Source organism: Dietzia sp. MNB45, from assembly GCF_051994785.1.
GTDB lineage: Bacteria > Actinomycetota > Actinomycetes > Mycobacteriales > Mycobacteriaceae > Dietzia > Dietzia kunjamensis.
In genome coordinates, this window is record NZ_CP163397.1 from 2747367 (window position 1) to 2857772 (window position 110406).

At 70.7% G+C, this 110406-nt stretch carries 109 protein-coding genes, 1 pseudogene and 1 riboswitch (2 of these 111 running past the window's edge); of the genes and pseudogenes, 57 read left to right on the forward strand and 53 right to left on the reverse strand.

Annotated features, from left to right (window positions below):
- Positions 1–223: the final stretch of a mycothiol transferase gene (locus AB5G72_RS13180; RefSeq protein WP_120284186.1), read on the forward strand. Its footprint begins 395 nt before the window's first position; only the last 223 of its 618 coding nucleotides appear in the window; the start codon falls outside the window, past its left edge; its stop codon occupies positions 221–223.
- Positions 224–276: 53 nt separating this feature from the next.
- Here the strand turns inward: AB5G72_RS13180 and AB5G72_RS13185 are convergent, their stop codons facing one another.
- Positions 277–1767 carry a WS/DGAT domain-containing protein gene (locus tag AB5G72_RS13185; RefSeq protein WP_317468743.1) on the reverse strand — a complete coding sequence of 497 codons (1491 nt, stop codon included), beginning with the start codon at positions 1765–1767 and terminating at the stop codon, positions 277–279.
- A 159-nt stretch (positions 1768–1926) separates the two neighbouring features.
- On the opposite strand from AB5G72_RS13185, the gene AB5G72_RS13190 reads away from it, so the two are divergent.
- The gene (locus AB5G72_RS13190) at positions 1927–2517 is read left to right on the forward strand and encodes a flavin reductase family protein (protein WP_069389108.1); all 591 of its coding nucleotides are present in this window, start codon (positions 1927–1929) and stop codon (positions 2515–2517) included.
- A gap of 427 nt (positions 2518–2944) precedes the next feature.
- Complete coding sequence (locus tag AB5G72_RS13195; protein WP_317468746.1) at positions 2945–3901, forward strand: type IV toxin-antitoxin system AbiEi family antitoxin domain-containing protein; 957 nt, start codon at positions 2945–2947, stop codon at positions 3899–3901.
- Between the two features lie 283 nt (positions 3902–4184).
- On the opposite strand, the gene AB5G72_RS13200 is transcribed toward AB5G72_RS13195, so the two are convergent.
- Positions 4185–5279, reverse strand: a complete 1095-nt coding sequence (locus AB5G72_RS13200; protein WP_440220047.1) for an o-succinylbenzoate synthase — start codon at positions 5277–5279, stop codon at positions 4185–4187.
- 23 nt (positions 5280–5302) lie between these two features.
- On the opposite strand from AB5G72_RS13200, the gene AB5G72_RS13205 reads away from it, so the two are divergent.
- From AB5G72_RS13205 to AB5G72_RS13215, 3 genes are read left to right on the forward strand one after another with little or no spacing between them, the layout of a single operon-like run.
- Positions 5303–6289 carry a 1,4-dihydroxy-2-naphthoyl-CoA synthase gene (locus tag AB5G72_RS13205; protein WP_069390162.1) on the forward strand — a complete coding sequence of 329 codons (987 nt, stop codon included), beginning with the start codon at positions 5303–5305 and terminating at the stop codon, positions 6287–6289.
- A 19-nt stretch (positions 6290–6308) separates the two neighbouring features.
- Positions 6309–7562: an AMP-binding protein gene (locus AB5G72_RS13210; RefSeq protein WP_440220048.1), complete on the forward strand. Its 1254-nt coding sequence runs from the start codon at positions 6309–6311 to the stop codon at positions 7560–7562.
- Positions 7559–8512: a 1,4-dihydroxy-2-naphthoate polyprenyltransferase gene (locus AB5G72_RS13215; protein ID WP_440220049.1), complete on the forward strand. Its 954-nt coding sequence runs from the start codon at positions 7559–7561 to the stop codon at positions 8510–8512. The genes AB5G72_RS13210 and AB5G72_RS13215 overlap by 4 nt, the downstream gene beginning before the upstream one ends.
- A 175-nt stretch (positions 8513–8687) precedes the next feature.
- On the opposite strand, the gene AB5G72_RS13220 is transcribed toward AB5G72_RS13215, so the two are convergent.
- The 4 genes from AB5G72_RS13220 to AB5G72_RS13235 all read right to left on the reverse strand — a co-directional run bounded on the left by AB5G72_RS13220 (position 8688) and on the right by AB5G72_RS13235 (position 13089).
- Positions 8688–9317: a hypothetical protein gene (locus AB5G72_RS13220; protein WP_440220050.1), complete on the reverse strand. Its 630-nt coding sequence runs from the start codon at positions 9315–9317 to the stop codon at positions 8688–8690.
- A gap of 150 nt (positions 9318–9467) precedes the next feature.
- Positions 9468–10820, reverse strand: coding sequence for a hypothetical protein (locus AB5G72_RS13225; RefSeq protein WP_440220051.1), 1353 nt, complete (start codon positions 10818–10820; stop codon positions 9468–9470).
- Between the two features lie 271 nt (positions 10821–11091).
- Positions 11092–11898 (reverse strand): hypothetical protein, encoded by an 807-nt coding sequence (locus tag AB5G72_RS13230; protein ID WP_440220052.1) that lies wholly within the window; start codon positions 11896–11898, stop codon positions 11092–11094.
- 135 nt (positions 11899–12033) lie between these two features.
- A complete protein-coding gene (locus AB5G72_RS13235) occupies positions 12034–13089 on the reverse strand; it encodes a hypothetical protein (protein WP_440220053.1) in 1056 nt (351 codons plus the stop codon).
- Between the two features lie 173 nt (positions 13090–13262).
- On the opposite strand from AB5G72_RS13235, the gene AB5G72_RS13240 reads away from it, so the two are divergent.
- From AB5G72_RS13240 to AB5G72_RS13250, 3 genes are all read left to right on the forward strand, one after another.
- Entirely contained in the window at positions 13263–14018 is a 756-nt protein-coding gene (locus AB5G72_RS13240) for an ABC transporter ATP-binding protein (protein WP_440220054.1), read from the forward strand.
- Entirely contained in the window at positions 14015–16615 is a 2601-nt protein-coding gene (locus AB5G72_RS13245; RefSeq protein ID WP_440220055.1) for an FtsX-like permease family protein, read from the forward strand. The genes AB5G72_RS13240 and AB5G72_RS13245 overlap by 4 nt, the downstream gene beginning before the upstream one ends.
- 93 nt (positions 16616–16708) lie before the next feature.
- Positions 16709–17572 (forward strand): hypothetical protein, encoded by an 864-nt coding sequence (locus AB5G72_RS13250; protein WP_253002231.1) that lies wholly within the window; start codon positions 16709–16711, stop codon positions 17570–17572.
- Positions 17573–17680: 108 nt separating this feature from the next.
- Here the strand turns inward: AB5G72_RS13250 and AB5G72_RS13255 are convergent, their stop codons facing one another.
- Positions 17681–18031: a DUF4229 domain-containing protein gene (locus AB5G72_RS13255; protein WP_120284207.1), complete on the reverse strand. Its 351-nt coding sequence runs from the start codon at positions 18029–18031 to the stop codon at positions 17681–17683.
- 39 nt (positions 18032–18070) lie between these two features.
- On the opposite strand from AB5G72_RS13255, the gene AB5G72_RS13260 reads away from it, so the two are divergent.
- Complete coding sequence (locus AB5G72_RS13260; protein ID WP_167457827.1) at positions 18071–18232, forward strand: hypothetical protein; 162 nt, start codon at positions 18071–18073, stop codon at positions 18230–18232.
- Positions 18233–18304: 72 nt separating this feature from the next.
- On the opposite strand, the gene AB5G72_RS13265 is transcribed toward AB5G72_RS13260, so the two are convergent.
- From AB5G72_RS13265 to AB5G72_RS13290, 6 genes are all read right to left on the reverse strand, one after another.
- Positions 18305–18829, reverse strand: a complete 525-nt coding sequence (locus AB5G72_RS13265; protein ID WP_185950715.1) for an arsenate reductase/protein-tyrosine-phosphatase family protein — start codon at positions 18827–18829, stop codon at positions 18305–18307.
- Positions 18830–18856: 27 nt separating this feature from the next.
- Positions 18857–19633, reverse strand: a complete 777-nt coding sequence (locus tag AB5G72_RS13270) for an enoyl-CoA hydratase (protein ID WP_440220056.1) — start codon at positions 19631–19633, stop codon at positions 18857–18859.
- Between the two features lie 169 nt (positions 19634–19802).
- Positions 19803–19937 carry a hypothetical protein gene (locus AB5G72_RS13275; RefSeq protein ID WP_256385633.1) on the reverse strand — a complete coding sequence of 45 codons (135 nt, stop codon included), beginning with the start codon at positions 19935–19937 and terminating at the stop codon, positions 19803–19805.
- Between the two features lie 55 nt (positions 19938–19992).
- Positions 19993–20652 (reverse strand): dTDP-4-dehydrorhamnose 3,5-epimerase, encoded by a 660-nt coding sequence (gene rfbC / locus AB5G72_RS13280; RefSeq protein WP_185950716.1) that lies wholly within the window; start codon positions 20650–20652, stop codon positions 19993–19995.
- Positions 20653–20716: 64 nt separating this feature from the next.
- Entirely contained in the window at positions 20717–21268 is a 552-nt protein-coding gene (locus AB5G72_RS13285; RefSeq protein ID WP_185950717.1) for an LpqN/LpqT family lipoprotein, read from the reverse strand.
- 20 nt (positions 21269–21288) lie between these two features.
- Positions 21289–22095, reverse strand: a complete 807-nt coding sequence (locus AB5G72_RS13290; protein ID WP_185950718.1) for a glucose 1-dehydrogenase — start codon at positions 22093–22095, stop codon at positions 21289–21291.
- A gap of 249 nt (positions 22096–22344) precedes the next feature.
- Here AB5G72_RS13290 and AB5G72_RS13295 point away from each other — a divergent pair, with 249 nt between their 5' ends.
- Positions 22345–23172 (forward strand): oxygenase MpaB family protein, encoded by an 828-nt coding sequence (locus AB5G72_RS13295; protein WP_067716932.1) that lies wholly within the window; start codon positions 22345–22347, stop codon positions 23170–23172.
- 36 nt (positions 23173–23208) lie between these two features.
- On the opposite strand, the gene AB5G72_RS13300 is transcribed toward AB5G72_RS13295, so the two are convergent.
- From AB5G72_RS13300 to AB5G72_RS13320, 5 genes are read right to left on the reverse strand one after another with little or no spacing between them, the layout of a single operon-like run.
- Positions 23209–23772, reverse strand: coding sequence for a YdcF family protein (locus AB5G72_RS13300; protein WP_067716934.1), 564 nt, complete (start codon positions 23770–23772; stop codon positions 23209–23211).
- Entirely contained in the window at positions 23769–24755 is a 987-nt protein-coding gene (gene rfbD, locus AB5G72_RS13305; protein ID WP_167457798.1) for a dTDP-4-dehydrorhamnose reductase, read from the reverse strand. Before rfbD ends, AB5G72_RS13300 begins: the two co-directional genes overlap by 4 nt.
- Complete coding sequence (gene rfbA / locus AB5G72_RS13310) at positions 24752–25633, reverse strand: glucose-1-phosphate thymidylyltransferase RfbA (protein WP_120284220.1); 882 nt, start codon at positions 25631–25633, stop codon at positions 24752–24754. Before rfbA ends, rfbD begins: the two co-directional genes overlap by 4 nt.
- Positions 25630–26682 (reverse strand): dTDP-glucose 4,6-dehydratase, encoded by a 1053-nt coding sequence (gene rfbB, locus AB5G72_RS13315; RefSeq protein WP_440220057.1) that lies wholly within the window; start codon positions 26680–26682, stop codon positions 25630–25632. Before rfbB ends, rfbA begins: the two co-directional genes overlap by 4 nt.
- 10 nt (positions 26683–26692) lie before the next feature.
- The gene (locus AB5G72_RS13320; RefSeq protein ID WP_440220058.1) at positions 26693–27730 is read right to left on the reverse strand and encodes a YhjD/YihY/BrkB family envelope integrity protein; all 1038 of its coding nucleotides are present in this window, start codon (positions 27728–27730) and stop codon (positions 26693–26695) included.
- Between the two features lie 355 nt (positions 27731–28085).
- Between AB5G72_RS13320 and AB5G72_RS13325 the strand changes: the two genes are divergently transcribed.
- The 9 genes from AB5G72_RS13325 to AB5G72_RS13365 all read left to right on the forward strand — a co-directional run bounded on the left by AB5G72_RS13325 (position 28086) and on the right by AB5G72_RS13365 (position 37592).
- Positions 28086–29306 carry a C4-dicarboxylate TRAP transporter substrate-binding protein gene (locus AB5G72_RS13325; protein WP_120284226.1) on the forward strand — a complete coding sequence of 407 codons (1221 nt, stop codon included), beginning with the start codon at positions 28086–28088 and terminating at the stop codon, positions 29304–29306.
- Positions 29303–29869 carry a TRAP transporter small permease subunit gene (locus AB5G72_RS13330; RefSeq protein ID WP_120284228.1) on the forward strand — a complete coding sequence of 189 codons (567 nt, stop codon included), beginning with the start codon at positions 29303–29305 and terminating at the stop codon, positions 29867–29869. The genes AB5G72_RS13325 and AB5G72_RS13330 overlap by 4 nt, the downstream gene beginning before the upstream one ends.
- The gene (locus tag AB5G72_RS13335) at positions 29862–31364 is read left to right on the forward strand and encodes a TRAP transporter large permease (RefSeq protein WP_120284230.1); all 1503 of its coding nucleotides are present in this window, start codon (positions 29862–29864) and stop codon (positions 31362–31364) included. Before AB5G72_RS13330 ends, AB5G72_RS13335 begins: the two co-directional genes overlap by 8 nt.
- A gap of 68 nt (positions 31365–31432) precedes the next feature.
- The gene (locus AB5G72_RS13340; protein WP_120284232.1) at positions 31433–32590 is read left to right on the forward strand and encodes an acyl-CoA dehydrogenase family protein; all 1158 of its coding nucleotides are present in this window, start codon (positions 31433–31435) and stop codon (positions 32588–32590) included.
- Positions 32591–32621: 31 nt separating this feature from the next.
- Positions 32622–34160: an acyl-CoA synthetase gene (locus AB5G72_RS13345; protein WP_259821663.1), complete on the forward strand. Its 1539-nt coding sequence runs from the start codon at positions 32622–32624 to the stop codon at positions 34158–34160.
- 42 nt (positions 34161–34202) lie between these two features.
- Positions 34203–35378 carry a thiolase family protein gene (locus AB5G72_RS13350; protein WP_120284236.1) on the forward strand — a complete coding sequence of 392 codons (1176 nt, stop codon included), beginning with the start codon at positions 34203–34205 and terminating at the stop codon, positions 35376–35378.
- Positions 35379–35426: 48 nt separating this feature from the next.
- The gene (locus AB5G72_RS13355) at positions 35427–36191 is read left to right on the forward strand and encodes an SDR family NAD(P)-dependent oxidoreductase (RefSeq protein ID WP_440220059.1); all 765 of its coding nucleotides are present in this window, start codon (positions 35427–35429) and stop codon (positions 36189–36191) included.
- Complete coding sequence (locus AB5G72_RS13360) at positions 36188–36979, forward strand: crotonase/enoyl-CoA hydratase family protein (protein WP_440220060.1); 792 nt, start codon at positions 36188–36190, stop codon at positions 36977–36979. The genes AB5G72_RS13355 and AB5G72_RS13360 overlap by 4 nt, the downstream gene beginning before the upstream one ends.
- Positions 36980–36992: 13 nt before the next feature.
- Complete coding sequence (locus AB5G72_RS13365) at positions 36993–37592, forward strand: TetR/AcrR family transcriptional regulator (protein ID WP_182636013.1); 600 nt, start codon at positions 36993–36995, stop codon at positions 37590–37592.
- A 43-nt stretch (positions 37593–37635) separates the two neighbouring features.
- Here the strand turns inward: AB5G72_RS13365 and AB5G72_RS13370 are convergent, their stop codons facing one another.
- A complete protein-coding gene (locus AB5G72_RS13370; protein ID WP_253002238.1) occupies positions 37636–38709 on the reverse strand; it encodes a YihY/virulence factor BrkB family protein in 1074 nt (357 codons plus the stop codon).
- A 168-nt stretch (positions 38710–38877) separates the two neighbouring features.
- Here AB5G72_RS13370 and AB5G72_RS13375 point away from each other — a divergent pair, with 168 nt between their 5' ends.
- Together AB5G72_RS13375 and AB5G72_RS13380 are read left to right on the forward strand one after the other, a co-directional pair.
- Positions 38878–39273, forward strand: coding sequence for a hypothetical protein (locus AB5G72_RS13375; protein ID WP_119192591.1), 396 nt, complete (start codon positions 38878–38880; stop codon positions 39271–39273).
- 188 nt (positions 39274–39461) lie between these two features.
- On the forward strand, positions 39462–40586 hold the full coding sequence (locus tag AB5G72_RS13380) for an NAD-dependent epimerase/dehydratase family protein (RefSeq protein WP_407334838.1): 1125 nt from the start codon (positions 39462–39464) through the stop codon (positions 40584–40586).
- 52 nt (positions 40587–40638) lie between these two features.
- Here the strand turns inward: AB5G72_RS13380 and AB5G72_RS13385 are convergent, their stop codons facing one another.
- The gene (locus AB5G72_RS13385; RefSeq protein WP_440220061.1) at positions 40639–41466 is read right to left on the reverse strand and encodes a 3'(2'),5'-bisphosphate nucleotidase CysQ; all 828 of its coding nucleotides are present in this window, start codon (positions 41464–41466) and stop codon (positions 40639–40641) included.
- A gap of 43 nt (positions 41467–41509) precedes the next feature.
- Positions 41510–41725 carry a hypothetical protein gene (locus AB5G72_RS13390; protein ID WP_440220062.1) on the reverse strand — a complete coding sequence of 72 codons (216 nt, stop codon included), beginning with the start codon at positions 41723–41725 and terminating at the stop codon, positions 41510–41512.
- A gap of 249 nt (positions 41726–41974) precedes the next feature.
- Between AB5G72_RS13390 and AB5G72_RS13395 the strand changes: the two genes are divergently transcribed.
- Together AB5G72_RS13395 and AB5G72_RS13400 are read left to right on the forward strand one after the other, a co-directional pair.
- Entirely contained in the window at positions 41975–42916 is a 942-nt protein-coding gene (locus AB5G72_RS13395) for a sulfite exporter TauE/SafE family protein (RefSeq protein WP_259821671.1), read from the forward strand.
- A gap of 46 nt (positions 42917–42962) precedes the next feature.
- Positions 42963–43445 carry an RrF2 family transcriptional regulator gene (locus tag AB5G72_RS13400; protein ID WP_096907514.1) on the forward strand — a complete coding sequence of 161 codons (483 nt, stop codon included), beginning with the start codon at positions 42963–42965 and terminating at the stop codon, positions 43443–43445.
- A gap of 40 nt (positions 43446–43485) precedes the next feature.
- On the opposite strand, the gene AB5G72_RS13405 is transcribed toward AB5G72_RS13400, so the two are convergent.
- The 4 genes from AB5G72_RS13405 to cysD are packed head-to-tail and all read right to left on the reverse strand — an operon-like array spanning position 43486 to position 48576.
- Positions 43486–44748, reverse strand: coding sequence for a cation:proton antiporter (locus AB5G72_RS13405; protein WP_440220063.1), 1263 nt, complete (start codon positions 44746–44748; stop codon positions 43486–43488).
- 57 nt (positions 44749–44805) lie between these two features.
- A complete protein-coding gene (locus tag AB5G72_RS13410) occupies positions 44806–45714 on the reverse strand; it encodes a sulfite exporter TauE/SafE family protein (RefSeq protein ID WP_067716959.1) in 909 nt (302 codons plus the stop codon).
- Between the two features lie 4 nt (positions 45715–45718).
- Positions 45719–47659 (reverse strand): adenylyl-sulfate kinase, encoded by a 1941-nt coding sequence (cysC, locus tag AB5G72_RS13415; protein ID WP_440220064.1) that lies wholly within the window; start codon positions 47657–47659, stop codon positions 45719–45721.
- Positions 47659–48576 (reverse strand): sulfate adenylyltransferase subunit CysD, encoded by a 918-nt coding sequence (gene cysD, locus AB5G72_RS13420; protein ID WP_440220065.1) that lies wholly within the window; start codon positions 48574–48576, stop codon positions 47659–47661. The genes cysC and cysD overlap by 1 nt, the downstream gene beginning before the upstream one ends.
- A 166-nt stretch (positions 48577–48742) precedes the next feature.
- Between cysD and AB5G72_RS13425 the strand changes: the two genes are divergently transcribed.
- From AB5G72_RS13425 to AB5G72_RS13440, 4 genes are all read left to right on the forward strand, one after another.
- Positions 48743–49681, forward strand: coding sequence for an IclR family transcriptional regulator (locus AB5G72_RS13425; RefSeq protein ID WP_440220066.1), 939 nt, complete (start codon positions 48743–48745; stop codon positions 49679–49681).
- A gap of 329 nt (positions 49682–50010) precedes the next feature.
- Complete coding sequence (locus AB5G72_RS13430; protein WP_440221500.1) at positions 50011–51549, forward strand: helix-turn-helix domain-containing protein; 1539 nt, start codon at positions 50011–50013, stop codon at positions 51547–51549.
- A gap of 155 nt (positions 51550–51704) precedes the next feature.
- On the forward strand, positions 51705–53234 hold the full coding sequence (locus AB5G72_RS13435) for an aldehyde dehydrogenase family protein (RefSeq protein WP_206474810.1): 1530 nt from the start codon (positions 51705–51707) through the stop codon (positions 53232–53234).
- Between the two features lie 104 nt (positions 53235–53338).
- Positions 53339–54451 (forward strand): NDMA-dependent alcohol dehydrogenase, encoded by a 1113-nt coding sequence (locus tag AB5G72_RS13440; protein ID WP_119192587.1) that lies wholly within the window; start codon positions 53339–53341, stop codon positions 54449–54451.
- 215 nt (positions 54452–54666) lie between these two features.
- Here the strand turns inward: AB5G72_RS13440 and AB5G72_RS13445 are convergent, their stop codons facing one another.
- The gene (locus AB5G72_RS13445; protein WP_394344336.1) at positions 54667–55605 is read right to left on the reverse strand and encodes an SDR family oxidoreductase; all 939 of its coding nucleotides are present in this window, start codon (positions 55603–55605) and stop codon (positions 54667–54669) included.
- A gap of 134 nt (positions 55606–55739) precedes the next feature.
- On the opposite strand from AB5G72_RS13445, the gene AB5G72_RS13450 reads away from it, so the two are divergent.
- The gene (locus tag AB5G72_RS13450) at positions 55740–55964 is read left to right on the forward strand and encodes a hypothetical protein (RefSeq protein ID WP_067716967.1); all 225 of its coding nucleotides are present in this window, start codon (positions 55740–55742) and stop codon (positions 55962–55964) included.
- A gap of 72 nt (positions 55965–56036) precedes the next feature.
- Here AB5G72_RS13450 and AB5G72_RS13455 read toward each other — a convergent pair whose 3' ends face one another.
- The 3 genes from AB5G72_RS13455 to AB5G72_RS13465 all read right to left on the reverse strand — a co-directional run bounded on the left by AB5G72_RS13455 (position 56037) and on the right by AB5G72_RS13465 (position 57766).
- On the reverse strand, positions 56037–56507 hold the full coding sequence (locus AB5G72_RS13455; protein WP_440220067.1) for a hypothetical protein: 471 nt from the start codon (positions 56505–56507) through the stop codon (positions 56037–56039).
- Between the two features lie 75 nt (positions 56508–56582).
- The gene (locus AB5G72_RS13460) at positions 56583–56948 is read right to left on the reverse strand and encodes a hypothetical protein (protein WP_119192584.1); all 366 of its coding nucleotides are present in this window, start codon (positions 56946–56948) and stop codon (positions 56583–56585) included.
- A gap of 53 nt (positions 56949–57001) precedes the next feature.
- Positions 57002–57766, reverse strand: coding sequence for a 3-oxoacyl-ACP reductase (locus AB5G72_RS13465; RefSeq protein ID WP_163375523.1), 765 nt, complete (start codon positions 57764–57766; stop codon positions 57002–57004).
- A 91-nt stretch (positions 57767–57857) separates the two neighbouring features.
- A riboswitch (TPP riboswitch) is annotated at positions 57858–57955 on the reverse strand.
- A gap of 110 nt (positions 57956–58065) precedes the next feature.
- Here AB5G72_RS13465 and AB5G72_RS13470 point away from each other — a divergent pair.
- Positions 58066–58521 carry a hypothetical protein gene (locus AB5G72_RS13470; RefSeq protein ID WP_440220068.1) on the forward strand — a complete coding sequence of 152 codons (456 nt, stop codon included), beginning with the start codon at positions 58066–58068 and terminating at the stop codon, positions 58519–58521.
- A gap of 45 nt (positions 58522–58566) precedes the next feature.
- On the opposite strand, the gene fgd is transcribed toward AB5G72_RS13470, so the two are convergent.
- From fgd to AB5G72_RS13485, 3 genes are read right to left on the reverse strand one after another with little or no spacing between them, the layout of a single operon-like run.
- Positions 58567–59586, reverse strand: coding sequence for a glucose-6-phosphate dehydrogenase (coenzyme-F420) (gene fgd, locus AB5G72_RS13475; protein WP_440220069.1), 1020 nt, complete (start codon positions 59584–59586; stop codon positions 58567–58569).
- Positions 59587–59632: 46 nt separating this feature from the next.
- Entirely contained in the window at positions 59633–60517 is an 885-nt protein-coding gene (locus AB5G72_RS13480; RefSeq protein WP_096906957.1) for a TIGR03619 family F420-dependent LLM class oxidoreductase, read from the reverse strand.
- A 39-nt stretch (positions 60518–60556) separates the two neighbouring features.
- Positions 60557–61357: an SDR family NAD(P)-dependent oxidoreductase gene (locus tag AB5G72_RS13485; RefSeq protein ID WP_440220070.1), complete on the reverse strand. Its 801-nt coding sequence runs from the start codon at positions 61355–61357 to the stop codon at positions 60557–60559.
- A 162-nt stretch (positions 61358–61519) separates the two neighbouring features.
- On the opposite strand from AB5G72_RS13485, the pseudogene pgi reads away from it, so the two are divergent.
- Positions 61520–63181 (forward strand): annotated as a pseudogene (gene pgi, locus AB5G72_RS13490) (glucose-6-phosphate isomerase).
- Here the strand turns inward: pgi and AB5G72_RS13495 are convergent.
- Together AB5G72_RS13495 and AB5G72_RS13500 are read right to left on the reverse strand one after the other, a co-directional pair.
- On the reverse strand, positions 63178–63654 hold the full coding sequence (locus AB5G72_RS13495; RefSeq protein WP_440220071.1) for an SRPBCC family protein: 477 nt from the start codon (positions 63652–63654) through the stop codon (positions 63178–63180). The pseudogene pgi and the gene AB5G72_RS13495 overlap by 4 nt on opposite strands.
- A gap of 72 nt (positions 63655–63726) precedes the next feature.
- On the reverse strand, positions 63727–63921 hold the full coding sequence (locus AB5G72_RS13500; protein ID WP_440220072.1) for a hypothetical protein: 195 nt from the start codon (positions 63919–63921) through the stop codon (positions 63727–63729).
- A 154-nt stretch (positions 63922–64075) separates the two neighbouring features.
- On the opposite strand from AB5G72_RS13500, the gene AB5G72_RS13505 reads away from it, so the two are divergent.
- Positions 64076–64375: an EthD family reductase gene (locus tag AB5G72_RS13505; RefSeq protein WP_440220073.1), complete on the forward strand. Its 300-nt coding sequence runs from the start codon at positions 64076–64078 to the stop codon at positions 64373–64375.
- A 22-nt stretch (positions 64376–64397) separates the two neighbouring features.
- On the opposite strand, the gene AB5G72_RS13510 is transcribed toward AB5G72_RS13505, so the two are convergent.
- Positions 64398–65084, reverse strand: a complete 687-nt coding sequence (locus AB5G72_RS13510; protein ID WP_440220074.1) for a TetR/AcrR family transcriptional regulator — start codon at positions 65082–65084, stop codon at positions 64398–64400.
- Between the two features lie 21 nt (positions 65085–65105).
- Between AB5G72_RS13510 and AB5G72_RS13515 the strand changes: the two genes are divergently transcribed.
- Genes AB5G72_RS13515 through AB5G72_RS13525 form a run of 3 tightly spaced genes read left to right on the forward strand, consistent with a single transcriptional unit; the run spans position 65106 to position 67538 of the window.
- Positions 65106–66050 (forward strand): aspartate dehydrogenase domain-containing protein, encoded by a 945-nt coding sequence (locus AB5G72_RS13515; protein WP_440220075.1) that lies wholly within the window; start codon positions 65106–65108, stop codon positions 66048–66050.
- A 32-nt stretch (positions 66051–66082) separates the two neighbouring features.
- Positions 66083–66349 (forward strand): hypothetical protein, encoded by a 267-nt coding sequence (locus AB5G72_RS13520; protein ID WP_067716453.1) that lies wholly within the window; start codon positions 66083–66085, stop codon positions 66347–66349.
- A gap of 4 nt (positions 66350–66353) precedes the next feature.
- Entirely contained in the window at positions 66354–67538 is a 1185-nt protein-coding gene (locus AB5G72_RS13525; RefSeq protein WP_440220076.1) for an NAD(P)/FAD-dependent oxidoreductase, read from the forward strand.
- 25 nt (positions 67539–67563) lie between these two features.
- Here the strand turns inward: AB5G72_RS13525 and AB5G72_RS13530 are convergent, their stop codons facing one another.
- A complete protein-coding gene (locus tag AB5G72_RS13530; protein WP_440220077.1) occupies positions 67564–69957 on the reverse strand; it encodes an arylsulfatase in 2394 nt (797 codons plus the stop codon).
- Entirely contained in the window at positions 69954–70853 is a 900-nt protein-coding gene (locus AB5G72_RS13535) for a TauD/TfdA dioxygenase family protein (RefSeq protein ID WP_290722910.1), read from the reverse strand. The genes AB5G72_RS13530 and AB5G72_RS13535 overlap by 4 nt, the downstream gene beginning before the upstream one ends.
- 113 nt (positions 70854–70966) lie before the next feature.
- On the opposite strand from AB5G72_RS13535, the gene AB5G72_RS13540 reads away from it, so the two are divergent.
- Both AB5G72_RS13540 and AB5G72_RS13545 read left to right on the forward strand, forming a co-directional pair.
- Positions 70967–71551 (forward strand): TetR/AcrR family transcriptional regulator, encoded by a 585-nt coding sequence (locus tag AB5G72_RS13540; RefSeq protein WP_440220078.1) that lies wholly within the window; start codon positions 70967–70969, stop codon positions 71549–71551.
- Between the two features lie 134 nt (positions 71552–71685).
- Complete coding sequence (locus AB5G72_RS13545) at positions 71686–72516, forward strand: formylglycine-generating enzyme family protein (protein ID WP_440221501.1); 831 nt, start codon at positions 71686–71688, stop codon at positions 72514–72516.
- Here the strand turns inward: AB5G72_RS13545 and AB5G72_RS13550 are convergent.
- The 3 genes from AB5G72_RS13550 to AB5G72_RS13560 form a co-directional block, all read right to left on the reverse strand.
- Positions 72472–73176 (reverse strand): TetR/AcrR family transcriptional regulator, encoded by a 705-nt coding sequence (locus AB5G72_RS13550; protein ID WP_440220079.1) that lies wholly within the window; start codon positions 73174–73176, stop codon positions 72472–72474. The two genes, AB5G72_RS13545 and AB5G72_RS13550, sit on opposite strands and share 45 nt — an antisense overlap.
- A gap of 69 nt (positions 73177–73245) precedes the next feature.
- Positions 73246–74169 carry an ABC transporter permease gene (locus AB5G72_RS13555; RefSeq protein ID WP_440220080.1) on the reverse strand — a complete coding sequence of 308 codons (924 nt, stop codon included), beginning with the start codon at positions 74167–74169 and terminating at the stop codon, positions 73246–73248.
- Positions 74162–75280: an ABC transporter permease gene (locus AB5G72_RS13560; protein WP_120282963.1), complete on the reverse strand. Its 1119-nt coding sequence runs from the start codon at positions 75278–75280 to the stop codon at positions 74162–74164. The genes AB5G72_RS13555 and AB5G72_RS13560 overlap by 8 nt, the downstream gene beginning before the upstream one ends.
- Before the next feature lie 267 nt (positions 75281–75547).
- Here AB5G72_RS13560 and AB5G72_RS13565 point away from each other — a divergent pair, with 267 nt between their 5' ends.
- The 4 genes from AB5G72_RS13565 (at position 75548) to AB5G72_RS13580 (ending at position 80932) form a co-directional block, all read left to right on the forward strand.
- Positions 75548–76516 (forward strand): ABC transporter ATP-binding protein, encoded by a 969-nt coding sequence (locus AB5G72_RS13565; RefSeq protein ID WP_440220081.1) that lies wholly within the window; start codon positions 75548–75550, stop codon positions 76514–76516.
- Complete coding sequence (locus tag AB5G72_RS13570; protein ID WP_440220082.1) at positions 76513–77580, forward strand: ABC transporter ATP-binding protein; 1068 nt, start codon at positions 76513–76515, stop codon at positions 77578–77580. The genes AB5G72_RS13565 and AB5G72_RS13570 overlap by 4 nt, the downstream gene beginning before the upstream one ends.
- Positions 77577–79181 (forward strand): ABC transporter substrate-binding protein, encoded by a 1605-nt coding sequence (locus AB5G72_RS13575; protein ID WP_440220083.1) that lies wholly within the window; start codon positions 77577–77579, stop codon positions 79179–79181. The genes AB5G72_RS13570 and AB5G72_RS13575 overlap by 4 nt, the downstream gene beginning before the upstream one ends.
- A 149-nt stretch (positions 79182–79330) precedes the next feature.
- Complete coding sequence (locus tag AB5G72_RS13580) at positions 79331–80932, forward strand: ABC transporter substrate-binding protein (RefSeq protein ID WP_440220084.1); 1602 nt, start codon at positions 79331–79333, stop codon at positions 80930–80932.
- Between the two features lie 448 nt (positions 80933–81380).
- Here the strand turns inward: AB5G72_RS13580 and AB5G72_RS13585 are convergent, their stop codons facing one another.
- The 4 genes from AB5G72_RS13585 to AB5G72_RS13600 are packed head-to-tail and all read right to left on the reverse strand — an operon-like array spanning position 81381 to position 85037.
- A complete protein-coding gene (locus AB5G72_RS13585; RefSeq protein WP_317468818.1) occupies positions 81381–82958 on the reverse strand; it encodes an amidase in 1578 nt (525 codons plus the stop codon).
- A complete protein-coding gene (locus AB5G72_RS13590; RefSeq protein ID WP_317468819.1) occupies positions 82915–83754 on the reverse strand; it encodes an SDR family NAD(P)-dependent oxidoreductase in 840 nt (279 codons plus the stop codon). The genes AB5G72_RS13585 and AB5G72_RS13590 overlap by 44 nt, the downstream gene beginning before the upstream one ends.
- Positions 83755–83794: 40 nt before the next feature.
- The gene (locus AB5G72_RS13595) at positions 83795–84523 is read right to left on the reverse strand and encodes a sulfite exporter TauE/SafE family protein (protein ID WP_069388948.1); all 729 of its coding nucleotides are present in this window, start codon (positions 84521–84523) and stop codon (positions 83795–83797) included.
- A gap of 37 nt (positions 84524–84560) precedes the next feature.
- Positions 84561–85037 (reverse strand): nuclear transport factor 2 family protein, encoded by a 477-nt coding sequence (locus AB5G72_RS13600; protein WP_440220085.1) that lies wholly within the window; start codon positions 85035–85037, stop codon positions 84561–84563.
- A gap of 79 nt (positions 85038–85116) precedes the next feature.
- Here AB5G72_RS13600 and AB5G72_RS13605 point away from each other — a divergent pair, with 79 nt between their 5' ends.
- Complete coding sequence (locus tag AB5G72_RS13605) at positions 85117–85764, forward strand: TetR/AcrR family transcriptional regulator (protein WP_227022230.1); 648 nt, start codon at positions 85117–85119, stop codon at positions 85762–85764.
- 17 nt (positions 85765–85781) lie between these two features.
- Here AB5G72_RS13605 and AB5G72_RS13610 read toward each other — a convergent pair whose 3' ends face one another.
- Positions 85782–87380 (reverse strand): DUF4389 domain-containing protein, encoded by a 1599-nt coding sequence (locus tag AB5G72_RS13610; protein WP_440220086.1) that lies wholly within the window; start codon positions 87378–87380, stop codon positions 85782–85784.
- A 166-nt stretch (positions 87381–87546) separates the two neighbouring features.
- Between AB5G72_RS13610 and AB5G72_RS13615 the strand changes: the two genes are divergently transcribed.
- Together AB5G72_RS13615 and arfB are read left to right on the forward strand one after the other, a co-directional pair.
- Positions 87547–88158: a 1-acyl-sn-glycerol-3-phosphate acyltransferase gene (locus tag AB5G72_RS13615; RefSeq protein WP_404850461.1), complete on the forward strand. Its 612-nt coding sequence runs from the start codon at positions 87547–87549 to the stop codon at positions 88156–88158.
- 56 nt (positions 88159–88214) lie between these two features.
- Positions 88215–88655, forward strand: coding sequence for an alternative ribosome rescue aminoacyl-tRNA hydrolase ArfB (gene arfB / locus AB5G72_RS13620; RefSeq protein ID WP_440220087.1), 441 nt, complete (start codon positions 88215–88217; stop codon positions 88653–88655).
- Between the two features lie 24 nt (positions 88656–88679).
- Here arfB and AB5G72_RS13625 read toward each other — a convergent pair whose 3' ends face one another.
- Positions 88680–89933, reverse strand: a complete 1254-nt coding sequence (locus tag AB5G72_RS13625) for a cytochrome P450 (RefSeq protein WP_440220088.1) — start codon at positions 89931–89933, stop codon at positions 88680–88682.
- A 57-nt stretch (positions 89934–89990) separates the two neighbouring features.
- Here AB5G72_RS13625 and AB5G72_RS13630 point away from each other — a divergent pair, with 57 nt between their 5' ends.
- From AB5G72_RS13630 to AB5G72_RS13640, 3 genes are all read left to right on the forward strand, one after another.
- A complete protein-coding gene (locus tag AB5G72_RS13630) occupies positions 89991–90623 on the forward strand; it encodes a TetR/AcrR family transcriptional regulator (protein WP_440220089.1) in 633 nt (210 codons plus the stop codon).
- Between the two features lie 85 nt (positions 90624–90708).
- Entirely contained in the window at positions 90709–91113 is a 405-nt protein-coding gene (locus AB5G72_RS13635) for a four-helix bundle copper-binding protein (RefSeq protein WP_440220090.1), read from the forward strand.
- A 365-nt stretch (positions 91114–91478) separates the two neighbouring features.
- Positions 91479–91979 (forward strand): hypothetical protein, encoded by a 501-nt coding sequence (locus tag AB5G72_RS13640; RefSeq protein ID WP_440220091.1) that lies wholly within the window; start codon positions 91479–91481, stop codon positions 91977–91979.
- Between the two features lie 46 nt (positions 91980–92025).
- On the opposite strand, the gene AB5G72_RS13645 is transcribed toward AB5G72_RS13640, so the two are convergent.
- Together AB5G72_RS13645 and AB5G72_RS13650 are read right to left on the reverse strand one after the other, a co-directional pair.
- Positions 92026–92214: a DUF6440 family protein gene (locus AB5G72_RS13645; RefSeq protein ID WP_067716403.1), complete on the reverse strand. Its 189-nt coding sequence runs from the start codon at positions 92212–92214 to the stop codon at positions 92026–92028.
- A gap of 77 nt (positions 92215–92291) precedes the next feature.
- A complete protein-coding gene (locus tag AB5G72_RS13650) occupies positions 92292–92684 on the reverse strand; it encodes a hypothetical protein (RefSeq protein ID WP_407334863.1) in 393 nt (130 codons plus the stop codon).
- Positions 92685–92920: 236 nt separating this feature from the next.
- Here AB5G72_RS13650 and AB5G72_RS13655 point away from each other — a divergent pair, with 236 nt between their 5' ends.
- Positions 92921–93472 (forward strand): hypothetical protein, encoded by a 552-nt coding sequence (locus AB5G72_RS13655; protein ID WP_440220092.1) that lies wholly within the window; start codon positions 92921–92923, stop codon positions 93470–93472.
- 12 nt (positions 93473–93484) lie between these two features.
- On the opposite strand, the gene AB5G72_RS13660 is transcribed toward AB5G72_RS13655, so the two are convergent.
- Positions 93485–94138 (reverse strand): TetR family transcriptional regulator, encoded by a 654-nt coding sequence (locus AB5G72_RS13660; protein ID WP_440220093.1) that lies wholly within the window; start codon positions 94136–94138, stop codon positions 93485–93487.
- A gap of 86 nt (positions 94139–94224) precedes the next feature.
- Between AB5G72_RS13660 and AB5G72_RS13665 the strand changes: the two genes are divergently transcribed.
- Genes AB5G72_RS13665 through AB5G72_RS13675 form a run of 3 tightly spaced genes read left to right on the forward strand, consistent with a single transcriptional unit; the run spans position 94225 to position 98863 of the window.
- Positions 94225–95355 (forward strand): hypothetical protein, encoded by a 1131-nt coding sequence (locus tag AB5G72_RS13665; RefSeq protein WP_440220094.1) that lies wholly within the window; start codon positions 94225–94227, stop codon positions 95353–95355.
- The gene (locus AB5G72_RS13670; RefSeq protein ID WP_440220095.1) at positions 95352–96353 is read left to right on the forward strand and encodes a TIGR03617 family F420-dependent LLM class oxidoreductase; all 1002 of its coding nucleotides are present in this window, start codon (positions 95352–95354) and stop codon (positions 96351–96353) included. The genes AB5G72_RS13665 and AB5G72_RS13670 overlap by 4 nt, the downstream gene beginning before the upstream one ends.
- Positions 96350–98863, forward strand: coding sequence for a PEP/pyruvate-binding domain-containing protein (locus AB5G72_RS13675; protein ID WP_440220096.1), 2514 nt, complete (start codon positions 96350–96352; stop codon positions 98861–98863). The genes AB5G72_RS13670 and AB5G72_RS13675 overlap by 4 nt, the downstream gene beginning before the upstream one ends.
- Positions 98864–98906: 43 nt before the next feature.
- On the opposite strand, the gene AB5G72_RS13680 is transcribed toward AB5G72_RS13675, so the two are convergent.
- On the reverse strand, positions 98907–100625 hold the full coding sequence (locus tag AB5G72_RS13680) for a DUF222 domain-containing protein (RefSeq protein ID WP_440220097.1): 1719 nt from the start codon (positions 100623–100625) through the stop codon (positions 98907–98909).
- A gap of 472 nt (positions 100626–101097) precedes the next feature.
- Between AB5G72_RS13680 and AB5G72_RS13685 the strand changes: the two genes are divergently transcribed.
- The 3 genes from AB5G72_RS13685 to AB5G72_RS13695 all read left to right on the forward strand — a co-directional run bounded on the left by AB5G72_RS13685 (position 101098) and on the right by AB5G72_RS13695 (position 105580).
- Complete coding sequence (locus AB5G72_RS13685) at positions 101098–101301, forward strand: hypothetical protein (protein WP_067716139.1); 204 nt, start codon at positions 101098–101100, stop codon at positions 101299–101301.
- Between the two features lie 231 nt (positions 101302–101532).
- The gene (locus AB5G72_RS13690) at positions 101533–102585 is read left to right on the forward strand and encodes a TerC family protein (protein ID WP_440220098.1); all 1053 of its coding nucleotides are present in this window, start codon (positions 101533–101535) and stop codon (positions 102583–102585) included.
- Positions 102586–102769: 184 nt separating this feature from the next.
- The gene (locus AB5G72_RS13695; protein WP_440220099.1) at positions 102770–105580 is read left to right on the forward strand and encodes an aconitate hydratase; all 2811 of its coding nucleotides are present in this window, start codon (positions 102770–102772) and stop codon (positions 105578–105580) included.
- Between the two features lie 175 nt (positions 105581–105755).
- Here the strand turns inward: AB5G72_RS13695 and AB5G72_RS13700 are convergent, their stop codons facing one another.
- Positions 105756–106829 carry a uracil-DNA glycosylase gene (locus AB5G72_RS13700; protein ID WP_182646148.1) on the reverse strand — a complete coding sequence of 358 codons (1074 nt, stop codon included), beginning with the start codon at positions 106827–106829 and terminating at the stop codon, positions 105756–105758.
- Between the two features lie 131 nt (positions 106830–106960).
- Between AB5G72_RS13700 and AB5G72_RS13705 the strand changes: the two genes are divergently transcribed.
- On the forward strand, positions 106961–107827 hold the full coding sequence (locus AB5G72_RS13705) for an enoyl-CoA hydratase-related protein (protein WP_440220100.1): 867 nt from the start codon (positions 106961–106963) through the stop codon (positions 107825–107827).
- 40 nt (positions 107828–107867) lie between these two features.
- Entirely contained in the window at positions 107868–108623 is a 756-nt protein-coding gene (locus tag AB5G72_RS13710; RefSeq protein ID WP_440220101.1) for an SDR family NAD(P)-dependent oxidoreductase, read from the forward strand.
- 34 nt (positions 108624–108657) lie between these two features.
- Here the strand turns inward: AB5G72_RS13710 and AB5G72_RS13715 are convergent, their stop codons facing one another.
- Positions 108658–109191: a cupin domain-containing protein gene (locus tag AB5G72_RS13715; RefSeq protein ID WP_440220102.1), complete on the reverse strand. Its 534-nt coding sequence runs from the start codon at positions 109189–109191 to the stop codon at positions 108658–108660.
- Positions 109192–109476: 285 nt separating this feature from the next.
- Between AB5G72_RS13715 and AB5G72_RS13720 the strand changes: the two genes are divergently transcribed.
- The gene (locus AB5G72_RS13720) at positions 109477–109947 is read left to right on the forward strand and encodes a hypothetical protein (protein WP_440220103.1); all 471 of its coding nucleotides are present in this window, start codon (positions 109477–109479) and stop codon (positions 109945–109947) included.
- 49 nt (positions 109948–109996) lie between these two features.
- Here the strand turns inward: AB5G72_RS13720 and AB5G72_RS13725 are convergent, their stop codons facing one another.
- A protein-coding gene (locus AB5G72_RS13725; RefSeq protein ID WP_069390463.1) for an organic hydroperoxide resistance protein crosses the window boundary here: on the reverse strand, positions 109997–110406 show its 3' portion. Its footprint extends 16 nt past the window's final position; the window shows 410 of its 426 coding nt (coding positions 17–426); the start codon falls outside the window, past its right edge; the stop codon is at positions 109997–109999.

The following is a 110406-nucleotide window of genomic DNA, read 5'->3' on the forward strand; positions in this document are numbered from 1 at the left end:
GATGCCGTGGTTCCCGCCCGGCCAGCCGTCGTTCAACGGACGCTGGGCGGCGATGCACGCGCTGAACGAGATCGCCCGCCACTCCGGACACGCCGACATCCTGCGCGAGGCGATCGACAGCCGGACGATGTACGAGCTGATCGCCGAGGACCAGGGCATCGACATGTCCTACATCGGAGCCTGGTTCGCCGCGCACCCGGAGGTGCCGGCCCCGCAGTGGTGACCGGCGGGAGTGGGGGCGCCGGGGTGGCCGGCCCTCGGTGGCCGGCGGCGGGCTCAGTCCTCGTCGTGCCAGCCGTCGAACGTGGTGAACTGGCCCTCGATCATCCCGGCGACCGCTCCCGGTTCGGGGATGAGTTCGGCGTCGGTGGCGATCCCCACGGAGACCGTGCCGTCGTAGCTGAAGATGCAGATCCCCAGCGCCTGGTCGCCGCTCATCGGCACCCACCCGAGCATCCCCGACACCGGCGTGCCGGCCAGCGAGACGGTGGAGACGGGCCCGGGCACCGAGGTCAGCTGGCCGACGGTCTTGTTGGCGAACAGGTCGATCACCGCGTGCGCCACAGGGCCGGGCGTGACGGCCACCGTGAGCATGGTGGCGAAGTTGACATGCGGCTCGAGGGAATAGCGCACCCGCGTCATCGACGTGGTGATCGCCTCGATGAGCTCGTCGGTGTCGTCGACCCACAACGGGAGTCTCATGAGGATGAGCGTGATGTGGTTACCCAGTTCCTCCGGCAACTCGTCAACGACCGGGGAGACCGCCATCGGCACCATGAGATTGATGTCGGAGACCCGCCGGTCGCCCTGGGTGTCGAGGTACTCGGTGAGCGCCTTGGACACGGCGGCCAGCATCACGGTGGTGACGGTCGTGTCGTGCACCTTCGCCACCCGCTTGACCGCCGCCAGGTCGAGCCCCGCGATCCAGGAGACCTTCTTCTCCGCGTGCGCCTTGCCACTCCAGGACAGTTCGGGGGATCGCGGCTCGAACAGCAGACGGAAGACGTTCCGGTAGGTGTTGGCGGTCCGGTTCTCCGCGTTGATGTTGTCCGTCAACGACTCCACGACGCGCGTCGGGACCCGCGTCAGTGACCGACCGGGTGCCGCGACGTCCCGCGCCAGGCGGGCCAGCGTCAGCGGGAACCGGAGTGTGGCGCCGGTCAGCCCCCGGGCGATACCCCACGAGTCCTTGGCCAGTCCGGCACCCGCGCCGGTGACCGCCCCGAGGATGCCGCCGCCGGAGGGCGCGAGATCCCGGCCGACGCTGGGCAGGGACGAGTCGTCCTCGTGGTCGCACAGACCCAGCACGAGCTGGGTGAGCCGGATCCCGTCGACGACGCCGTGCTGGACGCGGAACAGGATCAGCGCCCCCTCCTGCTCGCCCTCGTGCCCGTGGTAGCCCTCGATGTACTCGGCCCGCCACAGAGGTTGCCCCTTCGGCAGCTGCACCGCCATCTGCTCGGCGATGTAGGCCTCGGCCTCGGCGCGACCGCCCGGCTCGGGAAGCCTGCTGCGCACGAGGTGGTTGGAGATGTCGTAGTCGGGGTCGTCGACCCAATACCAGCGGCGGCCCCGGCGGACCGGGGTGCGGTGGAACACCGGGTGGGCCTCGACCATCCGCGTCTGGATGGCCCGGGTGACCTCGTCCCAGTCGGGGATCTCGGCGAACCACACCAGACAGTTGATGTACATGAGGTTGTCCGGGCGGTCCATGAGCAGCCACAGCTGGTCGCGCAGGGGGATCCGGATCCCGTCGTTCGCCGCCATAGCCTCGGCTCCTCTCGCTCGCCGACCAGTCAACGCCGACCGCTCACCGCCGACCGCTCACTCTTGCACCCGTCGATTCGTCCCCACGCTAGAGCAGCGTCGACATGCCCCACCGGGCTATGACCGAAACGGCAACGCAGACGGCGGCACAATGGGCGGATGCGCATCGTTCACACCCCGGATGATCCCCCGGCCAAGGGCATGTACGCCCTGCTCACCGCGTCGATCACACCGCGCCCGATCGCGTGGGTGTCGACGATCTCGGCCGACGGGGTGCCCAACCTCGCGCCGTATTCGTTCTTCACCGTCGCCTGCGCCGACCCGGCGATCCTGTCCGTGACCTCAATCGGGCGAAAGGACACCTATCGCAACGTCGTGGGGACGGGCGAGTTCGTGGTGAACATCGGCACCGAGTCGCTGATGGAGGTCATGAACGCCACCTCGGCGCCCGTCGGCCCGGAGGTCGACGAGTTCGAGATGCAGGGGCTGACCGCCGACCCCTCGGACGTCGTCGCGCCGCCACGGGTCGCCGAGGCGCCGATCGCGTTCGAGTGCGTGCGCCATGACGTGATCGACCTGGGCACCAGCGCGATGCTGCTCGGACGCGTGGTGAGCGTGACCATCGACGACGAGATGCTCGCCGACGACGGTCTGCCCGACTTCGGATCACTGCTGCCGCCGTCGCGGTTGGGCCGCCACCAGTGGGGATACGCCCCGCGCACGCGCGAACTGCCCCGGCCGAGGAGGTGAGTGGGTCCCGGAGGTGACCGGCCCCGCGTCCGGCCGCGCCTCCAGCAGCAGCCCGTGCGTCGGCCGCCCTTGCAGCACCCGCCCCAGTCGCACTAGCCCTGTCGCAGTAGCTCTGTCGCAGTAGCTCTGCCGCAGCTGCCCCTGTTGCAGCCGCCCCTGACCATGGCGTCTCGCGTGCACCGCGGTGTGGGCGGGAGGCCATGGTGGCACGCGGCTGGGCCGCGCGGCTGGGGCGCGGGCGGTGCATAGCCGGTCAAGTACCCGGCAGTCCGTCAAGTAGACGACAGTCCGTCGAACTCTTTCCGACGCGCCTGCACACGACCGCCCGTGCCCCGGAATCCACAACCCCGGCCGTCTCCACAGGCCGAGCCGGAAGCGGCCCCCGCTACGGCGATCCCCGCCTCCCCCAGCGCAATACTGCCTTGACATGAGCACAGATCACTCCCGCCCAGTCGTCATGTCCGCAGCCGAACTCCTCGCGCGCGGGTACAGCCGCCGAGCACGAGAACACGCCGAACGAACGGGTCAGCTCCACCGCGTTCGCCACGGCGTCTACGCGCTCGCATCGGACGTCCCCACCGGACCCGACCAGGCCGAGGCGATCCTCGAGATGCGCTCGCGGGCCGCGGCGGGGAGCATCAGCCCGGGGACTGCGATGTCCCACACGTCAGCCCTCGTGTTGCACGGCCTCCCCGTCCACGGAATGGATACCCGGCGGGTCACCACCACCAGGCACCGCCCCGGGAGCGGGAGCAGGCGCAGGAAGAGCTCGATCTGCCACAATCTCGATCTCGCCGACGTCGTGACCGAGGTGGACGGGATCCCGGTGACGACCCCGGCGCGGACGATCGTCGACGTCGCGCGGTCGAGTCCCTTCACCGGCGCGGTGTGTGCGGCGGACGAGGCGTTGCGTCGTAAGCTGTGCAGCCCGGGCGATCTGGCGTTCGAGCTCGAGGCCGCTGCCGGCAGGGTCGGCGTCGCGAGGGCCCGGGCCGTGGTGGCGTTCGCCGACCCGGGCGCCCAGTCTGTCCTCGAATCGGTCAGCAGGGTCACCATCAGCCGCGCCGGTCTGCCGATGCCGCAACTCCAGCGGGAATTCGTCCTCCCGGACGGGACCTCGACCTTCGTGGACATGTACTGGGAAGCATGGGGGCTCGTCGGCGAGGCCGACGGGTCGGGGAAGTACGGGATCGACGACGGCGAGGGGTCCGTCCGCCAGAAGCTGCGCGACGAGAAGAAGCGGCAGAACAACATCGAAGCACTGGGCAACATCTTCCGGCGTTGGCAGTGGGAGGACTATCTTCGCGGCAGGATCGTGCCCATCATCTGCGAGGCGATGAGGATCCAGAATTCCCTCGGACGGGGCCCGGGCCGCGCAGCGTGACCTCGGGCCAGCGCCCGGCGCCCCCGCCCCCGCTTATGGCGTCTTGCGCCCGGGCATGGCGTCTCGCTTCCGGACCTGGCGTCTCGCGCCCGGCGCGGCGTCGAAATCCCCCGCCAGCCGCGCCTCAACCTGGCGTCGTGCTCCTGCTGTTGTCCGCGATGGGCGTCCCCGCGCCTGGCCATGGCGTCTCGCCCTCCCCGCGGTGCGTGCGAGACGCCATGGCCAGGCGCGGCTGCGGCGGGGCGGCTGCGGCGGAGCGGCGGGGCGGCTGCGGCGGGGCCGCTCAGAGGAGTTCGTAGCAGCGGCGGATCCGGTCCAGCCACCAGTCGCGGACCTCACCGCCCACGCGCAGGCCCTCCAGCCGGGCCGGGTCCGGCGCCACCGGGCGGACCGGGAGACAGCCGTCCTCGAGGGTGAACGTGCCCGGTTCGACCACGTCCTCGACGAAGAACCCGCCGGTGCCCAGTCCGGCGGCGGGGATCACGTTGTCGTCGTCGGGTCCGGGACGGCCACGCCCGGCACCACCGGGCAGCGCCGCTGCGGCGGCGACTCCCGCGGCGACCCCCACCGCCGAGTCGAGGGCGCTGGACACGGTGACCGGCACCCCGAGCTCGGCGGCCACGGCGAGCAGACGACGAGGCCCGCCCAGCGGCGCTACCTTGACCACCGCCCGGTCGGCGCCGCCCGCGCGCACCACCCGCAGCGGGTCCTCGGCGCGGCGGATGGACTCGTCGGCGGCGACGTCCACGTGCACCCCGTCGGCGGCGAGACGCTCCCGCAGTCGCACCAGCTCCTCGACGGTGGCGCAGGGCTGCTCGGCGTACTCCAGGCCCGGCCCGTCCAGTGAGACCGGGCCGGTGCCGGGGGCCCGCGCGACGTCGTCCGCACGCACCGCCTGGTCCAGCACCCGGATCGCGTGGGCGGCCTCGGCGACCGACCACGCCCCGTTGGTGTCCACCCGGACGCGCGCGCCGGGGCGGGCCTGGAGGACGGCGGCGACGCGGGCGACGTCGTCGACGAGCTGCTGCCCGGACTCGGCCACCTTGACCTTGACCGTCATACAGCCCGGGAAGCGGTCGAGGATCGCCGCGACGTCCCCGGCCGCGACCGCCGGGACCGTGGCGTTGACCGGGACCCGGGAACGCAGCGCCGGCGGCGGGCCCTGCCACGCCATCTCCAGCGCGGAGGCCAGCCAGTGGGTGGACTCGAGATCGTCGTACTCTCCGAACGGACCGAATTCGCCCCACCCGGCGGGGCCCTCGATCAGCGCGACCTCACGTTCGGTGACGCCGCGGAACCGCACCCTCATCGGCAGGGCCACCACGTGCACGCGGGCGAGCAGATCGTCGATCGACTCGGGGCCCGGTACGGATGTCATGGCTCCACGCTAACGTCGAACCCATGACCGAGAGCAGCGCACCGCAGGACCAGGCCACCGGAAACCCGTTCGACCCGTCGCAGTGGCGGGAGGTCGAGGGCTTCCGGAACGGGGAGGACCTGACCGACCTGACCTACCACCGCCACGTGGGCGAGGGCCGTGTCAACGGGATCGTGCGGATCGCGTTCGACCGCCCCGACGTGCGCAACGCGTTCCGCCCGCACACCGTGGACGAGCTGTACCGCGTCTTCGACCACGCGCGCCGCTCCCCCGACGTCGGCACCATCCTGTTCACCGGCAACGGGCCCAGCACTCGCGACGGCGGGTGGGCGTTCTGCTCGGGTGGCGACCAACGGATCCGTGGCCGGTCCGGATACCAGTACTCGACCGAGCACGACTCGGACGTCGCCGGCGCCACGGCCGACAAAGTCGACGAGGCGCGCGTCAAGGCCGAGGGCGGGCGGCTGCACATCCTCGAGGTTCAGCGGCTCATCCGCACCATGCCGAAGGTCGTGATCTGCCTGGTCAACGGGTGGGCGGCCGGCGGTGGGCACTCGCTGCACGTGGTGAGCGACCTGACCCTGGCCTCCCGCGAGCACGCCCGGTTCAAGCAGACCGACGCCGACGTGGGCTCCTTCGACGCCGGCTACGGCAGCGCCTACCTGGCCAAGCAGGTGGGCCAGAAGTTCGCGCGCGAGATCTTCTTCCTCGGCCAGGCGTACACGGCCGAGGAGATGTTCCACATGGGTGCCGTCAACCGGGTGGTGGACCACGCCGAGCTGGAGAACACCGCCATCGAGTGGGCGCGGCAGATCAACGGCAAGTCGCCCACCGCGCAGCGGATGCTCAAGTTCGCGTTCAACCTCACCGACGACGGACTCATGGGCCAGCAGGTGTTCGCCGGTGAGGCCACGCGGCTGGCGTACATGACCGACGAGGCGGTGGAGGGCCGGGACGCGTTCCTGGAGAAGCGAGAGCCCAACTGGGACGACTACCCGTACTACTACTGACGATCGGGGCTGCCCGGTGATGGCCGAGACCCGCGAACTGCGCACCCTGCCCGTCCCCGGCGGCGCGGCGGTCGCCGAGGTGTTCCCTGCGCTGGCGCAGATGCTCGACGACCACGGACCGGCGCTGCTGCCGGTGCCGGCCGACGACCCGACGCGCACCCGGATCCTCGTCGACAGCCAGCGCCCCGGTGACCCGATCGACGACCGCACCGCGCTGGTGGTGAGCACGTCCGGGTCGACGGGCACGCCCAAGGGGGCAATGCTCTCGGCCGCCGCGCTCGCCGCCTCCGCCGAATCGACCGACACCGTGCTCGGCGGGCCCGGCCGGTGGCTGCTCGCGCTGCCCGCGCATCACATCGCCGGGTTGCAGGTGATCCTGCGGTCGCTGCGCGCCGGGCACGAGCCGGTCGTGATGGACGTGACCCGCGGGTTCGACCCCGCCGCGCTGCCCGACGCGGTGGCCGCGTGCCGGTCAAGCACTACGGCCGGGGGCGGCGCCGGGTCCGGGTCCGGGTCCGGGACCGGAGAGTCCGTGGCCGGGGCCGGCAGCCCGCGCGCGTACACCTCGCTCGTCCCGGGCCAGCTGGCCAAGGTCCTCGACGACGGCCCGCCCGACGCCGTGGCCGCGCTCGCCGAGCTCGACGCGGTCCTGCTCGGCGGGGCCGCGGCCGCACCGGAGTTGCTCGCCCGCGCCGCCGACGTCGGCATCCGGGTGGTCCGGACCTACGGCATGAGCGAGACCGCGGGCGGATGTGTGTACGACGGCGCCCCGCTCCCCGGGGTGACGGTGGAGGTCGACGACGACGAGGGCCGCGTCTGGCTGGCCGGCCCGCAGCTCGCGTCGGGGTACAGGAACGCACCGGATCACCCCGCGTTCGCCCGGGCGGGATGGTTCCGCACCGACGATGCCGGGACGCTCGACCCCGGGGGCAGGCTCCGGATCCTCGGCAGGCTCGACGAGGCGTTGAGCGTGGGTGGGCTCACTCTCCTCCCGCAGACCGTGGAGGATGCGCTCCGCACTCATCCTGCGGTGGTCGACGTCGTCGTCGTCGGGATCCCGGACGACCGGCTCGGGACCAGGCCCGTCGCGGCGGTCACGCTCCGCTCCCCCGCGTCCCCGGACGCCCTGCGCGCCCACGTGGCCGCGTCGCTGGGGGCGCATTCGGCGCCGGCGGTCGTCGCCGTGCTGGAGGCGTTGCCGACGCTGCCGGGCGGCAAGGTGGACCGACGCGGCGTCGCGGCGGGCGTCATCGATGGGACAATCGGGGCATGAGCCGCGAGACCGATCCCGTCACCCACCGCGAGACCACTCCCGCCACCGACGCCGCCCTCACCGAGCCCGGGGGCGCCACGCTCTCCCACTGGCTCGAGGGCGCCCGCCCCCGCACCTGGCCCAACGCGTTCGCCCCGGTGCTCGTCGGTTCGGCGGCCGCGGCGCTCGCGGGCGGGTTCGTGTGGTGGCAGGCGCTCCTGGCGCTCGTGGTGGCGTGGTCGTTCATCGTGGGGGTCAACTACGCCAACGACTACTCGGACGGCATCCGCGGCACCGACGACGACCGCGTGGGCCCGCTGCGACTGGTGGGCTCGGGACTGGCCCGGCCGGCGACGGTCAAGCGCGCCGCGTTCGGGTTCCTCGGACTGGGCGGGCTCGCCGGGCTGGTGCTCAGTGCGACGTCGGCACCGTGGCTGATCCTGGTCGGGGTGGCCTGCATCCTGGCGGCCTGGTTCTACACGGGCGGCAGGACCCCGTACGGGTACCGCGGGTTCGGCGAGGTCGCGGTGTTCGTGTTCTTCGGCCTGGTCGCCGTGATCGGTACGCAGTTCACGCAGCTCGGGTCGGTCACCTGGTACGCGGTGGTCGCGGCCGTGGCGGTGGGGAGCTTCTCGTGCGCGGTGAACCTCACCAACAACCTGCGGGACATCCCCTCGGACGCCGAGTCCGGCAAGATCACGCTCGCCGTGCGCCTGGGCGACTCGCGGACCCGCGGCCTGCACGCGGTCCTGGAACTGCTGGTGCCGCTGTTGGCGACGCTCGCACTGATCCCGGCGACGCCCTGGGCGCTGCTGGGGCTGCTGGCGTTGCCGGTGGCGTGGAAGGCCAACGCGCCGGTGCGCGCACGGGCGACGGGTGCCGGACTCATCCCCGCGCTGACGATGGCCGGGATGGCAATGCTCGCGTGGAGCGTGCTGGTCAGCGCCGGGTTCGTGATCGCCTCGCTGTGACACGGCGGTGCGCGTTCACCCCGGCGGTCCGCGGAGGCCCGGCGACGAGCCCCCCGCGCCCGGCGCGGTACAGACGACGGCGGCCGGCCCCCACCTCGGGGACCGGCCGCCGTCGATGTACGTGCGGACTACCTGCCGGATGTACTGAGTGCCGAATGTGCTGAGCGCCGGGTGGCTACTTGCCGAGTGAGCCCTCGGGCACGGCGTTCCAGGCGGACTGGATCCCGTTGTTGAGGGCCAGGGCGGCACCGCGGAGGGCGTCCTTGACCTGCTCGGGCACCGGCAGCGTGTCGATATCGGCGATGGTGATCGTGCCGGGGGCCGGAGGGGCCACCGGCGCGGCCACGGGCGCCGGAGCCGGGGCCGGGGCGGGACGCGGTGCCGGGGCGCCGCCGCCACCGGTACCGCCGGTGGTCCCGCCCGCACCGCCGGTGACGGTGACCGTGGTCGTCTCGGTGCGTACCGGGACCCCGAAGATGAAGGCGGTCGCCACGGGCTCGTACACACCGGCGACGGTGGGGGTGCCCCTGATCGCGGTGGTGGCCGGATCGTAGGACAGCCCGGGCGGCAGGCCTCGGAACTGGATCGAGGCGCCGGGGGGCGGGGTGACGTAGTCGCTGACCCGCCGTTCCATGTACTCGCCGACGCGCAGCGTCAGGGACGGCAGGGCCGCGGGTGCCACGTCGGTGGCCTCGACGACCAGGGGCGCATGGTCGGGCGCCTCCGTCTGGCCGGACGCGACCCCGACCGCGGCCATGGCGGCGAGTGCGAGGGAGGAGGCGACGACAGGAAGGGAGATACGCATACACGCCTTTCGGTGGTTACCGCCGCGAGATCGCGACCGCCCCACGGTAACCCAGGAACGCACCACACCCCGGGGCCATCTCACGAAGTGAGACGACCCCGGGGTGGAGGTGGTCACCGGCGACCTACCCGGCCGCCGGGAGTCTGTCGGTCAGCCGCGACCGTTGGCGACCGTCGGGCCAGGGGCCTGGACCCTGTTCGGGGCGCCGGCGGCCACGGTCGGCGCACCGGCGGCCACGGTCGGGGCGACCGACCCGGAGGAGCCACCGTTTCCGGTGTCGCTCGATCCGCCGGTGGTGGTGCCACCCGCGGTGGTCGACCCGGGCAGGGCCGGCAGGATCGCGGTCGAGCCCGGGATTGAGGAGCCGCCGCCCAGCGCCAGGCTCAGCCCGGCGATGCCGAGGAGCGCTGCGCCCGTCAGCGCCAGCCCCGGGGCCAGGGCCCCGAGGGAACCGGTGTCCGCGGGGAAGGACGATCCCGGGACGGTGATCTCGCCGCCGCCGGTCAGGTCCCCGCCGGTGACGATCTCGGTACCGGTCTGGGTTCCGCCGGTGGTGGTGGAGCCGGGGATCGTGGAGCCGGTGGTCTCGGTGTCGCCGTCGGCGGTCGAGCCGGTCTGGGCGTCCGAGTCGATCAGGGAGCCGAGCGGGGCCAGCGGTCCCAGGCTCTGGGTGTCCAGGCCGCCGGTGGCATCGCCGCTCACCTCGCCCTCGGCGGTGGAACCCGGCATGCCGAGCGAGCCGTTGGCCGGGGCGTCGGTTCCGGGACCGTCGGCGTCCGGCGCGTCCGGGGTCTCCGGCGCGCCGTTCGACAGGCTGCCGAGGCCGAGCTCACCGTTGGCCGCGCTGCCGAGCGGGCCGGTCGGCGCATCCGGGGCATCAGGGTTCTCCGGGGTGACCCCGCCCTGTCCCGTCGAACCGGCGGCGAGCTCGGCGACCGAACCGGCGTCGCCGCCGAGGGACGAGACGATGCCCGCCACGGCGCCGAGGATCGCGTCCGTGCCGTCGGAGCCCGTGGTGATCTGGCCACCGGCCTGCGCCTCGCCGCCGAGGCTGCCGTCCACGGCGGCCGTTCCCTCACCTGAGACGCCGGTCGGCGCGGAGCCGTCGGCGTTGTTGATCGTCAGGGTGACGGGAATCGTGACGACTCCGCCAATACCACGCCCGGTCACCTGGATGGTGTACACGCCCGGAGTGGTCACAGTGCCCGAGATGCCACCGTTGCCGTCGTACTCCAGCCCTTCCGGAAGCCCGGTGACGTCCTCCACGACGAACCCGGCCGACTGAGTGGCCTGGACGAGCGCTCCTGCGTTGAAGGAGAACTCCGCCCCGGCGTCGAACGAGGGGGCGGCCACGGCGACGGTCTGGATGTCGTCACGGACGGTGGGCGCATCGGGAGCGGCGATGACCATTCCGCCCACGAGCGCGACCGCTGCTGCGGCTGCGACGGGGGCGGCAAGGCGACCCCGGACGATACGACGAGGACGGGCGAGGCGAGCACGCATCGGCTGGTTCCTTCCGGAGGGGTTCAGATCGCTCACTCCGCGGAACGGGAGAGCAGACCATTACGAGTGCCACTCTAACCACATGCACACCAACTGTCTACTCTCGTCACATAAGTCACTTAGTTCTCATAAGCCACACTAGTAACACACCCTCCCGGGTATCCCGTTGGGCCTGGAACCGTATCCGACGCGCTCGTGCACGACCTCGTCGAAAATCACGGCGGCCCGGCCCCTGTATCGGGGCCGGGCCGCGGGAGACCGAAAGCCGGGGTCAGGCGCCGGGAACCGGGACCGAGGTCGCGAGCGCCGCCTCGCCGGCGTCCGCATCGTCCGCGGCGACACCGTCCGAGTCCGCCCCGGCGAGATCCACACCGTCCGTGCCCGCAGCGCCGGAGGCGGCGGCCGTGGTGGTGGCCGGGGAGGAGGTGCCGGGGCTGGTGGTGGCCGTGCCGGTGACCGTGGTGACCGGATTGCCGTCATCGTCGACGATCACCGTGACCGGCGGCGGGACCATCTCGCCGCCGAAGACCAGCGTGCACAGTCCCTCACTGAGCGAGCCGGCCTCGCCGACGAGCGCTGACCCGCGCCCCTCCCCCGCGACCACGTCGAGCAGGTTCGGGAAGGAGTCCAGCGCAGTGGTGATCAGATCGATGACGCCGGTGGGAACCCCGTCGATCCCCAGCAGCGGGTAGAACTTGGCGACCGAACCGCCCAGGGCGGGCAACTCGCAGACCGCATCGGTCTCGGGCACCAGGTCACCGACGCTCGTGTCGTCTCCACTGGCGGAGTCGAGGCTGGCGGACTCGAGACTGCCCAGCGAACCGCCACCGAGTGAGCCCGAGTCGGCATTCTCGCCGCCGGCCCCGTCCTCGCCCGAGATGTCGTCCGATGAGCCCTCGGACCCTCCGGCGAGGCTCGACGCGTCGGGGTCGCCCCCCTCGAGACTGCCGAGCGAGATGCTGCCGGACGCGGCCTCGTCGGGGAGGGTGTCGCCGTCCTGCGCGTTGACGACGGGGACGGACAGGGCGACCAGCGCGAGTGCAGCGGCGGAGGCGGTGACGACCTTGCGGGTGAACATGTGTGATGGACCCTCTTCGACGGCGACGGACGTAATCGAGCCACTGCGCCCCACCGGGCCGCCCGAGGTCGACAGGGGGACTCTATCGCCCCGACCCGCGCCCCGTGGGGACATTGCCCCGGGGCGCGGGGAGGATCACTGCCCGAGGCTGCCCGCGCCGGTGGTGAGCAGGCCCAGCAGGGCGGCGGGGCCGCCGTCGAGCGCTGCGGCACCGGTGGCCGCCCCACCGGCGGTGGCGTCCACACCCGTGGTGGCGGCGCCGGAGGCCTCGCCGCCCAGGAGTGACGGGGAGATCGTGCAGAGGATCTGACCCACCGAGCCGAGGCTCTCGACCGAGCCGCCCTCGCCGAGCACGGACGGGAGCAGGTTGACGACCGTGTTGAGCAGAACCATCACGAGTCCGGCCGATTCGGCGTCGTCGCCGCCGGTCACCAGCGGCAGCAGCTGCGCCAGCGAGGCACCGTCCATCTGCCCGTCCCCGATGACCGCGCACAGGTCCGGGGTGGTGCCGACCTCGTCGTCGTCGTCCCCGGTCGCCTCGTCGGCGCCCTCACCGGTGCCGTCACCGTCGCCCGTTCCGTCACCCTCATCGCCGGCGAGGGTGTCGTCCTCGGCGGTCGGATCACCGGGGACCGCCGAGAGCGTGGGGTCGGACTGCGTGGCGGTCGTCGTGGTCTCGGTCGTCGCTGTCTCGTCCGTGGTGGTCGCCGTGGTTGCGGCCGGGCTCGTGATGGCCGGGCTCGCCGTCGCCCCCTCCCCCGTCTCGTCCGCGCCGTCGGTGACGGTGATGGCGACCTTCTCCGACTGCGAGATCCCGGAGTTGGAGACGGTGACGAGAACCTCGTACTCACCGGCACGGGTGGGCGTGCCGGAGATGACCCAGCCGTCCTGGGACAGACCGTCAGGCAGGCCGGTGACCTGCACCGTCGTCCCGGGCGGGATGGTTCCGCCGGCAGCCTGGGCGACGACGGGCTCGAGGTCGAGGTTGACGGCCGTACCGAGCGGGAGCTCCTGCGCCGCGGCCTGGCCGGTCGCGTTCTGCGTGAGCTGGATGTCGCCGGCCTCGACGGCGGCGGGCGCGCCCACCGCCGCGACGGTGCCGCCGCCGACCGCGGCGAGCGCGGCCAGGGCGCCACCGAGGGCGAGGGAGCGGGAACGGGGGGCGGTGCGGTGGATGCGTCGCTGGAACATGAGGTCACCTTGTCGTCCGGGAGCTGGGCACGACCGGGTCCGGCCCAGTCACACACGTACCATACGTCACATTAGTCACATGGGCCACAGGCCGGACGCCGTGTCGGACGGGGTCTCCACAACCGGGATCCCTACACTCACCTCCGGACGCACGCCGCGACGGAAGGACACACGTGACCCCACCCCCCGAGATCGCGATCCGGGCCCACGGCCTGCGCAAGACCTATTCCCACGGGCGGGTGAAGGTACGCGCACTGGACGGAGTGGACGTGGCGATCGACAAGGGGCGCTGGACCGCGGTCATGGGCCCGTCCGGCAGCGGCAAATCCACCCTCATGCACTGCCTGGCCGGCCTGGACACGCCCGACCACGGCACGGTATCGATCGGATCGACCGAGATCACCCGCCTGGGTGACGCGGGGCGGACCCGGCTGCGGCGCACCCGCGTCGGCTTCGTGTTCCAGTCCTTCAATCTCGTACCGGCGCTCTCGGTGCGCGAGAACATCGTGCTCCCCGTACGGATGGCGTTCCGTCGTCCGGATCGGTCGCGCCTCGACTCGCTGGTCGGCGAGCTGGGGATCGGCGACCTGCTGAAGCGGCGTCCACACGAGTTGTCCGGAGGCCAGCAGCAGCGGGTGGCCATCGCCCGCGCCCTGCTGCCGCGCCCGGACGTGGTGTTCGCCGACGAGCCGACCGGCAACCTCGACTCCGAGTCCGGCGAATCGGTGCTCGGCCTGCTCGGCGCGTGTGTCCGCGAGGCCGGCCAGACCGTCGTCATGGTCACCCACGACGCGCACGCCGCCGCACACACCGACACCGTGCTGATGCTCGCGGACGGACGGATCGCCGACCAGGTCCCCTCCCCCACCCCCGAGTCAGTCCACACCGCCATGCGTGCACTCACCGGCCGCCAGCCGGCCACCGCGTGAGCCCCCATCTGGTCCTGGGACAGCTCCGCGCGCACGCGGGCCGCTACCTGGGCACCGTCCTGGCGATCGCCGTGGCCGTCGGCTTCGTCCTGGCCTCCGTGGGCGTGCTCCGCACGATGACCGCCAGCGCCGACGCGACCTTCGGGATGCGCTACTCGGGCACCGCCGTGCTCGTGCAGAACCTCGGCGACCGCACCTCCGCCGGCACCGACGCCGCGCGCGAGGAAGCGGCCGAGGCCCAGCGGCTCGGCCTGGGGGCCATCGCCGCCACCCCCGGGGTGCGGGCCGTCACCGTGGACGCCCAGACCTACGTGCGGGTCCGCGCCGAGGGACGCGCCCAACAGGTGACGACGACGACGGCGCTCGCCACCGACGACGGTCTGCGCTGGCAACCGCTGGCCGACGGGCGGCTCCCCGCCGCTCCCGGTGAGGTGGCGATCCGCAGTGACGCGGACCTCCCGCTGGGCGCCACGTTCGAGGTGCTGCCGAGCGGCGCCGGTGATCCCGTCCCCGTCACGGTGGTGGGACTGTTCGACCTTGCAGGGCAACCGGACATGAACTCGGCGTTCCCCCTCTACACCGTCGACGAGCAGGTACAGCAATGGGCGCCGAACGGGGCCGGGGGCGATATCCGTGTGGCCGGCGACGGCACGGTGTCGGACGAGGCGCTGGCGGCGGAGATCGAGCAGCGCCTGGACCGGATCCCGGGCACGTCCGCCGTCGAGGTGTCCACCGGCGCGGCCGAGGCGGACGCTCTCGCGGAGTCCTTCATCGGCAGCCGCGACGTCTACACCCGGGCCCTGCTGGCCTTCACCGTGCTGGCCGTCGCGGTGGCCGCCCTGGTCATCGGCACGACCTTCGCGGTGGTGTTCGCCGCGCGCGTCCGGGAGACGGCACTGTTGCGCTGCCTGGGCGCCTCGCGGCTGCAGTTGCGACTGTCCGGGATGGCCGAAGCCCTGGTCGTCGGCGCCGTGGCGACCGCCGCGGGGTTGGCGTTGGGTCGGTTCGCGGTCTCACTCGCGGCCCGGGAGGCCCCCCGACTCGGCGTGACGATTCCCCTGCAGGAGGTCAGCGTCCCCGGATCCGCCTATCTGCTCGCCGCCGCGGTGGGCGTGGGCGTCACCCTCGTCACCGCTCTCCCGCCCCTGTGGCGCGCCACCTCCGGCAGCCCACTGGAGGCGCTGCGCCCGGCCGATGTACGGCCCGACCCATGGTGGCGGCGGCTGGCTATGGTCGCGGTGGGTGCCGTGGTGGGCGCCTTCGGCTGGCACTCGATGTCGGCGGCCGTCGAGGCGGGGGCCGTCGTCGAGGCCGGCGCGTGGGGCGTTCTCGCGTTCCTGGGGATCCTGGCCGTGGTCGCCGGTGCCCTGCCCACCCTGCTCGGGGCGCTCGGCAGCGTGGTGGGAGTGCTGCTCGGCCCGGTGGGTCTGCTCGGCGCACGGAACATCGCCCGCAGTCCGCGCCGCACCGCCGCCACCTCGGCGGCCGTACTGGTGGGCGTGACTCTCACCGCGACGATGGTGACCGGCATCGCCCTGCTCGGACCGGCCATCCAGGCACGGCTCGTCGACCGCGTCCCGCTGGACATCGCCGTGACCGCATCGAGCGGCGACACCCTGCCCGAGGGACTGCCGGGGACGCTGGCGGAGCTCCCGGGCGTGGACGAGTCCCTGGTCGTGACCGACATGTACGCGGAGGGCCCCGGGGGAAAGCGCACGGTCCTCAGGGTCGCCGACCCGGAGCGGGTCGGCGACGTGATGCGCCGCGACGTCGTATTGCCCGGGCCCGGGGAGATCGTGCTCCCGGAGTCCTCCCCCGTGGCCGCCGGTGCCCGCGACGGCGAGACCGTCCGGTTCACCTTCTTCTCCGACGACGACGGTCGCGACCTGGTCGTGCGTCGGACGAGCGATCAGTGGGCCCTGGCCGCGCCCGGGAGCGTGCCCGCCTGGCCCGTGGCGCAGTTGCCCGACGGGTCCCCGTGGCCGGAGGGCGTGGAGGTGCCCACCCAGTTCGTCCCACGCACCGAGGTCTGGCTGCGCATGGATGACTCCCTGGCCGGTCAGCAACTCGAGTCGGCACTGCAGGGCGTGCGTTCCGCCGTCGTGGACGCCGCGCCCGATGCGGCCGTGACCGAGAGCTTCGCCTCCCGCGAGCAGATCGCCACCTCTGTCCGGACCGTCCTCACCTCCAGCTCGTTGTTGCTGGCGGTGGCGGTCGCACTGGCCCTGGTGGGGGTCGCCAACACGCTCACGCTGGCGGTCCGGGAACGGACCCGGGAGATCACCCTGCTCAGAGGAGTCGGGGTCACCCGCTTCGGCGTGTGGCTCATGCTTGTCCTCGAGACCGCGTTGGTGGCCGCCTGCGCCGCAGCCCTGGGCGTGCTGCTGGGGGCGGCCTTCGGCACGGCCGGGGCGGCCGCGCTCACGGGGACCGGTTCCGGCGCGGGAGGCATCTTCAGTGACCTCGGTGGGGTCGGTAACGATGGTGTACCCGTGGCCGATCTGGTGAAGGTGGGGTTCGGGGGCGTCCTCGCGGCTGTCCTCGCCGCCGCCGTCGCCTCCGTCGGGGCGGTCCGATCCCGGGTCGCGTCGGACTAGATGCTCGCGCTTCCCGACCGTCCTCCGGGGTGAAAAAGATTCCACCCCGTCCGTCCGGTAGCCATCCTTTGACAGAACTGAGACACTATCGTTATGAGAACTCGGGTGCTCCTCGCCGCCGGCGCAACAGCGCTGGTGGCCGCGTCCTGCGCGCAGCCGGAGCCACAGGTGCTCTCCGAGGCTCCGCGCTCTGCGTCCGCGACGGAGATCACGTCGCCGACCACCACCGAGCGTGACGAGCAGCCCGGGAAGTTCATCGCGCGATGTGCGACCGAGGCCGACGGCGGGACGCCCGGCCTCACCATCTTCACCGACGGATCGCAGAACGTCACCGATCACTGCCTGAGCAGGTACTACATCGGGGTCCAGCCCGCTCCCGGGGCACTGTACGTACCCGACGAGGAGGCCGGTACCTACGCGCCTCCCAGCGAGACCGCACCCGTCGAGACGACGGGCGCACAGTGGACGCCCGCCCAGCCGCGAACCGATATCGGGTTCGAGGATGATCAGGAGCTCCTCGGCGACGGGGAGAGGACCGAGAATCCGGATGAGCCGGGCACCGAGGATCCCGACACGGACGATCCGGATACCCCGACGAGCCCGACCGACGGGACGTCGCCCACCTCGCCCACGACGCCGCCCACGACCGAGCCGGGCGGTACCGAGCCCGTCGTGACGGATCCGACCACTCCCGGGACCAGCACTCCCGGCACCACCGAACCCGGCGACACCACCCCCACGGGGACCGGCTCGTCCGAGCAGCCGACGACGGTGCCCACCGTGACCGAGGCGCCGCAGGAACCGCAGCCGGGCCCGCTGACATCCGTGATGTCCGCCGCCCCGTCGGGGTCGGTCGGCCCCACCGGGTCGCAGACCCCCACCGAGTCGGGGACGTCAGTGGGGCTCCCCGCATTCCGCTGGCCCGGGTCGTTCTGGCCGGGCGGCCCGCAGGGCTGACCTTCCGAGGGCATGCCCTCCGACCGGGTGTGAACTCGGGCCGGGCATGAACTCCGGCCGGGCGTGAACTCCGGCCGGACACCGCGCGCCGGTCTGGTGCGACGAGCGTCAGGCCTCGTTCATCCGACGGCGCAGGTCCTCGCGCTTTTCCCGTCGTCCGGCGTCGACCGCCGCGATATCGGAGTTGATCTGCGCGCGCATCCGGCTGAACAGCACCATCGACAGGGGCAACGCGATCAACACAGAGATGATCGCGGCGACGAGCACGGGGACCTGCACACCCGCCAGGCTGCCGATCCCGATGATGAGCAGCGTCAACGCCACCACCAGCAGAAGTCGGACGACGGTGTAGACGACCATGTTGCGGGCCAGTCGCGCGCCGGGCGCGGACCCCTCCGGTGTGGCCGCCGGGCTGGCCGTCCCCTCCGCGGGGTGTGTTGTCTCGTCTCGCTCGCTCATGGTCCCCAGGATACGTATCGTGGCGGGAAGGAGGTTCGAGTGATCTGGCTGTTCGCACTCATCGGAGTGGTGACCGTGGCGATCCTGCTGTGGCGGGCCTTCGGGCCCGGGTCACGGCCGGCTCCCCCACGGGTGATCGCCCCGGACGACGACCCTGATTTCCTACGGGATCTGGACCGTCGCAAACCGCTGGACCCCTGACGTCGGCAGCGCACGGGTCCCGGCGCAGCCCTGCCCGATGCAGCCCTGCCCGGACAGGTCTCGTCGGCCGGGTCAGCTGCGTGACAGCAGGCGGACGATGGAGTCCACGGCGTCGCTGATCTGCGCCCCCGTGCGGTCGAACACCTCCGGCTCCCGGCCGATCGGATCCTCCACGTCGAGCGCGGGATCGTCGGTGTCGATACCCAACCTCGCCCGCGACAGACCCGCGAGCGTGACGGACTCGTCGGAGTCGGCGAGCCGGGCGGCCTCCAGGATCGTGTAGGTCTTCTTCCACAGCAACGGCGCCAGTTCCTGCACGGCATCGCGGTGCGCCCGGGTCGCGGTGAGGACGAGGTCGCGTCCTGTCAGCAGCCGGGCTGTGAGCAGTCGCGACGCGAAGCCCCCGCCGTCTCCCCCGTACCCCTGCAGCACCCGCAGGGTCTCGCGGTGGATCTCGACGCCATTGGCCGCCCGCGTCCCCGCGGAGTCGACCGACACATCGAGTCCGGCTGCCGCGGTTCGCGCGGCCAACAGACGCTCGGCCAGCGGCGACCGACACATGTTGCCCGTACACACCGTCATCACCGAGATCGCCATGGCGACGATCCTAGTGCGCGCTGCGCGTCACTCCCCGCGCCACTGCGGGGCGCGCTTCTCGAGGAACGCGGACATGCCCTCCTGGGCGTCGCAGGTGACGGCGTTGGTGGCCATGGTCTCGGCCATCTCGCGGTACGCCTCGTCCTGGGGCAGATCGATCTGCCTGTAGAAGGCCTGCTTGCCGATCTCCAACGTCAGCGGGCTGGAGTCGGCGATCTGCAGCGCCAGCTCATCGACCCGAAAACGCAGGTGGCCCTCGGGCACCGCCTCGTTGACCAGCCCCCAGTCCACCGCGGTGGCGGCGTCGATCGTCTCACCGGTCAACAGCATCTGCATGGCCCGCTTACGGCCGATGGAGCGGGAGACCGCCACCATGGGGGTCGAGCAGAACAGGCCGATCTTCACGCCCGGGGTGCCGAAACGCGCGGTGTCGACCGCCACGGCCAGATCGCAGGTGGCGACGAGCTGACAGCCGGCGGCGATCGCGTGGCCCTGCACCTCGGCGATGACCGGCTGCCGGATCGCCTGGATGGTCTCCATGAGCTGCACGCACGTGGTGAAGACCTCGCGCTCCTGCGTGAGGGTGCGGTCGACCATTTCACTGATCTCGTGCCCGGCGGACAGTGCGGGGCCGGACCCGGTGAGCACGACGACCCCACAGTCCGGGTCGTCACCGAGGTCGCGGATCGCCGCCGTCGCCTCCCGCATCATCTGCAGGGAGAGCGGGTTGCGACGCTCGGGCCGATCGAGTGTGACGCGGGCGCTCGGGCCGCTGCGCTCGACGAGGACGAAGGGGGTGCTCATGGGGCCTCCGGAGGGGATGAGGGGCTAGCCTCCCCTGGTTCTACCCCGCGGCGCCCGTCGACGGGCCGGGACGGGGCCGGGGCGCCCCCACCGGGGCGTGGCGAGGGGCGTGGCGCTCCCCTCTGGTCACCCCGGGCCCCGGGCCGGGCCCGGCTCGGACCGGACCGGGTCAGTTCGCGGCGGCCTCGTGCGTGCCGTCGCACCACTGCTCGGCGGGGACGGTGTCCTTGACCTGGTCGACATGCTGACCGCAGCCGTCCCACGTGGTCTTGCCGCAGACGGGGCAGGTGACGGGGTAACACATAAGAATCTCCTCAGATCCGACATCATACCCTAGGGGGTATACCCGTAAGGGTATGTCAGTTCTCGTCCGGCCGCCACTCGGCGTCGACCCTGGGTGTGGCCTCACGGAGTCGTTCGACGTGGGCCCGGCACTCCTCCCACTGCGGGAGCCGGCCCGCGGCGGCGACGTCGAGCAGGCTCGGGGCGTCGCGGTCGCGCTCGCTCATGACGTGCTCGATCGAGGTGCCGTCGAGGGCCGATCCGGGCCAGTCGATCGCGATCTTGGGATCGAAGGCGTCGATGACGTGCTCGGCCCCGGGCCGCCAGCCCTCCGAACAGAAGTACATCACCGTGGATTGCGGCTCGAGGGCCAGAAAGCCGTGCGCCACGCCCTCGGGGATGTAGATCGCCCGCTGCTCCACGGAGTCCAGGATGACCCCGGCCCACTCACCGAAGGTCGGCGAGCCCACGCGGACGTCCACGACCACGTCGAACACCGTGCCGGACGGGCACAGCACGTACTTGGCCTGACCGGGCGGGACCTCGGCGAAGTGCAGGCCGCGCAGGACCCCCTCCCCCGAGACCGACACGTTGACCTGCGCGAGATCGAAACGGTGGCCGGTCATCCGACGGAAGGTCTCGTCGGTGAACGCCTCGTGGAACACCCCGCGGTCGTCAGAGATCTGCCGGGGGGTGATCTCCCACGCCCCCGACACGCTGAGCTCGCGTCGCTGCACTCCGGTCCCGCCTTCCCGTTGTCTATCGATCCCGGTCGCCCCCGGCGCCCGGGTGACGACCACCCTAGCCGCGCATGGCGTCCACGATCTGCGCTGCCGTCCACTCGCCGATCAGCAGGCAGCCCATGGCGTCGTCGTGGACGGAGGCGTCCTCGTCCCAGCCGGTGACGACGAACTGGAAGATGTAGGTGGCCTCGTCGTCGCTCCATCCCACGATCAGACTCGAGGTCGCCATCCGGCCCGGCTCGGCCGTGTACATGCCCCGCAGGTAGCGGTAGACGCTGCGGACGGCGCCAGCGGACTCGTCCCCTTCACCGGCGACCTGCTCGAGCAGAGTCCAGTCGGGCAGTGCGTCGGCGGTGGCGACGATCATCTCGACCGCCTGCTCGGTGTCCATCGCGGGCGCGACACGGGCGCAGGTGGCCACCGCGTTGGGTGAGAACCCTTCACGGTGCGCACCCGGGTCCACGTAGATCACCGCGGACGGCTCGGGCGATTCGATGCGCTGCCACGGCGGGCTGTCCACCCAGGTCAGCGGCTGTGCGGCCACGGCCATCGGTGGGCTCGCCTCGAGAATGCGACCGGTCGACGCGCAGTACTCCTGGATAGAGGTCATGTCCGGGTCCCCGCGCCCCGTCAGCCCTGTAGTCCCGCGCCGATGATGTGCGCGCCACCGTCGACGACGAGGGTCTGCCCGGTCATCCAGTGCGCGTCATCGGACAGCAGGAAAGCCACGGGACCGGCGATGTCGTCGGGCACCCCCAGTCGCCCGGCCGGCAGCGCCGCGGACATGGCCTCCTCGCGGCCGGAATACAGCGCCTCGGCGAACCTGGTCTTGACCACGCCCGGGGCGACGGCGTTGACGCGCACGGCGGGTCCGACCTCTACGGCGAGCTCCTGGGTCAGCCGCATGACCAACGCCTTGGTGGCGCCGTACCAGCCGATCCCCGGCGACGGTGCCAGGCCGGCGATGGAGGCGATGTTGACGACGGCGCCGCCGCGCTCGCCGAGGCCCGAGTGGTAGACCTTCTGCGTCCAGGACAGGGTGCCGAGGGCGTTGACCTCAGTGATCTTGCGGGCCGCGGCGAGGTCGATGTCCACCGTGCGGCCGAATGCCGGGTTGATCCCGGTGTTGTTGACCAGCAGGTCGATGGGCCCGAACGACTCTTCGGCCCGGGCCACGACCTCACGCTGGTGGTCCTCGTCGTCGCTCTTGCCCGCCACCGCCAGCACCCGCTCCGGTGTGCCGAGATCGGCGACGGCGTCGTCGAGCCCCTCCTGGCCGCGCGCCGTGATGACCACCGACGCGCCTTCCGCGAGCAGGCGACGGGCGATGCCCAGGCCGATCCCGCGGCTCGCGCCGGTGACGAGCGCGGTGCGGCCGGCGAAGCGGTCCGGGACGACGGGGCCGGTCCGGGGGGCGGGCAGGGGGGTAGCGGTCACGGCCGTCTCCTTGCGAGGGTCGGAATGCGTCTGGCGTGCGTCGCCCAGCCTAGAGGCCATGTCGGTGTGCCAGGCCGCGCCGGGGCCTCACGGCATCTCCTCAGCGGACCCTCCGGCTTTTTTTCACTACGGCGCCGCCGGGCGCTAGAGTTCGTGACAGGTCCCATCCGGCCGCCCCCTCGGGCGGCTCCACTACCCCGGGGTGTGTGCATGTCACCACTAATTCCACGCGCTGGCGCGGACTCACCCGTGTGCTCGATCCTCGATATCCCGGGCCCGCGGTGGTTCACGGCGAGCGATCCCATCTGGCGGGTCCACGGCGACGTGTCCACCCCGATCGGCATCACGACCGGTCTGCTCATGCTCGCCGCCGACCCCGCCTACTCCGCCGTGATGGTCGCGTGCGGTGCGGACGCCGAGCCGTGGACGATGGACGACTACCTGCACGACCTCGTGGAGATCTCGACGTTCGGCACGGTCGACGACGCCATGGTGACCATCGAGCACGCCCGCCGTGACCACAATTCGTTCTCCGGCACCACCGAATACGGCGACTACTTCTACGGCTCCGACCCCGGGCTGATCGAGTGGTCGCAGGCCGCCATGACGTGGGCCCTGCTCGTCGCCTTCCAGCGCTTCTCGGGGCGTCCCCTGTCCCCCGCCGAATCCGACCGGTATGTCTACCAGTGGGCGGGCCTCGCGCGGCTCCACGGTGCCCGCAGTTTCCCCTCGACCGTCCGCGAACTCGAGCAGCTCCTGCGCAGGTCCCGCGGCCGCGCCCGGCCCACTGATGCCGGTCGCCGCGCCGCGAGGAAGCTCCGGGAGGACGCCCGCGCCTGCCCCGGGGTCACGGAGAACTCGGTGATCGCGCACCGGTCGTGCACGACGGTCGTGGACGCCGCGGCGAGCCTGGTGCCGTCGGAGGTGCGCCGCGCGCTGGATCTCCCGCACCGTCCGATGGACCGCGCGGCCGTGTTCGGGAGGATCACCAGAGCGCACCAGGGCCTGTCCTCGCCGCGGCTCACGACCCGGGCGCCCATCGCGGCCCCGTCGGCGATGCGGGCCCGGACCGCCTGAGCCCCGCCTCGCGCGGAACACCCCGGCCGCCCGGGGTCACCAGTGGCCGTTGACGCGGCCCTTGATCCATCCGGCGGCCTCCCACACCAGATGAACCGGCAGCATCCCGCGGTCGAGCCGCTCGACGGGCACCATCCGCACGTCCAGCCCGGTGGCGCTGCGCATCCATGTCCCCGCCCGGAGGGTGTGGGGCCGGTTGGTCACCACCAGGATCCGGTCCCACCCGCGCGCCCGCGCGATCGAGGCGACCGCCTGCGCCTCGCCCCAGGTGGTGCGCGGGTCGGGCGAGAAGCACACAACTTCTGCGCCCGAGGGTCGCGCGATTCCGGTGCACAGTCGCCGGGCCACCGTCTCGGAGTTGCCGCCGGGGTTGCTCACGAGCAGCGTGTCGGCGTACCCGGCCTCCACGAGGTCCCGGGCGTACAGGTGGCGACCGTCGTCGGCGCCGGCGAGCATCACCACGGCGTCGGCGCGGACGGGCTCGTCGGCGCGCGGCTGCAGCAGGAACGCGCCCCACGCGGTGAGGGCGAGCGCGGCGACGGCGGCGGCCGCCACCGCGGCGCTCCCGGCCGCGAGCACTGTGCGGCGGGTCCGGTTCACGACCCGGGCCCGGGGAGGCTGCCCCGCTCCCGCTGTCGCTGGGCGATCCAGCCCTCGTGGGCGATCGCGCGGACGAGATCCTGCGTCCAGTCGTCCATCGGCTCCAGCCCGACGGCACGCCACGAGGCATCGGAGAGCACGGAGAAGGCCGGCCTCGGGGCGGGGCGTGGGTACTCCTCGGTGGTGCAGGGTCGCACCCGCTCGGGATCCGCGCCGAACCACGTGAACGCCGCCCGGGCGAGGTCGAACCACGTCGCGCGGCCTCCCCCTGCCAGGTGCAGGGTCAGGCCCCGCGCGTCGAACTCGCCCCAGGCCTCCCCGCCGACGAGGCCGAGCAGTTGATCGGCCAGCGGCGCCGTGTAGGTGGGCGAACCCCACTGGTCGTCCACCACCGAGAGGGTGTCCCGCTCGCGCTCGAGGCGGACCATGGTGTCGACGAAGTCCGAGCCGCGCAGCCCCTGCCCGTGGCGCACGGGGCCGGTGTACACCCACGCGGTGCGGACGATCGTCGTCTCGGGGTACACCGCCAGCGCCGCCCGTTCCCCCGCGAGTTTGGTGCGCCCGTACGCGGTCACCGGCGCGGTCGGGTCGTGCGGCTCGAGCGCCGGAGCGGTGGCCGGGTCTCCCCCGCCGGGGACCTCGCCCGAGAAGACGTAGTCGGTGCTGATGTGGACCAGCCGGATCCCGCGGTCGCGGCACGCCACGGCCAGCGATTCCACGCCGTCGGCGTTGACCGCGTGCGCAGTGACCTCGTCGGCCTCCGCGCCATCGACGTCGGTGTACGCGGCCGCGTTGATCACGACCTCCGGCGCGTGACGGTCCAGGGCGGAGGCGATCGAGGCCGGGGCGGTGAGGTCGAGCTCGTCGCGGCCCACCGCGACCGCGCCACCGCCGAGCTGACGCCTCGATTGCCTGTCCAGGTAGTGCCCGAGCTGTCCGCGACCGCCCGTCGCGAGGATCCGCGGCCACCGGCCGGCGGTCACAGGCTGCGCCCCTTCTCGCGGCGCAGAATGTCCAGAAGGTACAGGCCGTACCCCGATTTGCGCAGGTCGTGGGCGTGGACGGTGAGCTCGTCGTCGTCGATATATCCCATCCGCCATGCCACCTCCTCCGGGCAGCCGATCTTCAGGCCCTGCCGGTCCTCGATCGTGCGGACGTAGTTGCCCGCGTCGAGTAGGGAGTCGTGCGTACCCGTGTCCAGCCACGCCGTGCCCCGTGGCAGCACCTCCACCTGCAGTCGGCCCTCGCGCAGGTAGTGCCGGTTGATGTCGGTGATTTCGTACTCGCCGCGCGCGGACCTGCCGAGCCCGCGCGCCACGTCCACCACGTCGGCGCTATAGAAGTAGAGGCCGGGGACGGCGAAATCGGAGGACGGGTCCTCTGGCTTCTCCTCCAGGCTGATCGCGCGGCCGTCGGCGTCGAAGTCGATCACCCCGTACTCGCTCGGATTGGAGACGCGGTAGGCGAACACGGCGCCACCCTCGGGCTCGACGAAGCGCCGCAGCTGCGTGCCCATGCCCGGTCCGTAGAAAATGTTGTCGCCCAGGATCAACGCCACCGACTCGTCGCCGATGTGCTCGGCACCCAGCACGAACGCCTGCGCCAGCCCCTCCGGCGCCGCCTGCTCCACATAGCTCAGGGCGATGCCGAACTGGCTGCCGTCGCCCAGCAGCCGGCGGAACTGCGGAGCGTCCTGGGGGGTCGTGATGATGAGGATCTCCCGGATCCCCGCCAGCATGAGCGTGGACAGCGGGTAGTAGATCATCGGCTTGTCGTACACCGGCATCAACTGCTTGCTCGTCGCCAGGGTGAGCGGGCTCAACCGGGTGCCGCTGCCGCCGGCCAGGACGATGCCCTTCACAGCACCGTCTCCGTCCGCGCGTACTTCGCTTCCACGCGCTCCTTGACCGGCTCCCACCAGTCGCGATGGGTGGCATACCACTCGATCGTCTGCCGCAAGCCCTCGCGCAGGTCGGTGTGCCGCGGCTCCCAGCCCAGTTCCTCCCGGGTGGCGGTGGCGTCGATGGCGTAGCGCAGGTCGTGGCCCGGCCGGTCGGTGACGTGGTCGAAACCGGGGTCTCCCCCCGTGCCGGCCCCACGTCCCCCGCCGCTGCCGGCGACCCCCATGAGTTCGCAGATCATCTGCATCACCTGCAGGTTCGAATGCTCGCCGTCCGCGCCGATGAGGTACGTCCGGCCGGGCTCGCCCGCGGCCAGGATGCGCAGGACCGCCGCGTTGTGGTCGGCGACATGGATCCAGTCCCGCACATTGGCCCCACTGCCGTAGAGGCGGGGCCGGCGACCGTCGAGGATGTTGGTGATCTGACGCGGGATGAACTTCTCGACGTGCTGGAACGGCCCGTAGTTGTTCGAGCAGTTGCTGATGGTGGCCCGCACCCCGAAACTGCGGACCCACGCGCGCACGAGCATGTCGGCCCCGGCCTTGGTGGCCGAATACGGGCTCGACGGGTTGTACGCAGTGTCCGGGGTGAACTTGGCCGGATCGTCGAGCTGCAGGTCCCCGTAGACCTCGTCCGTCGACACGTGGTGCAGCCGCACGTCATGCCGCCGACACGCCTCGAGCACGGCGTAGGTGCCGACGATGTTGGAGTGCAGGAAGGGCCACGGGGTGGCCAGCGAATTGTCGTTGTGGCTCTCCGCGGCGAAGTGCACCACGGCATCGTCCGGCCCCGTCAGCTCGTAGACCAGCCGGTCGGTGACCGCCGGGTCCGCGCAGTCCGCCTCGACCAACTCCACCCGCTCGTCGGGCAGTCCGTCCAGATTGGCGCGGTTGGCGGCGTACGTCATGGAATCCAGCACCGTGACGTGGGCATCGGGGTGCTCACGGACCACGGTGCGGATGAAGTTGGCGCCGATGAACCCGGCTCCACCGGTGACGACGAGGCGCATGCACCCAACCCTACCGCCGCGAACGATCCGCCTCGGCCGCCTCCCCGGTGATGCCCGCTGCCGAGTGGTCCGAGGAGCCGAGTGCGCGGTCATCGAGTGTGTGGTCGTCGGGCACCCGGAGCAGCTCCCGATAGGCGGCGAGCATCTCCTCCCGTCGCCGGGCCTGGCGCTCGCTCGCGGCCGTCACCCGCGGGGTCACCAGTACCGCCTCCTCCGCGGAGATCCCCGCGCGCAACTGCCGCACACGCAGCACCTCCGCATCCAGCCGGACGCCGTAGACCACCGCCATGTTCACCAACCACAGCCACAGCAGGAAGACGATCACCCCCGCGAGAGATCCGTACACCTCGTTGAAGTTTCCGAACCTAGAGACGAAGAAGTCGAATCCGGCGGTGGCCACGCCGATGATCACCAGCGCCGCCGCCGCTCCGAGGGACACCCAGCTGAACCTGCGTCCCGACACATTGGGGGCGAACCGGTAGAGGATCGCCAGCGCGAGAACCGCCGACACCATCCCGGCCGGCCACTTGGCGATCTCCCATACGGCCAGTGCGGTGTCACCGAGGCCGATCCACCCGCCGACCGTCTCTGCGACGGGGCCGGTGAACACCAGGGCCAGACCGCCGACGACCACCAACGCGATGAGCAATGCCGTAAGCAGCGCCCCGGCGGGCATCAGCCGCCAGATGGGCCGCCCCTCCTCGACCCCGTACACGGCGTTCATCGCGCGGCCCAGCGCCCACACATAGCGTGAGGCCGACCACAGCGCCACGACCGTGCCCACGAGGAGTGCTGTCCCGGCGGCCGGCGTGGTCACCAACGCCTCGATCGGCCCGCGGACCGGGTCGAGCACGTCGGGCGGCGCGACGTCGGAGAGCATGTCCATGACGGCGTCGACGGTCCGGTTCCCCTGGCCGAACACGCCGAGCAGCGAGATCACCACCAGGATCGCCGGGAAGAGCGAGAGCACGCCGTAGAAGGTGAGCGAGCCCGCGAGATCGGGGCCGCGGTCGCGCAGGAACTCCCCCACGGACCGCACGAGTACCATTCGGACGGTCCGCAATCCTCTGCGGGCAGTCGCCGCGGGCCCTCCGGATGTCGTCATGTCCCGATTGTGACTGCTGTCGGCGCTCATCCCGCGTGGGCGCGCCACACGCCGCGCCCACCACGACCATCCGCCTAGGCATCCGAGTGCCTGGTGCTGCGTGTTGCAATGCGCAATCCATGACAATGATTGTCTTGACAAGACGTCAACGCCCGATTAACTTAACGAACGTTCGAAACGTGACGCGGATTACATCGCTTTCGCAGCTGATCGACCAGTTCGACCCGCCCCCTCAGGCCATCCATCAGGACCCCGGACGCCCCTTCGAGCGCCCGGCCCGGAACCAGAAGGATCCCCGATGCCCCCCAGCACCCGAAGCCGCGTGGCCCGACGCGCAGCGCTCGCCCTGACGATGATCGGATCGCTCGTCGCCACGGGCTGCGCCGGCGGCCACCGCATCACCGGCGACAGCATCGAGACGATGGAGCCGATCACACTGCGCTACGGCGACTACACGACCGTCTCCTCGGCTGGCCCCTTCCGCGACTTCGCCGCGCAGGTCGAGGAAGAGACCGGCGGGAAGATCACCTTCGACGAGTACTGGGGCGGCAGCCTGGTCAAGGGCGCCGACATGGCGCAGGGGGTCCGCGGCGGGATCGTGGACATGGGCATGTTCACCCCGAGTTACTACCCGTCAGAGTTCCCCATGACCGACTGGACCTCCCAGATGGCCAGCGTCGTCGAGCCGGAGTACCCGCTCGGCATGATGCAGGCCTTCGCCGGCGGCAGCGAGTTCGCGCTCACCAATCCGCTGATCGAGAAGCAGTTCTCGGACCAGGACATCAAGCTGCTGTTCACCTGGACCCCGTCGACCAACTACCACCTCGTGTGCAAAGAGCCCGTCAACAGCCTCGAGGAGGCCCGCGGCAAGCGGGTTCGCAGCGGCGGCGCCTTCAACTACGGCGAGATCGAAGCGCTCGGAATGGTCCCGGTGACCCTTCCGACCGGCGAGATCTACGAGGGCCTGCAGCGCGGGGTGATCGACTGCTCCCTGGCTAACGGCAAGATCATGATCGCCCTCGGCCTGTGGGAGGTCGCAAAACACTACGTCGACATCCCGTTCTCGAGCTACACGCAGTACGTGATCATGAACAAGAACGTCTGGGACAAGCTCCCCGAGGACGCCCGTCAGGTCATCGACGAGGCCCGGGAGACGTGGTTCGAGGGCTACCTCCGCGAAGAGGGGATCATCCTTCAACAGCGCCTGCTGGCCGAGGGCGCGGACATGGGCGTGAACTTCTACGACGTCGCCCCCGGACTCCAGGACACCCTCGAGGCCTACCAGGAGGAGTCGCTGCGTTCCCTGCCGGACCGCGCACCAGAGGGCCTAGAGGATCCCGAGGGAACTGTCGAGCGGTACCGCCAGATCATGGCCGACTGGAAGACCCGGCTGGAGGACATGGGATACGACGACCCGGCCCTCGCCGAGATCCCGGACGATCCCGAAACCGTGGAGATCGACCTGGACCCCTACATGCAGACGGTTCGGTCGGAGATCTTCGACCGCACCGCACCGTGACCCCCTCAGACCGGTTGGAGAACATGATGGACACCACCACCACCGTTGCGGAGCGACTCGTTCCGGGACAGCGGGCCCTCTCCCGGGTGCTGTACGCGTGTGCCGTGATCGCGGGGATCGCCACCTTGGTCCTGGCGCTGCACATCGCCGCGGACGTCAGCTCCCGCAACCTGACGGGCGCCCCCCTGTCCGGCACGCTCGAAATCACCCAAAACTGGTCGATGGTCCTCATCGTGATGCTCGCTATGGGGTACGCGGAGCAGATCGGCGAGCACATCAACGCCACCATCCTCACCCAGTACCTCGACCCCGTCTCGCGTTGGTGGTCGGACCTGGTCGTCAAGGGTCTGATGTTCCTGTTCGTCTGTGCACTGACCTACTACTCGATCACCGCGGCGGTCTTCGCCGTCGAGGTCCAGCAGGTCGCCCTCGGGGCGATCACCATCCCGATCTGGCCGGTCAAGATCGTCCTCGCAATCGGATTCGCCCTGTTCGCCCTCCAGCTCCTGGTGTCGATCATCAGCCTGTTGACCAACGACCGTCCGAGGAAGTCCCATGTCTGACACCACCCTCGCCACCGACTACACCGGCCTAGAACCGGACGACGACCTCGGCGCCCCGGAACCGAACCGCAACCTCATCCGGGCCTACTGGGGCAACTTCGGCTTCTCGCTGATCATCGCCGCGGTCATCCTGTTCACACCGAACCTGCCAGACCTCATGGTCGGCCTCCTGACGATCGTGCTGTCGATCGTCGCCATGGTCGCCGGTATCCACGTGGGGATCGCGATCATGGGCGCCGGTGCGGTCGGCCTGTGGAAGCTAGCGGGCACAAGCGCCGTCGCAGTCACGTTCGAGGACGTCCCCTTCACCTCCGCCGCCAGCTGGAGCCTGTCCGTCATCCCGCTGTTCATCCTCATGGGCGTGGCGATGGGCCGGTTCAACCTGACCGGAAAACTGTTCACCTCGGCCCAGGCCTGGCTCGGCCGGCTGCCCGGTGGACTGGCGGTCTCGACCAACTTCGCCGGCGCCGGACTGGCGGCCTCGAGCGGTAGCTCGATCGCGATCTCCTACGCCCTGGGCCGCACGACCATCCCCGAGATGCTCCGTGCCGGATACAAGCCGTCCCTGGCGACCGGCGTGGTCGCCATGTCCGGCACCTTGGGAATGCTCATCCCGCCGAGTGTGGTGCTGGTGATCTACGCCGGTGTCGCCGAGACGCCCGTCGGCCCGCAGTTGCTCGCCGCGCTCATCCCGGGACTGATCACGGCGATGGCGTACGCGACCCTCATCGTCGTCAGGTGCACCATCGACCCGACCCTCGCGCCCCGGTCGACCACCCACTACACCTGGGGCCAGCGGATCCGGTCCCTCGGGGACATCACCCCGGTCGCGTTGATCCTCATCCTCATCATCGGTGGCATGTACACCGGAATCTTCACGCCCACCGAGGCCGGGGCCTTCGGTGCGATCGCGGCAATCCTGCTGGGTTGGCTGTTCGGTGACGACCGTTCCGTCGGACACCTCGTGCGGACGGTGCTGACCTCGCTCCGCGAGACCGCGGCCGGCGTCGCCTCGATCTTCCTGCTCCTCATGGGCGTGCACGTGCTCACCCGCGTGGTGGCCTTGTCCGGGGTCGCCAACTGGCTCACCGACACGATCACCTCGCTGGGACTGAGCCGGACCCTGTTCCTCGTCGGACTGATCTTCGTGTTCCTCATCCTGGGCATGTTCATGGACGGCCTGGCGATGATCCTGCTCACGGTCCCGATCCTCATGCCGGTGCTCGACACCTACGACATCAGCCTCCTGTGGTTCGGCGTGTTCATGGTGATCCTCGTCGAGCTCGCGCTGGTCACCCCTCCGATCGGCATGCTCAGTTACATCGTTCACCGGATCGCGTCGAACCCCGAGGTCAACCTGGGGGTGACCGTGCGACTGTCCGACGTGTTCAAGGGAGTGGCCTGGTTCGTGGCCACCAGCGCCGTGATCCTCCTCGCCCTGATCTTCTTCCCCGACATCGCCCTCTGGCTGCCCAATTCCTCCGCCGCGGAGTGACCGGGTCATCGCCACACGCCACGACCAGACACCACCAGACACCAGCAACACGAACCTCAGGAGTACACATGCAGCGGACGATCTTCACCCGAGAGCAGGACGAGTTCCGCCAATTGGTGCGTGACTTCATCGCCAAGGAGGTCGCCCCCCACCGCGAGGAGTGGGACGAGCTCGGCAGGCCCCCGCGCGAGTTCTTCCACAAGCTCGGCGAGCTCGGCATCCTAGGCGTCCAGGTCCCCGAGGAGTTCGGGGGCGGCGGCGAGACGAGCTTCAAGTACAGCGCGATCGTGTTCGAGGAGGTCGCCCGAGCGGGAGTGTCCTTCGGCTCATACACCGTGCACTGCTGCCTGATCCTGCCGTACCTCATGGAGTACGGGACGCCCGAGCAGCTGCAGCGGTGGCTGCCGGCCTTCGCCTCCGGCGAGCTGATGACCGCCATCGCCATGACCGAGCCCGGTACCGGGTCGGACCTGGCGAACATCTCCACCACCGCCAAGCTCAGTGCCGACGGCACCCACTACGTCGTCAACGGTTCCAAGACGTTCATCACCGGCGGCGTGACCGCGGACATGATCCTCACGGTCTGCCGTACCTCACCGTTCGACCCGGACAACCGCCGTCACGGCCTGTCCATCCTCTGCGTCCCCACCGACTCCGAGGGCTTCGCCGTGGGCCGCAAGCTCGACAAGATCGGTCTGCGCCAGCAGGACACCGCGGAGCTGTCGTACAACGACGTCAAGGTGCCGGTCGAGAACCTCCTCGGCGAGAAGGACGCGGCGTTCTCCTACCTCACCCACAACCTCCCGCAGGAACGCCTGAGCATCGCGCTCAACGCGGTCTCCCAGTCCGAGGCCGCGCTGCGGCTGGCCACCGACTACACGCGTGAACGCAACGTCTTCGGCAAACCCGTCTCGAGCTTCCAGAACACCAAGTTCGTGCTGGCGGAGTGCGCAACCGAGGTCGAGGTGGCCCGCGTCTACGTGGATCACTGCCTGGAGTTGCTCGACCGGGGCGAGCTCACCGTGGCGGACGCCGCCAAGGCCAAGCTCCACGCCACCGAGATGGCCGCGCGTGTGATCGACCGGTGCCTGCAGCTGCACGGCGGGTACGGCTACATCACCGAGTACCCCATCGCCCGCCTCTACACGGACACCCGCGTCTCCCGGATCTACGGCGGAACCAGCGAGGTCATGAAGACCATCATCGCCAAGAGCCTCGGGCTCTGACGCTCCGCGCGGACACCACAGGAGGACATCTATGTATCCAGGAAAATGGGCCGCGTCCACTCCGGACAAGCCCGCAGTCATCGAGGACGCCACCGGTCGGGTGATGACCTACGCCCAGCTCGAGGAACGATCGGCCCGATTCGTTAACTGGCTCCTGGCACAGGGGCTCAAGCCGGGCGATCACATCGCCGCGCTCTCGGTCAACGACGCCACCGTGTTTGAGCTCTACTGGGGCGCGATGCGTTGCGGCCTGTACTTCACGATGGTCAACACCCACCTGGCCACCGACGAGGTCGCCTACATCGTCGGCGACAGCGGCGCCCGGGTCCTCGTGGTGTCCGCACCACTGGCCGAGCTCGGCGAGGCGATCGTCGAACAGTCGCCCCACGTGGAGCACCGGCTGGCCTTCGGCGGCGAGATCCCCGGCCACCTCGACTACGAGGCGGCCGTGGGAAGCATGCCCAGCACCCCGCCGGCAGATCAACCGCGCGGCGCGGACATGCTCTACTCCTCGGGCACAACCGGACGCCCCAAGGGCATCAAGCCGGCCCTCGACGGCGCACAGGTGGGCGACGAGCCCGGCCCCAACGTCATCGCCCGGATGAAGATCAACTACGACTTCAACCCGGACACGGTGTACCTCTCGCCAGCGCCCGTCTACCACGCGGCCCCGCTGCGCTACGCCACCGGAACCCAGGCACACGGCGGCACCGTAATCCTCATGGACCGCTTCGACCCCGAGAACTGCCTGGCCGCCATCGAGAAGTACGGCGTCACCCACAGCCAGTGGGTGCCCACCCACTTCATCCGCATGCTCCGCCTCCCCGAGGAAGTGCGCGAGGCCTACGATGTCTCGTCACTCGAGGTGGCCATCCATGCCGCGGCCCCGTGCCCGATCGAGGTCAAGGAGGCCATGCTGGACTGGTGGGGCCCGGTGGTCTACGAGTACTACTCCTCCACCGAGTCCAACGGCACCACCACGATCGCCCCCGAGGAGTGGCGGCGTAAGCCCGGCAGCGTCGGCCGCGTGGGCAAGGGGTCCCCCGCCATCCTCCACGTCTGCGACGAACTGGGCCGCGAACTGCCTGCCGGGGAGACCGGCTGGATCTACTTCGAACGGCACGACTACGCCTTCGAATACCACAACGATCCCGAGAAGACCGCCGAGACGCGGCACCCCGACCACCCCGAGTGGACCACCCTCGGCGACATCGGACACGTCGACGACGAGGGCTTCCTCTACCTCACCGACCGCGCCAAGTTCACCATCATCTCGGGCGGGGTCAACATCTACCCGCAGGAGATCGAGAACTGCATCGCCGTGCACCCGGACGTCATCGACGTCGCAGTGATCGGCGTTCCGGACGAGGTGATGGGACAGACCGTCAAGGCCGTGGTCCAGCTCGCCCCGGGTGTTGAACCGACCGATGCGACGGCCGACGCCATCAAACAGCACTGCCTCGACCGGATCGCCCGCTACAAGTGCCCTCGCACGGTGGCGTTCACCGAGGTCATCCCCCGCACCCAGACCGGGAAGTTGGTCAAGGGGCGCCTCGACGCCTCCGTCTGACCTGCCCGCCCCACCCTCACCCTCATCCGAATCGGAGATTCCGTGCCGAACGCAGTCATCATCGACGCCGTCCGCTCCCCCATGGGCCGCGGCAAGGCCGGCGGCGCCCTCGCCGATCTGCACCCTGTCGATCTCCTCGCCCAGATCCTCTCCGGGCTCGCCGAACGCACCGGCCTCGACACCGCACTCGTCGAGGACGTCATCGTGGGCGTCGTCAGCCAGGTCGGTGAGCAGTCCGGCACCGTCGGACGTCAGGCCGCCCTCGCCGCGGGCTTCCCCGAGCACGTCCCCGGCGTCACCGTCGAGCGCAAGTGCGGCTCGAGCCAGCAGGCCGTGGACTTCGCCGTCCAGGGTGTGGTCGCCGGCGCCTATGACGTGGTGATCGCCGCCGGACTGGAATCGATGAGCCGCGTCCCCATGGGGGTCAACAAGCTCGACAAGGACCCCTACGGTCCGGTCGTCCACGAGCGGTACCCGGGCCTGACCAATCAGGGCGTGGCCGCCGAACTCGTGGCCGGGAAGTGGGGGCTGTCCCGTGAGCAGCTGGACGACTACTCGGCCCGCTCCCATGAGCGCGCGGACGCCGCGCGGTCAGGCGGATGGTTCGACGACGAGATCGTGCCCGTGACCACGCCGGCGGGAGTCGTGGACACCGACGAGTCGATCCGACCGGGCACCACCTCCGAGAAGTTGGCCGGCTTGCGCACGGCATTCGATTCCGAGAGCGCTCGAGCCGAGCGGCCCGACGTGGACTGGAAGGTCACGGCCGGTAACTCCTCCCAGATCACTGACGGCGCAGCCGCGATGCTCATCATGAACGAGGACGTCGCGAAGTCCCTGGGACTGACCCCGATCGCGAGGATCGTGGCCTCCGCCGTCGTCGCCGATGACCCCGTCCTCATGCTGACCGGCCCGATCCCCGCCACCCACAAAGCTCTCGACCGCGCCGGGATGACCGTCGCCGACCTCGACACCTACGAGGTCAACGAGGCGTTCGCCTCGGTACCCCTGGCCTGGCGGTACGAGTTCGGAGCCGACGACGCCAAGCTCAACCCCGTCGGCGGCGCGGTGGCGCTCGGGCACCCGCTGGGAGCCTCCGGGATCCGCATCATGACCACGATGATCCACCACCTGCGTCGCACCGGCGGACGCTACGGGCTCCAGACGATGTGCGAGGCCGGCGGCATGGCCAACGCCACCGTCGTCGAAGCGCTCTGACCGCCTTCTCCTTGTGACCCCCTTTTCTTGTAGAGAGAGGTAAGACCGATGAATCTGACCAATGCGAGCGCCCTGGTGACCGGCGGGGCCTCCGGCCTCGGCCGGGCCACCGTCGCCCGTCTCGTCGACGCCGGCGTCCCCACCATCCTGGTGGACCTGCCGTCTTCCGACGGGCAGCAGGTGGCCGACGGGTTCGGTGACCTCGTCACGTTCGCCCCCGCCGACGTCGCCGATCCCGAGCAGGTCACCGCGGCTGTCCGGAGTGCAGCCGAGCGCGCCCCCCTGCGCGCGGTCGTGCACTGCGCGGGCATCGGCCGGACCGTCCGGGTGGTGGACCGCGAGGGCGAGCCGGGTTCGCTGGAGGACTTCGAGCTCGTCGTCCGCGTGAACCTCCTGGGCTCGTTCAACGTCCTGCGGATCGCCGCGGCGGAGATGACGAAGAACGAACCGACCGACGGCGAGCGCGGCGTGATCGTGATGACCGCCTCCGTGGCCGCATGGGAGGGCCAGATCGGGCAGATGCCCTACTCGGCGTCCAAGGCCGGCATCGTCGGGATGACGATCGTCGCCGCCCGCGACCTCGCCCGCCGCCAGATCCGCGTCAACACGATCGCCCCCGGCATCTTCGAGACCCCGATCTTCGACCGCCATCCCGCGGAGCTCGTCGAGGGTCTGGCCGCGCAGATCCCGCACCCCTCGCGTCTCGGCAAGCCCGACGAGTACGCCAAGCTCGCCCTGCACGTGGTGGACAACGCCATGATCAACGGCGAGACCATCCGCATCGACGGCGCGATCCGGATGGCCCCCAAGTGAGCGGCCCGCAGGTGAGCGCGACCGTGGTGGACCGGGTTCACGTCGAGGAGACCGACGGCGTCCTGGTGGTGACCATCGACCGCCAGCACGCGCGTAACTCCATCAACCGGGCCACCTCGGAGGCGATCGCTGCGGCGATGGCCGAGCTGGACCGGCGTGACGACCTCACCGCCGGAGTGATCGCCGGCGCGGGATCCGTCTTCTGTGCCGGGATGGACCTGAAGGCCTTCATCGCCGGGGAGGACGTCTCACTACCCGAGCTCGGCTTCGCGGGCCTGGTGGAGAAGCCCCCGGCAAAACCGCTCATCGCGGCGGTCGACGGTCCGGCGCTGGGCGGCGGTTTCGAGATCGTCCTGTCCTGCGATCTGGTCGTGGCGTCGGAGAACGCCTCCTTCGGCCTCCCCGAGGTCAGGCGTGGTCTCCTGGCGGGCGCGGGCGGCCTGCTCCGGCTCCCCCGACGCATTCCGTATCAGCTGGCGATGGAAGCCGCCCTGACCGGCCAACCGATCGACGCCGAGACCGCCCGGGGCGCCGGCCTGGTCAACCGGCTCGTCCCGGCGGGTGAGGCGACCGCCGCCGCCGTGGAATTGGCCAAAGCGATCGCCGCGAACGCCCCGCTTGCCGTGCGGGCATCCAAAGAGATCATGGCCCGGTCGCGCGAGTGGAACTCCGAGGAGGAATTCGACAAGATGAGAGATATCTACCTCCCGGTCCGGTCGTCGAACGACGCCCGCGAAGGGGCGCTCGCCTTCAAGGAGAAGCGGGCTCCACGGTGGACGGCGACCTGAGAGGACCGACACGATGACCAGTGGCACGGTGCAGCACGACCTCCTGGCGGTCGCCCGCCGGGAGTTCGTGGAACACGGCTACGGGGGCGCATCGATCCGGTCGATCGCACAGAAGACCGGGGTGAGCCTGTCGGCGATGTATTACCACTACGCCAGTAAGCAGGAGCTGCTGGCGGCCATGCTCAACGCGGGGATGGACTCCTTCGAGGGGCGCGTGACCGAGGAGTTCGAGGCCAAGGACTCGACCCCCACCGGCCGGCTCCTGGGCTTCGTCGCCTCACTGGTCCGGTTCCGCACGCTCGAGCAGGAACAGTCCCAGCTGGTCCAGACCGAAACCCGTAACCTCGAGCCGAAGCACCTCGCGGCCTATCGGGAGCGACAGCGGCAGTCCAGTGAGCCGCTGCGACAGGCGGTCGCCGACGGCGTCGCGAGCGGCGAGTTCTGCACCCGGTTCCCCGAGGACTCCTACCGGTCCATCCTGGGCATGTGCAACGCGATCGCCCACTGGTACGAGCCGGACGGCGACCTGGCGGTCGAGGAGATCGTCCACCGCTACCAAGAACTCGCACTGGGCGTGGTTTACCACCGGGATGTCACCGTCCCTGCCCCCTGAAACCGGGCTAGCCGGGCCGAAGGCCAGTCGGGCCGGGCGGGGGTCAGTCGCGGCGGCGGGCCTGGTCGACCTGGGCCTCGCGTCGGACGTCTGCAGCCTCGTCGATGGCCTTCTGCTGCTTCTCGGCCGCCTTGTCGCTGGCGGTGGTGTCGCGCGGCGGGAGCTGGATGGTCTCCTCGGCGTGCATGCCCGCCTGGAGTTCGCGGGCGCGCTCCATCTCGGCGTCCACCTCGGCACCGAACAGGAAGGCGTTGTTGGTGATCCACAGCCACAACAGGAAGACGATGACGCCGGCCAGCGAACCGTAGGTCGCGTTGTAGCTGCCGAAGTTGGACACGTAGAAGAAGAAGCCGACGGTCGCGAGGCCCCACACCACCAGCGCGACCACCGCGCCGAGCGAGATCCAGCGGAACTTGGGCTGCTTCACGTTGGGGGCGAACCCGTAGAGGACCGCGAGGATGACGACGACGACGAGGACCAGCGCCGGCCACTTGGCGATGCCCCAGACGGTGACCGCCGTCGAGCCGAGACCGATGAGATCCCCCACCCACTCGGCGATCGGCCCGCTGACGACCAACATCACGCCGGCCAGGGCGACCAGGATCAGCAGCACAGCGGTGAGCAGGATCATCAGGGGCTTGAGCTTCCAGAAGGGGCGCCCCTCCTCGACCTCGTAGATGCGGTTCATGGCGCGACCGAAGGCGCCCACGTACCCGGAGGCCGTCCAGAGCGCGCCGAGAATACCGGTGATCAGGGCGATCCCTGCGGCCGGAGTGTTGACCAGTCCCTCGATCGGCCCGCGGAGCTCGTTGAGGGTCTGCTCCGGTACCGAGCCCTCGACGAGGCCCATCACCGCGTCGACGGTGGCCTGCCCCTGGCCGAACACACCGAGCAGCGAGACCACGGCGAGAAGCGCCGGGAACAACGACAGCACGGCGAAGTACGTGAGCGACGCCGCGAGGTCGGTGCAGTTGTCCTTGGAGAACTCCCCTGCGGCGCGTTTGAGGCCGACTTTCCAGGCTCCGCCGGTGAGCTTGGTGGGTGACTCGGGCTTGCCGGTGTCGGGGTCGGCATCCGTGTGGGGCTTGTCGGTGATGTCGCGGCTGCTCGTATTCATACCAAGCACCTTCCCACCACCGGGCCTCCCCCGCATCCGGCCCGGCCGTCCCCCCGCGGGATTGCGGACGCCGGTCTGTGCGTTACCCTCTTTGATGTCACGTCACCAAAGTGTCGCATCAACAACCTCGATATCGCCGACCGTCACCGCACCAGAGGGAGAAACACAGTGAGTCTGTCCAACGCCATCCTCCGTGGAGTCACCGGGGCCTTCGTCCTCAACTCCGGCCTGAGCAAGCGCGGCATGCCGACCGAGGCCGCCCAGGGCCTGCAGGGCTTCGCCGCGACGGGCGTGCCCGCCGTGAACAACATGGATCCCGATTCGTTCGGCAAGTTCGTCGCCTACTCCGAGATCGGCATCGGCGCCGCCCTCCTCACCCCGGTCGTGCCCCGCCAGATCGCCGGCGCCGCCCTCGGCGTCTTCTCCGCCGGCCTGCTCGCGATGTACTTCCGCAACCCCACCATGACCGAGGCCGACGGCATCCGCCCCAGCCAGGAGGGCATGTCCCTGGCCAAGGACGCGTTCATGGCCGCCATCGCCGGCGCGCTGGTCACCGACCGGTAGCCTCCCCCGCCGGCGGGCACGAGCCCCACGGCGCCCTGCCTCACGACGCGACGGCCCGGACCCGCACCACGCGGGCCCGGGCCGTCGCCCGTTCCCGGCACACGCGCGTTCCCGGCACATGCGCGGACACCTGCCACACGCACCCCGGACCGGATGCGCGGCCCACGCGGGTCGCCGACCATGGTGCGATGACGCAGAACCCGGAATCCGATACCCCGGCCCGCCGGATGCGGATAGTCGTCACCGGTGCCAGCGGCAACGTCGGCACCCCGCTCGTGCGGCGTCTGCTCTCCGACGGGCACGACGTGGTGGGACTGTGCCGCCGGATCCCCCCGGCCACGCCGCCCTACGACGGCGCGCGGTGGCATCGGGTGGACCTGTCGTACGCCCGCGCGGAGGACCTGGTGGAGGTCTTCCGCGGCGCGGACGCGGTGATCCACCTGGCCTGGGGCTTCCAACCGACCCGCGACGTCGACCACCACCGCCGACTGGGCGTCGGGGGGACCGCCGCGGTCGTCAACGCCTGCCGTCTGGCGGGAGTGCCGCATCTCGTGCACCAGTCCTCCGTGGGCGCCTACGCCCCGGTGTCCGACGGCGGCCCCGGGGTGTCCGTGGACACCCGCGTCAGTGAGGGCGCCGAGCTGGGTGGCGTTCCGACCGCCGCCTACAACCACCACAAGACCGCCGCCGAGCACCTGCTCGACCAGCATGAGCGCGAACATCCGGGAACCCCGACGATCGCCCGCATGCGGGCCGCGTTCATCGTCCACGGCGAGGCCGCCTCGGGCCTGGTGCGCTACTTCAGCCCCGCCTTCGCACCGGTCCGGCTGATCCGGGCCCTGCCGGTCCTGCCCGTGGACCGTCGCCTCACCGTCCCCCTGGTCCACGGCGACGACATGGCCTCGGCACTCGCCGCCGCGGCCACGACCGGCGCGCAGGGCGCGTTCAACATCGCGGCCGAACCGCCCGTCACGCGCGACATGATCGCCCGCGAGCTCGGGGCCGTTCCGGTCGGGCTCCCGTTAGGGATCCTGCGGAGGTTGGTGCACGTCAGCTGGCTGCTCCGCCTCCAGCCGCTCAGCATCGGCTGGGTGGACCTCGCGTTCGGCGTCCCGCTCATGCACACCACCCGGGCCCGCGCGGAGCTCGGCTGGCATCCCACCGTCGCCGCCGACGAGGCCCTGCGCGAAGTGGTCGACGCGATCGCCGCCGGACGGGCCGGGACGTCCCCGCCCCTGCGCCCGCGGACCCTGCGGGACGCGCTGGCCTCGCTCCGCCGCGGCGGCCCGGTCGACGTCAGGCGCCTCCCCTGACAGACGCGGGCCCGCCGTAGACGACCGTCCGCGCAGGCCCGCCGCGTCGTGGCTACCTGTTCGCCGCGCCCTCGTCCGCGATCGCGCCGAGGATCGCGTCCGCCAGGTCGGCGCGGCACACGACGAGGTCCGGCAGGTAGGTGTCGGACACGTTGTACTCCAGCGGGGTGCCGTCGATCCGCACCGCGACGAACCCACGGGTCAACGCCACCCCGGCCGGCGCCGCGGAGTCCCATTGGTATTGCCCGCCGGCGTGGATGTAGGCGTCCGCCTCACCGCGGACGACGGCCGCCGTCTTGGCCCCGGCCGACCCCAGCGGCACGAGATCCCCGCCCACCGCCTCGGCGACCGCATCCGCGAATCGAGGCGGACGGGAGGCCGAGAGGACGATCCGCGGTCGGGAGCCCGTTCGCGGGGGAAGAAGGCCACCCCCGTCGACCCCGCCGTTGCCCACGGGTGCGGCGTAGACCTCGTCGTCGTCGACCCCCGACACCACTCCGAGCGCCGGGAGCCCGACCGCCGCGGCGGTGAGTCGCGACAACGCCGGGTCCCCCGCGCGCTCCCACAGGGCGACGTGGACGGCCCAGTCCGGCCGGTCGCCGAGGCCGTACTCGCGGGTGCCGTCGACGGGGTCGATGATCCACACGCGGTCGGCGTCCACCCGGGCGAGATCGTCGGCGGACTCCTCCGACAGGACCGCGTCGTCCGGGCGAGCGGCGGCGAGCCGTTCGAGGAGCAGCGTGTTGGCGCGGCGGTCGCCGATGTCGCCGAGCTCCCGTCCGGTGGGGCCGGAGGAGCGCAGGTCCACCAGCAGTCTCCCGGCCTCGATGGCGAGGTCGACGGCGAGTTGCTGGTCCGGGGTACGTGTGGCGGCGGTCATGCCCCCAGCCTAGGAGGCGCACTCCGGGCGCGGCGCGGGACGCCTACCGACGGCGCGACCGCAGCCCCCGGCGCCGGCCACTCCCGTACTGGCGGACGACGCGGGCGGGCTCGTCCGGACACCGGTGCGCGTCGGCCGCGACCCGGGCCGCGCCCCGGGACGGCAGGACACCGCTGCGGGCGTCGCAGCGGTGACAGCCCCAGACCGCGCCGTCGGCCGTCTCCTCGACGTAGCACTGCCACTGTCCGACCTCGTTCATCGTTCCCCCCGGGAGAAACTGCGCCAACCTCCAGCCGGCACATAGATCGCTATTTTGTCATAAATTTTTATTACTGGACAGCGAAAACGTCACTGCGCCCGGTGCCCCACCCCCGCAGTGCCCAATCCCGTCCTGGACAGCCGACTGAATTGCGCCCAACACTCACCAGACAGGTCGGTCTAGACAGTGTCCCTTCGTTATGTCTACTGTACTGATCGACATAATCGATTCACTATTCTAGGGATGCTCGTGAAGACACTCATCGTGCTCGGCGTCGTCGGCGCCATCGCCCAACTCATCGACGGCTCTCTGGGCATGGCCTACGGCGTCACGTCCACGACGCTGCTGGTCGCGGCCGGTATCGCGCCCGCCGCCGCATCGGCGTCCGTGCACTTCGCGGAGATCGGCACCACCCTCGCCTCCGGCGTCTCCCACCACCGACTCGGCAACGTCGACTGGCGGATCGTGCGCATCCTCGCGGTGCCGGGCGCGATCGGGGCGTTCGCCGGTGCCACCCTGCTGTCCAGCCTCCCCGCCGACGTCGCCAAGCCCGTCGTGGGGGCGATCCTGCTCAGCCTGGGCCTGTACGTCCTGTACCGGTTCCTCGCACTCGGCGGCCGTCGCCCCGAGTTCCGCGGGCGGGTCCGCACCGGGTTCCTCGTCCCGCTCGGACTGGTCGGCGGCACCCTCGACTCCCTCGGCGGCGGTGGCTGGGGCCCGGTCGGCACCACCTCGCTGCTGTCCTCGGGCCGGGTCGAGCCGCGCAAGGTCGTGGGCTCCATCGACACCTCCGAGTTCGTCGTGGCCGTCGGCGGATCGCTCGGCTTCCTCGTGGGCCTGGGCGCCGCCGGCATCAACTGGGGTTACGCGCTGGCGCTGCTGGTGGGAGGTGTGCTCGTCGCACCGCTCGCGGCGTGGCTCGTCAAGCACCTGCCCGCCCGGGTGCTCGGCACGGCGGCCGGCGGCCTGATCGTCGTCACCAACTCCCGCACCCTGCTGGTGTGGGCCGAGGTTCCCGCGTCGGCGACCACCCCGATCCTGCTGTCCCTGGTCACCGTGTGGATCGGCCTGGTCACGTGGGCCGTGCTCGCCGAGCGGAGGGCCTCCGGCGGCGACGACGACGAGGCCGGCATCGACCCGGTCGGTCCCGCCCCTGCCGCGGCCGCCGCATCCGCCCCGGCGCAGGACTGATCCGGGCGGACGCCCGGTGAGGTGGACCCTCTGGGACACTGTCGGCATGAGGGTCACCGCCAAGTCCGACTATGCGTTGCGCGCACTCGTCGAACTCGCGGCGGCACAGCTCGCCAGCCCCGACGACGATCCCCGCGACAATCCGCTGAGCGCCGAAGAACTGGGGCGGCGGCAGGACATCCCGCACGGGTTCCTCCAGGCGATCCTGTCGGACCTGCGGCGGGCCGGGATCGTGACCAGTCGCCGGGGCAAGACGGGCGGATGGTTCCTCGGCCGGGAGGCGCGGGACATCTCGGTCGCCGATGTCCTGCGGGCGGTCGACGGCCCCTTGGTGAGCGTCTACGACGTCCGCCCGGAGTCGGTGGTCTACAACGACCGTGCCGCGATCCTGCAGCACGTGTGGATCGCCTCGCGCGCGGCCCTGCGCCGGGTGATGGACGCCGTGACGATCGCCGACCTGGCCGCCGGGCACCTGCCGGGCGAGGTCCACGAGCTGACCCTCGACACCGACGCGTGGGAGCCCCGCTGACCGGAGGCCGGTCCCGCCACCCGGTCCGCTCCCGCCGGTCTCAGGTCGCCTGCTCGCGCCCGCGGTGGCGGTCGAGCCAGGTCACGGCCGGGGACGACGCCGCGCCGTGCAGGACGATGGACGCGACGATGACCAGCGACACCGCGGGCCACAGCGACCAGCCGTCCTCCTTGGAGAAGTACCCCATGGCGTAGCAGAGGTAGAACAACGACCCCACGCCACGCACCCCGAACGCCGAGACGAACAGGCGCTCCGGGGATCGCAGTCTGCCGTCGCCGATCAGCGCGATCCAGGCGGTGAGGGGCCTGATCACGAACAGCACCCCGGCCGCGACGACGGCGTGCGACCACTCGAGCCGGAAGACCGCGTCGGAGATGAATGACGCCCCGATCACGAGCAGGACCAGCAGGGTGAGCAGGTGTTCGGTGTACTCGATGAACTCGTGGAAGTGGGCGTGCCGCTCGTCCTCGCGCTCAGCCGACCGCGCACCGAGGGCGGCGAAGAACACGGCGAGGAAGCCCCAGCCACCCACGAGTTCGCCGACCCCGTAGGCGAACAGCAGCGTGGCCACCGCGGCCGCGGGTTCGGCGTAGCCGATGAGCTGGTATCCCCCGACGCGGTGTCGGTAGAGCACAGTGGCGATCAGCCGGCCGATCACCCACCCCGCCACGGCGCCGATGACCGTCTTGCCCACGAGATCCCAGACCAGCCAACCCCACAGCCAGCCCCCCGGCCCGCCCTTGGTGGCCAGGTAGATGGCGAGGTAGACGAAGGGGAACGCGAACGCGTCGTTCAGGCCGGCCTCGGAGGTGAGGGCGAAACGCGCCTCATCGTTCTCGTCGTCGGCGGCCTCGCCCGTCCCGGGGCCCGCCACCTGCACATCGGAGGCGAGGACCGGGTCGGTGGGGGCGAGCACGGCGCCGAGCAGGACAGCGACAGCGGGGGTCACCCCCAGTACCCACCACCCCAGGAGCGCGACGCCGGCGATGGACAGCGGCATCCCGATGGCGAGCAGCCGCCACGTGGTGGTCCAGCCACGGAAGGACAGGGGGCGGTCGAGGGCCAGTCCGACGCCGAAGAGCGCCACGATCACCGTGATCTCGGCCATCCGTTCGGCGAGTTCCGCGTGTTCGATCACGTCCACTAGCTGGGACTCGTTGGGCATGAGCCAGCCGATGAGCATGCCGACACCCACCACGATGATCGGGGCGGACAGGATGCGCTCCCGGAGCAGTCGCGGAAGGAGCGAGCCGAGGAGCAGCGCCGCGCCGACGACCGCGTAGATGAGGTCGGTGTTCGTCACGAACGAAAGTGTGGGCGCTCCTGGTGCCGCGGCGCCACCGAACCGGTCGGGAACCCGTCAGGCGCGGGAGACGGCCGGTTGGTCGGCGCGCGCGGAATACCTGCTCACCAGCACCCGCCACACCAGCGGCCCGCCCACCACGAGCACCAGCGTGATCACGCCGATCAGCGCCGGCGGGGCGCCCAGCATTGCCGAGGCGGTCACGGCCAGCACGATCGTGATGCCCCGGCGGATGAGCCCCTGCGGGACGCGGCTGGCGAACTTCGAGCCGAAGAACGTGCCGACCGCCCCACCGATCAACAACGGGACCAGCAGGTTCCAGTCGACGCCGGTGACCAGGACGTGCCCGATCGCCGCCGCGATCACCAGTGGGACCGCCTGCACCAGGTCGGTGCCCACCAGCCGCAACGCCGCCAGGGTCGGGTAGAGCAGCATGATGCACATCATGATGACGGTGCCCGAGCCGACCGACGTGATGCCGACCATCAGGCCGCCGATCACGCCGACCAGCAGGGTGATCAGCGGCTTGACCGGCGGGTCGGGGTCATCGCCGGTGCGGATGCGCCCGGACATCTCGAAGAACGCCCGTAGGAAGTAGGCGGTGGACGCCACGATCAGCGTCGCACCGATGGCCTTCTTCAGCAGCCCCTGTACGTCGTCGGCGCCGATGGCGTGGACGAGCCACGCCCCCAGGTAGGCCGTCGGCACGGATCCCAGGATGAGCCAGAACGCGATCTTGAGGTTGGGTTTCCCGTGCCGCCAGTGCACGCCCGCGCCGATGACCTTGTTGACCGCGTTGACCACCAGGTCGTTGGCGACCGCCGCCGTCGGCGGGATGCCCACGAGGATGAGCGCCGGCGTCATCAGGGCGCCGCCGCCCATCCCCGTCAGACCGATCACCACGCCGATGACGGCGCTGACGACCAGCAGCCCCAGCGAATCGTAGGTCCAGAGGGCCTCGGGCACCGGCTCAGATTCCCAGGATGGAGCTGAGGATCCGCTGCGCGACCTCTTCCGCGGTCCCGTCCTCGGGGCGGATGTGCAGGTCGGGGGTCAGCGGCGGCTCGTACGGAGCCGACACCCCGGTGAACTCCCGGATCTCGCCGGACCGGGCCTTGGCGTACAGGCCCTTGGGGTCACGGGCCTCGCACTCGGCCAGCGGGGTGTCCACGAAGACCTCGGTGAACGGCAGGTCGGCCTTTGCGTGGACCTCGCGCGCCGCGTCGCGGTCGGCGCGCATGGGCGAGATGAGGGAACAGACGACGACGACGCCGGCGTCCGCGAACAGCGCCGCGACCTCCGCGGTGCGGCGGATGTTCTCGGCGCGATCCTCGGCCGAGAACCCGAGGTCGGCGTTGAGGCCGTGCCGCAGGTTGTCGCCGTCGAGGATGTAGGCGGGGTGCCCGGACTCGATGAGCAGTCGCTCCACCTCGGACGCGATCGTGGACTTGCCCGAGCCCGACAGGCCGGTGAGCCACAGTGTGCGGCCCTGTCCCCGGTCCCCGCGCTGGACGGCCCCGGCGTGCCAGACCACGTTGGACCCCGTGGTGGCGGGCCCGATGATCATGCCCGCGCCCACGGTGTTGCCGGTGATCTCGTCGACCATGATGAACGCACCGGTGTCGCGGTTGCGCCGGTACGGGTCGTACATCAGCGGGGTCTGCGTGCGCAGTCCGATGCGGCCGATCTCGTTGAGGTCGAGCTCAGTGGAATCCGGGTCGCGGTGCAGGGTGTTGACGTCGAGCCGGTACTCCATCCCCGTGACGATCGCCTTGGTGTCTCGGGTGGTGTGCTTGATGACGTAGCGCTTGTTCTGCTGCAGCGTGGTGGCGTCGTCGAACCAGCAGACCATCGCCTCGAGTTCGGTGCCCTGGTGCGGACGGTTGCCCGGACGGGCGATCATCTCGCCGCGGACGATGTCGATCTCGTCGTTCAGTGCGATCGTCACGGCGGCGGGCGCGGCGGCCTCGTCCAGCTCCGCCCCGCCCGGGCCCCAGATCGCCTTGACCGTGGACTGCCGACCGGACGGCATGACCACCACGTCGTCGTCGACCTTGATGATGCCGCCCGCGACGGTGCCGGCGAACGAGCGGTGATCCAGGCCGTCGGCGCGCTGGGGACGGATCACGTACTGGACCGGGAACCGGACGTCGGTGAGGTTGCGGTCCGAGGCGATGTGCACGTTCTCGAGGTGGTCCAGCAGCGCCGGCCCGGTGTACCAAGGCATGGAATCAATCGAATCGACGGCCCTGTTGACCACATTGTCGCCCTTGAGCGCGGACAGCGGCACGAACGTGACGTCGTGGACCTCGAGCTTGGCGGCGAAGTCGGTGAACTCGGTCCGGATGGCCTCGAATGTGGCCTCGTCGTAGTCCACCAGGTCCATCTTGTTCACGGCCACGACCAGGCGCGGGATGCCCAGCAGTGCGGAGAGGAAGGCGTGGCGGCGCGTCTGCTCGAGGACACCCTTGCGGGCGTCGACGAGGATGATCGCCACGTCGGCCGTCGAGGCGCCGGTGACCATGTTGCGCGTGTACTGCACGTGGCCCGGGGTGTCCGCGATGATGAACTTGCGCCGCGGGGTCGAGAAGTAGCGGTACGCCACGTCGATCGTGATGCCCTGCTCCCGCTCGGACCGCAGCCCGTCGGTGAGCAGCGCGAGGTCGGTGTACTCGTCGCCCCGCTTGGCGGAGGTGGCCTCGATGGAGGCGAGCTGGTCCTCGAAGATGCCCTTGGAGTCGAACAGCAGCCGACCGATGAGGGTCGACTTGCCGTCGTCGACGGAGCCGGCGGTGGCGATGCGCAGCAACTGGGCCTGGTCGGACATGGTGTGGCCGGTCTCCACGGTGGCGGCCTCGGGGTTCGGGACCGCGGTGGTGGGGGCCGAACCGGCGGTGGTCGGGGTGCTCATCAGAAGTAGCCCTCCTTCTTGCGGTCTTCCATGCCGGCCTCGGAGATCCGGTCGTCGGCGCGGGTCGCGCCGCGCTCGGTGACGCGGGTGCCCGCGACCTCGGCGACGACGGCGGCGTTGTCGGCGGCGTCGGACTCGACGCAGCCGGTGCAGGTGGCGTCGCCGACGGTGCGGAAGCGGACCAGTTCGGTGCGGGCCTCCTCGCCGGGCAGCGTCTCGAGGAACCGGGTGTTGGCCAGGAGCATGCCGTCGCGCTCGATGACCTCACGCTCGTGGGCGTAGTAGATCGGCGGCAGGTCGATTTCCTCGCGCTCGATGTACTGCCAGATGTCCAGCTCCGTCCAGTTGGACAGCGGGAAGACGCGGATGTGCTCGCCCTTGCGGTGGTTGCCGTTGTAGAGCTTCCACAGCTCCGGGCGCTGCGCGCGGGGGTCCCAGGCGCCGAACGCGTCACGGAACGAGAAGACGCGCTCCTTGGCGCGGGCCTTCTCCTCGTCGCGGCGGGCACCGCCGAAGACCGCGTCGAAGCGGTTCTCCTGGATGCCCCGCAGGAGCGCGGTGGTCTGGAGGCGGTTACGGCTGGCACCGACCCCGGTGTCCTCGACCACGCGGCCGGCGTCGATGTCGTCCTGGACGTGGGAGACGAGCAGCTGGACGCCGGTCTCGGCCACGACCCGGTCGCGGTACTCGATGACCTCGTCGAAGTTGTGTCCCGTGTCCACATGCATGAGCGGGAACGGCATCGGCGCGGGCCAGAAGGCCTTGCGGGCGAGGTGGAACATCACCACCGAGTCCTTGCCTCCGGAGAAGAGCATCCCCGGGCGTTCGAACTGTGCGGCTACCTCGCGGAAGATGTGGACGGACTCCGCCTCGAGCGCGTCGAGATGCGAGAGCGTCACCGCCGACCTCGTCGTCATGCGACCTCCAGTGTCGTGGACCGTCCGGGGTACCGGGCGGCTGACGGCAGACAGATCTGTCTGCCATCGGGTATCCGCACCATCGTGCGCCCGCCGAGCCTGGATCTGCATCTCGGCGAGGGAAGTTGGCGTGCCCCTGTCGAATAACAGGCATACCCTGTCGATTATGCGACACGAACCGACCCATCGGGCGCTCTCGGTGATCGAGGCCCTCGCGAACGACGGCCCTCCCCTGCCCCTGGCCGAGCTCGCGCGCGTCGCCGGCGCCAGCCGGTCGACCCTCCACGCGGTGCTCTCCGAGATGGAGTCCCAGGCCTGGGCGGAGAAGGTCGGCGGCGGGTGGCGTGCCGGGCCGAGACTGCGCGAGGTGGGCACGGCGCTGGCCGCCGAGGTCGATCTCGTCCGGGCGGCCCGCGAGCCCCTCGAGACCCTGGCCGACGCCACCGGCATCGCCGCTGTGGTCTTTGAGCTCCGCGACGGGATGGCCGAGGTCGTGGACTCGGTCGGTGCCGGCATGCGCACCGCCTCCCGGGAGGCCATGCCCGTCGGTCATGTGGTCCCGGTGCGTGCGCCCTTCGCCCGCGAACTGGCGGCCCGCCTCCCCGTGGTCGAGCAGCGCCGCTGGCTCGCCGACTCCGCGGGGCTCACCCCCGCCGCACGGGATCGACTCGAGACTGTCCTGCCGCAGATCGCGCGACGCGGGTGGTCGATCGAGCGACTGACCCCCGCACGACGCGAACTACTCCGGATGGCCGACTCCCTCGAGGCGTCCGGGATCGGTGCCCTGGTCCGTGACCGCGTGTCCGAACTGTTCGTGGAGCTGTCGGAACTCGACGTGACCAACGCGGAGCTCGACGCCGCCGCGGACCTGGCGGTGGCCTCGATCGCGGCACCGGTCCTGCGTGCGGACGGCCGCGCGATCGGCTCGGTGGCCGTCGCCCCGGGCCGACGCATGACCGGTCGGGCCGTCGCCCGTGCCACCCGGGCGGTCAGCGCGTGCGCCGACTCGGTCTCCGCCCGGCTGGCCTCGCGCCCGGGCCGCGCCCCCGCCGTCGGCCTGCCCCCGCACCTCGTCCACCCGGCGCACGCGGCGCGCCACCCCTGAGCCCGGACCCGCCTACCGCCGCCCCCACACCCGCCCGACCCCGCCCGACCCTCGCGGGCGCGACGACCTCCCGACCAACCGCCCACTACCGGGGGCATCACGCACGCCGCCGCGTCCGTATGGTGTAGATCACACACCCCCCGACCGGCCGGAGGCGCCCTGTGACCCAGACCGTCCGCCCCTCCTCCCCTGCCCCCGGTGAGGACCACATCGATCTGTCCTGGCGCAGATCCGCATCGTGCGGACTCACCCCGAAGAGCGCCCGGCCCGGAGCCCCCGACCCACGCGCATCGCGCTCCCACCGGCTCGCCGAAGCCGCCCGACCGGTGATGGACGACCTGGACGAGGTCCTCAAGGACACCGGGGCGATGCTCCTGCTCGCCGACCGCGAGGGTCGGGTCATCCGCTCGGTACGCGACAACGCCCGGATCTCCCGCATGCTGCTGCGGCGAGGGGTCGACGACGGGGCGACGCTGACCGAGGACGCGGTGGGCAACAACGGAATCGGCACGGCCCTCGAGACCCGCGCCGGGGTGTTCATCCACGGCGAGCAACACTTCGCCGAGGTCCTGCGCGACTTCGCCTGTTACGGGCACCCGATCATCGACCCGCTCACGCGACGCCTGGTCGGCGCGGTGGATCTGACGGGTATGAGCGCCGACGCCTCCCGCATGTTCGCGCCGTTCGTACGGAAGATCGTCGCGGACATCGAGGCCCGCTACGTCGACACCGCCCGTGCCGACGACCGCGAACTGTGGCACCGCTTCGTCGAACGCACCCGCACCTCCGACACCGCGACCTGCGCGTTCGGCGACGAGGTCGTACTGGCCTCGCACTCGAGCCTGGAACGGCTGGACTCCCGCGACCTCGGCAGGCTCCGGCGCCTGGTCGACCGGGACGAGCTGGGCGACTCCGTGGAGCTGTCGGTGGGTACGGTCGGGGTGCTCTCGAGCCGTGTCGGCCGCCGTGGGCACCTGCTCGACCTGGTGTTCCCGGACCAACAGCACCCGGCCGTGCCCGTCCCGGGCAGCACCCGGCCTGCCTCCACTGCCGCCATGGCCGCGTCCACCCCGGGGAGGTCGGCGATGCCCGCCGCGTCCGGGCCCGGCTCTTCCAGCGGGGCCACCGGGCGGGCCCACGCCGTGGTCGGCCCCTCCGGGTCGGGACGATCGACGACGGCGCGGGACATCGCCGGCCCGGGCGCCCTGCACGTCCGTCTCGCGGAAGCCGACAGCGCGGACGCCGCGTGGATCGGGCTCGTGGTGCCCGCCCTACGTGACCAGGGCGATCAGGGCAGGCCGCTGGTACTGGACGACATCGACCTCCTCGACGACGCCGACCTGCGCCGCCTGGCAGCACGCCTACGGTCGGCGGGGGCCGCCCTCGTCGTCGTCACCAGTCGCGAGGACCCCCGCGCGGCGGTGACGGAGGCACTGGACGCGTGCGGGGCGCGGACCGTCCTGCGGCCGTTGCACGAACGGGGGGCCGAGAGCGCCGAGATCGTCGCCCGGATGGTGACGGAACTGACCGCCGAGAAGGGGCTCGGCCCGACCGTGCCCACAGCGCGCTTCACGGACGCCGTCTGCGCCCTGGACCTGCCCAACGGACTGATCTCCCTGCGGTCGATCCTGAGCGAATGCCTCACCGAATCCGGGCACAGGGGATCGACGACCCTCGACGTGGACTCACTGCCGTCCCGCGCCCGCACCGGACGCCCGCCCCGGGCCGGGGAGCTGGCGAGAGGCGAGTACGACGCGATCGTCGCCGCCCTGGCCGAATGCGACGGCGTCCGGTCACGCGCCGCCAAACGGCTGGGCATCAGCAGGACCACCCTGTACGCCCGGATGCGCGAGTTCGGCTTGTCCTGACGGGCGGCGTCGACCCGGCCTCTGCCCGGCGTCGTCGATGCTGTCGGTGTTGTGCATGTTGTCCAGAATCTGAACACTCTGCCGGGCCGGACCGACCCCATGATGGGTTGTGACCTGCCTCACACCTGAGCCGGTCGGAATTCTTGGAGGACACAATGACCGGCACACTCTCCCGGGACACCGGCGCCACCACCCAGGTCGACGAGCGGCTCGGCACCGAGGCCCGCGACTTCCTCGGCCGCCCGCACCAGCTCTTCATCGACGGGCAGTGGGTCGACGCCGCCGACGGCCGCACCTTCGGCACCTACGACCCCGCCACCGGCGCCGAGATCACCCAGGTCGCCCACGGCGGGCCCGAGGACGTCAACCGGGCCGTGGCCGCCGCACGCCGCGCATTCGACGACGGCGCCTGGGCCACGATGAAGCCCAACCAGCGCGAGCAGATCCTCTGGCGCATCGGCGACCTGCTGGACGCCAAGGCCGAGCTGTTCGGCCAGATCGAGGCGCTGGACAACGGCAAGTCCGTGGCGATCGCGACCGCCGTCGACGTGGCATGGGCTGCGGACGTGTTCCGCTACTACGCCGGCTGGTCCACCAAGATCGAGGGCTCCACCGTCAACGTGTCGATGCCGTTCGCCGGCGACAAGCAGTTCCACGCCTACACCCAGCGCGTCCCCGTGGGCGTGTGCGGGCAGATCATCCCCTGGAACTTCCCCCTGCTCATGGCGGCGTGGAAGCTCGCCCCCGCCCTGGCCACCGGCAACACGCTGGTCCTCAAGCCGGCCGAGCAGACGCCGCTGACCGCGTTGCTGCTGGGCGAGGTCATCGCCGAGGCCGGGGTTCCCGACGGCGTGGTCAACATCGTCACCGGCTTCGGCGACGCCGGCGCGGCCATCTCGGCCCACGACGACGTGGACAAGGTGGCCTTCACCGGCTCCACCGAGGTCGGGAAGCTGATCGTCGACGCCGCCAAGGGCAACCTCAAAAAGGTCTCCCTCGAGCTGGGCGGCAAGAGCGCCAACATCGTCTTCGCCGACTGCGACTTCGAGGCCGCCGTCGCCGGGTCCGTGGCCGCGTGGATGTTCAACCACGGGCAGGCCTGCACCGCCGGCACCCGCCTGTACGTCGAGGACTCCATCTACGAGGAGTTCACGCAGGCCGTCGCCGACGCCGCCGCCCAGGCCACCATCGGGCACGGCCTGGACCCCGCCACCGAACTCGGCCCGCTCGTCGACCAGGACCAGTTCGACAAGGTCTCCTACTACCTACGAGCCGGGATCGAGGACGGCGGACGCGCTCTGACCGGTGGCGGCCGACACGGTGACACCGGCTTCTTCGTCCAACCGACCGTCTTCGTGGACGTCGAACCCGACCACCGGGTGGTCACGGACGAGATCTTCGGCCCCGTCGTCTCGGCCCTGCGGTTCACCGACATCGACGACGCGGTCCGGCAGGCCAACGACTCGATCTACGGCCTCGCCGCGGGCGTCTGGACGAAGGACATCTCCAAGGCCCACAAGGTCGCCAGCCGTCTGCACGCCGGCTCGGTCTGGGTCAACCAGTACAACGGCTTCGACACCGCCATGCCGTTCGGCGGGTTCAAGCAGTCCGGATGGGGCCGCGAACTGGGCCAGGGTGCGCTGGACCTCTACACCCAGACCAGGTCGGTCAACATCCAGCTCTGAGTGATCGAGCTCCACGAACCGGGACCCGGCGTCCCCGTGCCCCCTCCGGGGACGTCGGCGACTCCCCTCTCTTCCCACCCTGCACTACCTGAAAGGAACACGCCGTGAAGACCAAAGCAGCAGTACTGTTCGACCTCCACAAGCCGTTCGAGATCATCGAGCTCGACCTGGACGATCCCGGCCCCGGTGAGGTGTTGATCAAGTACACGGCCGCGGGCCTGTGCCACTCCGACCTGCACCTGTCCGACGGCTCACTCCCGCCGCGCTTCCCGATCGTCGGCGGGCACGAGGGAGCCGGCGTCATCGAAGCCGTGGGCGTGGGCGTCACCAAGGTCAAGCCGGGCGACCACGTGGTGTGCTCGTTCATCCCCAACTGCGGGACCTGCCGCTACTGCTCGACCGGGCGGCAGAACCTCTGCGACATGGGAGCGACGATCCTCGAGGGCCATATGCCCGACGGGACCTTCCGCTTCCACTCGGACGGCAAGGACTTCGGTGCGATGTGCATGCTCGGTACGTTCTCCGAGCGCTCGGTGATCTCGCAGCACTCGGTGGTCAAGGTCGACGACTGGCTGCCGCTCGACAAGGCCGTCCTGGTGGGCTGCGGCGTGCCGTCGGGCTGGGGCACCGCCACCTACGCCGGCAACGTGCGCCAGGGCGACACCGTGGTGATCTACGGAATCGGCGGCCTGGGCATCAACGCCGTCCAGGGCGCCGTCCACTCCGGTGCCCGCCACGTGGTCGTGGTGGATCCCGTTCAGTTCAAGCGCGACGAGGCGTTGAAGTTCGGCGCCACCCACGCCTTCGCCGACGCCGCCGAGGCCCACGCCGAGGTGGAGAAACTGACCTGGGGCCAGATGGCGGACCAGGCGCTCATCCTGGTGGGCACCGTCGACGAGCAGGTCGTCTCGAGCGCGTTCGACGTGATCGGCAAGGGCGGCACCGTGGTGATCACCGGCCTGGGCAACATGACCGACAAGACCGTCCAGGTCAGCGGCACCATGATGGCCCTCTTCGGGAAGACCATCACAGGCACCCTGTTCGGTTCCGCCAACCCGCAGTACGACATCGTCAAGCTCCTGCGCCTGTACGACGAGGGCAAGCTCAAGCTGGACGAACTCATCACCACGACCTACACGCTCGACCAGGTGAACGAGGGCTACCAGGACCTGCAGGACGGCAAGATCATGCGCGGGGTAATCATCCACGACAACTGATCCCGGCCGGCGAGGCCTGGCGGCGCGCGCCGTCCCGATATTCCGGGGCGGCGCGTGCTGCCGTTGGCCCGGTCATGGCCGGCAGACGCTCCTGCGGATGGCGTCTCGCGCGAGCGCCTGACCGGTCGGGACACAGCCGCCCGCGGGCACGGCGTCTCGCCCGCACCGCGGTTCACGCGAGACGCCATCCCGGCGGGCGGCTTCGCTGAGCCGGCTCAGGGCGTGGGCGCACCGCCCGTCACCGACAGCGTGTTGCCGGTCGTGTACGACGACTCCTCGGATGCCAGGTAGACGTAGGCGCCGGCCATCTCGACCGGCTGACCGGGCCGGCCCAGCGGGTTCTTCTGACCGAAGTACGGCAGCTTCTCCGGCTTCTGCCCGCCGGAGACCTGCAGCGCGGTCCAGAACGGCCCGGGCGCCACGGCGTTGACGCGGATCCCCCGGGGCGCGAGCTGCTGGGCCAGCGCCTTGGACATGGTGTTCACGGCCGCGCGGGAGGTCGCGTAGTCCACGAGGCCCGGTGACGGGGTGTAGGCCTGCACCGACGAGGTGAAGATGACACTCGATCCGGGCTGGAGGTGCCCCAGCGCCTCCTGCATCATCCAGAACGGCGCCGAGATGTTGACGTTCATCGTCTCGGCCCACTGCTCAGAGGTGAGGTCCTCAAGGTTCTCCACGTAGGTCTGCCGGGCGGCGCCCAGCACCAGCACGTCGACCCCACCGAGCCCGGCGACGGCGTCGCGGACGATCGACCGGGCGACCTCCTCATCGCCCACATCGCCGGGCAGCAGCACGCATGTCCGCCCGGCCTCGCGGACCAGTCGCGCGACCTCGTCGGCGTCGGACTGCTCGGACGGCAGGTAGCCGATCGCGACATCGGCACCCTCGCGGGCGTAGGCGATCGCGACGGCCCGACCGATTCCCGAGTCACCGCCGGTGATGAGCGCCCGCCGGCCGGTGAGCCGACCGTGGCCGACGTAGGACGTCTCGCCGTGGTCGGCGGGCGGGTCGAGCTCGGACGCCAGCCCGGGGACGGGCTGCGACTGCATCGGTATCTCCACCTCGTACTTGGAGGTGGGGTCGATCAACACCGCGTCGTCGGGCTGGACGGCGTCGGGCTGGTCGGAGGGTGTGAAGGTGGGGTCGGTGCTCACTGGCGGGCCTCCTGGGTCGTGTAGCTGCATCGACGGTACGCGCCACGGGCGGCCGCCCGTCCGGATGCGAGTCGGCGCCGAATCCCCCACACTGCGGAAGAGCACTCAACTTCCCTCGAGACGAAGGAGCACGCATGCCCCGTTACCGCGTGATTGACCCCGAGCAGAACGTGATCGACGAGAAGGAGTTCGCCGACGACACCAAGGCCTACGACTGGTTCAAGACGGTCGAGGTCCCGGAAGACTCGCTCGGCTACGCCATGGAGGTCGACATGGACGGCAAGTGGACGCGATTCGAGATCAACGACGGTGGCACCAACACCTCCCCCGCGGCCGACGAGGGCACCGGCATCGCCTGAGCCCACCCCGCGGACACCGCTACTCCGCCTGCCCGTCACCCGCCACGCGTGGGTGGGGCGAGGCGGAGTCGGTCATTTCGGCCGACCCGCGCGGTGGACGCGTTCGCGGAGGGCGAGCATCAGTGAGTCCATGCGTGCGGTCTCCTCGAGCAGGTCCGGGACCGCATCAGGGTGGCCGGAGCGGTTGTCGAGGCAGGCGGTGTTCGCCCGCTCCAGCAGCGCGGCGAACTCCGGATCGGAGTCGGTGCGGTCCCTGACGTCGGGATAGGTGCCCTCGAGCGGGGTACCGATCCCGAGCGTGGGCCGGAGCGCGTACCACCGATCGAGGGTCTCGGTCAGCGCCTCCAGCGCCAGGAAGTAGGAACGTCGGGCTGAATCCACCGCGCGCTCGGCGGTGAGCTGGACCGGGTCGGAACCCCGCCGTAGTCGCCGGCGGCGGGACAGATCCTCCAGCCCGGACCGCGCGAGCCAGCCGGTCGCCGCGACCCAGGCGGCGAGCCCGGCGATCACCGTGAGCAGCACCAACGCAAGGATCAGGGGCATACCGTCACCGCCCCACGGCCGATGCGCCGAGCCGCCGAGCCCCAGGCCCCGACCGCAGCACCGACCCCGGGGCCGTCATGATCCCACCAGTGCGTGCAGGACGAGCGTCAGCGGCACGGACAGCAGTACCGCCGCCGAGATGCCGGCCCCGATCAGTTTCCCCAGGCCCGCCCAGCGGAGCTCCGAGCATTCCGCCTCGACGGCGGCCGGTGACAGCGGCGCCGCGAGCCGACCGGCCGCGGACGCCCGCGCCTCCGCGACGGTCGGCCAGGTCGCGGGCACGTGGGCGTGGGGGTCGTCGCCGAGCTCGGCTGCGGCGACAAGGGCACGCTGGTCGTCCCACTCGGTCAGTCGCTGGTCGAGTTCGGCCACCGCCGCCTCGGCCGCCTCGATCCGCCGGCCCTCGGCCGTTCGCGAGGCGGTGACCGAGGGCAGTTCCATTACTCCAGCTTCCCCCACCCGAGCTCGCCCGGGCAAGGGTGACCGCCGCGCCGTCAGCCCTTGACCAACCCGCCGTCCACGATGAGGTTCTGCCCGGTCACGGCCCGTGCCCACGGGGAGGCGAAGAACAGCACCGCGTCGGCGAGTTCGGCGGGGGTGATCGCGCGCCGTAGCGGCGTCCCGGAGGCGATGACGTCGAACACTTCTTCAGGTGTAGCGGCGCTGGCGTCGGTGGTGCGCAGCAGGCCACCGGAGACCATGTTGACCGTGATGCCGTCCGGCCCGAGGTCGGTGGCCAGGGTGCGGGTCAGCGAGAGCGCGGCGGCCTTGGCGGCGGTGTAGTCGTGGTACGGCACCACCGGGTGCTGGAACAGGTTGGTGCCGATGGTGACGATCCGCCCGAACCCGGCTTCCCGCATCCCCGGGAGCGCGGCCTGGGTGGTGGCGAGGGTGCCCTTGACCGCGCCACGCAGCTGCGAGTCGAAGTCCTCCCAGGTGAGGGTCTCCGGCCGCGGCCTGGCGTCGCCGTTGAACTGGAAGTCGACCAGGGCGTTGTTGACCACCGTGCTGATCGGCCGACCGAAGTGGGTGCGGGCCGCGTCGACGAGGGCGCGTACCTCGTCGTCGTCAGTCACGTCAGCGCGTAGTGCGACGGCGCGGTCCTCGCCGAGCTCACGGACGAGGTCGGCGGCGGCGGCCTCGCTGCGTCGGTAGTTGACGACGACGAGGGCGCCCTCGCGGGAGAAGGCGCGGATGATCTCCACGCCGAGTCCGCGGGCTCCGCCGGTGACCAGGACGACCTGCTCGTTGATACGCATTCCACTCGCTTCCCGGTGGTTCCTCACGGGGAGCGCGATGCCCACCTGCCCGCCGCACGATGACCGCACGACTGCCAGGCGACGCCGCCCGGGGCGACTTGCACGACATTCCTCCGCTGGAACTACCCAGTTCAGGTTCGACGGGTGTGTTCTCAGCCGCCCGGATGGGCGGCACCCCGTGTCGAGTGCGAGCCTAGGCCACCCGCGGCCGGCTGAACGCGAAGCCACACTGCCGATCTGTCCCGCGTGGCTGGACAACCGTCCTAGGATCGGCGAACGCCCCCGACGATCGGAGCCCCGTGACCGTCGCCCTGCCGACCTCGCTCGGCCGATTGCGCGCCCTGTTCTCGCAGGCGACGCCGCCGACCGATCTGCCCGCCCCGGGCGACTACCTCGTCACGTTCGTCGGCCCGGCACCGCTGAGGGCGGTGGCGCCGCGCGCGATCGCCCTCGGCGGGATGCCGGGCTGGCAGGGCAAGCGTTTCGCCCCCGGGGGCGGCGCGATGAACCTGGTCGACGACGACGAGGGCCGCCCGCCACGGGAGATCCGGCCGATGCGGGTGACGCTGGAATCCTCGTGGTTCGACGGCGGTCAGGTGATTGTCTGCTCGTACGGCGCCTCGAGCCCGGTGCCGTGGCGCTGGGTGCGCGACGAGTTCCGGCGGCTCGACGACCGGCGCCTGATCGGCCTGACCTTCGCGGGCGGGCCCTGGTCGCGGTTCGCGGCGGCGCCGCTGCTGCTCACCCGGGCCTGAGCCCGGGGTGAGCGGCCGGGTGGGTCACAGGCCCGCCCGCGGCGCCTAGGCGAGGCGACGCAGTCGCGGTTCGAGGTCGGTTCTGAAGAGCTCGAGGAAGCGTTTCTGATCGTGGCCGGGGGCGTGGAAGACCAGGTGGTTCAGGCCCGCGTCGACGTACTGGCGGACCTGCTCGACCGCGTCGTCGGGGTCCGAGGCGACGATCCACCGCTTGGCCACCTGCTCGATGGGCAACTCGTCGGCCAGACGCTCCATCTCGCGCGGAGAATCCACCGAGTGCTTCTGCTCCGGCGTCAACGACAGCGGCGCCCAGAACCGGCAGTTCTCCAACGCGGCGGCCGGGTCGGGGTCGTAGCTGATCTTGATCTCGATCATCCGGTCGATCTTCGCCGAATCGCGCTCGTTGATTCCGGCGCCCTCCTCGACGGCCGGGAGCAACTTGTCGGTGTAGAGCTCCATCCCCTTGCCGGAGGTGCAGATGAACCCGTCGCCCACCCGGCCCGCGTACTTGGCCACAACCGGACCACCCGCCGCCACGTACACCGGCACCCCACCCTCGGGCACGTCATAGAGGAACGCATCCTTGGTGCTGTAGAAATCGCCCTCGAAGCTGGTGGTCTCGCCCGTCCACAGTGCGCGCATGAGACGGACCGACTCACGCAAGCGCGCGAACCGCTCCTTGAACTCCGGCCACTGGCCCTGATGCCCGGTGGCGATCTCGTTGAGCGCCTCACCCGTACCCACACCGAGGAAGATGCGGCCCGGGTACAGGCACGCCATCGTCGCGAACGCCTGCGCCAACACCGCCGGGTTGTAGCGGAACGTCGGGGTGAGCACCGAGGTGCCCAGCTGCAGCCTCTCGGTGCGCTCGCCCACCGCCGTCATCCACGCCAACGAGAACGGCGCATGACCACCGTCGTGACGCCACGGCTGGAAATGATCCGACACCGTCGCCGAATCCATCCCCGCCTGCTCCGCCATCACGGCGAACTCCACCAGATCACGCGGACCGAACTGCTCGGCCGACGCCTTGTAACCGAGCTTCAGGGACGGGGTGTCGGGCATGTGGGGCTCCTTGGGGTCGTAGCGGTGTGATTGATGTGTGTCGCGGTCATGCGCTGATGTACTTCTCGCCGAACCGGGCGATCGACTCGCGCTTGGCGTCCAGCGGGGCGTCGTATCCGTGGCCCTCGATCAGCCACGGGATGACGATGACATCGGTGACGCCCGCGTCCTCGAGTTGGGCGAAACCGCGGCTGCCGTACCGGTCGGTACAGGCCACCTGAATCTCGAACGGCCGGCCGTCCCCGCGGTCGGCGAGGGAGCGGCCGTCGGCCTCGAGCAGTTCTCCGAGGCGGGTGATGGTGGCGGCGATCTCGTCGAATCCCATCATCGCCGAGGTCCACCCCTGGCCGATCCGGACGGCTCGGCGGAGCGCCGGAGCGGTGTGTCCGCCCACGTAGAACGGCACCTGGGCCACGGGCGGCGGGTCCAGTGTGAGGCGGTCGAAGTCAAAGTGCTCACCGTGGTACTCGAACCACCCGCCGTCACCGGCCAGCCGGATGATCTCGAGCATCTCGTCGACCCTCTTGCCACGCCCCGGGTAGGGGACTCCACACCACGCGAACTCGTTGGGGTCCCATCCGATCCCCACCCCCAGGTCGATGCGTCCACCGGTCAGGTGGGAGACCGTGGACAACTGCCGCGCCAGCAGCAGGGGCTGACGGGGTCCGAGCTTGAGGACCTGCGGGCAGAACCTGATGGTCGAGGTGGCCACACCCATCGCGGCGATCGCGGTCAGGGGTTCGACCCACGGGGTGTGCTCGTCCCACATCCGCGCCCCGTCGGGCGTGTACGGGTAGTCGGTGTCCTGCCGGTGGGGCAGGAACAGCGAATCGGGAAGCGTGACGCGGGCGAAGCCCGCGTCCTCGGCCGCGCGGGCCAGGCCGAGAAGTTGGTCGATCGGGCTGAACGCGACCGGAACGGAGAACTGCATGATGTGACCTCTTCTGTCGGAGAAATGTGGATGTGGTGATCAGCCCCACCGGGACTGACCGCCGTCGAGCGGAATGGTCACGCCGGTGAGGTAGGATGCCTCCGCCGTGCACAGCCACGCCACGGGCCGGCCGATGTCTGCCACGGGGTCGCCCACCCGCCCGGCGGGTATGCGGGCGATGAACCGCTCGGCCTCCTCCGGGTGGTGACGCATCCACCAGTCGAGTCCGGGGCTGTGGGCGTGGGGGGCGACAGTGAGGGCTCGGATCCCGTCAGGACCCCATTCACAGGCTGCCGCCCGGGTGAGCGACCGGATCGCCTCCTTCACCGCCGCGTAGACACCGTGGTCCGCCGCGTCCCACCGGACCGCGGCCGAGGAGACGAGATTGATCACCACCCCGCCACCCCGCGCGACCATGTACGGGCGGGCCTGCTTCATAAGGCTCAGCGAGGCCCGGGGTCCGGCCTCGAATGCCGTGCGGAACGCGGCGTCCGAGTACTCGTCCAGCGGCATCGGTTCCGCGAGGTTCGCGTTGTTGACCAGGATGTCCACCGAGCCCAGCCACATGACCGCGGTCGCGATAATCGACTCCACGGCGGTCTCGTCGGTGATGTCGATAACCAGGGAGTCCGCCGTGCCACCGGTCGCGCGGATCTCCTCGGCCACCGATTCGAGCGTGCGCAGTGTCCGGCCGACCAGCACCACCGCGGCTCCGGATTCGGCCAGCGCGAGGGCTATGCCCCGGCCCACCCCCTGACCGGCGCCGGTCACGACGGCCACCTTGCCGGACAGGCGGGCCGCAGCACGGGCTGGGATCATCGTCGTGCTCGTGGTGGTCATCGAGGCCTTTCACGTCGGTGCAGCCGGGCGGGTGCGTCGACCCGCCACCGCCACTGTAGTCACCTGTGTACGGAAACTGTAGTCATCTGTGTACACCACGGTATCGTCAGCCTCGCCCCCCTCCGCCACCACACCGAAGGCTTGCCCGTGAACCGCATCGACATGGACATCAGCACCACCGATGAGTGGCGAGCGGTCGAGGCGCTGGCCGCCTCGACGGGTGAGACCACCCTGCGTGAGTTGTTCGACCGAGACCCCGACCGCGGGAGCCGACTGGGCGTGACGGCAGGCGATCTCTACATCGACCTGTCCAAGAACCTGGTCACCGATGAGGTCGTCTCCGCGCTCCTCGGCCTCGCTCGCGTCGCGGACCTGCCGGTCCGCCGAGCAGCCATGTTCCGCGGCGACCGCATCAACACCACGGAGGACCGTGCCGTCCTGCACACGGCCCTACGACGAGATGCCGATGACACGCTGACCCTGGATGGTCGCGACGTGGTCGTCGACGTCCACGAGACCCTCCGGACGATGACCGCCTTCGCCGAGCGGGTCCGGAGCGGGGAATGGACCGGGTACACCGGCAAGAAGATCACCACCGTCCTCAACATCGGCATCGGCGGATCGGATCTCGGGCCCGCGATGGTCGACCGGGCCCTACGCCCCCTGCAGACCGGCGGGATCACCGCCCACTACGTGTCGAACGTCGACCCCCGCGACCTCGACTCCACCCTGGCCGGGATCGACCCCGAGACCACCCTGGTGATCGTCGCCTCCAAGACGTTCACCACCCAGGAGACCCTCGCGAACGCCCACGCCGCCCGTCGATGGTTTCTCGATCGCCTCGGCGCGGAGGACGCCGTGGCCGCTCACTTCGTCGCGGTCTCGACAGCCTCCGACGAGGTGGCCGCGTTCGGCATCGCCGAGGAGGCGGTGTTCGGCTTCTGGGACTGGGTCGGTGGCCGTTTCTCCGTGGGGTCCGCGATCGGGCTCAGCTGCATGATCACCCTCGGGCCCGGGGTCTTCACCGAGTTCCTGGAGGGCATGAACTAGATGGACGAGCACTTCGCCACCGCGGCGGATGACCGCAACGCGCCCCTGCTCATGGGGCTGCTCGGCGTCTGGTACACGAGTTTCCTGGGGGCCCAGTCCAAGGCCGTCATCCCCTACGCGCACGATCTCGCCCGCTTCCCCGCGTACCTCCAGCAGTTGACCATGGAATCGTTGGGCAAATCGGTCCGGCTCGACGGCTCCCCGGTGGACCACCCCACCGGGGAGATCTACTGGGGTGAGCCGGGGACGAACGGCCAGCACGCGTTCTTCCAACTCCTGCACCAGGGCACCCACCTCGTCCCCGTCGACTTCATCGGCATCGCCCGCCCCTCGGACGGAACGATGGCGGCCGACGACCGTGTGGCCATGCACGACCTGCTCGTGAGCAACATGTTCGCCCAGTCCCGGGTACTGGCTTTCGGCCGGACCGACGCCGAACTTCGCGCCGACGGCATCGAGGCCGCTCTCCTCCCTCACCGGGTGATGCCCGGAAACCGTCCCTCGACGACGATCCTCGCGCCCTCGCTGTCCCCCGGCGTCCTCGGGCAGCTCATCGCCCTGTACGAACACGTCGTTTTTGTCCAGGGGGCGATCTGGAACATCAACGCCTTCGACCAGTGGGGGGTCGAACTGGGGAAGAAGCAGGCCCGCGACCTCTACCCGGCACTCGCCTCCGGCGACACCTCCGGGATCGAACTGGATTCCTCGACAGCGACCCTCATCTCCCGCTATCGGGGTGCACGCGGCCGGGATCGGTCGGCGACGAGAGGTTAGCCCGCGGTCTCGTACTTCGCGGCCAGGCGCGAGAGCGTCTCGGTGATGCCGGAGGCGTTCTGGTCGGCCACGCCGATCTTCTCGAAGATCGCGCCGATCTTCGAGGGTCGGGGGTCGAAGCTCTCGGTGACCTCGGTGCGCCCGTCCGCGGTCGGGGTGAACTCCCAGCGCCAGCGATGGCCCGCGGGGTGCGCCCACTCGATGACCTTCCGGTCAGGGGAGTCGACGTACTCGGTGACCGTGCTGGTGATGCGGTACGGGACGCCGTACATGCGCATCGAGGTGGTGAACTTGGCGCCCTCGGACAGGGTCGACGGGCCCTTGACGTTGCTCTTCACGGTTCCCGACCCGTCGACGAGTCCGTGCTTGCGGGGGTCGGTGACGAGGGCGAACAGTTCCTCGGCGGGGGCGTTGACGGTGACGCTGCGGGCGACGACGCGGGGGCCGCGGTCGACGGTGGTGATGGCGGTCATGGCAGATCGGTCCTTCCGGAGTTCTCGGGATCGGATCACATCACGATAGGGCCCCGGCCGGTACCGCGAGTGTCAGTGTGCGGTTCGTCGTGCCACGTCACGCCACAGTTCGGCGACGCTCCTCACGACCACACCGATGCCTGCGCCCATCGCCATCCAGGTGGCCAGGTTCGGGGCGCTGGCGATCACGACTCCGAGGACCGTGCCCACCCCGGCCCCGTAGAGGAGTCCCAGCCCGACCAGCGGTCCTGCCGCGTGTGACCTCATGGGTCCACGCTAGAACCAGCCCGGGACGGGATCAACGGATCAATGCGGACTCGCCTGACGGACCGGGCCCGTGGCGCCGCGGTCTGGGGCATCATCACCGCTACGACACCCCACGGTCGGCCATCGGGCCGGGCGCCCCTCGAAAGGATCCCCCTTGATCACTCTCACCGTCCTGTACGGCACCCCCGACGACGTGGAGAAGTTCGACGAGTACTACACCGGGACGCACATTCCCCTCGCCCTCAAGGTGCCCGGCCTCGAGGACGCCAAGGTCACGCGCTTCCTGCCCGGCCCGGACGGATCCGCACCCGAGTTCCACCTCATGGCCCAGCTGTTCTTCGCGGACGCCGAGGCGATGGGTGCCGCGATGTCCACCGAGGAGGGCCGGGCCCTGGCGGCGGACGGCGCCAACCTCGGCGTCACCCCGACCATTCTCGTCGGCAGCACCGAGTAGTCGGCAGCGCCGGCACACAGCCTCACCGGACGTCCGCCACTCCCCACGCCCCCAACCAGATCGCCTTGATGGACGCCAGCATCCGGGCCGACTCGACTTCGGCGGGCTTGAGCGACCGGTCCTGGTAGAAGGCCATGACGATCATGTCCGTCAGCCTGTCGACGATCGCCCCGTGGTCATCGGACAACGGGGCGATCAGCCCGGCCTCCGCGTCCTGCCCCATCTGCTCCGCGAGGTGAGTGTTCAACCCCGTCACCAACTCGGTCCAGCGGGACCTCACCTCGTCGTCGTATCCGGTCGCCTGTACTCCGGCCACCATCACCTGGTCGTGTTCCACCCACGCGGCGTAGGACTGGCCGAAGAGCCGGTCGAAGTAGTCGGAGTGCGATTCCCCGGCCCGCCGGCGGTAGCTCCCGACGGTGTCGATCCAGGCGTCCCAGGCCCGCCCGACCAGCTCCCCCAGCACCTCGTTCTTGGACTCGAAGTAGAAGTAGAAGTTCGGCCGATTGATCCCCGCGGCCTCGGTGATGTCCTTGACCGAGATGTCCGATGCCGGCATCTGCTCGAGCAGTCCCTCGAACCCGTCCAGGATGACCTGCCGCTGGACCTCGCCCTTCGGGACACGCCTGCGACGGCCCTCGATCGCCTCGGCGGGGAGTCGCTGATCGGTCGCGCAGAAGTCCTGCACCGGCCGGTCTCGGCTCCCCACAGTGGGTACGGTGGCCTAATCATGACCCCGTCCCGCTCCCCCTCACCCGAGCCGGCGCCCGGACCCGCGACCGGCGAGGCTCACGCGTCCGCCGCGGCCGATCAGGCTGCGCGCACCCGGCCGCTGGTGGTCGCCGTGATCGGTGCCGGAGCGATCGGCGGCGCAGTCATCGAGGCGCTGGAACGGGGCGACGTCCCCGGTGCCCGGCTCGGTGATGTGCTGCGTTCCCGCAGCACGGACGAGGAGATCACCGGCGCCATCGAGGCGGCCGATGTGGTGGTCGAGGCCGGGAGCGTCGAGGCGGCCGACGAGTTCATCCCGCGAGTGACGGCCGCCGGCAAGGACATGATCGTGTGCTCCTGCGGGGTGTTCGCCCGTCACGAGGACCCGCGCGAGCTCCTCGCCCGCGGGCCCGGCTCCGGTCGCGTACTCGTCCCCGCCGGGGCCGTGGGCGGGCTCGACATCCTCTCGGCTGCGGCACGCGCGGGCGCTGACGACGCCCAGCTGCGGCACTTCACCATCAAAAGCCCGGCCGCGCTGGACGTCGAGGAGCAGCTGACCGAGGGTCGTGAGGTGTTCCGCGGGTCGGCCCGTGAGGCGGCGCTGGCGTTCCCGCTCACCTCCAACGCGTCGGTCGCACTCGCGCTGGCCACGTTGGGGCTGGATCGGACCGAGGTGGTCGTGGTCGCCGACCCCCAGGTTCAGCGCACCCGCCACGTCGTGGAGTGGGTCTCGCCGATGGGCCGCTACGAGCTGCAGTTCGAGAACTCCGTGGACCCGGACTCCGGCGGTCGCACGTCGGCGATCACCGCGTGGTCGGTTGCGGAGGTCCTCTCCTGTCTCGCGGCCGGGGCGGGGCCGGGCGTGGTGGTTCTCAGTCAGGACCCGGGCCGCGGGGCGCGTCGCGAGGTGATAGACCGGCCGGTGACAGGCCGACCGGTGGAAGCTCGACCGCCGAGCCCCTAGCGTGTGGGTCCCAGTCAACGAGAGGTGCGACTATGACCAACGCCCGACCGTCAGACCCGGATCCCGCCCAGAGCCCGGACGTGGATGACACCGGTTCCGCCCCTGCCGGGGTGACCCCGGACTCCGACTCGACGTCGTTGCAGTCGGACAGTGCGGCCAGGAAGCAGGCCCCCACGGAGCGGCAGAGCCCGACTCCTCAGCCGGGACGCACGAGTCCCGTCGTGTGGATAGTGGTCATCGCCATCGTCGTCCTCCTCCTGGTGGTCGGCCTCGTCGGCTACGCGTTCGAGGTGTTCTAGAGCCATGCCCGCCGCGTTCGACACCGTGATCGTCGGGGCAGGCAATGCCGGGGTCTCCCTGGCGGCCCGCCTCAGGCGCGATGGCGTGAGCGGCATCGCGCTCATCGACCCCAGCCCGGTGCACCGCTACCGGCCGATGCTGAACTACGCCGCGGCCGGGCAGGCACGCATGTCCCGCTACGAGCGGGCCATGGCGACAGTGGTCCCGGACGGGGTCGAACTCGTGCCGCACGCGGCCACCCGCGTCGATCCCGACGCCCGGACCGTCACCCTCGACAGCGGGGCGTCCGTCAGCTACCGCGACCTGGTGTTGTGCCCCGGCCTCACCCCGCACTGGGAGGAGATTCCGGGACTGCAGGAGGCCTACGTCGACGGCTGGGCGGTGTCCGCCCACGTGCCCGAGTACGCCGGTCGGGCATGTGCCGCCCTCGTGCGTGAACGTGAGGGCACCGTGGTGTTCTCGGTTCCGCCCGAGCCGGCATCCTGCGGCGGGACGGTGCTCAAGGCGATGTTCCTGGCGTGCGACCGGTGGCGGCGGGCCGAGGTGCTCGACCGGATCGACGTGCACCTGGTGACCCCGTTCGGCGGACTGCTCGGACTGGAGAAGATCGACTCCCGATTGCAGCCGTTCATCGAGGACTACGGCATCACGGTGCACGCCGACACACGGGTGACCGCCGTGGACCACGCCGCCCGGACCGTCTCGCTCGACGGCCCCGCCCCGGTGACCCTCGAGCACGTCAACCTCGCCTACGTCACCCCGGACAGCCGCGCACCGCGATTCGTCGCCGACTCGGGCCTGGCGACGGGCGACGCCGCCACGCTCGTCGAGGTGGACCCCCGCACCCTGCGCCACACGCGCCACGAGACGGTGTGGGGACTGGGGGACGCCGCGACCGTGGACACCCGCCCGTCCGGTGGCGCGTTGCGCGACCAGGTCGCGGTGGTGGCCGACAACCTGCGCGCCGCCCGCGACGGTGGGCCGCTGAAGGAGTACGACGGCTACACGGTCATCCCCGTGGCCGTGAGCAGGGGCCGACTGGTGCTCGACGAGCACGACCGGGACGGCCGGCCGGCCCCGTCGGTGCCGGGGATCGACCTCTCCGCCCCGCGACGGATGACGTACGCGTTCGACCGGTTCGTCCAGCCCGTCGTGTACTTCCGCAAGCTCCTGCGCGGCCGGGTCTGACCCGGCGACCGGTCCGTCGCCGAGGTCAGTGGGTGGCCAGTTCGATCTCGTCCCGTCGCGCCTGCGGGAGTTCACTGCCGCGACCGAGATCCACCTGCACGTGGTGGAGCGTGGCGCCGCGGACCGGGAACGATCCCTCGTACGCGGTGCTCACCGCGCTCCCCCGGCTGCGCCCGATGTCGAGGGTCTCGTTCATGCTGAACATCGCGGGGGCCGTCACGGCGATGCGCCCCTGCCCCACCTGCTCACCGTCGATGAGCAGGCGCAGGTCCGCGCCCGCCGCGATCCCTCCGTCGTAGGCGAACTCGAGCTCGACGGTGCGCGCACCCGCGGCGAGCGGTTCGCTGCCGGCTGCCCGGCCGTGGTGGCGACCGAAGAAGTTGTACTCGAAGACGGGCACCCCGTCGACGATGTACAGCGTCATGCCACCGAAGCGGCCGCCCAGGCTGAGCAGCACACCCTCGCAGGACCCGGCCGCGGGGGAATCGCCTCCGTGGACCTCCAGCGCCGCCGTGAGACGGAACGCACGGTTGAGCAGCTTGGGCGCGGCCTTCTCGTTGAGCCCGTCCATGTGCGGGTACAGGGTGATCGACGAGCGGCCGCCCATGGGGTGGGGTGGGCGGTTGTCGACGCCGGCCTGGCGTCCCACGGTGCTGTCGTCCAGCGGCAGGACGTCGTACCGCGCGGCCTCGGCGATGAACTTCATCGTCAACCGCTCGAGGATCTCGGGGTGCTCGGCGGCGAGGTCACGGGACTGCGACCAGTCCGCGCGGGTGTCGTAGAGCTCCCATGTACTGTCCGCCAGCGGCGTGAGGTCGACGCCGGAGGTGGCCATCAGCCAGGGCGCCCGTTGCGCGGTCACGGCGGTCCACCCGTGGTCGTAGATCCCGCGGTTGCCGAAGATCTCGAAGTACTGGGTGGTGTGCCGGTCCGGGGCGTCGGGCTGGTCGAAGGTGTAGGTCATGCCCACCCCCTCCAACGGCTTCTGCGCCACGCCGTCCACGGTGTGCGGCATCGGCAGGCCCGCGGCCTCGAGGATGGTGGGGGCGATGTCCACGCAGTGGTGCCACTGGTGGCGCAACCTGCCCGGCTCGGCGATCCGGCCCGGCCAGTGCGCGACGAGGGCGTTCCGGGTCCCGCCGTAGTGGGAGGCGACCTGTTTGGCCCACTGGTAGGGGGTGTTCAGCGCCAGCGCCCAGGACGACGGGAAGTGCGGGTACGAGTCGGGGCCGCCGAGATCGTCCCACTTGGCCAGCAGTTCCTCGGTGGTCGAGGGCAGCCCGTTGAGTCCGGCGAGGTAGTTGAACGCGCCCAGCCGGCCGCCCTCCGTGGAGGCGCCGTTGTCCCCGACCATGTACAGGACCAGGGTGTTCTCCAGCGCACCCGTCGAGTCGAGATGGTCGATGAGGCGCCCCACCTGGTCATCGGTGTGCTCGAGGAACCCGGCGTACAGCTCCATGAGTCGGGCGGCGACCTTCTTCTCGTCGTCGTCGAGCTCGTCCCAGTGCGGCAGACCGGGCGCCCATGGTCCGAGCTCGGTGTCCTCGGGGACCACTCCCAGTTCCTTCTGGCGCGCCAGGGTCCGCTCACGCAGGGCGTCCCAGCCGTCGTCGAACTCGCCGACGTACCGGTCGCGATAGGACTCGGGGACGTGCAGCGGCGCGTGGACCGCGCCCAGCGGCAGGTAGCAGAACCACGGCATGTCGGGGGCCACGGCGGAGACGTTCTCGACCCACTGGACGGCGTGGTCCACCAGGTCCTCGGTGAGGTGGTATCCCTCCTCCGGCGTCCGGGGCGGGTCCACCTGTCGACGCCCGTCGTAGAGGACCGGGGTGAAGTGGTCCGCCTCGGCGCCCAGGAACCCGTAGAACGTGTCGAACCCCTCCTCGGTGGGCCAGCGGTCGAACGGCCCGGCGGCCGTGGTCTCCCACGGCGGGGTCTGGTGCATCTTGCCGAACGCGCCGGTGGCGTAGCCGTTGCCGCGCAGCACCCGGGCGATGGTGGCCGCCGAGTCGGGCCGCATGCCCGTGTATCCGGGTGCGCGGGTGCTCATCTCGGCGATCACGCCCATCCCCACGCTGTGGTGGTTGCGCCCGGTGAGGGTCGCGGCGCGGGTCGGCGAGCACAGCGCGGTGGTGTGGAACCGCGTGTACCCCGCCCCGTCGTGGTTGAGGCGCTCGATGGTCGGGGTGCGGCAGGGGCCCCCGAACGCCGAGGACGTGCCGAACCCCACGTCGTCGAGCATCACCAGCAGGACGTTGGGCGCCCCCTGCGGTGGGCGGATCTGCTCGACGCCCGGGAACCCGTCCTGCTGATCGCGGCGGTCCATCTCAGCGGGCACCCGACCGGCGAGCCGCCGCACGGGCAGGACGTGACGGTCGAGACCGGCCTCGGGAAACGCGTCGTCTGACGGGCTCATGCCGGCACGTCCCCGACGATGGCGACGCGCTCCATGACCCGACGATGGGGGAAGTAGTCACTGCACGCGTAGTGCTGGGTGGCCCGGTTGTCCCAGAACGCCACCGTGCCCGGGGCCCAACGCAGGCGTGCCTGGAAGTCGGGCATCTTGACCTGGTCGAGCAGGCGCCGTAACAACTCCCTGCCCTCGACCGGGTCCATGCCGTCGATACCGGTGGTGAACAGGCTGTTGACGAACAGGAGTCTGCGGCCGGTCTCGGGGTGCGTGCGGACCACCGGATGGTGCTGCGGCGGGTAGCGCTTCTGCATCTCGGCGAGCTTGTCGGGGGACATGCTCCGGCCGAACGACGGCGTGAAGTCGTGTGTGGCCGTCAGCCCGTCGATCCGCTCCTTGATCTCGTCCGGCAGCGCGTCGTAGGCGTTGCCCATGTCCGACCACAGGGTGTCGCCGCCGGCATCGGGGACCCGGATCGCCCGCAGCACCGACCCCATGGGGGGCCGGTCCTGCCAGGTGACGTCCACGTGCCAGATGTTCTCCATGCCCGGGTTGTCCTGTCCGCGGTCGAACCTCACGACCTCGGGGATCTCCCCCTGGTCGAGGAGCGGGTGGACCTCCAGGTCGCCCCAGTGGGCGGCGAAGTCGCGGTGCTGGTGGGCGGTGACGTGCTGTTGGTCCCGGAAGAAGAGCACCTTCCTCTCGAGCAGCGCGGTCTTGAGTTCGGAGATCTGCTCGGGTGACGGGGCGGCGAGGTCGACGCCCTCGACATCCGCTCCGATGAACGGGGTGACGGGCCGCACGCCGATGTGGTGGTAGGTGGCGGGCGGGGCATCGTCGGCCGTCAGCCGCATCCGCTTGGGGCCGAACTCGATGTCGTGATCGCCGATCGTGACCTGCATGGGGGTTCCTTCCGTGGCCGGTGGGCCTGGTCGAGGGGACGACGCGCGAGGCGTAGACATCTGTCTACAGCGTGCTCAACCGTGACTGTAGACGATCGTCTACAGTGGCGTCCATGGATCTCCTCGAATCGGATCGCCCCGTCGGACGAGACGCAGTACGCCGCGCCGTTCTCGGCACCGCCCGCCGGATCTTCGCGGCCCGCGGGCCACGGGCGCCCCTGCGCCTGGTGGCCGAGGCCGCGGGGGTGAACCTCGGTCTCATCCACCGACACATCGGGAACAAGGACGACCTGTTGTCGGCGGTACTCGAGGACGGCCTGCGGCACGGCACCGCCCGGGTGGGAGACCACGACGATGCCGGCCGGGCCGTGTACTCCATGCTCACCGGAGCCGTCGAGAACCCGGATTTCAGCCGCCTGTTGGTGTGGCTGTCCCTGGATCCGGACGCCGTGTCGCGGCCGCTGATCGACGCCTCGGTCCGGCCCGCCGGCGCGGTGTCCCGCATGACCGATCCCCCGCCGGCCGGCGAACTGCATCTCGCGCTCGCCCTCACGGTGATCTATGCCTGGCCGGTTCTGCGCGACCAGATCCTCGACGTCCTGGACGTCGGAGCCGCCGACCGCCAGGGCGTCGACACGCGGATGGCGGAACTCCTGTCCGAGGTGGTCACGGGCCTGGGAGCCGGGGAAGGACGATGACGACGACGAGGGCCTGCTGCGCACCGGGCGCCCCGCCCCCTCCCGACGGGCCGAACCTGCGGGGCCCGCGGTCCCCGGGCCGTGGAGCCGACCGTCCCCGCCGGCAGGTCCTGATTCCCGGCGGGACATCGGTGATGGGCGACCACTTCGACGAGGGGTACCCCGACGACGGGGAGCTACCCCTGCACGAGGTGAGCCTGCGCTCGTTCCGGATGGACGAGTGCGCCGTCACCAACGCCCAGTTCGCCAGGTTCTGCAAGGACACCGGGTACGTGACCGACGCGGAGGACCTCGGCGTCTCGCCGGTGTTCCATCTCGCCGTGGAGGCCGACCCGGCCGACGTCCTCCACCACCTGGATTCCACGCCGTGGTGGGTGGCCGTGCGGGGAGCCGACTGGCGCCACCCCGGCGGGCGCCGGTCCTCGATCACCGCTGTGCAGAACCACCCGGTCGTGCACGTGTCCTGGAACGACGCGACGGCCTACTGCGAATGGGCGGGGGCCCGCCTGCCCACCGAGGCGGAGTGGGAGTACGCGGCACGGGGCGGCCTCGCCGGGGCCCGCTTCCCGTGGGGCGACGAGCTGACCCCGCGTGGTCGGTGGGGTCTCAATGTGTGGCAGGGACGGTTCCCCTCCCACAACACGCTCGACGACGGCCACCTGACGACAGCCCCGGTACGCGCGTTCCGGCCGAACGGATACGGCCTGCACCAGATGGTCGGCAACGTGTGGGAATGGTGCGCCGACGTGTTCGACCCCGGCTACTACGCGGTCTCGCCCCGAGAGGATCCCCGCGGTCCGCGCCCGGACGGGAGCCCGGGCGACGAGACGTGGCGCGTGATGCGGGGAGGTTCCTACCTGTGCCACGAGTCGTACTGTTACCGCTACCGGGTGGCGGCCCGATCGACGAACACCGCCGGTTCAGCGACCGCCAACCTCGGCTTCCGGTGCGTCCGCGACGTGTGACTCCCCTGGTCCGACACCGGCCCGAAGCGCGGCCTCGACCATGTCGTAGAGATGGGCGACGACCTTGTCGAAGTCGGCGTTGACCACGGCGTTCCGCGCGTCCCGGCGGTCCTCGTAGACCGCGAGCGCGCCGGTGAACATCTGGACGGCGAGGTCGATGCGCTCGAACGCCACCCGTCGCGGAAGGTGGGAGAGCACATCGATGAGGCGCACCACCACGTCGTTGGTCGCGGTGCGCAGCTGCGCCTCCGGGATCCCGGGGGCCATGACCGGCCCGACCCGCTGCAGGAACCTCGCATAGTAGGTGGACTCGGGTTGGGCCCGCAGCAGGTCGACGATCGGCTCGAACAGCACCCGCACGAGAGCCGCGAGGTCGGTGCCCAGGCCCTGCTCGTCGATCTCCGCCAACCGCTGCCGGCGATCGACGTCGAGGGCGGTCAGCCGGCGCCGCAGCACCTGCAGGATGAGACCGTCGCGGCTGCCGAAGTGGTACTGCACCGCGGAGTTGTTGCGTTGCCCGGCGGCGGTGGCGACGTCGCGCATCGAGACACGGTCCAGACCGCGCTCGCTGATCAGTTGCTCGGCGATCTCGAGCATCGCGGTCTTGGCGTCCCTCGCCTGGGCGGCTCCCTCGACCGAGGGTTCATTCGTCGGGTCCATCGGGCCCCTTTCCTCCGCCTTGATTGAACAGTGCCCATACCGCCGCCGGACCGGGCCGGTCGGCGTCGATCAGATCTTCGCCGCTCCGGGGCTCCACTTGCGGCCGGCGGCCTCGCCCAGCTGGTTGAAGCTCAACACCGTGAGGAACAGGACGATGGCGGGAATCCCCACCAGTCCGGGGTACCTCTCGAAATCGGACTGACCGGCGCTGATCATGTTGCCCCACGTCGGTTCGGGCCGAGGAATGCTCAGCCCCAGGTAGCTCAGCGAGGCCTCCGCGACGATCAGCACCGCCACGAGCATGAAACTGTAGGACAGCACCGGCGCCACGATGTTGGGGGCCACCTCGCGCAGCATGATGCGGGTCTCGCCCGCACCGAGCGACCGGGCGGCGGTGACGAACTCGCGGCCGGCGAAGCTCATCGCGTTGGCGCGGACGAGCCGTGCGTACGACGGCACCACCATGATCCCCAGCGCCAGGGTGACGTTGAGCAGGGTCGGGTCGAGGACCGTGACGATCGCGATGAGCAGGATGAGCGACGGGAACGCCAGCAGGACGTCGCTGATGATGGAGACGATCCGGTCGGCCCAGCCGCCCTTGTAGCCGGCCACCAGGCCCAGCGCGCCGCCGATGAGGGCGCCGATGACGACACCGCCGATGCCCACCACGATGGAGACCCGGGCGCCGTAGAGCAGGCCGCCGAGGATGTCGAGGCCCTGACGGTCGGTGCCCAGGGGATGCGCCGTGAGCAGATCCGGCGGCAGCAGGGACCGGGTCGTCAGCGCGAACTGCGGGTCGCGCGCCTCGGCCAGCGGCAGGAAGTCGACGATCAACGCGCCGAGAACGATGAGGGCGGTCCACCCGAGGGCGAGCAGGGTGCCGACCGCGGAGAGCTTCTGCAGGCGCAGCTTGCGCCGGGCGGGCGCCTCCGCGGCGATGGTCGCGGTCGCGGTCGAGGCGACGGTGGAACGGGTGGGGTCGTTGTCAGCCACGGCGGATCCTCGGGTCGATGAGTGCATAGGTGACGTCGACGGTCATGTTGACCACGACGTAGAAGACGGCGATGACGATCACGCCGCCGAGCACCACGGGCAGATTGTCGTTCTGAACGGCGTCGACGATCATGCTGCCCATACCGGGCAGGTTGAACAGCCGCTCGACGACCACCGTCCCGCCGATGAGGCGACCGAGGCTGATGCCGGCGAGGGTGATGATCGAGACCGTCGACGGCCGCAGGGCCTCCTTGACCAGGACGTGGCCGGTCGGCATGCCCTTCGCGCGCGAGGACAGGACGAAATCCTGCTGCAGGGTCGAGATCATGTCGGTCCGCAGGACGCGGGTGAAGATCGCGACCTCCATCAGCGCGAGGGTGAGCGCGGGCAGCATGATGCTGCGCAGGTTCTCCCCCAGCCCCTCGGCCAGCGGCGCGTAGCCCTGGCGGGGGAACTCGGGCAGGAACAGCGCGATCACGGCGATCACCCCGCCCACCGCCAGACCGGCGATGAGGGACCGGCCCCAGGTGACGCCGGGTGCCCCGCGCCCGCCCCGACGGCCCAGCGGCGACAGCGCCACCACCAGCCCGATCACGACGGCCGCGCCGAGGATGAGCTGCTGCGCGAAGGAGTGGTTGAAGACCAGCAGGTAGATCAGCAGCAGGCCGGCCACGAAGCTGGGCACCGAGATGAACGCGAACGCGACGACCGAGGCGACCTGGTCGAACACCCCACCACGGCGGTAGGCCGACCACACCGCCACCGGGACCGCGATCGCCAGCGACAGGATGATCGACAGGAACGCCAGCTGGATGGTGACCGGCAGCGCGTTGCCGATCATCTCGGTGACCGGCTGGTTGGGCGGGATGAGCGAGTTGCCCAGGTCGGCCGAGGCCATGCTGCCGACCCATTCCGCGAACCGGGTGGTGACCGGGTCGTCGAGACCCAGCTCCTCCCGGGCTGCCTGGTATTGCTCCGCGGTCGCGCCCGGCCCCACGGCGGATGCCGCGGAGTCGCCGGGAACGGCCTCCATCAGGAAGAACGCGCCGATGGTCGCGAGTACGACGACGACGACCGCGTGCAGAGCGCGTTCGCCAATGAACCTGAGCACGTGGGGAGACCCCTTCGTTTGAGTCACCGCCTGAGGCGGCTTCTTAATCACCTTGACGTGGACACCCTATGCCGTGATACTCATCACAGCAACACGTTCTAAGCAGTTGTCTTAGATCCCCGTCCGAGACACCAACCCCAGGAGGCAGCCATCGCCGCCGCAGCACCCAGCGGACACGGGCCTTCGGACCCCGACCTGCTGCTCGAGGTACGCGACCTGCGCACCCACATCGACACCCCCGACGGTCGCATCACGCCCGTCGACGGGGTGAACATCTCCCTGCGCCGGGGCGAGACGATCGGCATCGTGGGCGAGTCCGGCTCGGGCAAGTCGATGCTCGTGCGGTCGATCATGGGCATCGCGCCGACCACCGCCCGCGTCGATCAGGGCTCCACGGTCCGCTTCGACGGCCGGGACGTCCTGTCCCTGTCCCAGCGCGAGGCGCAGAAGTTCTGGGGCCGCGAGATCGCCATGGTGTTCCAGGACCCGTTGACCTCGCTCAACCCGATCCGGACCATCGGGCGCCAGATCACCGACCCACTGCGCCACCACCTGGGAGTGAGCCGCCGCGAGGCCACCGACCACGCGGTCGAGCTGCTGACCCGGGTGCGCATCCCCTCACCGCGCGCCCGGCTCTCCGAGTACCCGCACCAGCTCTCCGGCGGCATGCGCCAGCGGGTCGGCATCGCGATCGCCCTGTCCTGCTCGCCCAAGCTCCTCATCGCCGACGAGCCCACGACCGCGCTCGACGTGACGGTGCAGCACGAGATCCTCGACCTGCTGCACGGGCTGCAGGCCGATTCGAACATGGCGATGATCCTCGTCAGCCACGACCTCGCGGTGGTCTCGCAGCACACCGACAGGATCGGGGTCATGTACGCCGGACGGTTTCTCGAAGTGGGCGACACCCGGGCCCTGCTCGACGAGCCCGCACACCCGTACACCGGGGCGCTGCTGGACTCGATCCCGCGTCCCGACCTGCCGCCGCACACCCGGCTCACCGTGATCGAGGGACGCCCGCCGAACCTACGGGAGATGCCCGCCGGCTGCCGGTTCGCACCCCGCTGCCCGCGTGTGGCCGACGACTGCCTCGCCGTGGACCCGCCGCTCGAGGACCTGGCGACGGCACCCGACGAGACACCGCGGTTCGGTGTCCCCATCGCTGAAATCCATCGCGCCGCGTGCCATCACCCGCTCGTCCCCGCCACTTCCAGCACCACCAGCGAGGCATCATGACCGTCCCCTCCCCTCACCTCACCGGTTCGGCCGAGCCGGAGAACGCGCGCCCTCCGGCCGATGCCGACGTCGTCGTCGACGAGCACGGGGCCGACAAACTCGTCGTCGACCACGTGACCGTCGAGTACCACACCCGCAAGGGCACGGTCCACGCCGTCTCGGACGTCTCCCTCACGGTCCCCCGCGGCTCCACCCTCGCCCTGGTCGGCGAATCCGGCTGTGGAAAGTCCAGCCTCGGCCGGGCGATGCTGCAGCTGCCCCGCCCGAACTCCGGGCGCGTGATGGTCGATGACACGGACCTGTGCTCGCTGTCCGGGGCGGCCCTGACGCGGGCCCGCAAGATGATCCAGATGGTCTTCCAGGACCCCGTGTCCTCCCTCAACCCGCGCCGCAGGGTCCGCGACATCGTGGCCGAGGGCCTCGAGATCCAGGGCTCAGGCGGTGGACGCGAGGAGATCCGTCGCTGCGTCGACTCCGCCCTCGAGGCCGTCGGACTCGACCCCGAGCACGCCGGCGGCCGCCGCCCGTCGGAGTTCTCCGGCGGGCAGTGCCAGCGCATCGCCCTGGCCCGCGCACTCGTCCTGGAGCCCGAGGTGCTGGTGTGCGACGAGCCGGTCTCGGCCCTCGACGTCTCCGTGCAGGCACAGATCCTCAACCTCCTCGAGGAGATGAAGGAGCGCTACCGCCTGACGATGATCTTCATCTCCCACGACCTGTCGGTGGTGCACAACATCGCCGACCGCGTGGCGGTGATGTACCTCGGCACCGTCTGCGAGGTCGCCGACACCGAGTCGCTGTACCGGGCCCCGGCCCACCCGTACACGATGCTGCTCATCTCGTCCGCGCCCACGCTCGGCGGCACGCTCGCCGACACGCTCGGCGAGGACTCCATCACCGCGACCAGCTCCGAGCTGCCCTCGCCCCTGAACCCCCCATCCGGATGCAGATTCCGAACCCGGTGCCCACTGGCCACCGACATCTGCGCCACCGAACGCCCCCCGTTGGTCGACATCGCACCCGGCCACCAGGTCGCGTGCCACCACCCTCTCCAGGAGAATCGATGAAGCGCATCACCAGCGCCATGGCCGTCCTCGCGGCCGCCGCCCTGACCCTGTCCGCCTGCGGCGGCGGGGAGGAGTCCACCTCCGCCTCCGGCGGCGCCGAGGGCCAGGCCCCCGACCAGTCCGAGCGGTGCACCGAGGACCGGGTCGGCGGCGAGATCACCGTGGGCGAGTTCTCCATGCTCCCGTCCTTCGCGCCCGGCCAGGGCCAGTACGGTGTCCGCGGCGGCGCGCAGTCGGCGGCCGTCTACGACCGGCTCATGGTGTGGAACCCCGAGGCCGAGGAGTTCGAGCCCAAGCTCGCCGAGTCCCTCGAGGCCAACGACGACAACACCGTGTGGACCCTCACCCTGCGTGACGGCGTCACCTTCTCCAACGGCGACCCGCTCACCGCGGAGGACGTCGCGTTCACCGTCGGCCTGCACAAGGACCCCGCCACCCGCTCGGTCGCCATGACCGACGCGATGGAGATCTCCGAGACCCGCGTGGTCGACCCCCTCACCGTCGAGTTCACGCTCGCCCGGCCGTGGGCCGGTTTCCCCGTCGCGCTCGCCGGCACCATCGGCGAGGTCATCCCGCAGGACGCCTACGAGGCCGCCGACCCGCAGGACTGGGCCCGCAACCCGATCGGCGCCGGCGCCTTCACGGTCGGCAACTACATCCCCGACCAGGAGACCGTCCTCGAGCCCAACCCGGACTACTACGGCGGCCCCGTCTGCCCGACCCTGAAGTTCATCCGCATCCCCGGCTCCCAGGGCACCTACGACGCGTTCCAGACCGGTGAGCTCCAGGTGGGCTTCCTGCGCGGCGCCAAGTTCGTCAACATGGCCACGGCCGACGAGGTCCGCGGCTTCGAGGAGTTCATCAGCTCCGGCTCGGTCATCAACATGAACTCCGGCAAGGCCGGCTACGACGGCATCCTCACCGATGTCCGCGCCCGCCAGGCCGTCGCCGCCGCCATGGACCGCGATCTGTGGAACCAGCGCCTGTACGACGGCGAGGGTCAGCCGACCTCCGCCCTGGTCGCCGAGTCCTCCCGCCTGTTCGACGGCCAGGAGGGCCCGACGTACGACGTCGAGCGTGCGAAGTCGCTCGTGGAGGAGCTCAAGGCCGACCGCCCCGACTGGGACGGCTCCCTGCGGATGCTCATCTCCGACGGCCCCGAGAACATCGAGGCCGGCGTGGTCGCCAAGGCGCTGCTGGACGCGGCCGGGTTCAACGTCCAGATCGAGAACGCCCCGGTCTCCCAGGTCACCGCGCGTCAGTTCACCGGCGACTACGAGATCGTGATCGGCGGCCTGGCCACCTCGGACGCCGACCCGGCGTCCACGTTCGCCAGCGCGTTCACCCCGACCGGCGCGACCAACCTCACGGGCATCGACGACCCCGAGCTCACCGCCGCGGTCAACGAGCTCAAGGCCGCCGCGGACCTCGACGCCCAGAAGGAGGCGATGACCCGTCTGCAGGAGGTCTTCAACGAGGTGCAGCCGTTCACCGTGATGGCCAACGCCGAGCAGTACGTGGCCGTCTCCGACACGGTCGGCGGACTCACCCCGACCCTGTCCTCGACCGTCCTGTACGACGGGGCGTTCGTGAAGGAGTGATCACTCCCCCGCGGTCCTGACGGGCCGCGCCCGAACCACACAGACGTGCCCCGGGCTCCCGCCCACCGGTGAGAGCCCGGGGCATCTCTGTGCCGGAAACACCCACGGCGAGCCGACCGGCCCGCCGCCCCTCACGATCAGGAGAACAGATGACCCGCGCCACCAGCGCCCTGGCCGTCCTCGCCGCGACCACCCTCGCGCTCACCGCATGCGGAGGCGGCGGAGCTGATCCCACCGCCTCGGCCTCCGGCGCCACCGCCCCGGACCAGTCCGAGCGCTGCACCGTCGACCGCGTCGGCGGCACCATCACCATGGGCGAGTACGCGATGCTCCCCTCGTTCGCGCCCGGCCAGGGCCAGTTCGGTGTCCGCGGGGCCACCGAGTCCTCGGCCGTCTACGACCGCCTCATGCGGTGGAACCCCGAGGCCGCCGAGTTCGAGCCCAAGCTGGCCGAGTCGCTCGAGGCGAATGACGACAACACCGTGTGGACGCTCACGCTCCGCGACGGCGTCACCTTCTCCAACGGCGATCCGCTCACCGCCGAGGACGTCGCGTTCACGATCGACCTCCACAAGGACCCGAAGACCGTCTCCAACGCGATGACCGACGCGATGCAGGTCGAGCAGGCCCGCGTGGTGGACCCGCTGACCGTCGAGTTCACGCTCACCGAGCCGTGGGCCGGCTTCCCGATCCTCCTGGCCGGGACCGCGGGCGAGGTGATCCCCAAGGACGCCTACGAGGCCGCGGACCCCGCCCAGTGGGCCCGCAACCCGATCGGTGCCGGCGCGTTCACGGTCTCCGAGTACATCCCGGACCAGGAGCTGGTGCTGGAGCCCAACCCGGACTACTACGGCGGTCCCGTCTGCCCCACCCTCGAGTTCATCCGCATCCCCGGCTCCCAGGGCACCTACGAGGCGTTCCAGACCGGCGAGGTCCAGGTCGGGTTCCTGCGTGGCGCCAAGACCGTCACCGCCGCCCAGGACGCCGGCGACCGGGGCTTCGAGACCATCACCAGCGCCGGCTCCATCGTCAACCTCAACGCCGGTAACGCCGGATACGACGGCGTCCTCACCGACGAGCGGGCCCGTCAGGCGTTCGCCATGGCGCTCGACCGGGAGCTCATCGATCAGCGCCTCACCGGCGGTCTCGGCCAGCCCACGTCCGCCATCATCGCGGAGTCCTCACGCTTCTACGACGGGCAGCAGGGCCCCGAGTTCGACGTCGAGCAGGCCACCGCCCTCATCGACGAGGTCAAGGCCGACCGTCCGGACTGGAACGGCGAGCTCACCCTGCTCGTGGCGGACAGCCCGGAGAACATGGAGTCCGGCGTGGCGGTGAAGGCGCTGCTCGACGCGGCGGGCTTCAACGTCACCATCCAGAGCCAGCCGGTCGCGCAGGTCGTGGCCCGCCAGTTCACCGGCGACTACGAGGCCGTCATCGGCGGGCTGTCCCCCTCGGACGCCGACCCGGCCTCCACCTTCGCCAGCGCCATGACCCCCGGTGGCTCACTCAACATCCCGGGCGTCGACGACCCCGAGCTCACGAAGGCCGTGACCGCGTTCAAGGCCGCCGGCGACCTCGAGGCGCAGAAGGCCGCGGCGACCGACCTGCAGGAGGTCTACAACCGGGTCGTGCCGTTCGCCGTGATGGCCAATGCGCAGGAGTACGTGGTGGTCGACGACTCCGTCAAGGGCGTCTCGCCGAGCCTGTACTCCACGATGTTCTTCGACGGGGCGTTCGTCCAGGAGTAACCGCGCGGCCCGCCCGCCTCTCGAACACCGACGGCCCCGGATCCCGGAGACATCTCCACGGGATCCGGGGCCGTCGGCTGTCCGGGGTGGCGCGAGGCGGGGTGGGGCGGGCGGGCCAGGCGGACAGCAGCCTCGCCGCTCACAGCCGCGCCGCTCACAGCCGCGCCCCAACGTGGCGTCTCGCGCGCACCGCGGGGTGGGCGAGACGCCACGGCCAGGAGCGGCTGGTGAGATCCCGTGCATTTCCGGGAGCGAGACGCCATGCCAGGGGGCGGCTGCGCCGAAATGGGCGCACTTCGGCGAACGCGAGAAGCCAACACCGAGCGCGGGCAGCCAACACCGACCGCGAGACGCCAGGCGCGGGAGCAGATGCCAAGCGTGCCGGGAGCCCAGGAACCCAGGAGGCCCGGACGCGGGCCAGCTCAGGCCACTCGTCTGGCCGGGCCCGTCACCACCCGTCGTACCCCGGCGCCACGGTGGCCCACGGCGCGGCCGCCTCGAGCTGCCCCGACAGCCGCAGCAGCACGTCCTCGCGGCCGTAGTCGGCGACCAGCTGCAGGCCCACGGGCAACCCGCGGTCGTCCGCGGCCAGCGGCAGCGAGATGGCCGGCTGCCCGGAGAGGTTGAACATGCTCGTGCACACCGAGAACGCCGAGGACCGCGTCCACATCGCCTCCGGGTCGGTCGGGTCGAGGTAACCCAGCTCCGGGGTGGTGGAGGGCAGCGTCGGCAGCATCAGCACGTCCACACCACCTGGCCCGAACAGTTCCGCCACGCGCCAGCCGGTCCGGGTGGCGGTCTGCAGGGCCCGCGCGACGTCGGGGGCCGAGTGGGTCATGGCGTTGTCGAGGATCACCCGGGTCCAGGGCTCGATGTCGTCGTCGTCGAGGTCTCTTCCCAGTGCGGCGAGGCGCGCGTCGATGGTCGCCCGCAGCTGGGCGCCCATGATGGCGCCGACGGCCGACATCCCCTCGAGCACATCGACGTCCAACTCCACCTCGCGCACGTCGTGGCCGAGCCCGGCGAGCAGCTCGGCGGTGTGATCGACCGCGGCACTGCAGGCGGGGTCGGTGGGGAACGGTCCGGGCGCGACGCGCAGCAGCCCGATGCGCAGGCGGCCGGGATCGACGCCGACCTCCTCGAGGAACGGGCGCGGCGGGGTGGGCGCACCGTAGGAGTCGCCGGGGCGGTGGCCGGCGACGGCATCGAGCAGCGCGGCGCTGTCGCGGACGGTGGTGGTCAGGGCGTGGTGGTAGGACAGCGGCGACGAGAGGGCGTCGGGGTGCGGCCACGTCGGTACGCGCCCGCGGCTGGGCTTGAGGCCCACCAGTCCGCACATCGCGGCGGGAATGCGGATGGAGCCGCCGCCGTCTGTGCCGTGCGCGACCGGCACCATGCCCGAGGCGACGGCCGCCGCCGATCCGCCGCTCGACCCGCCCGTCGAGTACCCGGTGTCCCAGGGGTTGCGGCACGGGCCGTGCAGCAGCGACTCGGTGGTGGTGGACTTGCCCATCTCGGGCACGTTGGTCGTGCCGAGTACCACCATCCCGGCCGCCTTGTAGCGCTGTACGACGGTGCTGTCCACGGTCGCCACGACGTCGGCGAGCAGCCGGGAGCCGTCGGCGGCGGGCAGCCCGGCGACGTCGGTGCCGAGCGCCTTGATGACGATAGGTACCCCGCGCAGCGGGCCGTCGGGCAGGCCGGCCTCCACCTCGGCGCGCGCGACGTCGAACCGGGTGGAGACCATCGCGTTGAGCTCGGGGTCGAGCCGCTCGATACGGGCGATCGCGGTCTCGAGCACCTCGGCGGCGCTGGTGGCACCGGCGCGGATGTCGGCGGCCAGGGCGAGCGCGTCGCGGGTCGGGGTGGGGGTGTCGGTCACGGGGTGGCCTCTCGTGGGCGTGGGGATGGGGGGGACGACGGTGATGATGGTGACGACGGGGACGACGACGACGGCGACGACGGCGACGACGACGACGAGGTCAGCCCCAGCGGGACTGGCCGCCGTCCAACGGGATGGTCGCACCGCTCAGATACGAGGCCTCGCCGGAGCACAGCCAGGCGACGGGGCGGCCGATGTCGGCGAGGGGGTCGCCTACCCGGCCGGCGGGGATGCCGGCGACGAACTCGGCGGCCTCCTCCGGGTTGTTCTCCATCCACCAGTCGAGCCCGGGGCTGTGGGCGTGCGGGGCCACGTTGAGCGCGCGGATCCCCTCGGCGGCCCACTCGTAGGCGGCGGCGCGGGTGAGGGCGCGGACGGCTTCCTTCACTGCGGAATAGATGCCGTAGTTGGCGGCGTCCCAGCGCACGGCGGCGGAGGTGACGAGGTTGATGACCGTGCCGCCTCCGCGCTTGGCCATCTCGGGCCGAGCGAGCTTCATCAGGGTCAGCGAGACGCGGGGGCCGCCCTCGAAGGCCTTGCGGAAGTCGTCGTCGGGGTAGTCGGACAGCGGCAGGGGCATGGCCATGTTGGCGTTGTTGACGAGGATGTCCACCCCGCCGAGGCGCTCTACGGCTGTGGCGATGATCTGTTCCGGTGCACCGTCGGTGACGATGTCGGCGGCGAGGCACTCGGCGGTGCCGCCGGCGGAGCGGATCTCCTCGGCGACGCGTTCGAGCTTGTGCATCCTGCGACCGACCAGCAGGACCGCCGCGCCTGATTCGGCGAGGCCGAGCGAGATGCCGCGGCCGACGCCCTGTCCTCCGCCGGTGACGATCGCGGCCTTGCCGGCCAGGCGGTTGTCGCGGTCGGCGCCGGACTGTGCGGCCGCGCCCGGCTGGTCGCTGCCCGCCCCGGGCGTGCTCTGGGTGTTCTCGGTCATGGGGTCCTCCGTGGTTGATCGGGATGTCGGTCGTGTTCGTTCATGCGGTGATGATGGTGACGAGGCCGGCGACCACCACGAGGGCGATCACCGACGAGCGGAACACGTGGGTCGGCAGGCGTGTGGCGATCGCGATGCCGAGCTGGTTGAACGCCACCCCGACGACGACGCAGGCCGCGAGCATGGGCGTCAGTTCCCGCAGGTCGACGTCCGTGCCCGCCCACAACAGCGCCAGGGACACGATGCTGGTGACGACGAAGTAACCGGCGAGGTCGGCGATGAAGCTCAGTGGGGGCAGCCTGGCGCGGCTGAGCAGCAGCACCACGGGCGGCCCGTTGAGTGAGGTGGTGGTGGAGAAGTAGCCGCCGATAGCGCCTGTGACCGCGGTGAGCCGGGCCGACGGCGGGCGCGCGACGCGTGCGGTCGGAAGTGCCATGGCCAGCCCACACAGGATGGTGATGACCCCCGCCGCCGGTTTGAGGTGCTCTTCGGGCAGCATGCTCACGGTCTGCACGCCCAGCCAGGCACCCGGGAGGCTCGCCCCGCCGAGGATGGCGACGCGTCGCCACTCGATGTGCTGGCGGAGTTGGTAGGTGACGCCCACCCTCGTCACCAACGCCACCACGAGATTGACCACGACCGTCTCGGTCAGGCCGATTCCCGCCATGAGCATGAACGGGGTCGCCATGAGCGACGTGCCGAATCCGGTCATCCCTCCTATGACCGAGGCCACTGCCACGCACACTGCCGCGACCCAGATCAACTCCATGACGGTCCGTCCGACCTCCTACCGGTGCCCGGTGCTGCTAGTCGGCGCTCGACGATGCGAGGTGGTTGTCGTTGAGCTGGAAGCTGGGCACGTCCTTGAGGTTGATCATCGCCTCGTAGGTGCGCTTGTAGCCGGTCTTCGTGATCATCCAGCGCCCGTCGATGCGGGCGTAGGTGTCGGAGTAGAACGCGCTGCCGAAGATCATCGTGTCGAAGGCGGGCACGATCACCCGGTCCTGCAGGTACCAGCGGCCGGTGGCGGTGTCGCCGTCGACCTCGATCTCCGGGTGGTGGGCCTGGTGCTCGGTGATGACGTCGTCCGTCATCTGACCCTGCAGTCCGGAGACCACCTCGTCGCGGCCGGTGTAGGACAGGCGCTTACCGTAGGACGCGGTGACATCGGGCGCGAGCGTCTGGGCGAGCTCGTCCCACAGCCGCAGGTCGACGCAGCGGAGGTAGCGGTACTTGAGTGACTTGATGGCGTCGATGTCGTCGCGGCGGTCGGGAGTGCTCATCGCGGGCCTTTCGCAGGGGGTCGGGGCGCGCGTGTCGCGCGCACAGCAGCGACTGTAGTCAATTGTGTACAGTTCGGGAATGGAAACCGGGAAGAATGCCGTCGGAGGCGCGCCAGGCGCCCCGAACGGGGACGGCAGCCGTGGCGACGACGACAACGCGGGCAGCCCGTCCCCCACACGCCCGACCGGCCGCGACGAGGTCCGCTCGGCGGTCATGCGGGAGGCCCGCAGGTTGCTGTCCGATCGCGGTCCGAACGTCCCGCTGCGCGATATCGCCGACGCGGCGCAGGTCAATCTCGGCCTGATCCACCGGCACATCGGGCGCAAGGACGCGCTGCTCACCGAGGTGATGCAGGATGCGGTGCGTTACGGTGCCGCCCGCCTGGAGGACCTCGACGACGCCGGTGAGGCCGCGCGCGGGATGCTGCTCGGAGCCTCGTCGCACCCGGAGATCAGCCGGCTGCTCGCGTGGCTGGCCCTGGACCGCGAGGCGGCGTTCCCGCCGATGCTCGACCCGTCGCAGCGTCCGGCGGCCGCGTTGCGGCGGATGACCTCTCCCCCGCCCGCCGGCGACGTCGAGCTGCTGCTGGTCTTCACCGCCGTGTACGCCTGGCCCGTTCTCCGGGGCGCGCTGCTCGACGCGCTGGACATCCCCGAGGCCGATCGCGAGGGCATCGACGAGCGGCTGGCGGATCTACTGGCCCGCGTCATCACCGGCGACCGCTGAGGCCCCCGCCCGGCCCCTCAGCGGTCGGCAGGCCCGTCGGGTGTGGCGTACTCGGCGGGTGTGGCGTGCTCGGCGGCGGGTGCCGGTTCGGTCGGCCCCTGGTCGAGGCGGAACGGCGGGTACTCGTCGCGCAGCAGCAGAACGTACGACGCGACCCGGTAGACCCAGCGGTTGAGGCCGACGTTCAGTGCGAACAGGCCCGGCAGGTAGCGCCCGGTGAACAGCAGGCCGATCGCGGCGATCAGCACCAGGAGTCCCAGCAGGGTGAAGCCGACGCTGATGCCGTCGTTGTCGGTCGAGGCGTCGACCGCCGCCGCGCCACTGCCGGTGATGATGCCGACGATCAGCAGGTGCGGGATCACCAGTAGCCACCACTTGACCAGCACGAGACCCCTCGACAGACGTTCGGGGTAGACGACGTCCAGATCGGCGGGATAGTCCGCCCGGCCCAGCGCGAAGGGCGGGTACCGGTCGGTGCCCAGGGCGGCGTAGGCGTAGAAGCCGACCCGCCAGTGCCACCGCATCGCGCCCACGATGAAGGAGAACCACGAGCGCGGGTAGCGGCCGGTGAACAGGATCGCCAGGCCCGCGGCCACCGTGACCACGACCGCGGCGAAGCCCAGGACCGCCAGCACGATGTAGTGCGGAATGGCCAGCGCCCACTTGATCAGCCACAGTGCGCGGGAGACGCCCGGATCCAGATGGCCGGTCAGCCGCAGCGGATCGGGGCCGGTCAACCGGCCCGTGACATCAGCGCCCGAGACGCCCGAGACGGCCGAGACGGGCGGGACGCCCGCGGTTCGGTGTTCGACGTCGCGCCCCAGCCCGGCGGCGCCGAGCAGGATCAGCGGGATCCCCAGCACCAGGCCGACGATCCCAGCGATCAGCGTGGCCGGGTTCGCGAATCCGAACAATTCGGTGTGGGCCCCCGCCTGCACGTCCACCCACACCGGGCGGCTGCCGTCGCTGTTCATCACGACGATCACCCAGTTCCCGGACCGGAGGTCCACATTGAGGGTCTGCTGAGTGGAGCCGGTGACGGAACGCTCCCAGAACCGCTCGTCGGCGGGAGGGCCCGGCACCCGCGTCCCGGGGACCTCGTCGACATCGCCGTTCTCATCGGAGCGGGTCGACCAGTCCGTCGCGTCCATGCCGTAACCGTCGGCCCACGGGTCGGTGCCGAACACGGCGTGGGGCACGTCCCGGAGATACTCGTCGACGGCATCGGCGGGCGCCATGCCGAGGAACACCCGTTGTCCCTGGACGACGGGGGTGGCGCGGACCCGGACGCTGATCAGGTCCTCGAGATCGAACGCACCCGAGGAGGCAGCCTGGTCCTCGTCCAGGTTGAGGGTGAACGGGGCCGTGATGATCGCGTTGCCGACCGAGCGGAGCTGCTCGGTCTGGGTGTACGCGTACCGCCCGTCCCGCTGCGAGGCCTCGGCGACGGCGAGAAAGATGCCCGCAGCACTCAGCGTCAGGCCCAGCGCCGTGAGCAGCACGCCGGCGACGAGCATGAACCAGTTGAGTGGACGGGTCCCCTGCCCGGATCTGGGCGGGGCCGTCGAGCCGGGGTTCGGATCGGAGTGGGACGGAGCGGGTTGCGGAGCACCCATAGCGGTTCCTCAGGAGTAGGTGTCACGACACTCGTCTGGATCGACGATGCCGTTGTAAAGATGACTATATCGTTATATTCGCAGTGTAACTGCGTCGATTGTGTGTCGATTTCCCGTCCGGCCTCGACCCCCTCCGCCGCACCCGGCGGTGGCCTAGGGTGACGGGGTGATCCGCCGCCTCATCTCCCGCGCCTTCTGGTTCTTCAGTCGTTGGGAGTTGTCGACCCGGCCGGCTCCGGATCGACCCACGGTGCTCTTGGGCGCACCGCACACGTCCAACTGGGATTTCGTGTTCATGCTCGGTATCGCCTGGCGACTGGGGATCGACATGCACTGGCTCGGCAAGGCCAGCCTCTTCACCGGGTGGCGTGGGCCGATCATGCGGGCGCTCGGTGGGGTTCCGGTCGATCGGGCGAACCCCGCCAGGGTCGTCGAGGACGTGGTCGGGCAGGTCCACGCGGGTGAGACGTTCGGCCTGGTCGTCGCCCCGGACGGCACCCGCGGCGGGCACACGCACTGGAAGTCGGGTTTCTACCGGATCGCCCGCGAGACCGGCATGCCGGTGACGCTGGGCTACGTCGATCGCAGCACCATGACGACCGGGCTGGGCCCGACGATCGATCTGACCGGCGACGTGGCCGCGGACATGGACAGGATCCGTGCCTTCTACGCGGACAAGGCCGGGTTCCATCCCTCAAAGCGGGTCGAGCCCCGTCTGGTCGACGAGCGCCGGGCGGCGGGCACGGATGCCGAGTTGCCGCAGGAGCAGCTCGACTGACGTCCGGACTGCTGTCGGGTTCCCGGCCGCGCTCGTCGGTGCGGGATACTGGCTCCATGGACGGCCTGCGCGTGACTCCGGGGCCCGGCGCGCCCCGTGGCCTCACGGTGCCGGCGGGAGACCTGGTCGAGCGCTTCTCGAGGTCGTCGGGCCCCGGCGGCCAGCACGTCAACACCGCCGATTCGCGCGTGCAGCTGAGCATCGACCTGGGCACCACGACGGCGTTGGACGAGGTCCAGCGCGAACGGGCCCTGCGCACCCTCGCCCCGAAACTGTCCGGCACGGTCCTCACCGTCAGCGTCGAGGAGAACAGGTCGCAGCGGCGCAACCGGGCGACGGCACGCCAGCGCCTCGGAGAGCTGTTGCGAGACGCGGTGGCGCCGCCGGCCGCCAGGCGTGCGACCCGACCCACCCGCGGTTCGCAGCGGCGACGTGTCCAGCATGAACGCCGCCGGGCCGAGATCAAGCGCAATCGGAGGCGCCCCGAACACGACTGATGCCCAGCCGTAGGTTAGGTCAGGTCAGGCCAGGCCCGTCGCGGGTAGAGAGACGAACCCTCGGGTGAACGGCGAGAGCGCCCGTACCGCCGAGTCCCGGTCGACCCCGACCGTCGGGTGCGCGGCGTAGAGTTCCTCCACCGCGATTCGGGCCTGCAGCCGCGCGAAGTGCGAGCCGATGCAGAAGTGCGGGCCGCGGGCGAACCCGAGGTGCCCGCTGATCTCGCGCGTGATGTCGAGCTGCCCGGCGGTCGGACCGAACTCGCGCTCGTCGCGGTTGGCCGAGCCGTAGAGCATCATCACCTTCTCCCCCGCCGGGATCGTCGTCCCGCCGACGGTCACCTCGCGGGTGGTCGTCCGCGCGAGCGCCTGCACGCTCGACTCGAAGCGCAGGCACTCCGAGAGCGCGCCGGGGATCAGCCCGGGGTCGGCCGCGAGCATCTCCCGCTGCCGCGGATGGGAGCCGAGCAGCGCGACGGTGTGCGAGATGAGGTTGCCGGTGGTGTCGTTGCCGCCGGCGACGATGACGAAGCAGAACCCGAGGATGTCCCAGTCGTCCAGCCGCTCGCCCTCGATCTCGGCCTGAGCCAGAGCGGAGATGAGGTCGTCACCCGGGTGGGCCCTCCGCTCGGCGATGAGTTCACCGAAGTAGGCGAACATCTCCGCCACCGCGTCCACCGCCCCGCCCTCGAGACCGGCCGGGCGGAATCCCTCCTCCTGCAGGGTCGTCAGCGCACTGACCCACGGGCCGAACAGCGGGCGGTCCGCTGTCGGCAGGTCGAACAGGTGGGCCAGCACGAATGTCGGGATCTGCGCACTGAAGTCGCGGTGGAGATCGACCACCTCGTCGTCGTCGTACCTCTCGGCCATCTCCGCCAGCCGCCCACGGACGAAGTCGCGGATCCGCGGCTCGGTGGCGGCGACGCGCTTCGGGGAGAACGCCTTGGCCAGCAGCCGCCGCTTCCCGGAGTGCTCGGGCGGGTCCATCATGACAATGGTCGGGGCCAGCCCCAGCTTCTCGATCTCGTCGCGGTAGAAGGTCAGCCCGCTGGCGGAGGAGAACGTCCCGGGATCGCACACGGCGGCGTCGACGTCGGCGTAGCGGGACAGCGCCCAGAAGTCGGGGTGGGCGGTGGTGCCGTCGCCGCGGTGATGGTGCACCGGATCGGTCTCGCGCAGCAGCCGGTAGCCCGGGTAGGGGTCGGCGAGGTGCGCGGGGTCGAACGGGTTGAACGTGGGGGCCGTCGCCGGCTGCTGGGTCATGGCGGGCTGGGTCATCGCGCCATTTAACACGGACTGTTAAACAATGGGAAGGGCCCCTCTAGACTCGAGCGCGTGCCCCGCCCCACCACACCCCGCGCCACCGCCACCCGGGACGCCCTCTACCTCGCCGGGCTGCGCCGCTTCGCCTCGGACGGCTGGCGGACGGCACGGGTCCGCGACATCGTCGCCGATGCCGGCCAGGGCAACGACTCCGCGATCAACTACCACTTCGGCGGCCGCGCGGGACTGCTCCGGGAGGTCCTGGACCGCGGCGTCCTGCGGATGGAGGCCGAGCGACGCGCAGACCTGCGAACGTGGGTGTCGTCGCCTCCCGACCTCGCCGAGATCGTGCGGGCGGTGGTGTCCCCGTTGGCGGACCTGTTGGACGACGACGAGGGCCGCTGGACGCTCCGGGTGATCGGCCAGCTGGGAGCGCTCGCGGAGGTGGGCCGGACGGTCAGCACCGGTCCGGTCGCGGACACCGCACTGCAGGATCAGCTGGAGATGCTGGTCGCGGCCTCGACGGCGGCGTGCGGCCCGGACCTGGCCCGCCACCGGGTCCGGCAGTTCATCGTCATGCTCACCGCCGAACTCGCGGCGCGGGCCTGCGATCCCCCGGAGGTCGGTCCCCCGCACGGCACCTATGTGGCGGACCTGATCGACGGGTTCGCGCGAGGGCTCGCGCGGCCTGCGCCCCGCCGCTGAAGGACACCTCCGAGCCCCCCACCAGGCGTTATATCGTCTTGATCTCAGACCTTGCGCCACCGGGCGGGATCAGTAGCGTGGGGGTATGAGCACTTCCGAGATGATCACGTCCCATCCGAATCCGACCGACGGCCTCGACGTGGACCTGCTCGCCGAGGCCATCGACGCGGCCGCGTCCTGCGCCACCACCTGCACGTCGTGCGCCGACGCGTGCCTCGCCGAGGAGTCCGTCGCCGACCTGCGCGACTGCATCGGCACCGACCTCGACTGCGCGGATGTCTGCGCCGCCACCGCCGCCCTGCTCAGCCGCCGGACCGGCAGCAACCTCGAGGTCGTCAAGGCGCAGCTGACGGCGTGCCGGACGGCCTGCGCCGCCTGCGCCGACGACTGCGAGCAGCACGCCGAGATGCACGAGCACTGCAAGCACTGCGCCCGGGCCTGCCGCCGCTGCGAGAAGGCCTGCGCCGACCTGCTCGCCGCGATCGGCTGAGCTCACGATCAACAGCGCCCCCCCGGTGGCAGCCGGGCGAGCCGTCTGGACCGGCAGTCACTTCCGTTCCGCCAGTCCACGGCCCACCTCACCGAGGCGCATGAAGTAACGCTTACCAAACTCTTGGCGATGGTACTGCTGGGAGAAGGGGTGGTGAGTGTCTCCCGCAGTCGCACAGAGCCGATCCGCGGCGGTGCCTTGCCGAGGGAGACACGATGGTCGGCTTCAGGCGGTCCAGACACGGAGATCGCCGCCCTGTCGGAGACGACGCCGCCACCCGGCAGGCCCCTTCCCCGGCTCACGGCATCACAAAAGGCGCTCCGCGCCCGGCCTCCCCTCCGGGGCTCGGCTGGGCCGTCCTGGGTGTGGCGCTCCTCCTCGGCCTGTTCTTCCTGGTGCCGCTGGGCCTGGAACGATCGGCTGCGGTGGTTCCGACCACATCCGCCGACCCCGTCCCGCAGACTCCCGGGCCGCAGACCTGGGTCCTGTCGTCGACCGTCGCCGATCCGGGCCCGAACGCCGGTGACTCCGAGGCCGAGCGCGACCCGAAGGGCGCCCGCGCCACCGGAGACGACCGGGGTGGCGTCGGCGACGGCGACAGCGACGATTCGGCGTCCGTGATCATCCGGGTCCCCGACGCCGGCCCGACCCCTGAACCCGGGGCCGTCTCGGCGACCACCACGGCGCATTCCGCCGCGCCGCCGGGCGGGTCCTCGCTGACGTCCGCGACCGCGCCCGCGACCGTGCCGACGTGTCCGCAGCCCACCCCGACCGGGCTCGCGCCGAGGCTCGCGGAGAAGCTGGGTGCGGATCTCGGCTCAACCTCCGGCACCGGCGACGGCACCGGCGGGGCGTGCGCGGGCTGACCTGCAGCGTCGCCCCCGGCTGCAGAGTCTCCCCGGCTGCGGCGAACTAGAGCCCGTACTCGATCAGCGGCTTGCCCTGGGCGTCGACGAGCACGGTGAGCCCGCCCCCGCTCCCACCGGCCGAGCGCCACAGGTAGCAGACGCCGGTGCGGGTGTCGCGCAGGATCTCCGCGGTCCCGCCGAACCCCATCGACTCGGAGTGGATCTTCTCGAACCGCTTGTCCTTTTTCGCCATGCGCCCATCGTGGCACCGGCGGGGTGTGCCGGACAAAGGTACGACGACGACGAGGTCACCCCGCCCCGGGATCCGATTCAGGAGTCGATGTGGCGGAACAGTCCGCGGGTGGCCTCGGCGACGGCCCGGTCCGGAGCACGGAGTTCGAACGGGATGGCGGGGTGGGGCTCGTTGTCGCGGGTGCGCACCCGGGCCTCGGTGGTTTGCGGGCGTCTGCGACCGCCGATCAGGTGAACGGCGACGACCATTCCCGCGAACACCATGACGGTGAACAGGGCGGGCAGCATCCAGGTGGTGCGGGACATCAGTGCGGCTCCGGCGGCGAGTTCGGCGGATGCGACGGTGGCGTTCAACGACGACCCGATCGTCAGCAGTCCCGTCCCCAACGCGAGGGTCGCGGCGGTGAGGCCGAGGCCGACGAGGGCGACCGTCGTGATCGTGCTGCGGCGACGTACGGGGACCGTGCTCATGATGGATCTCCTGTCTGGGCGTCTACACAGGATTCGGAGGCCCCCGCATTCCGGATGGGTGGCGGACCGGAATGTTCCCGAGATTCACACTGCCGCCCCCCGGATCCGCACCGCGGCCCCTCAGGGTGACCCGGATTCGACCCTGAGATCGGCCCTGACCGGTGTCAACGGGGCGGTGTCGGGGGTTATGTTGGAGGGCGTCCCATCCCGCCAGCGACCCCTCGAATCGAGCCAGCATGAACGAGCAGCACGCGCGGCGACCGGACGGGCCGTGGTCCGAGGACTGGCTCGACCGGTCCGAGACGCCGGGGCAGGCCAACCCCACCGAGCAGTTCCCCACCGAGCGATTCCCCACCGAGCAGTTCCCCACGGCGCAGTTCCCGCCCGCCGAGCAGCATGAGCCCCAGCGCTACGAACTCCAGCGCTTCGCCCACCCGCACCAGCCGGCCCAGCCGTACGCGCGACCGCCCGAGCCGCTGGCCCACGAGGGTGGGTTCCCGTACGGCATGGCGCCCGCCGCGCCCTACGGTCCGACCGCCCCGTATGGCCCCGGCCAGCAGTTCGGGTACGCCGATCAATTCATCCCGCAGCACCTGCACGTGGCGCCGCACCAGTTCCCGCAGGGCCCCTACCCGCCGCAGTTCGGCTACCCGCCCATGCAGCAGACGGTGTACGTGCACGGCGGGCAGGTCAGGCGCGTCAACCACGCCCTGCACCTGATCCTCACGCTGCTGACCTTCGGGTTGTGGCTACCGGTCTGGATCATCCTGGCGATCGCGGGTTCCTGACCGGCTCCCGCCTCAGCGGCCGGCCTGCCACCGCCCGATGATGAGCGCGGTCAGCTCCTCGACCCACTCGTCGTCCAGGGCGGCGGCAGGGCTCACCAGCAGCCGGAAGATCGCCGCACCCGCGACGACCTCCGCCAGCACGGGCAGGTGGTTGTCGCTCCGGCGAGCCCGACCGAAGCGCGATTCGAACGCGGGCAGGTCGCCGGCGAGCCGGGCGATCATCCGGGCGTGCAGGTCGGGATCGGCCACGGTGTCGGCGATGAGGCCGGGCAGGGCCACGCGTACCTCGGGCCGGTCGAACAGCACGCGGACGGTCTCCACCAGCGCGCGGATGTCGGCCTGCGGATCCCCGACAGCGGCACCAGCCCCGCCGGCGCTGCTCGCCCCGCCGCCCGCGCCGTCGGGTGGCTCGAACGCCGGGATCACCTCCGCCTCGAGCACCGCCTCGTGGACGAGCTGCGCCTTGCTCGACCAGCGGCGATACAACGCGGCGGTGGTCGTGCCGGCGCGCGCCGCGATGGCGGACAGCGTCAGCGCCGGGTAGCCCGTCTCGAGGATGAGCTCGCGGGTGGCGGTGATGATCGCGGCGTCGATCCGGCCGTCGCGCGGCCGCCCCGGCGCGGACTTCGCTGATCCGCCGCGCGCGGTGTCGCCGTCTGCTGTCATGGTCTCACCATAGTTCCGATACGCCGCACATCGTATTACCGCCGCCGGCGCGGGACCCCGCCACCCAGCACCCCAGGGAGAGCCCCGTGCATCTGAGCCCGCTCGACGAGTTCCCCATCCACCAGACGCCCGCGCCGCTGACGTGGCCGGCCACCTCGGACCGCAACTTCTACGACCGCTCCTACTTCAACGTGCTGGACCGCGAGGGCCGCTTCATGGTGCTCACCGGGATCGGCTACTACCCGCGCCTAGGCGTGAAGGACGCGTACTTCGTGGCCCGCCGCGGCGACACGCAGACCGCGGTGCGGATGAGCGACGCCATCGACGAAGACCGCCTCAACCCCCACGTCGGCGGGTACCGGCTGGAGGTGATCGAGCCACTGCGGGAGATCCGGCTGACCCTCGAGCGAACGGAGGGCATCGCCGCGGACCTCACGTGGCGCGGCCTGTTCCCCGCCGCGCTGGAGGACCCGCACTCCATGCTCACCGACCGGCGGGTGACGCTCCAGGCCAGCCGGTTCGCGCAGGTCGGCTCGTGGGAGGGGTGGATCGAGGTCGACGACGACAAGATGGAGGTCACCCACTCCTCGTCGGTCGCCGCCCGGGACCGCTCGTGGGGTATCCGCCCGGTGGGCGAGGCCGAACCGGCCGGCAGGCCCGACACGGCGTTCCGGGGCATGTGGTGGCTGTATCTCCCGCTGGCGTTCGACGATTTCCAGCTGTTCCTCATCCTGCAGGAGGACCCGGACGGCCACCGCAGCCTCTACGACTGCACCCGCCGCTGGGCCGACGGCCGGGTCGAGCAGCTCGACGGCGTGCGCGTGGCGGTCGAGTACACCCCCGGCACCCGCATCCCGACCGGCGTGCGGGTGGAGTTCATGAACCGCGCGGGCGACCAGATCCGGCTCGAGGTGGAGTCCCGGCTGTACGCCCCGATCGCGTTCGGCTCCGGCTACGGCGGCGACTCCACGTGGGCGCACGGCAGCTGGAAGGGCGAGAACTTCACCGACCGCGTGACCTTCGATCTGACGGACCCGCAGGTGATGGCCGGGGCGGCGTTCAGCCTCATCGACCACGTGGGCCACGCCGTGTGCACCGAGGCCGATGGCACCCGACGCGAGGGCGCGGGTCTGTTCGAGCACGGGGTGATCGGCCCACATCACCCGTCGGGGTTCTCGGACTGGACCGACGGCGCGGACGCGGGGGCGCGCGCATGAAGGTCATGACCGCCCTGTTCAGCCCGACCGACGCGGTCCGGCGGGCCGAGGAACTCAAGGAGGCCGGGGCGTCCGGGGTGTTCACCTTCGAGGGCCCGCACGACGTGTTCACCCCCCTCGTGCTGGCCTCGCAGGTCGGCGGCCTGGACCTGATGTCCAACGTGGCGATCGCCTTTCCCCGCAACCCCATCCAGCTCGCGCACCAGGCGCACGACCTGCAGACGCTCGGCGAAGGACGGTTCGTCCTGGGCCTGGGCACGCAGATCCGGGCGCAGATCGAGAAGCGCTACGGCACCGAATTCGACCGGCCCGTCGAGCGGATGAAGGACCTCGTGGGCGCCCTGCGGGCGATCTTCCATACATGGGCCACGGGCGAGCGACTGGACTTCCGCGGCGAGTTCTACCGCCACACCCTCATGACCCCCACGTTCGTGCCGCCGCCCACCCCGTACGGCCCGCCGCCCATCTACCTCGGTGCGCTCGGCCCGCGACTGACGCGCGCGGCCGCCGAGGTCGCCGACGGGCTGCTCGTGATGCCGTTCGGCACCACCCGGTTCCTCCACGAGCACACGATGCCAAGGGTTCGGGCGGGCCTGGCGGCCGCCGGGCGTAGCGAGGAGGAGTTCGAGGTGGTGCCCGAGGTGATCGTGTCGGTGACAGACGGACAGAACGACGACGAGCACATGTCCACCCGCCGCCTGTTGGCGTTCTACGGCTCGACGCCCGCCTACCGACCCGTGTTGGACGCCCACGGCTGGGGCGATCTGCAGCCCGAGCTGAACGCCATGAGCAAGCAGGGGCGGTGGCAGGAGATGACCTCGCTCATCAGCGACGAGATCCTGCACACGATCGCCGCGTGCGGTTCCCCGGCCGAGGTCGGCGCCCACGTCCGCGACCGCGTGAACGGCGTCGGCGACCGCGTGTGCCTGTACCAGACCGGGCCGATCGCCACCGATGCGCTCGCGCAGATCGTCGACGAGTTGGCGGGCCGGCCATGAACACCGTCGAGTTCGAGCAGGTCACCGACGACAGCTACGGCGGTAAAGCCGCAGGTCTGGCCGAGCTCATCCGACTGGGCCTGGACGTACCGCCGGGGTTCGTCATCGCCGACGCGGGGGCCGACCTCGTCGTCGTCGACACTCAGTCCGACACCACCGTCCCAGCCCACACCACCGTCCCAGCCGACACCACCGCCCGGTGGTACCGCCGCATGGCCGAGGCGGGCGCGATCCCGGTCGCGGTGCGGTCCTCGGCGGCCGGGGAGGACGGCGCGCAACAGTCCTTCGCCGGGCAGTACGACACCGTGCTGGGCGTGGACTCGGCCGAGGCGCTGGCCGAGGCGGTGCGGACGTGCGTGGCGTCGGCGGCATCGGGGCGCGCGACGGCCTACCGCGGCGCCGGGCCCGACTCCCCTGCCACCGGCCTCCCCGCCACCGACTCCCCCGCCACCATGCACCTGGTGGTCCAGCAGACGGTCGACGCCCGCGCGGCCGGCGTGGTGTTCACCGCCGACCCCGCCACGGGGCGGCGCGACCTCATGGTGATCGACGCCGTCGCCGGGCTGGGCGAGTCCCTGGTCGACGGCACCGCCTCCCCCGACCACCTGGTCCTCGACGCCGCCGGCACCGTGGCGGTGAGCGAGGTCGGCGAGCGCCCGGTGCTCCTCGCCGAGGACATCGCGGTGATCCGCTCCGGCGCACTGACCGCCGAGCGGCACTGGGACCGGCCGATGGATCTGGAGTGGGCGATCGACCGGCAGGGGCGGCTGTGGTGGCTGCAGGCGCGGCCCATCACGACGCTGCCCGCGGACCTGGGCGGGATGGATTCGACGCTCGCCGGCGCCGACCACGTGTACACACGCTGCAACATCGGCGAGATGATGCCGGGGGCGTATTGCCCGCTCACCGCGTCGGTGTCGGGGTACGCGATCGACCACGCCATGCAGATGATCCAGGTGGTCGCCCGCGCGCAGCCGAGTTACGAGCAACCGTGGTTGCAGGTGGGCTACTTCTCCGGGCACATGTTCCTCAACCTCACCGAGGGCACCGCGCTGAGCTCGGGACTGCTGGGCAATTCGCTGGAGCAGTTCTCCACGTCGATCTGCGGGCGGGTGGTCGACGAGCTCGTGCCCACACCGCCGCAGCCGTTCCCGCGGCGACTCGGTAACACGGTGCGCCTGTCGACGTTCGCCCTCACCGCGGGCCCGGCCGTGCGGGGTCTGGGCGAGCAGATCGGCGAGTTCGAGGTCCCCACCGGCCGCGACCCACTACAGGTGTGGCGCCAACTCGAGGACGGGATGCGGCTGTACTGCGAGGTCACATTGACGCACGTGCGGTCGTCATCTCGCGCGGCGGTCGCGGCCAACGTGCTGGAGAGCGTGCTCATGCGGCAGGCCGTCGCCGCGGGCGGCACCGAGGACAACGGCCGCGCCGAGGCCTCCCGGCTCATGGCCGGCGCCGCAGATGTGGAGAGTGCGCTCATGCTGGCCGAGCTCGAGTCGGTGGTGCGGGCGTTGGCCGCCGACTCCGCCGCTACCGAGCGGTTTCTCGGAGCGGATCCCGGCGCGGCAGTGGAGGCGGTGCTCGCCTCGGCTGACGGGTGGGGCGTCGCGCTGCGGCGGTTCCTGTCACGCCATGGCCATCGCGGGTATCGCGAGCTGTGCATGCGAGACGCGTCGTGGGCCGACGATCCCGAGGGGTTGGGCGCGATCATGCAGGTCATGGTGCGGTCCACGCTCGAGCGGGATGGGCGGGCCTCCGAGACCGCGGAGGTCCCGGAGCCGGAGTCACCCATGATCCGCCAGCTTGCGCAGTGGGCCCGGGCCGGTGCGCGGGGCCGCGAGGAGACCAAGTCCAAGATGGCGCTGATGGCGCACTCCTTGAAGCGCGATTATCGGCATCTGGGCGAGGTGCTCTCGGCGTCCGGGCGGCTGCCCGATGCGGATCTGGTGTTCTTCTTCGACCGGCCCGAGCTGGCGCGGATCGTCGGCGCGCCGGGCCCGGTGACCGGCGGACTCGGGAGCCACGGCCCGGACGGCAGCGTGTCGGCCTCCCCGGAGGAGCTGGTCGCGCAGGCTGTCGAGCGTCGGAAGGCGCTGGCGTTCCAGGACGCGCTCGAGTTCCCGGACGTGTCGGTGGGTCGGCCGACTGCGTTGATCGCCCGGCCGCCCCGCGAGGCTGCGGGCGGCGAGATCGTGGGCCGTCCGGCGAGCCGCGGAACGGTGGAAGGCGTGGTGCGGGTGGCCCGGTCGATCGTCGATGCCCGGGAGGTGCAACCCGGTGAGATCCTGGTCGCGCCCGTGACGGACGTGGGCTGGACTCCGTATTTCACGGTGATCGCGGCGCTGGTCACTGATATCGGCAGTTCTGTCTCTCACGGCGCGGTGGTCGCCCGCGAGTACGGCCTGCCATGCGTGGTCAACACCATCGATGCCACCCGAACGCTGCGCACCGGCGACCGCGTACGAGTGGACGGCGACCGCGGCGTGGTGACTCGACTGGAGGGGTGAGGGCCCGGCACCCAGCTACTGCGCCGCAAACTGCGCGGTCAGGTCAGAAGGGTGGTGGGTCGATGAGTTCGTCGAGGCGTTCGTGGAGTAGGGCGCGGATGCCTTTTTCGATGTCGCTGTGGTGGGGTTTGTTGCGGGCCCACCAGCGGCTGGCGCTCTCGGGGGTGGCTTTCTCGGCCGCGCCGGCGCTGGAACCGGCGCCGCCTGTGCTCGTGCCGTTCCCGGTGCCCGTCCCGGTCCCGGGGGCGGGTGGGGCGGGGTCAAAGGTGCGGGCGCGTTCGGCCTTGCGGCGTTCGGTGTTGCGGCGTTCGGTGCGGTGGCGCGCGGCGCGGCGCGACCAGAACGTCGGCTCGGCGTCGGCCTGCTCGTCACCGGTGGGCCCGGGGCTGCGGCGTTGTTGCCGGGTCCACGCCTCGGTTTCGGCGCGCGCCTGTTCACGCCGGTACTCGGCCAGTGGGCCGGAGGGTCGGGTGAGCATGGTGGTGCCGTCCGGGGTGCGCACCAGCAGGGTGCCGTCGGGCTGCAGGTCGTAGATCCAGTCGGAGAAGGTCTTGAACCGGTGATGGCGTCGGCACATCGCGGCGAGGTTGCCCTCGACGGTGTGTCCGCCCCGCTGGGGGTCGGCGTGATCGAACGGCACCACATGATCCAGATCACAGGCCTCGGCCGGGATCGCGCAGCCGGGGTGGCGACAGGTGCCGTCCCGTAGCCGGATCCGGCGCGCGAGTTCGGCGCTGGGCCGGTACTGCAGGGCGGCGCGGGCGTCATCGGCGACGCCGATGCGCGGGTCGATGGGCTCGAAAGTGGCTCCGTCGCTGGTGGCGAGCATGTCCAGCAGGGCCTGCAGGGCGGCCTGGCCGGAGCGGGTGAACTCCACCCGGGCACCGCCAGCGTCGCGGGCGTGGTTGCCGGTGGCGATGACGGTGACCTTCGGCCGCAACGCCACCCCACCGGTCCCGCCGGGGCGGCCGGGGCGGGCCGCGGTGCCGGCCGGGGCGGCGTCGCCGCACACCAGAGACATCAGGGCGTCGGCGCGACGCTCGGCGATCGAGTAATCCTCGACCTCGCCAGAGCCGCCAGAGCCGCCAGAGCCGCCAGCGCCGGCGCCGCCGCCGGGGTCGGCGGTGTCGGCTTGGGTGTTGGCGGCGGCTTGGGCGTCGGCGTACTTGTGGTCTTTCACCCGGTGGTCGAGGGCCTCGGCCAGGACGGCGGCTTCCTCGGTGGCCAGGATCGCCGAGACGCTGGACATGCCGTCGACGCCCTTGTGGAACCGCACCCCGCGGGTGCGGGCCGCTTCCTGACGGCGCAGGCGGATCCCGTTGGCGTCGTAGCGGGCGATGATCGCATCGACGTTGCCGCGGATGGCTTTCTCGCCCATGCGCACCCCGCCCTCGATCGCGGCGAGATACTCCTCGACGACCTGCCGCTGCACCGCCTCGAGCACATCGACGTGGACGGTGGCCATCTGCGAGGCCAGGATCTTCGCGGCCTGCAGATCCAGCCGCCCCTGCGCCATCGCGGACAGGATCGCCGGATACCGCAGGTGCAGATCGAGGGCGAAGGTGATCATCCGTTCGGCCCGGCCCGTCGAGATCGCCATCGCCGACACCACGTACCCGGCCGCGACATCGATCGGATCGAGTACCGCATGACCGGGCCGGCACTCACCCGCGCCCGCCCCGGACTCCTCCCGGCGCTGGCATTCGACAAACAACTCGTAACAGGCCACGAACCGGCGTGCCGCCGCACGATTCTCGCCCATCCACCCCTCACGCGCCGCCGCCCGCAACCCCGACAACGAAGAGGGCGCCGCGGAACCGGCGCCGCCACCAAACGAGGGCGAGCCACCGGACGGGGATGGGGACGGGCCACCGGCCGCGGCGTCTTCGTTCCCGCCCATGTGCCCCACCCCCTGCCCGTGCGCCGCCTACCCGGTATCGAATCTGTGTTCTACAATTCGCACGCACATTCCAGTACGCAAGGGTTGAATCAGGACATTTCGCCACCCGAGGCCCAGCCCTCTTGACTGGCGCAGAAGCCCTCAACCAGCAAGGTGGACTCGTCGCAACAGGCGCCCTCCACGCCGCAAGATCCCCCCGAAGCATCGACCACAACAGGCTTTCGACCCGGGACGATGCCAGCGAGACGATCTTTCGTTGCCGCCGCCCCTGGCGCCGCTCGCGGGAGGCTGCTAGAGGTGGAGGCACACGCCCCTGCGCCAGGAGGAGGACGAGATGATCGCCGAGGACCGTATCGACCCGGACGAGTACACCCCGGGCCCGGATTCAGTCACCGCACCCGAGGAGTACGAGCCCGAGGTGACCGTCGAGGACCCCTTCCGCGAGGCAAATCCGGCCGACGTTGCCGAGCAGGCCATCGAGCTCCCCGCCGACGACGGCGACGGCGAAGCGGTGGGTGACGACGACGAGGTCGCCTGACCCTGCGCTCCGCGCCTGAGCCGGGCGCGGAGCGTGCCGAACCGGCAAGGGGTGCAGCCAGGGTGACGAATCCGCCGTTGCGCCGCCCTGCCGGTGCCGCTAACCTTGCAGCACCAGAAGGGGAGTATCCCTCACACGCGTCGTCGTCATTCCGGCCCTCGGGCCCGGCGGCGCGGGCCGACCAGGCCGGGAGAGACCTTCGATCACCCACTGATCGAAAGGTCCCCGATAATGCACACCCCTCTCTGGCTCTGGCTCGCGGTCATCGCCTTCATCGTCGTGATGCTGGCCATCGACCTCGTCGCCCACCGCAAAGCACATGTCATCGGCGTCAGGGAAGCCGCGGTGTGGTCTGCCGTCTGGATCGCCCTCGGCGTCGGCTTCGGCGCGATCGTCTGGGCGGTCTGGGGCGCGGACTTAGGCCAGCAGTACTTCGCCGGGTATCTCATAGAGAAGTCCCTGGCAGTGGACAATGTCTTCGTCTGGGCGATCATCTTCGCCCACTTCGCGGTGCCCGCCCAGTTCCAGCACCGGGTCCTGTTCCTCGGCGTCCTGGGCGCGCTGGTATTCCGCGGCATCTTCATCGCGGGCGGCGCGCTGCTCATCCAGAACTTCTCCTGGATCCTGTACATTTTCGCCGCATTCCTGCTGTACACGGGCTTTCGCATGATCCGCCAGCGCGACGAGCACCTCAACCCGGACCAGTCCCGCATTCTCGCGGCCTTCCGCCGGCTGGTGCCCATGACGGACACGTTCCACGGTCAGCGGCTGCTGGTCCGTAAGGGCGGGCTGATCATGGCCACTCCCCTGTTGGCTGTGCTGGTACTGGTCGAGACGACCGATGTGGTCTTCGCCGTCGACTCCATTCCCGCCATCTTCGCGGTCACCGACGAGGTGTTCCTGGTTTTCACGGCCAACGCGTTCGCGATCCTGGGCCTGCGCGCGATGTACTTCCTGCTGGCGGATCTGGTCCACCGGTTCGTCTACCTCAAGATCGGGCTGGCACTGGTGCTGATGTGGGTCGGCGCGAAGATGCTGCTCAAGATCGACGTCTTCTACATTCCGACCCCCATCTCGCTGGCCGTGATCGCGACCATCCTCACCGTGTCGGTCGTGGCGAGCCTGTGGGCCACGCGTGGTCACGAGCGCCAGAGCCTGCCGACACCGGCCGAGCCTCCGTTCCGCATCGCCACCGCCGAGGAGGACGCGCAGCTCGAGCCGCTGTTCCGTCGCGGGCGGACGCGCGGCGTGTCAGAGGACTCCCCCGCCGCGACACCACGCTGACCGTTGCCGAAGAGCGTCCCGCGCACACCCCGCGAGAAGCGGGTGCGCGGGACTCTCTCGAGCCCCGGCCCGGGTACGCGTGACGCCTTATAACTTCCGGTTTTCGGGAGTAGGGTCGGCAACAACGCCGGTGATCCTCGTCACTAGCACGGGCCGCACCGGCACCTCTACGAAAGGGCCGGTCATGAGTGTCAACAGTTTCGGTTCGAGGGATTCGCTGGCAGTCGGGGGCGTGGACTACGAGGTCTACCGACTCGATCAGGTCTCCACCGCGGTCCCGCTCCCCTACAGCCTCAAGGTCCTGCTGGAGAATCTTCTGCGCAACGAGGACGGCCGAGTGGTGACGGCCGAGCAGGTCGAGGCACTGCGGGAGTGGACTCCCCAGTCCCCGCCGGAGCGGGAGATCCAGTACACGCCCGCCCGGGTGCTGATGCAGGACTTCACCGGGGTTCCGTGCGTGGTGGATCTGGTCGCGATGCGCGATGCCATCACCGACCTCGGCGGCGACCCCAAGAAGATCAATCCGCTCATCCCCGGCGAGCTCGTGATCGACCACTCGATCATCGCGGACGTATTCGGCCGCCCGGATGCGTTCGAGGTCAATGCCGAGCTGGAGTTCGGCCGCAACCAGGAGCGCTACCAGCTGCTCCGGTGGGCGCAGGAGTCGTTCGCCGACTTCGTGGTGGTCCCGCCGAACACCGGCATCTGCCACCAGGTCAACCTCGAGTACCTGTCCCGGGTCGTCTTCACGCGCGAGGGGACCGACGGTATGACCCAGGCCTACCCGGACACGCTCGTCGGTACCGACTCCCACACGCCGATGGTCAACGGTCTCGGCGTGCTGGGCTGGGGCGTCGGCGGCATCGAGGCGGAGGCCGCGTTGCTCGGCCAGCCGATGAGCATGCTGATCCCGCAAGTCATCGGGCTCAAGCTGACCGGCGAGTTGCGGGAGGGCACCACGGCCACCGATCTCGTCCTCACCGTCGCGGAGCTGCTGCGCCAGACCGGCGTGGTGGGCAAGTTCGTGGAGTTCTTCGGCCCGGGCGTCGCGGCGGTCCCGCTGGCCAACCGGGCCACGCTGGGCAACATGAGCCCCGAGTTCGGTTCGACCTGCGCCATCTTCCCCGTGGACGACGAGACGCTGGACTACCTGCGGCTGACCGGTCGGTCGGAACAGCAGATCGAGCTGGTCGAGGTCTACGCCAAGGAGCAGGGCCTGTGGCACGACCCGGACAACCCTGCCGAGTACAGCGAGGTCATCGAGCTGGACCTGGGGACGGTGGTGCCCTCGATCGCCGGACCCAAGCGGCCGCAGGACCGCATCGCGCTGGGTGATGCGCCGGCGGTGGTGCTGGGCAATCTCGACGAGGAGAAGAACCGGTCGGAGAAGGACGACGGGAGTCTGGATGACGCCTCGGCGGACTCCTTCCCCGCCAGCGACCCGGTCTCCCCCGGTTCCACTACGGCGAAGAACGAGCCTCCCCGCCACTACTCCGAGGAGCAGCTGACCGCCAACGCCGAGCTCGGGTGGCCGAGCGATCCGGCGGAGATCATGATCGGCGGCGACGAGTCGCCGGTGATCTTCGACCACGCGGACGTGGTCATCGCGGCGATCACCTCGTGCACCAACACGTCCAACCCCTCGGTGATGATCGGAGCGGCGCTGCTGGCCAAGAAGGCCGTGGAGCGTGGTCTGAAGCCCAAGCCGTGGGTCAAGACGACGTTGGCCCCCGGGTCTCGGGTCGTCACCGACTACTACGACCGGTCCGGCCTCACCCCGTACCTGGAGGAGCTCGGGTTCGATCTGGTCGGCTACGGCTGCACGACGTGTATCGGCAACTCCGGGCCGCTGACCCCGGCGGTGAGCAAGGCGGTCAATGACAAGGACCTCAACGTCGCCGCGGTCCTGTCGGGCAACCGCAACTTCGAGGGCCGCATCCACCCCGAGGTCAAGATGAACTTCCTGGCGTCCCCGCCGCTGGTCATCGCTTATGCGCTGGCCGGGACGATGCGCAAGAACCTTCTTGAGGACCCGCTCGGAACGGGCTCTGATGGCGAGCCGGTCTACCTCCGTGATGTGTGGCCCAGCTCGGCGGAGATCAAGGAGGTCGTGGACGCCAATCTTGAGGCAGACATGTTCACCAAGGGCTACGCCGACGTCTTCGACGGGGACGACAACTGGCGCGGCATGGACGTGCCGGGGGGTGACAAGTTCGACTGGACCGAGGACTCCACCTACATCCGCCGTCCGCCGTACTTCGACGGCATGGCGGTCGAGCCCGAGCCGATGCGGGACATCACCGACGCCCGCGTCCTGGCGCTGCTGGGCGATTCCGTGACCACGGACCACATCTCACCGGCCGGGGCGATCAAGCCCAGTTCGCCCGCGGGCGAGTACCTCCAGCAGCAGGGGGTCGAGCCGGCGGACTTCAATTCGTACGGGTCGAGGCGCGGCAACCATGAGGTGATGATCCGTGGCACGTTCGCCAACGTCCGGCTGCGGAATCTGTTGGCGCCCGGCACCGAGGGCGGGGTCACCACCCACTTCCCCAGTGGTGAGCAGACCAGCATCTATGACGCCTCGAACCGCTACGCCGAGGAGGGCGTGCCGTTGGTGGTGATCGCCGGGGCCGAGTACGGGTCCGGATCGTCGCGGGACTGGGCGGCCAAGGGTACGTCCCTGCTGGGGGTACGGGCGGTGATCGCGCAGTCGTACGAGCGGATCCACCGCTCGAACCTCATCGGGATGGGCGTCCTGCCCCTGCAGTTCCCCGAGGGCGAGTCCGCCGAGAGTCTCGGCCTCAAGGGCGACGAGTTGTTCTCAATCACCGGGCTCGAGGGCCGGGACAGCGTTCCGGAGGAGGTGACGGTCCGCGCCGGGGAGGGCGACTCGGCGGTCGAGTTCACGGCCAAGGTCCGCATCGACACCCCGGCGGAGGAGGCGTACTACGAGCACGGCGGCATTTTGCCGTACATGCTCCGGCAGATGCTCTGACCCCACGCCCCACCCCACGCCCCGCGACCCAGCCCCACGCCCCAAGCCCACCGACGCGAAGAGCGTTGGGGCCGCCCCGGCACCGGAAGTCTCGACGACAAAGACGACGACGACGAGGTGGGCGACCGCCGACGACCCGCAGTTGCGGCGAGAGCCGAACGTGACGAGTATTCGGTCAGGCGTCGAGGTCCCGCGTGCGCATGCTGAGCTGGTGACCCGGCGGCACCGGACCGAGGTTTCCTCGCGAACCGCCTTGACGCGCCCCGTCGTATTTGACCGCCTGGTAGTCGGCGAGGTCCACTGTCCGTCCGTCTTTCCGTCGGGACACAATGGTCCAATCCGACCCGGCTCGTCGCGCTATGACTCCCCATTTGCCGTTCGGAATGTCGGCCTGGTCAATTGTGCGCTCGATCTTCTTGAAGTCCGCCGAGACGCCCCGCGGGGCGGAACCCGGTGCACAGTAGTGCTCGAATGTGGGCCACCAGGCCCACGTTCCGGACACAGGCGCTAACGCTCCGGCCCTTGGCGCCGGTGTCTGGGACGAGGGGGCAGACGCCTTGGTGATGATCTTTTTTCGCCCCTCGAGCACGTCCTTCGTCTCGAGCAGCGCTCGCCGGAGTCGCGTCCTGCCGTCGCGGTTGTTGAGCCCGCGTTGCGATGGATGCGGAACGTCCTCGGGAACGTGAACGTTCGGAAGATCGAGACCCGCCCGCTGCCACCCATCCCGCGCGTGGTCACCCATGAGAAGAACGACCTCGAGATTGGGCAGCAGTGCGACAATCTCCCTGAGCCACCCCGCGCCCCGTTCGCGTTCAGCCGGCGACGACGCACCGTTCTTCTCGCCTGCGATCGGAGCCGGCGCGGCATTCCAATGGACGAACAACTCTGGACCCAGCTCGACGTCGTTGTAGAAGGTTGCACAATTCTTCGCGGAGCGATCATCGTTCTCCAGACTGAGCAGGCCAGAACCAGTTCCCGCTTCCGCTTTGGTCGACGGATTGTCGAGTAGTACCAACACCCGGGCGTCAACGCCCCCGAGCTGCGGATCGACGTACGGCACCAGTCCATGCTGGAGCCCTTCTGCATCCGCTACCGAATCCGCCACTGCGTTCAGAGCCGCGACGTGCGGAGCACGCAGATGGCGCTTCTTCTCCGCCAGCGCCTCCGCTGCCGCGTTGCGCCCGGGCACGAAGGGCCCAGTCCGCATATCCGCGATGGTGGCGACCAGGTGATTCTGTCCTTGATTCATGCGGCCACCTTCGCACACGTCTACGACAGCAACATTGTGAACGGTGAGGCAGTCAGTGTCCCTCGGTTCTTGGTATGCGAAGCACGCGATCCGGCCAGCGCCGCTGCTCGACGCAGGTAACGTCCGACACCATGCAGCCCTCGCCGGATCAGGCTTCCGAGAACCCGCCCGACCAGCCCGAGGTCATCCTTGATCGCCACGGCGAGATCGCCGTGATCCGGCTCAATCGTCCGACCAAGCTCAACGCGGCGACGTACGAGAACCTGACGGACATCATCACCGCGTTGGACAACTGCGATGCGGACGACGATGTGCGTGCCGTGGTCCTCACCGGCACGGGCCGGGCGTTCTGCGCGGGGGCCGATATCTCGGGCGGGGGCGACACGTTCGCGGCTGATCCCGATGTCGACACCGGCGGGGCCCCGCCGGACACCGGCGGTCAGGTCGCGCTGCGCATCTTCCGCATGACCAAGCCGGTCATCTCGGCGATCAACGGGTCGGCCGCGGGGGTCGGGGTGACCATGACCCTGCCGACGGACGTACGCATCGCCGCGGACACCGCCAAGTTCGGGTTCGTGTTCACACGCCGGGGTCTGGTCCCGGAGGCGTGCTCGACGTGGTTCCTGCCCCGCATCGTGGGCATCTCCACCGCGATCGAGTGGGCTGTGGGCGGCAAGACGATCCTCGCCGCCGAGGCCCTGGAGCGAGGGCTGGTGAGCGAGGTGCTCCCGGCCGACGAGGTCCTCCCGCGCGCCATCGAGGTCGCGCGCGAGATGACGCGGGGCACGTCGCCGGTGTCGGCCGCACTGACCCGCCAGCTGATGTGGCGCATGCTCGGTGCACCCGATCCCGAGGTGGCCCACCGCGCCGAGTCGATCGGCGTCTACACCCGCGGCAAGTCCGCCGATGTGCGCGCCGGCGTCACCGCGTTCCTCGCCAAGAAGGAGCCGGAGTTCCCGGACCGCGTGTCCGACGGGCTGCCCGACCTCTTCTCCTGACCCCGGCCGCTCTCGGGCCCACAACCGATAGGACCCCACCATGACTGCTGATGACCTCACGGGTCGCGTCGCGATCGTCACCGGATCGACGGCCGGACTCGGTGCCAGGTTCGCGCACGTACTCGCAGGCGCGGGCGCGACTGTGGTCGTCACCGGGCGGCGGGCCGAGCGGATCCGGGAGGTCGTCGAGTCCATCGGCCGGAGCGGGGGCAAGGCACACGGCGTCCGGCTCGACGTCACCGATCCCGCCTCGATCGAGGATTGCCTCACCGACGTCACAGAGCAGATCGGCCTCCCGCAGATCCTCGTCAACAACGCCGGCATCCCGGACGCGCAGCGTGCGCACAAGATGTCGTTGGAGCTGGTCGACGCCGTGCTGGACACCAATGTCTGTGGCCCGTGGCTCATGGCGACCGGTGTGGCGCGCCGCCTGATCGAGGCCGGGGTGCCGGGCCGGATCGTCAACATCACGTCGATGAGCGCCTACCAGTACGACGGCAACGGCGCGGCGCTCTACTCGACCACCAAGGCAGCGGTCAGTCGGATGACGGAGACCCTCGCCGTGGAGTGGTCGCGCAGGTTCATCAACGTCAATGCGATCGCCCCGGGGGTCTTCGCCTCGGAGATGACCGACGGCATGCTCTCCCGCGTGGGCGACATCGCGCCCGGGCTCCCCCGTCAGCGCCTCGGCCAGCCCGAGCAGATCGATTCGACGCTGCTCTACCTGGTGTCCGACGCGTCGGAGGCGGTCACCGGGACCGTCATCAAGATCGACGACGGGCAGCTCCCCCGCTGACCCCCGCTGACCCCTCAGCCGACGAGCAGGCCGCTCACGCCTCACACTTCGTCAGGTCCGTCTCGAGGAGCTCCTTGCCGACCGGGGTCACGTAGGTCGCCATCAGAACCACGTCCTCCGTACCGTGATTCCGGCTTTCATAGATCGAGCCCGCTTCCTCGATGTTCGAGTCCCCGACGCGGTAGATGCGGGAGCCGCCGGGGTGGCCATCGGAGTAGTGCGTGAGTTCGCCTTGCTTGACGACCGCGATCAGGGATCCGTGGTGGCAGTGTTCGCCGGTGCTCGCCCCGGGCTCGATCGTGATCTCGCGGAAGGTCACCGAGACGCCGTCGTCGCCGCCGTCCACCCGGAGGTCGACGGGGCGGGACTGTCGGCCCTGCACGATGTCGACGGCCAGGAAGGGCTGCGACCCCGCGATCGTCGAGGCGGGCGGGAGCGGCTCGGTCGGGTTCACGGTCCTCACCTCGGGCGTCTCCGCCGTCGGGTCGTCGGGACTGCACGCGGCCGTGGCGAGGACGCAGACACCGGCGAGTACCGAGATGGACGATCTGGTCAGTCTGTGGGGCATACCTACTGATCCCTGAGTCTGCTCGGACCGAAGGGGGCTCCGGTCGGCTACCTGAACGTTATCAGCGAACGGCATCGAGATTCGGCGCTCCATCGTTCTTCTGCCGTGTGTGTCCGGCGCGGCGCTGACCATGCCGCCCTGTGGAGGGACGACGACAACGGGACGACGACGGGGACGACGACGAGGGCAGCCCCTCATCGAAGCGCCGCCGCCTCGCGGAAGGCCGAACCGGTCGCGCGACCCCGCTGCTAGCGTGGGGCCTCTCTCACCCACCCAGGAGTTGCCGTGCCCCTGCCCCATTTCGCGTGTCGTCGTCTCGGCCTCGCGGTCGCCCTGGCCGGCGCGGTGAGCGCGCTCGGCACCGCCACCGCTGCCGCCGATCCGGACGCCGCGGGACTGCCCGCCGCGGCGCCTCCGGTGCCCCGCGGGATGCCGCAGGTCGTCAGCGACGTGCTCGGGCCGGAGGACCCGGCGTTCTGGAACCCGGCGATCCCGGGGACGAGGGTCCTGACTCCGCTCGAGCCGCGCGCCGAGGTGATCTGTGCGACGGGTTTCGTGCCGGTCATCTCGTGTTCGACCATCAACAGGTGGGACTTCTCGTCGGGGCAGCGTTCCCTGGAGTTCGCGGACGTGCCCGTGATCGGTGGGCCGCCCCTACGGGTGTGGTTCGACGTGCCCCGCCTGGGCGACGGGTCCACGCGCGAGCCGGTGAACCGCGCCGTGACCTGGTGGCTGACGGATCGCACGCTCTCGTAGCCCGTTCACCTAATCCACGCCCCGAGCGGCCCACTGACGGGGCCGGGCCTCAGTCCTCGCCGACCGAGACGGTCACCTCGATGTTGCCCCGCGTGGCCCGGGAGTACGGGCACAGCTCGTGGGCCAGCTTCGCGAGTTCGTCGGCCTGCTCGGCCTCGACGTCGGGGATGATGACCTCGAGGTCCACGGCGATGTCGATGCTCTCCTCGCCCGAGCGCACCAGTGACACCCGCGCGCCCACGGACGAGCCGTTGATCGTGACCTTCTTCGCCCGCGCCGCGCTCTGCAGGGCGGAGTGGAAGCAGGCGGCGAACCCGGCGGCGAACAGCTGCTCGGGATTGTTGCCCTCGCCCGAGCCGCCGAGTTCCTTCGGCGGGGCCATCTCCAGGTCCACGGCCTTGTCGGCGGTGGCGACGTGCCCGTCCCGGCCTCCGCCGGTGGAGAGGGCTTCGACGGTGT

What these genes read in the sequence shown, in the direction of transcription:
- AB5G72_RS13320 (WP_440220058.1), bottom strand. Translation starts at nt 27,730, where the DNA reads ATGGTACTCGTGCGGTCCGTGGGGGAGTTCCTGCGCGACCGCGGCCCC.
- cysD (WP_440220065.1), bottom strand. Translation starts at nt 48,576, where the DNA reads ATGACGACGAGGTCGGCGGTGACGCTCTCGCATCTCGACGCGCTCGAG.
- AB5G72_RS13660 (WP_440220093.1), bottom strand. Translation starts at nt 94,138, where the DNA reads ATGACAGCAGACGGCGACACCGCGCGCGGCGGATCAGCGAAGTCCGCG.
- AB5G72_RS13540 (WP_440220078.1), top strand. Translation starts at nt 70,967, where the DNA reads ATGGATCTCCTCGAATCGGATCGCCCCGTCGGACGAGACGCAGTACGC.
- AB5G72_RS13220 (WP_440220050.1), bottom strand. Translation starts at nt 9,317, where the DNA reads ATGCGTATCTCCCTTCCTGTCGTCGCCTCCTCCCTCGCACTCGCCGCC.
- AB5G72_RS13675 (WP_440220096.1), top strand. Translation starts at nt 96,350, where the DNA reads ATGAACACCGTCGAGTTCGAGCAGGTCACCGACGACAGCTACGGCGGT.
- AB5G72_RS13625 (WP_440220088.1), bottom strand. Translation starts at nt 89,933, where the DNA reads ATGACCCAGCCCGCCATGACCCAGCAGCCGGCGACGGCCCCCACGTTC.
- fgd (WP_440220069.1), bottom strand. Translation starts at nt 59,586, where the DNA reads ATGCCCGACACCCCGTCCCTGAAGCTCGGTTACAAGGCGTCGGCCGAG.
- AB5G72_RS13515 (WP_440220075.1), top strand. Translation starts at nt 65,106, where the DNA reads ATGACCCCGTCCCGCTCCCCCTCACCCGAGCCGGCGCCCGGACCCGCG.
- AB5G72_RS13185 (WP_317468743.1), bottom strand. Translation starts at nt 1,767, where the DNA reads ATGGCGGCGAACGACGGGATCCGGATCCCCCTGCGCGACCAGCTGTGG.
- AB5G72_RS13710 (WP_440220101.1), top strand. Translation starts at nt 107,868, where the DNA reads ATGACTGCTGATGACCTCACGGGTCGCGTCGCGATCGTCACCGGATCG.
- AB5G72_RS13285 (WP_185950717.1), bottom strand. Translation starts at nt 21,268, where the DNA reads ATGACCTCTATCCAGGAGTACTGCGCGTCGACCGGTCGCATTCTCGAG.
- AB5G72_RS13645 (WP_067716403.1), bottom strand. Translation starts at nt 92,214, where the DNA reads ATGGCGAAAAAGGACAAGCGGTTCGAGAAGATCCACTCCGAGTCGATG.
- AB5G72_RS13345 (WP_259821663.1), top strand. Translation starts at nt 32,622, where the DNA reads ATGTATCCAGGAAAATGGGCCGCGTCCACTCCGGACAAGCCCGCAGTC.
- AB5G72_RS13690 (WP_440220098.1), top strand. Translation starts at nt 101,533, where the DNA reads ATGCACACCCCTCTCTGGCTCTGGCTCGCGGTCATCGCCTTCATCGTC.
- AB5G72_RS13205 (WP_069390162.1), top strand. Translation starts at nt 5,303, where the DNA reads ATGACCGAGAGCAGCGCACCGCAGGACCAGGCCACCGGAAACCCGTTC.
- AB5G72_RS13705 (WP_440220100.1), top strand. Translation starts at nt 106,961, where the DNA reads ATGCAGCCCTCGCCGGATCAGGCTTCCGAGAACCCGCCCGACCAGCCC.
- AB5G72_RS13400 (WP_096907514.1), top strand. Translation starts at nt 42,963, where the DNA reads ATGAGGGTCACCGCCAAGTCCGACTATGCGTTGCGCGCACTCGTCGAA.
- AB5G72_RS13390 (WP_440220062.1), bottom strand. Translation starts at nt 41,725, where the DNA reads ATGAACGAGGTCGGACAGTGGCAGTGCTACGTCGAGGAGACGGCCGAC.
- AB5G72_RS13270 (WP_440220056.1), bottom strand. Translation starts at nt 19,633, where the DNA reads ATGAGCACCCCCTTCGTCCTCGTCGAGCGCAGCGGCCCGAGCGCCCGC.
- AB5G72_RS13700 (WP_182646148.1), bottom strand. Translation starts at nt 106,829, where the DNA reads ATGAATCAAGGACAGAATCACCTGGTCGCCACCATCGCGGATATGCGG.
- AB5G72_RS13715 (WP_440220102.1), bottom strand. Translation starts at nt 109,191, where the DNA reads ATGCCCCACAGACTGACCAGATCGTCCATCTCGGTACTCGCCGGTGTC.
- AB5G72_RS13265 (WP_185950715.1), bottom strand. Translation starts at nt 18,829, where the DNA reads ATGGCGATCTCGGTGATGACGGTGTGTACGGGCAACATGTGTCGGTCG.
- AB5G72_RS13520 (WP_067716453.1), top strand. Translation starts at nt 66,083, where the DNA reads ATGACCAACGCCCGACCGTCAGACCCGGATCCCGCCCAGAGCCCGGAC.
- AB5G72_RS13235 (WP_440220053.1), bottom strand. Translation starts at nt 13,089, where the DNA reads ATGTTCCAGCGACGCATCCACCGCACCGCCCCCCGTTCCCGCTCCCTC.
- AB5G72_RS13570 (WP_440220082.1), top strand. Translation starts at nt 76,513, where the DNA reads ATGACCGTCCCCTCCCCTCACCTCACCGGTTCGGCCGAGCCGGAGAAC.
- AB5G72_RS13575 (WP_440220083.1), top strand. Translation starts at nt 77,577, where the DNA reads ATGAAGCGCATCACCAGCGCCATGGCCGTCCTCGCGGCCGCCGCCCTG.
- AB5G72_RS13355 (WP_440220059.1), top strand. Translation starts at nt 35,427, where the DNA reads ATGAATCTGACCAATGCGAGCGCCCTGGTGACCGGCGGGGCCTCCGGC.
- AB5G72_RS13590 (WP_317468819.1), bottom strand. Translation starts at nt 83,754, where the DNA reads ATGACCGAGAACACCCAGAGCACGCCCGGGGCGGGCAGCGACCAGCCG.
- AB5G72_RS13595 (WP_069388948.1), bottom strand. Translation starts at nt 84,523, where the DNA reads ATGGAGTTGATCTGGGTCGCGGCAGTGTGCGTGGCAGTGGCCTCGGTC.
- AB5G72_RS13195 (WP_317468746.1), top strand. Translation starts at nt 2,945, where the DNA reads ATGAGCACAGATCACTCCCGCCCAGTCGTCATGTCCGCAGCCGAACTC.
- rfbB (WP_440220057.1), bottom strand. Translation starts at nt 26,682, where the DNA reads ATGCGCCTCGTCGTCACCGGTGGAGCCGGGTTCATCGGCGCCAACTTC.
- AB5G72_RS13635 (WP_440220090.1), top strand. Translation starts at nt 90,709, where the DNA reads ATGAGCACTTCCGAGATGATCACGTCCCATCCGAATCCGACCGACGGC.
- AB5G72_RS13460 (WP_119192584.1), bottom strand. Translation starts at nt 56,948, where the DNA reads ATGGAACTGCCCTCGGTCACCGCCTCGCGAACGGCCGAGGGCCGGCGG.
- AB5G72_RS13335 (WP_120284230.1), top strand. Translation starts at nt 29,862, where the DNA reads ATGTCTGACACCACCCTCGCCACCGACTACACCGGCCTAGAACCGGAC.
- AB5G72_RS13255 (WP_120284207.1), bottom strand. Translation starts at nt 18,031, where the DNA reads ATGAGCGAGCGAGACGAGACAACACACCCCGCGGAGGGGACGGCCAGC.
- AB5G72_RS13530 (WP_440220077.1), bottom strand. Translation starts at nt 69,957, where the DNA reads ATGAGCCCGTCAGACGACGCGTTTCCCGAGGCCGGTCTCGACCGTCAC.
- AB5G72_RS13370 (WP_253002238.1), bottom strand. Translation starts at nt 38,709, where the DNA reads ATGAATACGAGCAGCCGCGACATCACCGACAAGCCCCACACGGATGCC.
- AB5G72_RS13655 (WP_440220092.1), top strand. Translation starts at nt 92,921, where the DNA reads ATGAACGAGCAGCACGCGCGGCGACCGGACGGGCCGTGGTCCGAGGAC.
- AB5G72_RS13365 (WP_182636013.1), top strand. Translation starts at nt 36,993, where the DNA reads ATGACCAGTGGCACGGTGCAGCACGACCTCCTGGCGGTCGCCCGCCGG.
- AB5G72_RS13680 (WP_440220097.1), bottom strand. Translation starts at nt 100,625, where the DNA reads ATGGGCGAGAATCGTGCGGCGGCACGCCGGTTCGTGGCCTGTTACGAG.
- AB5G72_RS13325 (WP_120284226.1), top strand. Translation starts at nt 28,086, where the DNA reads ATGCCCCCCAGCACCCGAAGCCGCGTGGCCCGACGCGCAGCGCTCGCC.
- AB5G72_RS13495 (WP_440220071.1), bottom strand. Translation starts at nt 63,654, where the DNA reads ATGACCGCCATCACCACCGTCGACCGCGGCCCCCGCGTCGTCGCCCGC.
- AB5G72_RS13215 (WP_440220049.1), top strand. Translation starts at nt 7,559, where the DNA reads ATGAGCCGCGAGACCGATCCCGTCACCCACCGCGAGACCACTCCCGCC.
- AB5G72_RS13230 (WP_440220052.1), bottom strand. Translation starts at nt 11,898, where the DNA reads ATGTTCACCCGCAAGGTCGTCACCGCCTCCGCCGCTGCACTCGCGCTG.
- AB5G72_RS13425 (WP_440220066.1), top strand. Translation starts at nt 48,743, where the DNA reads ATGCGACACGAACCGACCCATCGGGCGCTCTCGGTGATCGAGGCCCTC.
- AB5G72_RS13275 (WP_256385633.1), bottom strand. Translation starts at nt 19,937, where the DNA reads ATGTGTTACCCCGTCACCTGCCCCGTCTGCGGCAAGACCACGTGGGAC.
- AB5G72_RS13465 (WP_163375523.1), bottom strand. Translation starts at nt 57,766, where the DNA reads ATGCGTATCAACGAGCAGGTCGTCCTGGTCACCGGCGGAGCCCGCGGA.
- AB5G72_RS13605 (WP_227022230.1), top strand. Translation starts at nt 85,117, where the DNA reads ATGGAAACCGGGAAGAATGCCGTCGGAGGCGCGCCAGGCGCCCCGAAC.
- AB5G72_RS13480 (WP_096906957.1), bottom strand. Translation starts at nt 60,517, where the DNA reads ATGCAGTTCTCCGTTCCGGTCGCGTTCAGCCCGATCGACCAACTTCTC.
- AB5G72_RS13225 (WP_440220051.1), bottom strand. Translation starts at nt 10,820, where the DNA reads ATGCGTGCTCGCCTCGCCCGTCCTCGTCGTATCGTCCGGGGTCGCCTT.
- AB5G72_RS13545 (WP_440221501.1), top strand. Translation starts at nt 71,686, where the DNA reads ATGGGCGACCACTTCGACGAGGGGTACCCCGACGACGGGGAGCTACCC.
- AB5G72_RS13210 (WP_440220048.1), top strand. Translation starts at nt 6,309, where the DNA reads ATGGCCGAGACCCGCGAACTGCGCACCCTGCCCGTCCCCGGCGGCGCG.
- AB5G72_RS13450 (WP_067716967.1), top strand. Translation starts at nt 55,740, where the DNA reads ATGCCCCGTTACCGCGTGATTGACCCCGAGCAGAACGTGATCGACGAG.
- AB5G72_RS13190 (WP_069389108.1), top strand. Translation starts at nt 1,927, where the DNA reads ATGCGCATCGTTCACACCCCGGATGATCCCCCGGCCAAGGGCATGTAC.
- AB5G72_RS13580 (WP_440220084.1), top strand. Translation starts at nt 79,331, where the DNA reads ATGACCCGCGCCACCAGCGCCCTGGCCGTCCTCGCCGCGACCACCCTC.
- AB5G72_RS13525 (WP_440220076.1), top strand. Translation starts at nt 66,354, where the DNA reads ATGCCCGCCGCGTTCGACACCGTGATCGTCGGGGCAGGCAATGCCGGG.
- AB5G72_RS13455 (WP_440220067.1), bottom strand. Translation starts at nt 56,507, where the DNA reads ATGCCCCTGATCCTTGCGTTGGTGCTGCTCACGGTGATCGCCGGGCTC.
- AB5G72_RS13600 (WP_440220085.1), bottom strand. Translation starts at nt 85,037, where the DNA reads ATGAGCACTCCCGACCGCCGCGACGACATCGACGCCATCAAGTCACTC.
- AB5G72_RS13550 (WP_440220079.1), bottom strand. Translation starts at nt 73,176, where the DNA reads ATGGACCCGACGAATGAACCCTCGGTCGAGGGAGCCGCCCAGGCGAGG.
- AB5G72_RS13340 (WP_120284232.1), top strand. Translation starts at nt 31,433, where the DNA reads ATGCAGCGGACGATCTTCACCCGAGAGCAGGACGAGTTCCGCCAATTG.
- cysC (WP_440220064.1), bottom strand. Translation starts at nt 47,659, where the DNA reads ATGAGCACCCCGACCACCGCCGGTTCGGCCCCCACCACCGCGGTCCCG.
- AB5G72_RS13685 (WP_067716139.1), top strand. Translation starts at nt 101,098, where the DNA reads ATGATCGCCGAGGACCGTATCGACCCGGACGAGTACACCCCGGGCCCG.
- AB5G72_RS13610 (WP_440220086.1), bottom strand. Translation starts at nt 87,380, where the DNA reads ATGGGTGCTCCGCAACCCGCTCCGTCCCACTCCGATCCGAACCCCGGC.
- AB5G72_RS13250 (WP_253002231.1), top strand. Translation starts at nt 16,709, where the DNA reads ATGAGAACTCGGGTGCTCCTCGCCGCCGGCGCAACAGCGCTGGTGGCC.
- AB5G72_RS13385 (WP_440220061.1), bottom strand. Translation starts at nt 41,466, where the DNA reads ATGACCGCCGCCACACGTACCCCGGACCAGCAACTCGCCGTCGACCTC.
- AB5G72_RS13500 (WP_440220072.1), bottom strand. Translation starts at nt 63,921, where the DNA reads ATGAGGTCACACGCGGCAGGACCGCTGGTCGGGCTGGGACTCCTCTAC.
- arfB (WP_440220087.1), top strand. Translation starts at nt 88,215, where the DNA reads ATGGACGGCCTGCGCGTGACTCCGGGGCCCGGCGCGCCCCGTGGCCTC.
- AB5G72_RS13200 (WP_440220047.1), bottom strand. Translation starts at nt 5,279, where the DNA reads ATGACATCCGTACCGGGCCCCGAGTCGATCGACGATCTGCTCGCCCGC.
- AB5G72_RS13430 (WP_440221500.1), top strand. Translation starts at nt 50,011, where the DNA reads ATGGACGACCTGGACGAGGTCCTCAAGGACACCGGGGCGATGCTCCTG.
- AB5G72_RS13670 (WP_440220095.1), top strand. Translation starts at nt 95,352, where the DNA reads ATGAAGGTCATGACCGCCCTGTTCAGCCCGACCGACGCGGTCCGGCGG.
- AB5G72_RS13435 (WP_206474810.1), top strand. Translation starts at nt 51,705, where the DNA reads ATGACCGGCACACTCTCCCGGGACACCGGCGCCACCACCCAGGTCGAC.
- AB5G72_RS13535 (WP_290722910.1), bottom strand. Translation starts at nt 70,853, where the DNA reads ATGCAGGTCACGATCGGCGATCACGACATCGAGTTCGGCCCCAAGCGG.
- AB5G72_RS13485 (WP_440220070.1), bottom strand. Translation starts at nt 61,357, where the DNA reads ATGACCACCACGAGCACGACGATGATCCCAGCCCGTGCTGCGGCCCGC.
- AB5G72_RS13380 (WP_407334838.1), top strand. Translation starts at nt 39,462, where the DNA reads ATGACGCAGAACCCGGAATCCGATACCCCGGCCCGCCGGATGCGGATA.
- AB5G72_RS13650 (WP_407334863.1), bottom strand. Translation starts at nt 92,684, where the DNA reads ATGAGCACGGTCCCCGTACGTCGCCGCAGCACGATCACGACGGTCGCC.
- AB5G72_RS13695 (WP_440220099.1), top strand. Translation starts at nt 102,770, where the DNA reads ATGAGTGTCAACAGTTTCGGTTCGAGGGATTCGCTGGCAGTCGGGGGC.